We start from the raw sequence: 113493 nt of genomic DNA, 5'->3' as shown, positions 1-113493 counted from the left end.
TCGATCAGCGGATCGCCGCCCTCGCCCTTGAAGTACTCCTTGACGATCCACGGCCCCTTGACCAGCAGGTCGCCGTAGGCCTTGCCGTCCCAGGGCAGCTCGTTGTTCTCGCCGTCGACGATCTTCATGTCGACGCCGAAGATCGCGCGGCCCTGCTTGAGGCGCACCGTGAGCTGCTCCTCGGGCGACTGCTTCAGGTGCTTGTTCTTGAGCGTGCACAGCGTGCCCAGCGGGCTCATCTCGGTCATGCCCCAGGCATGCAGCACCTCGACGCCGTAGAGGTCCTGGAAGGCCTTGATCATGGCCGGCGGGCAGGCGGAGCCGCCGATCACGGTGCGGTTCAACGTGCTGAACTTCAGGCCGTTGGTCTGCATGTGGCCCAGCATCATCTGCCACACGGTGGGCACGCCGGCCGCGAAGGTCACGCCCTCGCCTTCGATCAGTTCGTAGACCGACTTGCCGTCGAGCGCCGGGCCCGGGAACACCAGCTTGCAGCCCACGAGCGCGGCCGAGTACGGAATGCCCCAGGCATTGACGTGGAACATCGGCACCACGGGCAGCACCGAGTCGCGCGCCGAGATGCGCATCACGTCGGGCAGCGCGGCGGCGTAGGCATGCAGCATGGTCGAGCGGTGGCTGTAGAGCGCGGCCTTCGGGTTGCCGGTGGTGCCGCTCGTGTAGCACATGCTCGAGGCCGAGTTCTCGTCGAACACCGGCCACTGGTACTCGGTGGACTGGCCGCCGACCCAGTCCTCGTAGCTCACGAGGTTGGGCACGCCGCTGTCGACCGGCAGCTTGTCGGGGTCGCACAGCGCGACCCACTTGCGGATGGTCGGGCACTTGGCGTGCACGGCCTGCACCAGCGGCAGGAAGGTGAGGTCGAAGCACAGGATCTGGTCTTCGGCGTGGTTCGCGATCCACGCGATCTGGTCGGGATGCAGGCGCGGGTTGATGGTGTGCAGCACGCGGCCGCTGCCGCTGACGCCGTAGTAGAGCTCCAGGTGGCGGTAGCCGTTCCAGGCCAGGGTCGCGATGCGGTCGCTGAACAGCAGTTGCTCGCCGTCCAGCGCATTGGCCACCTGCCGGGAACGCGATGCGATGTCGCTCCAGGTACAGCGGTGGATGTCGCCCTCGACCCGGCGCGAGACGATCTCGCCGTCGCCGTTGTGGCGCTCGACGAACTCGATCAGCGACGAGATCAAAAGCGGTCGGTCTTGCATCAAACCCAGCATCTACAGGCTCCTTCTTTCAACAAAATTCAGCGGTTTTCAGGACTAGCGCGATTCACGCAATTTATGTGCGTTCGCACAATGACAGAAACCCGCAGTCTGCGGACACCGATCTGTCGTCCAGACGACAGCCGGCGTCCGCCGGAGCATGCAGGCACCGTGGCGGCGTGGGCCGCCACGGTGGTGTACGCAGCCAGTGCACCGTCTCAGGGCGCGCTGTTCTGCAGCTGCGTCTTGCTCGCGTCGAGCACGATCTTGCGCGGCCAGTTGGGCCAGGTCACGCCCAGGCCCGCATGGTTCGGATCGCCGGTGCGCGCGAACGCGGACAGGCTGCCGACCATCGCATCCGACAGCGCCTCGCGGCCCGGGCGGTTCGCCTCGCCGTAGGCGAACGAGAAGATGCCGGTGCCGAAGTTGTGGAACATGAACACCGTGTCGAGCCCGTGCGTCGCGCCATAGACGGTGTTGAACGGCGCCACCTGCTGGCTCCAGTCGAAGCGGTAGTACCAGGTCTTGGTCGGCAGGTACCTGGCAACCGAATCGATCTGCGGCGGCAGGATGTTGAGGAAGATCGCGTTGGTCGCGAAATCCGAGGCCGCCTTCCAGCCGGTCAGCGGTTTACCTACCGGCAGGTAGGGCGCGTTGATCAGGTCGGCCTCGGTGAGCGTGGTCGGTACGTCGGGATTGAAGGTGTACTGCAGGCCGAAGCGCTCGTAGTCGGTCGGCTTGAAGCCCAGGCCCTGCCCCGTGAAGGTGCCGAACAGGTTGGCGAACAAGGTACCCTCGTCGCGCGTGTTGCCGATCAGCATCGGCACCTTGTTGAAGCGGCCGGCGGCGACCTCGGCGACCGAGTTCACGGGCAGGATGGTGCCGTCCTCGATCGGCGCGGGCGCATTGCCCAGTTGCGGGTTCGCGAGCACGACGCTCAGCAGCTTGTTCGCCGACAGGCCGCGCAGGTAGCTCGCGATCTGCGCATCGGTCTGCGAGGCCACCCAGGCGTTGGCCGCGGTGGTGTCGGCGGCCTTGCCGTCGGCGATGGCGATGGCCGCGAGCAACCCCTTCGAATAGGTCTGCGCGGTGGCGCGCGTCGAGAAGGCGATCCCGCCGCTCAGCGGCACCGCCTTGTGCAGCAGGCCGGCCGACGACGGCGACACCACCAGGCCCCAGGTGTTGACCGCGCCCGCCGACTGCCCCATCACCGTGACGTTGCCCGCGTCGCCGCCGAAGGCGCCGATGTTGGCCTGGATGAACTTCAGCGCCTGCATCTGGTCGAGCAGCGCGAAGTTGCCCGAGTCGTTCTTCGCCTCGCCGTTCTTGAGCTGCGGCAGGTCGAGCCAGCCGAGCACGCCCAGCCGGTAGTTGATCGTCACGACGACGGCATTGCCGCGCTTGGCGAGCTGGGCGCCGTCGTAGCCCGGATCGGCCGTGTAGCCCGAGATGTTGCTGCCGCCGTAGATGTAGACGATCACGGGCAGCTTGGCGCTGTCGTTGCTCGGGCGCCAGATGTTGAGCGTGAGGCAGTCCTCGTCGCCCACCGGTTTGCCGAAGCCCTCGCGGGTGGCGAGGCCGAACGGCGCGTCGCCGGGCGCGGGGCTGAAGTAGCGCCCGCCCTGGGCGCAGCTGTGGCCGAACTTGCTCGCGGCGCGCACGCCCTCCCAGGGCTTGGGATCGGCGGGCGGCGCCCAGCGCAGGTTGCCGACCGGCGCCTGGGCGAACGGAACGCCCTTCCAGGAAAAGGTGCCGGTGGCGGCGCTGTCGTCCGTGCCCTCGATCTTGCCGGCGGTGGTCTGGCGCACCATCGGACCGTCGGCGGCCGGGGGCGGCGCGGGCGGCGGCGGGGGCGGCGGCGCCACCGGGAAGAACCCGCTCGGCCCCGAGCCGCCGCCGCCGCAGGCCACCAGGCCCAGGCTGGCGGGCGCGCTCGCGGCCCTGGCGATGGCCGAGGCCACCTTCGTCTTCTGTCCTGCCGTACCCTGGCTTTTTCGTGCCGTTGCCGTTGCTTGCATGTGTTTGTCTCCACACCGGGTTAATCGGAATTCCTGCGTCGGCGCCCGGCAGCCATACTCCGGCCCGCCGAACCCGAAAAAAATTCTAGGAACGGGTGCTGTTTCCACCGCTATCGCAAGCGAGCCAATCGAATGACTTCAGGAGCCTCCAACCCGCGCCATGCGCGCCGGCCTGCACGCCGTCCGGGCTGCATGCCGCAGCCCGAGCTGCGCACCAGCTCGTCGGCATGGCTCGAGGGGGTGCTGAGGATGTTCGAGGCCGAGGGCCTGGACGTGCCCTCGCTGCTGCGCGACGCCGGCTTCGACCCCGAGTCGCTGCTGCGGCAGAACGCGCGCATCCCGGTCGACGAGGTCACCGTGCTGTGGCAGCTGGCCGTGGCGCGCGCAGGCCGGCCCACGCTGGGCCTGCACCGCGGCCTGGCCGCCACCCACAGCAAGCTGGGCACTGTCGCCCACGTCATGGCCTGCTGCGTCGACCTCGGCGAGGCGATGGACCGGCTCGCGCGCTACATGCCCGTGATCTCCGATGCCACCGCCTTCTCGGTGCAGCCCGAGGCGCGCGGCCGCTGGATGGTGATGCAGCACACGGGCGGCAGCCTGCCGATCCCGCGCCAGCGCGTCGAGTACGCCCTGCTCACCATGCTGATGCAGTGCCGCTGGCTGATCCGGCGCGAGATGGAGCCGCTGGCGATCGAGTTCGCCTATCCGCCCCCCGACGACGACCGGCCGCACCGCGAGGCCTTCGGCTGCGATGTGCGCTTCGGCGCCCCGGCCAACCGCATGTTGCTGTCGGCCGCCGACCTGGCGATGACGCTGCCGACCAGCCACCCCGAGCTCGGCGAGATGCAGGAACACCTGCTCGACGACCAGCTCGACCAGCTGGGCCAGACCACCACCAGCACCCTGGTCTGCGCCGAGATCGCGCGCCGCCTGCCGCACGGCGAGCCGCGCCGCCAGGACGTGGCCTCGGGCCTGGGCCTGGCCGAGCGCACGCTGCAGCGCCGGCTGCAGGAGGAGTCGGTGTCGTTCCAGGCGCTGCTCGACCGCACCCGGCGCGAACTCGCGCAGCAGTACCTGGCGCAGGAGCGCCACACCCTGACCGACGTGGCCGACCTGCTGGGCTTCGTCGACAGCAGCAACTTCTTCCGCGCCTGCAAGCGCTGGTTCGGCCTGCCGCCGGCGCAGTACCGCACGCGGCTGTGGCATGGCGAGGGCGCCAACCTGCCGCTGCTGCGCGCCGCCGCCTGACCGCCCCCGGCCTGGGGTCTCGTGGTCTGCCGGACAATCGGGCCATGACGCCCACGAGCCCGCTTGCCGAAGCAACCCGCACCGATCCAGCCGGAACCCGGCCCGAGAACGCCGACCTGGGCCTGGAATGGGTCGAAGGCTTCGCGGCGCTGGGCCCGCGCTTCTTCACCGAGCTGCGCCCCACCCCGCTGAGTTCGCCCACGCCGCCGTACTGGGTCGGCCACAGCGACCAGGTCGCGCGCGAGCTGGGCCTGCCCGAGGACTGGCGCAGCGACGCGCTCCTGGAGGCGCTCAGCGGCAACGTTCCGCTGGCGGGCGCGCGGCCGCTGGCCAGCGTCTACAGCGGCCACCAGTTCGGCGTCTGGGCCGGCCAGCTCGGCGACGGCCGCGCCATCCTGCTCGGCGAGACCGCGGGCGGCCTCGAGATCCAGCTCAAGGGCGCGGGCCGCACCCCCTACTCGCGCATGGGCGACGGCCGCGCCGTGCTGCGCTCGAGCATCCGCGAGTTCCTCTGCAGCGAAGCCATGCACGGCCTGGGCATCCCGACCACGCGCGCGCTGTGCGTGACCGGCTCCGACGCGCGCGTGCGCCGCGAGGAGATCGAGACCGCCGCGGTGGTCACGCGGGTGGCACCGAGCTTCATCCGCTTCGGCCATTTCGAGCACTTCGCGGCGAACCAGCAGCACGCGGAACTGCGCGCGCTGGCCGACTACGTGATCGACCGCTACTACCCGGCCTGCCGCCACACCGAACGCTTCGGCGGCAATCCCTACGCGGCGCTGCTCGAGGCCGTGGCCGAGCGCACCGCCACCCTGCTGGCCCACTGGCAGGCGGTGGGCTTCTGCCACGGCGTGATGAACACCGACAACATGAGCATCCTCGGGCTCACCATCGACTACGGGCCGTTCCAGTTCCTCGACGGTTTCGATCCGCGCCACATCTGCAACCACAGCGACACCGGCGGCCGCTATGCGTTCAACCAGCAGCCCAACGTCGCGTACTGGAACCTGTTCTGCCTCGGCCAGGCGCTGCTGCCGCTGATCGAGGACCAGGAACTCGCGCTGGCCGCGCTCGAGCCCTACAAGAGCGCCTTTCCGAACGCCTTCGAGAACCGCATGCGCGCCAAGCTCGGCCTCGCCGACGCGGCCGATGGCGACCGCCAACTGATCGAGGACGCGCTCAAGCTGCTGGCGGCCGAGAAGACCGACTACACGATCTTCTGGCGCCGCCTGGCCCAGTACCGGGCCGACGGCAACATCGAGCCGGTGCGCGAGCTGTTCATCGACCGCGCCGGCTTCGACGCCTGGCTGCTATCGTTTCTGGAGCGCCACAACCAGATCCCGCGCGAGCAGGCCGCCGAACTGATGCTGCGCAGCAATCCGAAGTACGTGCTGCGGAACCACCTGGGCCAGCAGGCCATCGAAGCGGCTGGCCGCAAGGACTTCTCGGGCGTGGCCACCTTGCTCGGCCTGCTGGAATCCCCATTTGAAGAACATCCCGGCGCCGATGCGTATGCCGGGTTCCCGCCCGACTGGGCTTCCACGATCGAAATCAGCTGCTCATCATGAACACACCCGTCCAGAAAACCGATGCCGAATGGAAAGCGCTGCTCGCCGAGAAGGGCGCCGAACCGGCCGCCTTCGAGGTGACCCGCCACGCGGCGACCGAGCGCCCCTTCACGGGCAAGTACGAAGCCCACTGGGACGACGGAACCTACCACTGCGTGTGCTGCGGCGCCAAGCTGTTCGAGTCGGCCACCAAGTTCGACGCCGGCTGCGGCTGGCCCAGCTTCTCGGAGGAAGCCGTGCCCGGCGCGATCCGCAACATCGTCGACCGCTCGCACGGCATGGTGCGCACCGAGAATGTCTGCGCCAATTGCGGCGCGCACCTGGGCCACGTCTTTCCCGACGGACCGACCGAGACCGGCCTGCGCTACTGCATGAACTCGGCCTCGCTGGATTTCCAGAAGAAGCCCTGAACGGCGCCCTCCTTTTCCCTCCGGCCCCTCGCCATCCGACTGCATGAAACTGATCCTCGACTTCTTCCCGATCCTGCTGTTCTTCGGGGCCTACAAGCTCGCCGACATCTATACCGCCACCGGCGTGCTCATGGCCGCCACGGTGGTGCAGATGGCGATCATCTACGCGATGGAACGCAAGCTGCAGGCGATGCAGAAGGCCACGCTGGTGCTGATCCTGCTGTTCGGCACGCTCACGCTGGTGCTGCACGACGACCGCTTCATCAAGTGGAAGCCGACCGTGCTCTACGGCGCGATGGCGGTGGCGCTGGCCGTGGCCCTGTGGGCCTTCCGCAAGAACTTCCTGAAGATGCTGCTGGGCTCGCAGCTCGAGCTGCCCGACCGCATCTGGATGCGGCTGAACATCGCATGGATCGGCTACTGCCTCTTCATGGCCGCCATCAACGGCTACGTCGCGGCCTACTTCACGACCGAGGCCTGGGTCAACTTCAAGCTCTGGGGCTACGCCTTCCCGATCGTGTTCCTGGTGGCGCAGGGGCTGTACATCTCGCCGCATCTCAAGAGCGGCGACGACAAGCCGGCGGCCTGAGCATGAACGGCACCACCGCTTCGCATCCGCTGCCGACCGTGGCGGCCCTCGAGGTCGCGCTGCGCGCCGCGCTGCGGCCGACGGCGCTCGAGGTCATCGACGAGAGCGCCGCGCACGCGGGCCACGCGGGTGCCAATGCCGAGGGATCCGGCACCCATTTCCGGGTCCGCATCGCCTCCCCGCTGTTCGAGGGAAAGCCACGCGTGGCGCGTCATCGGCTTGTGTATGATGCCCTCCAACTTTTCATCGCACAGGGTCTGCACGCCATCGCCATCGAGGTGCTCTGAGTCGTCCATCCACCGCCAGCCTCCGGCTGCCGGGCCCGGTTCTCCGCGGCGGCGCTCCCTCCCCTGTGTCTTTCCTCCGGTTTCCTCCACGCGCACTTTCATCCAACGCGCATTTCTCAGCCTGACATTCAATCCATGAAAAAACAAATCTTGCAGGCCGTCGCGGCCGCAGCGCTGCTTGGTGCCGTTCCCATGGCTGCCCTGGCGCAGAACGCAGCCATCGTCAACGGCAAGGCAGTGCCCAAGGCACGCATGGACGCGCTGGCCCAGCAGCTGGCCGCGGCCGGCCGCCCGGTCACGCCCGAGATGCAAGGCCAGCTGCGCGAGGAAATCGTGGCGCGCGAAGTGTTCATGCAGGAAGCGCAGAAGCAGGGCCTCGACGCCACCGAGGACTACAAGAACCAGCTCGAGCTCGCGCGCCAGGCGATCCTGATCCGCGCCCTGTTCGAGAACTACCGCAAGACCAATCCGGTCTCTGACGCCGACGTGAAGGCCGAGTACGACAAGTTCGTCGCGGCCAATGGCGGCAAGGAATACAAGGCGCGCCACATCCTGGTCGAGACCGAGGACCAGGCCAAGAAGATCATGGCCGACCTCAAGAAGGGCGCCAAGTTCGAGGACATCGCCAAGAAGCAGAGCAAGGACCCCGGATCGGGCGCCAATGGCGGCGACCTCGACTGGGCCAACCCCGCCAACTTCGTGCCCGAATTCTCGGAAGCGATGATCAAGCTCAAGAAGGGCGAGACCACGCCGGCCCCGATCAAGACCCAGTTCGGCTGGCACATCATCCGCGTCGACGACATCCGCCAGGCCCAGCTGCCGAAGATGGAAGACATCAAGCCGCAGATCACGCAGCAGCTGCAGCAGCAGCGCCTGCAGAAGTACCAGGAAGACCTGCGCGCCAAGGCGAAGATCGAGTAAGCGGCGCGCCCTGCCCGCCCTCTCTCATGAAAAAACGGCCTTCGGGCCGTTTTTCTTTGGGCTTGTTTCTTGCAAGAATCCGCGGCGCGCCATCGGCGCGGAGGGTGTCGACCATGGGCTTCTACCACTCGACCGAGGCGCTCGCGCCGCGGCACAAGACCGAATTCTGGCGCGAGTCGGTGTGCCGGCGCCTGATACCGGCGCGCGGCGAATTCGCACGCGACTTCGACGGCTGCCTCTCGGGCCAGCAGCTCGCGAGCCTCACGGTGTGCCGCATGCAGTCGAAGCCGCACACCTTCATCCGCACCGACCAGCTCGCGCGCATTGCGCCCGACGACGACATCGTCGCCGCCTTCTTCCAGCGCGGCCAGGCCAACATGGCGCAACAGGGCCGCACGCTGCGCGCTTCGGCCGGCGACATCGTGCTGTACGACGCGGCCCGGCCCTTCGTGCACGAGCTCGCGCCCGAATCGCTGCTGCTGGTGCGCTTTCCGCGCCAGCAGTTGCTGTCGCGCTTTCCGAAGGCCGAGCACATGATGGCGCTCAAGATCGCCGACGGCAGCTCGCTGGCCGGGTTGCTGCACGGCATGGCCGAGGAGGCGCTGCGCTTCGAGACGCGCGATGCCGCCCTGCCCGCGCAGGCGCGCTTCGCCGCGGCCTTCCTCGACACGCTGAGCGCCGCGATGGAGCTGCAGGACGTGGCCGAGGGCGCCGCCGCGGCGACGCGCCACGGCTCGATCTACGAGAAGGCCGTGCGCTACATCGACGCCCACCTGGACGACACCGGCCTCTCGATGGCCGAGGTGGCCGAGGCCGCGCACGTCTCGCCGCGCACGCTCACGCGCGTGTTCGCGGCCCACGGCACGACGGTGATGCATCACCTCTGGAAGCGCCGGCTCGCGCAGAGCTTCCACATCCTGTCGGAGGGCCGCGTGCAGCAGGTCACGCAGGCCGCCTACCAGTGCGGCTTCAGCGACCTCTCGCATTTCTCGCGTGCCTTCAAGAGCGCCTACGGCACCACGCCCGGCAGCCTGCTGCACGGGGCCGCCAGCTGAAGCGCTGGCTTCAGCGCAGGTATTCGCCCGCCGCCTCCGGCTGGAACTGCAGCGCTACCACGCGCGCCGAGCCTTGCACGCCGGCCGGCGTGGTCCATTCCACCACCTGCCCCACGCGCGCGCCCAGCAGACTCGCGCCCACCGGCGACATCACCGAGACCTCGCCTTCGGCAGGCTTGGCATCGCGCGGATAGCACAGCGTGATCGTGTAGCGCTCGCCGCGCGCGGGGTCCTCGAGCTCGATGCGCGAGTTCATCGTGACGAGGTCCGGCGACGCGTCCTGCGGCGCCACGACCTCGCTGCAGTCGAGCATCTCCTCGAGGGCCAGCGCGACCGGGTCACTGGCGCCGCGCGTCTGCAGCGCGTGCGCGGCGAGCTTGTGCAGGCGCGCGTGGTCGAGCTGGGTGAGGGTTCGTTCGAGTCGCGTGAACGAGGCGGTGGCTTGCATGGATCGCTCCTGATGAAGTGAAGGCGTGCCGCGGGCTCCATCGAGGGAGCGGGATGAGGCGGACGCGCCGACGCGCGGGCTTGGAGGAGGCCCGGCGATCAGGAAGTGCGCGAAAGAAGAACGGGAGGAGGAAGGATCGCCGGGCTCAGGAATGCCAGGGCGATCGGCGCTTGAGCGCCGTCATCCGCGCCGCGCGGCGCCGGCCACGCGCGAGCGCGCCCGGCAGGGCCGGTGCGGTCAACGTGGAAGCGGAAGTGCGCAGCATGCGGCCGAGTCTACCGGTCCCGTCGCGCAGGCGGCCATCAAAGGCCCCACCGGCCTTGCCGGATTGGGACCCTTGCCGTCGGCGATCAGCCCACCCAACGGCGGGCGTTGCGCCAGATGCGCATCCAGGGGCTGCGCTCGCTCGCGTCGCCACCGTTCCAGCTCATCTGGATGTTGCGGAACACGCGCTCGGGATGCGGCATCACCGCGGTGAAGCGGCCGTCGGCCGTGGTCACCGAGGTCAGGCCGCCGGCGCTGCCGTTCGGGTTGAACGGATACTGCTCGGTGGGCTGGCCGTGGTTGTCGACGAAGCGCATGGCCGCGATGGCCTTCGAGGCATCGCCGCGATGCTTGAAGTTCGCATAGCCCTCGCCATGCGCGACCGCGATCGGCAGCCGCGCGCCGGCCATGCCCGCGAAGAACAGGCTCGGCGAATCGAGCACCTCGACCATCGACAGGCGGGCCTCGAAGCGCTCGCTCTGGTTGGTGGTGAAGCGCGGCCAGGCCTCGGCGCCGGGGATGATGTCGGCCAGCTCGGCGAACATCTGGCAGCCGTTGCACACGCCGAGGCCGAAGGTGTCGGCGCGGCCGAAGAAGCGCTTGAACTCGTCGGCCAGGCGCTGGTTGAAGGTGATGCTGCGGGCCCAGCCGATGCCGGCGCCCAGCGTGTCGCCGTAGCTGAAGCCGCCGCAGGCCACCACGCCCTTGAAGTCGGCGAGCCGCGCGCGGCCGGCCTGCAGGTCGGTCATGTGGACGTCGAAGGCCTCGAAGCCGGCCTCGTTGAAGGCATAGGCCATCTCGACGTGCGAGTTCACGCCCTGCTCGCGCAGGATCGCGACCTTGGGCCGCGAGGCCAGCACCGCGGGCGCGGCAGGCTCGACGGCAGCCGGCAGATGCCAGTGCAGGCCCGGATCGGCGGGCTCGCCGGCCGCCGCGTGCTCGGCATCGGCGCAGGCCGGGTTGTCGCGCTCGCGCGCGATCTTCCAGCTCACCGAGTCCCAGACCTGGTGCAGGTCGTGCAGGCTGGCGCTGAACACCGACTTGGCATCGCGCCACACCTCGAGCTTGCCCTTGCCGGCCTCGATGGCCGAGCTCGCGGGCCGGGTCTTGCCGACGAAATGGCTGTGGGTGCTCAGGCCGTGGGCGCGCAGCACCTGCATGACCTCGTTGCGCTCGGCGGTGCGCACCTGCAGCAGCATGCCGAGCTCCTCGTTGAACAGCGCCTTGAGCGTGAGCTCCTCGCGCCGCGCGCTGACCTGCTGCGCCCAGTTCTTGGCGTCGCCGGTCTCCATGCGGCTGTCGGAGATGCCGTCGCCCTCGGTGACCAGCATGTCGACGTTGAGCGCCACGCCCACATGGCCCGCGAAAGCCATCTCGCAGGCGGCGGCGAACAGGCCGCCGTCGCTGCGGTCGTGCATGGCGAGGATCTTGCCGTCGGCGCGCAGTGCGTTGACGGCATTGACCAGTGCCACCAGCTGCGCCGGATCGTCGAGATCGGGCACGGTGTCGCCGCTCTGGCCCAGCGTCTGCGCCAGGATGCTGCCGGCCATGCGGTGCTGGCCGCGGCCGAGGTCGACCAGCACCAGCGTGCTGTCCTCCTCGCTCGCGTCGAGCTGCGGCGTGAGCGTGCCGCGCACGTCGTCGAGCGAGGCGAAGGCGCTCACGATCAGGCTGACCGGCGAGGTCACCTTCTTCGTCTCGCCGCCCTCCTTCCACTGCGTGCGCATCGACAGCGAATCCTTGCCGACCGGAATCGAGATGCCCAGCGCCGGGCACAGCTCGAGGCCGACGGCCTTGACCGTGGCATAGAGCGCGGCGTCCTCGCCGGGCTCGCCGCAGGCGGCCATCCAGTTGGCCGACAGCTTGACGCGCGACAGCTCGATCGGCGCCGACAGCAGGTTGGTGATGGCCTCGGCCACCGCCATGCGGCCCGAAGCGGGCGCGTCGTAGGCGGCCAGCGGCGTGCGCTCGCCCATGCTCATCGCCTCGCCCGCGAAGCCCTGGTAGTCGGCCAGGGTCACGGCGCAGTCGGCCACCGGCACCTGCCACGGGCCGACCATCTGGTCGCGGTGGCTCAGGCCGCCCACGGTTCGGTCGCCGATCGTGATCAGGAAGCGCTTGGAAGCGACGGTCGGGTGCGACAGCACGTCGATCGCGGCCTTCTGCAGGTCGACGCCCGTGAGGTCGAGCGGCCGGAAGCTGCGCGCCACCGACTGCACGTCGCGGTGCATCTTGGGCGGCTTGCCCAGCAGCACGTCCATCGGCATGTCGACCGGCTGCAGCGCGGCGCCCTCGTCGGCCACCAGCAGCTGCCGCTCCTCGGTCGCCACGCCGACCACCGCGAAGGGGCAGCGCTCGCGCTCGCAGAAGGCCTTGAACTGTTCGAGCGATTCGGGCGCGATCGCCAGCACGTAGCGCTCCTGGCTCTCGTTGCACCAGATCTCCTTCGGCGCCATGCCCGATTCCTCGAGCGGCACCGCGCGCAGGTCGAAGCGCGCGCCGCGACCGGCGTCGTTGGTCAGCTCGGGGAAGGCATTGCTCAGGCCGCCCGCGCCCACGTCGTGGATCGCGAGGATCGGATTGGCCGCGCCCTGCTGCCAGCAGTGGTTGATGACCTCCTGCGCGCGGCGCTCGATCTCGGGGTTGCCGCGCTGCACGGAGTCGAAGTCGAGCTCGGCCGCGTTGGCGCCGGTGGCCATCGAGCTGGCGGCGCTGCCGCCCATGCCGATGCGCATGCCGGGGCCGCCGAGCTGGATCAGCAGCGAGCCGGCCGGGAAGCGGATCTTCCTGGTCTGCGTGGCGTCGATGCTGCCGAGGCCGCCCGCGATCATGATCGGCTTGTGGTAGCCGCGCTGCACCGTGTCGAGGTCGCTCGCCAGGGCCTGCTCGTATTCGCGGAAGTAGCCCAGCAGGTTGGGCCGGCCGAACTCGTTGTTGAAGGCGGCGCCGCCCAGCGGGCCCTCGGTCATGATCTGCAGCGGGCTCGCGATGTGCTCGGGCTTGCCGTAGTGGCCGTCCTCGGGCCAGAGCTTCGAGACCGTGAAGCCGGTCAGGCCGGCCTTGGGCTTGGAGCCGCGGCCGGTGGCGCCCTCGTCGCGGATCTCGCCGCCGGCGCCGGTCGAGGCGCCCGGGAACGGCGAGATCGCCGTCGGGTGGTTGTGCGTCTCCACCTTCATCAGCACGTGGGTCAGCGCCGTGTCCTTGGTGTAGGCCGGCGCGCTCGCGGCGTCGGCGCCGCGCGGGATGAAGCGCTCGACCTCGCCGCCCTCCATCACCGAGGCGTTGTCGGCATAGGCGATCACCGTGTGCTGGGGGTTCTGGCGCTCGGTGTGGCGGATCATCGAGAACAGGCTCTGCGGCTGCGCCGCGCCGTCGATCGTGAAGTCGGCGTTGAAGATCTTGTGGCGGCAGTGCTCGCTGTTGGCCTGGGCGAACATCATCAGCTCGACGTCGCTGGGATTGCGGCCCAGCTTCGTGAAGGCATCGACCAGGTAGTCGATCTCGTCCTCGGCCAGCGCCAGGCCGAAACCGGTGTTGGCGGCTTCCAGCGCCGCGCGGCCCTGGGCCAGCACGTCGACCGTCGCCATGGGCTGGGCCGGCAGTTCGCTGAACAGGCTGGCGGCCTGGTCGACCGTGGCGAGCACCGATTCGGTCATGCGGTCGTGCAGCGGGCCGGCCGCGGCGGCCAGCGCCTCGCCCTCGAGCACCGGCGCCTTGCCCAGCAGCGGGGCCTTGAGCTTCAGGTGGTATTGGGTGACGCGCTCGACCCGGCGCAGCGCCAGGCCGCAGTTGTGGGCGATGTCGGTGGCCTTGGAGGCCCAGGGCGACACGGTGCCCAGGCGCGGCGTGACGACCACCGCCGCCGAGGCCTTGGCCGCCGGCGCCTCGAAGGGCTCGCCGTAGCTCAGCAGCGCCGCGAAGCGCTCGCGGCCCGCGGCGTCGAGCGCGCCGTCGGTCACCACCAGGTGCACGAAGCGCGCGGCGATGCCCTCGATGCGCGGATCGACGGCCTGGAGCTTCGGCAGGAGCTGCCGCGCACGGAATTCGCTGAGTGCGCTGCCGCCCTCGAAGATGGTTACGACGGGAAGGGCTGTGGAAACGGAAGCGGACTGCGTCACGATGGGTGGGGCCTTGGGGCCGCGTTGGGCTTTGGAGAGGTCTGGAAATCCGTGGGCGGGCGGCCGCTGACTGGGGCCGTCCGCGCAGGACGCGAATTTTAGGTCATGGCGAAAGCCTCGCCCGGGCGGCCGGCCAGAGCCCGTTCGAGCGCTGATTTCTTCGCCCGGATGGGATAATTCCACGCATGAGCATTACCTACAAAGACGCCGCGGGCATCGCCGCCATGCGCGTCGCCTGCCGCCTCGCGTCCGAGGTGCTGGACTACCTCACGCCCTTCATCAAGCCCGGCATCACGACCAACGACGTCGACCGCCTGGCCGCCGAGTACATGGTCAAGCAGGGCACCACCTCGGCCACGGTGGGCTACATGGGCGCCAGCAGCGTGCCCTTCCCCAAGTCGCTGTGCACCTCGGTCAACCACGTGGTGTGCCACGGCATCCCGAACGACAAGCCCCTGAAGAAGGGCGACATCATGAATGTCGACGTCACCGTCATCAAGGACGGCTGGTTCGGCGACAACTCGCGCATGTACGTCGTGGGCGACGCCTCGATCGCGGCCAAGCGCCTGTGCCACATCACCTTCGAGGCCATGTGGCACGGCATCCTGCAGGTGCGCCCCGGTGCCCACCTGGGCGACGTAGGCCATGCGATCCAGAAGTTCGCCGAGGGCCAGGGCTTCTCGGTGGTGCGCGAGTTCTGCGGCCACGGCGTGGGCCAGCGCTTCCATGAAGAACCGCAGGTGCTGCACTACGGCCGCCCGGGCACCATGGAAGAACTCAAGCCCGGCATGATCTTCACCATCGAGCCGATGATCAACGCCGGCAAGCGCGACGTGAAGGAAGACTTCAAGGGCGGGCAGTACGACGGCTGGACCATCGTCACGCGCGACCATTCGCTCTCGGCCCAGTGGGAGCACACGGTGCTGGTCACCGAAACGGGCTACGAGGTGCTGACCCTGTCCGAAGGCAGCCCGCCGCTGCCGTCGTTCGTGAGCGCCATCAAGACATGAGCCGCGCGGCCGGCCGCGCCACCCCACCGCCATGATCGAAGCCGCCCGACACGACGTCGCGACGCTGCGCGAAGCCTACCGCGCGAAGAAGCTCGCCCTTTTCGAGACCCTGCGCTTCGCGCGCGCGCCCACGCGCAGCGTGCACACGGTGCTGCGCCAGCTCGCGGCGCTGGCCGACGAGAACCTGCAGACGCTGTGGCAGGACGCCGATTTCGGCGACGGCCTGGCGCTGGTGGCGGTCGGCGGCTACGGGCGCGGCGAGCTGTTCCCCTACTCCGACGTCGACGTGCTGCTGCTGCTGCCGCCCGAGGGCGGCGAGCAGGCGGTCGAGCCGGCGCGGCTCGAGGCCTTCATCGGCCAGTGCTGGGACGCCGGCCTGGAGATCGGCTCGAGCGTGCGCACCATCGAGGAATGCCTGGCCGAGGCCGAGAAGGACGTCACGGTCCAGACCTCGCTGCTCGAGGCGCGGGTGATCGCGGGCGACAAGAAGCTGTTCGCCACCTTCCGCAAGCGCTTCGGCACGGTGATCGACCCGCAGGCCTTCTTCATCGCCAAGTCGCAGGAGATGCGGCACCGGCACCAGAAGTTCGACAACACGCCCTACGCGCTCGAGCCCAACTGCAAGGAATCGCCGGGCGGCCTGCGCGACCTGCAGACCATCCTCTGGGTCGCCAAGGCCGCGGGCTTCGGCAGCCGCTGGGACGATCTGGCGCGCAACGGCCTGGCCACGCCCTTCGAGGCGCAGCAGATCAAGCGCAACGAGGCGCTGCTGTCGCTGATCCGTGCGCGGCTGCACGTGATCGCCAACCGGCGCGAGGACCGGCTGGTGTTCGACCTGCAGACCGCGGTGGCCGCGAGCTTCGGCTACGTGAGCGAATCGCAGCGCAAGTCGAGCGAGGCGCTGATGCGGCGCTACTACTGGGCCGCCAAGGCGGTCTCGCAGCTCAACCAGATCCTGCTGCTCAACATCTCGGAGCGGCTGCAGCCGATCGACGAGCAGCCGACGCCGATCAACGAGCGCTTCTTCGAGCGCGCCGGCCTGATCGAGATCGCGCGCGACGACCTCTACGAGAGCGAGCCGCACGCGATCCTCGAGACCTTCCTGCTCTACCAGAAGACCATCGGCGTGAAGGGCCTGTCGGCGCGCACGCTGCGCGCGCTCTACAACGCGCGCCACGTGATGGACAGCAAGTTCCGCAACGACCCGGCGAACCACGACACCTTCATGCGGATGCTGCAGCAGCCCTACGGCATCACGCATGCCTTCCGGCTGATGAACCAGACCTCGGTGCTGGGGCGCTACCTGCGCGTGTTCCGCAGCATCGTGGGGCAGATGCAGCACGACCTGTTCCACGTCTACACGGTGGACCAGCACATCCTGATGGTGCTGCGCAACGTGCGGCGCTTCTTCATCGCCGAGCACGCCCACGAGTACCCGTTCTGCTCGCAGCTCGCGGCCGGCTGGGACAAGCCCTGGCTGCTGTACGTGGCCGCGCTGTTCCACGACATCGCCAAGGGCCGCGGCGGCGACCATTCCACGCTGGGCGCGCGCGACGTGGCGCGCTTCTGCAAGCAGCACGGCATCTCGCGCGAAGACTCGAAGCTGATCGAGTTCCTGGTCTCCGAGCACCTGGTGATGAGCCAGGTGGCGCAGAAACAGGACCTGAGCGACCCCGAGGTGATCGGCGCCTTCGCGCGCCGCGTGGGCAACGAGCGCTACCTCACGGCGCTCTACCTGCTGACCGTGGCCGACATCCGCGGCACCTCGCCGCGCGTGTGGAATGCATGGAAGGGCAAGCTGCTCGAGGACCTCTACCGCTACACCCTGCGCGCGCTCGGCGGGCGCATGCCCGATCCCGACACCGAGGTCGAGTCGCGCAAGCGCGAGGCGCTGGTGCAGCTCGCGCTGCACGCCCAGCGCTTCGAGGCGCACAAGGCGCTGTGGGACACGCTCGACGTCGGCTACTTCATGCGCCACGACGCCAGCGAGATCGCCTGGCACGCGATGCAGCTGTCGCGCTTCGTGCCGCCGAAGAACGTGCCGATCGACCCGGCCGCGCCGCCCGTGGTCCGCGCGCACCTGTCGCCGGTGGGCGAAGGGCTGCAGGTGGTGGTCTACACGCCCGACCAGCCCGACCTGTTCGCGCGCATCTGCGGCTACTTCGACCAGGCCTCGTTCAGCATCCTCGACGCCAAGGTCCACACCGCGAGCAACGGCTACGCGCTCGACACCTTCCAGGTGGTGACCACCTTCCTGCCCGACCACTACCGCGACCTGATCAACATGGTCGAGACCGGGCTCGCGCAGACCCTGACCGAGGCCGGCGCCCTGCCGCTGCCGAGCATGGGCCGGGTGTCGCGCCGGGTGCGCAGCTTCCCGATCAAGCCGCGCATCAGCCTGGTGCCCGACGAGAAGGCGCAGCGCTGGGTGCTCAGCATCTCGGCCAGCGACCGCGCCGGCCTGCTCTATTCGGTGGCGCGCGTGCTCGCGCGACACCACCTGAACCTGCAGCTCGCCAAGGTCACGACCCTGGGCGAGCGGGTCGAAGACAGCTTTCTCATCAGCGGACCCGAATTGCAAGGCCAGCGCACGCAGGCCGCGATCGAGACCGAGCTGATGGAAGCCCTGGAGGCCTGAGTGGCCAGCCCGGCGGCCCGCTCCGCCGGGCCTCTTTCGCGACAAAAGTTCACAAATTCTTGTGAATTGAATACCAAATGTTTCTTTTTTCTGTCCAAACGGCAGAATGCACCCCATGGACACATTGCTGACCCAGCTTTCGAGTTCCGTATCGTCGGCCAGGACCCTCGAGGACCTGACCCGTCCCATGCTCGAGATGCTCGAGGCCGTGACCGGCCTGGAATCGACCTATCTCACGCGCATCGACCTGGAGCAGGGGCTCCAGCACATCCTGTACGCGCGCAACGCGCGCCAGTTGCAGATCCCCGAAGGCCTCGCCGTGCCCTGGGGCGACACCCTGTGCAAGCGCGCCCTCGACGAGGGCCGCGTCTACACCGACAACGTCGCCGAATGCTGGGGTGATTCCGATGCCGCGCGCCAGCTCGGCATCCAGACCTATGTGAGCACCCCGGTGCGCACCGACAGCGGCGGCCTCTACGGCACGCTGTGCGCGGCCAGCGGCGAGCGCCAGCCGCTGCCGGCCAACGCCACCAACGTACTGGGCCTGTTCGCGCGGCTGATCGGCCACCAGGTCGAGCGCGAGCAGCTGTTCCAGCGGCTCTCGGCGGCCAATGCCGAGCTCGCCACCCATGCCGCGACCGATGCGCTGACCGGCCTGCCGAACCGGCGCGCCTTCCTCGAGGGCCTGCGCCGCATGCTGGCCCAGGGCCAGCGCGACGGCACCGGCGTGCTGGTCGCCTTCGTCGACCTCGACGGCTTCAAGAAGATCAACGACCTGCACGGCCACGAGACCGGCGACGACTTCCTGGTGGAGATCGCGCGCCGGCTGCACGGCACGCTGCGCGCCGGCGACCTGCTGGCCCGCCTCGGCGGCGACGAGTTCGTGGTGGTCGGTCCGGGCCCCGCGCTCGCGGGCGGCGAATCGCCGGCCGCGGCCGAGGCGCTCGGCCAGCGCGTGGCGGCCGCCACGGTCGGCCACTTCCACCTCGGCGCGGTCGAGATCGGCTACGGCGGCGCCAGCGTGGGCGCGGTGGCGGTCGATCCGCGCTTCACCACGGCCGAGGAGGCACTGCGCCTGGCCGATGCCGCGATGTACCTCGAAAAGCGCGGGCGCAGCGGCCGACCGCACGGATGATCTGATGATCGGCCGGCCACGCGGGCGCCTCGAGCGCGTGTTCGGATCGCTCAAGGTCCGCCTCACGCTGGGCGGCATCGTGGCGCTGGCCCTGGGCATCGCGCTGAGCACCAGCGTGCTGCTGGGCATCGCCGAGCGCGACCTGCTCGCCGCGCAGCAGCGCCGCGAACTCGGCGAGTCGGCCCGCACCGCCGCCCTGCTCTCGCGCAGCGTGGTCCAGTTGCAGCGGGCGCTGCTGTCGGTCGCCGAATCGCTCGACGAGGCCACGCTCGACGACCCCGCGGCGCTGGCGCGCTTCATGGACAGCAAGCCGATCCTGCGCGGGCTCTTCACCGTGCTCTACATCGCGCGGCCCGACGGCGAAGTGCGCATCCTGGTCGATGCCGAGAACGGCGTCTCGCGCCCACCGCTGCCGCTGACCCAGCGCAACTACTTCCGCCGCACCCTGGCCGAGGGCCGGGCGATCGTCTCGGAGCCGCTGAACGGCCCGTTGTCGGGCGAGCCGATCGTGGTGTTCACCCAGCCGGCGCGCAATGCCTCGGGCATCTACGCGGTGTTCGGCGGCGTGCTGCGGCTGTCCAGCCGCGACCTGCTCGACGGCCTGGTCGACCCGCAGGCCGGCGACGACAACGCGCTGCTGGTCGTCACCACGCTCGACGGCCGCGTGCTCGCGCATCCCGACCGGCGCCGGATCATGGGCTCGCTCACCGACGAACCGCGCCTGGGGCAGGCCTTCAGGGCCTGGACCGCCGAGCACAGCCCGGCGGAGCCCGCGGGCGTGGCGCTGCCGCAGCCCGGCGAGATCGCCAGCGCCGCCGGCGTGGCCGGGCCCGACTGGATGGTGTGGCGCACCCGGCCCCAGTCCGAACTGACCGCGCCCTTCGCCACCGCGCGCGCCCAGTCGCTGCGCTGGGCCGGCCTGATCGTCGCGCCGCTGGCGCTGGGGCTGCTCGCGCTGCTGTGGTGGGGCCTGCGGCCGCTGCGCCTGCTGGAGCGGCGCGCCCAGCACCTGTTCGACGGCAGCATGGGCGCGGCCGATGGCTGGCCGCGCGCCGGCGGCGAGATCGGCCAGCTCGGCAACGTGCTGCGGCGCGTGGGCATCCAGCGCGCCGAGCTCGAGCGGCTCAACAGCGAGAGCATCGCCAAGCTCGGCTCGGTGATGCGCGCGGCGCCGGTCGGCATCGCGCTGGTGCGCGACGGGCGCTTCGACCTCGCGAGCGACGAGCTCTGCCGGCTGCTGGGCTGCGCGCGCGAGGACCTGCTGGGCCGGCTGACCGGCAAGGTGCTGGTGCCGCCCGAGCCGGGCGAAACCCCGCTGGCCGCGCTCGAGGCACTGGCATTCGGCGCCGACCAGGCCTACGTGGGCGAATGCCAGGTGCAGCGGCCCGACGGCAGCCGCTTCTGGGCCCGGCTGCGCAGCAAGCCGGTGGACGTGGCGCGCATGGAGCTCGGCACGATCTGGATCCTGACCGACATCGACCAACAGCGCCGCATCCGCGCGGCGCTCGAATGGTCGGCCGCGCACGACAGCCTGACCGGGCTGGCCAACCGCCAGCGCTTCGAGGCCCATGCGCAACGGCTGATCGCGGGGCTGCCGGCCACCATGCCGGCCGCGATGGTCTTCATCGACCTCGACAACTTCAAGCGCGTGAACGACACCGGCGGCCACCTGACCGGCGACGCGATGCTGCGCGCGGCCGCCAGCGCCATCGCCTCGCGGGTGCGCGCGGGCGACCTGGCGGCGCGGCTGGGCGGCGACGAGTTCGTGCTGCTGCTCGAGCGCTGCCGCCATGCCGATGCGGTGCGCGTGGCCGAGGCCATCGTGGCCTCGATCGCCGAGATCGCGATGCCCTCGCTGCCCGCGGACCTGCGCATCGGCGCGAGCATCGGCGTGGCCAGCCTCACGCCGCAGACGCGCAGCGTCGATGCCTGGCTGCATGCCGCCGACGAGGCCTGCTATGCGGCCAAGACCGCGGGGCGCGGCGTGGTCCGGGCCGGCTCGGCGCCGGCCGAGCGCATGTCGGGCTGAAGCGGCAGGGTTTCGACATTTCTACCGATTCATCGCCAATCCGCCAGTCGAAGGGCGGGTTGCCGAGGCCACCGCGTCCGCCCCGCCCGCGCTTGCTGGGGAAACCCCGGATTCAGTGAATCCATTTGGCTGACGAATACGTAACACCGAAGTTACCAGCTCGATGCAAGGAGCCTGACCCGAAAGCAACGGTCATGGATCGCACTGAACGGAACAGGCCGAAACGCGACTGGATCGTCACGAATTCCCGACAATCAGCCGTGAACTAATACCAACTCAGTAAACGATTGTTGTCAATCGTTAACCATTCCCAGAGAATGCCCCAGCATGGAAGAAACAAACGGGGTCATCGATCACTTTGAACGCCGAGCCTGCAGCACGCAGTGGCTCGCATTCAACCGCGGCATGGCAGCCGAGCTCGCCGCCGGACTCCCGCCCGAGGATCTGCACCAGCTTTTCTTCCGCATCGGCGAGAACGTGGCGCGCACCTTTCCGGTGCCTCCCTGCGCGAGCCTGGCCGAACTCGAAGCCGAGTTCAATGCCCGCTGGGACGGCATCGACTGGGGCTACGGCACCCTGCGCGAAGAGGCCGACGGCCTGCGCATCCGCCATGCCTGCAGCCCGCTGGCCATGGCTTTCGGGCCCGAATCCACCGGCTGGAGCAGCGGCTTCCTCGAAGGCGTCTACCAGACCTGGTTCGCCAGCCAGCGCCTGCCGGCCTCGCTGCGGGTGCAGGCGCTGCCGTCCGCCGCCCAACCCGGCGCGGTGATCGAACTTCGATTGGCGAGGTCTTCCCCATGAGCAACGACGATCCATCCGCCGAAGACGTGGCCGGGCTGTTCCGCAAGTTCGGTGGCGACTCGCATGTCTACAAGGAATTCGCGCCGCCCGAGCCGACCGATGGCGAAGGCCGTGCCGGCTGGCCGCTGCTGTCGGGCACGCCGATCGAACGAGCGCCCGAAGCACCGCCGGCTCCGGTGCAGCCGCCGCCCGCTCCTCCGGTGAAACCCGTGGTACAGGTCGCGCCCGTGCCGCCACCGGCGCCCGTCATGCCGCCGCCCGTGGCGGTCCGCCCCGCTCCGGCCCCGGTCGTCGCACCCGCGCGGCCGGCCGCCCCGCTCGCGAGCCCGTTCGGCCCCGCGCCGGTCGTTCCGCCGCCCCCCCAGCCCCTGCCCGCCAGGGCCGCCGCGCGGCCGGCACCCGCCTTCGTTCCGGGGCCCGTCCCGGCCCATCCCTCCACCGCCACGCCGACACCTCCCGCCTCGGATGCACGGAGCCCGACCGAGCTGGACGCGCTGTTCGCGCGCCTGGCGGGACCGCAGCGCCCCGAGCCACCGCCGGGCCCCATGTCACGCTGGCGCCGGCCGACGTGACCATGGTCGTCATCCCCGTCATTTCATCCAAGGGCGGTGTTGGCAAGACCACCGTCGCCGCCAACCTGAGCACCGTGCTCGCCGAGCGCGGCCACCACGTCCTGGCGATCGACCTCGATCCGCAGAACGCGCTGCGCTTCCACCTCGCCAACGACCCGCACCAGTGCGTCGAGGGCCTGGCCGAGGTCGCGGCCGGCCAATTGACCTGGACCCAGGCGATGCGCCCCGGCCATGGCGGCACGGTGGTGCTGCCCTTCGGCACGGTCGACGACGAACGGCAGATCGAGCTCGAGCAGCAGCTCGCGCGCCATCCGGACTGGCTCGGCGACACGCTCGCGCGCTTCGCGCTGCCCGAGGACACGCTCGTGGTGCTCGATACGCCGCCCGGCCCCACGGTCTACATGCAGCAGGCGCTGCGCACGGCCAACTTCTGCGTGGTCACGGTGCTGGCCGATGCCGGCTCCTTCGCCACCCTGCCGATCATCGAGCGCATGGTCGACAAGTACTGCCGCCCGCGCGCCGACTACGGCGGCAGTGCCTACGTGGTGAACCAGGTGGCGCCGAGCCGCCGGCTCAACCACGACGTGTTCGAGATGCTGCGCGCGCGCCTGCAGTCGGAACTGCTGGGCATGCTGCACCAGGACGAATCGGTGTCCGAGGCACTCGCCTCGGCGCTGCCGGTGCACCGCTACGCGCCCCTGAGCCAGGCGGCGCAGGACCTCTCGGTGTGCGCCGACCGGCTGCTGGCGCGCATCGCCGCGGCCACCGCGAACCGCAACGCCCCCGCACAGCCCGCGGCCGCCCCGGCCTGGCAGATGGAGCCCCGATGAACAGCAGCACGGCGCAGCCGGCCTCCGGGGCGGACTCCGCGCCGCCTCCCTCGCCCGATACCCCGCTGGGCGCCGACCGCCCGCCGCGGCCCGCGCCGGCCTTCCTGCGCCTGTGGCCGGTGCGGCTGGTGGGCTGGCTGATCCTGCTCACGACGGCACCTGCGCTGATCATCGCGCCCATGACCTTCGAGCAGCAGCTGGTGCTGTCGGTCGGCATCTTCCTGGCCGCGTTGTTCGTGAACCGCTTCCGCGGCCACTTCGCGGGCCTGGTGCTGATGCTGCTGTCGGTGATCGTCTCCTCGCGCTACACCTACTGGCGCATCACCGAGACGATGTACATGGACAACATCGTCGACCTGGTGCTGGGCGTCGGCCTGCTCATGGCCGAGCTCTACGCCTTCGTCGTGCTGCTGCTGGGCTACATCCAGACCGCCTGGCCGCTGGGCCGCAAGCCCTCGCCGCTGCCCGCGGACCCGGCCGAGTGGCCGACCATCGACCTGTTCATCCCGACCTACAACGAACCGATGTCGGTGGTGCGCCCGACGGTGCTGGCCGCGCAGGCCATCGACTGGCCGCGCGACAAGATCAAGATCTACGTGCTCGACGACGGCCGGCGCCCCGAGTTCCGCGAGTTCTGCGATGCCGTGGGCGTGACCCACGTCACGCGCGACAACAACCGCCACGCCAAGGCCGGCAACATCAATGCCGCGCTCAAGAACACCAGCGCCGAGTTCGTCGCGATCTTCGACTGCGACCACATCCCCACGCGCTCGTTCATGCAGATCGCGATGGGCTGGTTCAACCGCGACGCGAAGCTGGCCATGGTCCAGCTGCCCCACTATTTCTTCTCGGCCGACCCCTTCGAGCGCAACCTCGACACCTTCGGCACGGTGCCCAACGAAGGCGAGTTGTTCTACGGCCTGATCCAGGACGGCAACGACCTCTGGAACGCCAGCTTCTTCTGCGGCTCCTGCGCCGTGCTGCGCCGCACGGCGGTCGAGGAAGTCGGCGGCATCGCGGTCGAGACCGTGACCGAGGACGCCCACACCGCGCTGAAGATGCACCGCCGCGGCTGGAACACCGCCTACCTCGCGCTGCCGCAGGCCGCGGGCCTGGCGACCGAGAGCCTGTCGGGCCACGTGGGCCAGCGCATCCGCTGGGCGCGCGGCATGGCGCAGATCTTCCGCGTCGACAACCCGCTGTTCGGCCGCGGGCTGCACTGGGCGCAGCGGCTGTGCTACCTCAACGCGATGCTGCACTTCCTGTACGGCCTGCCGCGCCTCATCTACCTGACGGCACCGCTGGCCTACCTGTACTTCGGCGCGAGCGTGATCCATGCCTCGGCCTCGATGATCTTCGCCTTCGCGCTGCCGCACATCCTGCACGCCAACCTGACCAACAGCCGGATCCAGGGGCGCTTCCGCTACCTGCTGTGGAACGAGGTCTACGAGGCGGTGCTGGCCTGGTACATCTTCCGGCCCACGCTGGTGGCGCTGATCAATCCCAAGCTCGGCAGCTTCAACGTGACGGCCAAGGGCGGCCTGATCCAGGAGCAGTACTTCGACACCTCGATCGCCAAGGCCAGCCTGGTGCTGCTGGCGCTGAACTTCATCGGCGTGGCGCTCGGCATCTGGCGCCTGACCTGGGTCGATCCGCAGAACATCGCCACCGTGTGGCTGAACCTGGCCTGGACCATCTACAACCTCATGATCCTCGGCGCCTGCGTGGCGGCGGCCAACGAGTCGCGCCAGGTGCGCGCCGCGCACCGCGTGACGCTCGACGTGCCGGCGGCGCTGTACTTCGCCAACGGCCACTCGATGCGCTGCAACACCTTCGACTTCTCGACCGGCGGCCTGGGCCTGGAGCTGCCGACCGAGGTCAAGCTGGCGCCCGACGAACCGATCGAGGTGGCGCTGTTCCGCGGCGACGCGGAGTCGCGCTTCCCCGCCACCGTGCGCTTCAGCAACGGCAAGCGCCTGGGCCTTCGCTTCGCGCCGATGAGCTTCGCGCAGGAGCGCGCGCTGGTGCAGTGCACGACCGCGCGCGCCGACATCTGGGCCGCGCGCTGGGGCAACCATCCGCGCGTGGGCGTGCACCGCGTGCTGGCCCACCTGACGAGCATCAGCCTGGTCGGCTTCAAGGACATGTTCTCCCATTACTACCGGGCCGGCCTCTCGCGGCTGCGGCTGCCCAAGCGCTCCGTCGGAACGAAGAAGGAACCCGCGTGACGATCACTCCGAAAGCGCCGCGCCGCGGCGCCGCTCCCTCCTTCCGTCCGGCCGCCGGCGCCATGCTGGCCCTGCTGGCGCTGACCGCGGCCGGCACGGCCTCCACGCAGCAGCGTCCGGCCGCGCCGGCCGTCGTTCCCGCCACCGTTCCTTCGATCGCGCCGGCCGCCGTGCCCACGCTCGCGCTGCCGGCCCAGCAGCTGCCCGGCGCGGCCGCGGCGCCGGTGCCCGTGGCCAGCACGGCCGCGGCCGGCGGCACGGTGCGCGAGCTCAACCTCACGCAGCTGGGCATCGACTACGCGATCCAGCTGCGCGGCATCAGCGGCACCATCGGCATCCCGTTCAACATCCGCGCCGACGAGCTGGTGACCGCGGCCTCGTTCCACCTCAACTATGCCTACTCGCCCTCGCTGATCCCCGAGCTGTCGCACCTGAAGGTGACGGTCAACGACGTGCTGGTCGCGACCCTGCCGGTGAACCGCGCCGACGGCGGCAAGCCGCAGACCGCCGACATCCCGATCGACCGGCGCCTGATCACCGAGTTCAACCGCATCAACGTCGAGCTGATCGGCCACTACACGCGCGACTGCGAGGACCCGGCCCACACCAGCCTGTGGGCGCGCATCGACGCCTCGAGCACGCTGCGCCTGAACGTGTCGCCGCTCAAGCTGACCAACGACCTGGCGACGCTGCCGCAGCCCTTCTTCGACCGCCGCGACGTGCGCCGCGCGCGCATTCCCTTCGTCTTCGGCAGCGCCGAGTCGGGCCCGCTGCTCGAGGCCGCGGGCGTGGTCTCGTCGTGGTTCGGCGCGCTCGCCGACTACCGCGGCGCCGTGTTCCCGGTCTCGCGCGGCCAGCTGCCCAGCGGCCACGCGGTGGTGTTCGCCACCCCCGAGACCAGCCTGCCCGGGCTGGTGCTGCCCTCGATCCAGGGCCCGGCGCTGGCCGTGGTCGACCATCCGCAGGACCCGACCGCCAAGCTGCTGCTGGTGATGGGCCGCGACGCCAACGAGCTGCGCACCGCCGCCGCCTCGCTGGCGCTCAACAGCCGCGCGCTGTCGGGCGCGACCAGCGCGATCGCCGCCTTCCAGGAGCCGCCGGCGCGCAAGCCCTACGACGCGCCGCGCTGGGTGCCCAGCGACCGGCCGCTGCAGTTCGGCGAGCTCACGACCGCGGCCGACCTGTCGGTGACCGGCTACAACCCCGACGTGGTGCGGGTCAACCTGCAGCTGCCGCCCGACCTGTTCACCTGGCGCAGCCGCGGCATCCCGCTCGACCTGCTCTACCGCTACACGCCGCGCGTGCGGCCCGACCAGTCGACGCTCAACGTCAACGTCAACGAGAACTTCATCGGCGCGATCCCGCTGCGCTCGGCCAACCCGGCCGGCGACCGCTGGTACAACCCGCTGGCCGTCAAGCTGATGCCCGACGGCACCCTGGCCGAGCGCAAGGAAGTGATCCTGCCGCCGCTGGCGCTGGGCCCGCGCAGCCAGCTGCGCCTGCACTACTACTTCGAGCCCGTGGCCGGCCGCTGCATCCCGCAGCTCGACAACGTGCGCGGCTCGATCGACCCGACCTCGAAGATCGACGTCTCGGGCTTCCCGCACTTCATCGCCATGCCCGAGCTCGCGGCCTACGCCAACGGCGGCTTCCCGTTCTCGCGCATGGCCGACCTGTCGGACACCGCGGTGATCCTGCCCGATCAGGCCGACACCTCCGACACCGAGACCTACCTCGGCCTGATGGGCCAGATCGGCCGCGCCACCGGCTACCCGGTGCTGCGCGTGAAGGTGGGCCGCTCGGCCGAGGTCTCGCAGTGGGCCGACAAGGACCTGCTGGTGATCGGCAGCCTGCAGAACCAGCCGCTGTTCACGCAGTGGGCCGAGCGCATGCCGCTCAAGCGCGCCGCGGCCGCCAACGGCAGCGGCGACGGCTCGCCGCAGTTCAAGCTGTCGAGCTGGATCGACACCGCGATCGACTTCGTGATCGGCGCGCGCACCCGCGAGGACTTGCCGGGCTCGATGCAGATCGCGGTCAGCGACGACGGCCGCGACGCGGTGCTCGCGGGCTTCGAGTCGCCGCTGCGCAGCGGCCGCAGCGTGGTCGCCGCGATCTCCAACAGCACCTCGAAGGATGCGCTGCTCAACGCGCTGATGACGCCCGACCTGCTCAAGCGCGTGCAGGGCAGCATGGCCATCGTGCGCGACGCGCAGGTGCACAGCGTGCTCGGCAGCGACACCTACTACGTCGGCCGCCTGCCGCCGATCGCCTGGCTGCAGTGGAACCTCTCGCGCAGCCCGCTGCTGCTGGCGGCCCTGGTGGTGCTGCTGGCCGTGATCGGCGCCGCGGTGGCCTATGCCAGCCTGCAGATCCGCGCGCGTCGCCGCCTCAAGTGACGACCCGCGCCCCGGAGACCGACCCCACGATGACAGGTTCGAAGCCCACGCTTCCCCCTTCCGTTCCCGACCGGCAGCGCCGCTCGCTGTTCGCGGCCGTGGCTGCGTCCGCGCTGGCCTGGACCGGCACGCGCGCGGCCGCGCAGGCCGCGCCGACCGCCCCCGCGGCGCCACCCGCCGCGCCCATGCCCGCCACCTGCCACCCCGCCGCCGACTGGAACGCCTTCGTCGCGCGCCACGTCCAGCGCGACGGCCGCGTGATCGACTTCAACACGCCGCAGCAGCACTCGACCTCCGAGGGCCAGTCCTACGGCATGTTCTTCGCGCTGGTCCACAACGACCGCGAGCTGTTCGCGCGCGTGCTGGGCTGGGCCGAGACCAACCTCGCGAACGGCAGCGTCGCGAAGAACCTGCCGGCCTGGCAGTGGGGCCGCAAGCCCGGCGGCGGCTGGGGCGTGCTCGATCCGAATCCCGCCTCAGACGCCGACCTCTGGATCGCCTATGCGCTGATGGAGGCCGGCCGGCTCTGGAACGAACCGCGCTACGCGAGCATGGGCCGCAGCCTGCTGGCGCTGGTGGCGCGCGAGGAGGTGGTCTCGCTGTCGGGCTTCGGCCGCATGCTCCTGCCCTGGCCCAAGTCGGTGGCCAGCGGTTCGGTGTGGCGGCTCAACCCGAGCTACATGCCGCTGCAATTGCTGCGCTATTTCCAGCACGCCGATCCGCAGGGCCCCTGGGCCGCGGTGGCCGACAACACGGTGCGCCTGCTCGCGGCCACGGCGCCGCGCGGCTTCTCGCCCGACTGGTGCGCCTGGTCGGAGGACGCGCGCGCCTTCGTCGCCGACCCCGAGAAGGGCACGGTCGGCAGCTATGACGCGATCCGCGTCTACCTCTGGGCCGGCATGCTGGCCGAACAGTCGCCCGACCGCCGGGCGCTGCTGCAGGCCCTGGCGGGCCCGAAGCGCCTGCTGGCCGACCGGCAGCCGATCCCCGAGCTGGTCGACACCGCCACCGGCACCGTGCGCGGCATGGGACCGCTGGGTTTCGCCGGCGCGCTGCTGCCCTACCTGAAGGCGCAGGACATGCCCGAGGCGCTGGCCACCGAGCTGGCGCGCCTGCCCAATTCGCGCGCCGACGGCCAGCCGTCGACCGCCCTGCTTCCCTACTACGAACAGATGCTGCTGCTCTTCGGCCAGGCCTGGCTCGACGGGCGCTACCAGTTCCTCCGGAACGGCCAGCTGCAAACCTCATGGAGACTGCTATGTCGACCCACCCGCACGGCATGACATCGCCGCGCCCGACCCGGTTGCGCCGCGCTCCGGCAGGCCTGCCCTCCGCGCGCTGGCTGGCCTGCCTGGGCCTGTTCGCCACGCTGGGCGCCGCCAATCCGGCGCACGCCCAGGCCGACGCCGCCACCGCGCTGATCGAACAGGGCAACTACTGGCAGTCGCAGGGTCGCGCCGACCTGGCCGAGGAAAGCTGGCGCAAGCTGCTCAGCGTGAATCCGCAGTCGGCCGACGCGATGTACGGCATGGCGCAGGTCGAGCTCTCGCGCGGCAACGCCGAGCCGGCGCGCAGCTGGATCGCGCGGCTGCGCGCCGCCGCGCCCAACGATCCGCGCCTGTCGCGCCTGCAGCAGCAGGCGCAGAACCCCGGCCAGGGCAGCCTGCTGCAGCGCGCCCGCGCGGCGGCGCGCGCCGGCCGCGCGGCCGAGGCGGTGCAGCTGTACCGCGACCAGTTCGACAACCGGCCACCGCCCGAGGCGCTGGCGCTCGAGTACTACCAGACGCTCAGCAGCACGCCTCAGGGTGCCGACGAAGGCCGCCGCGGCATCGAGCAGCTGGTGCGCGAATACCCCGAGAACGCCAGCTACAAGCTCGCGCTCGCGCAGTTGCGCACCTACAGCGAGAGCACGCGGCGCGAAGGCATCCGCAGCCTGGCCGAGTTGTCGAAGCAGCCGACCGTGGGCGCGGCCGCGCGCGCGAGCTGGCGCCAGGCGCTGATCTGGCTCGACGCCCGCGCGCCCGACATGCCGCTGTACCGCGAGTTCCTCGCCAACAACCAGAACGACACGGCCGTGGCCGCGCGCCTCGAGGCGCTCGAAAGCGGCCGCACGACCGCGGCCTCGGGCCCGGGCGTGCCGCTCGGCGAGGGCTACCGCGCGCTCGACCGCGGCGACCCGGCGACCGCCGAGCAGCGCTTCCAGCAGGCGCTGCGCGCCAAGGCCGACGACAGCGAGGCACTCGGCGGCCTGGGCCTGGTGCGGCTGCGCCAGGAACGCTTCGCCGAGGCGCAGCAGTACCTCGAGCAGGCCGCGCGCGGCGGCAACACCAAGTGGAATTCGGCGCTGCAGAGCGCCACCTACTGGAACCTCGTGAACCAGGCGCGCGCCGCGCAGGGCCGCAACGACCTGCGCAGCGCGCAGTCGCTGCTCGAGCGCGCCGTGCGCATCGATGCGCGCGAGCCCGTGGGCCAGGTCGCGCTGGCCGACCTGCGCGCCGCCGCCGGCGAGCTGCCGCAGGCCGAGCAAGGCTACCGCCGCGTGCTCGAGAGCAAGCCCTCGGACGGCCAGGCCCTGCGCGGCCTGATCGCGGTGCTCGGCCGCCAGGGCCGCGCCGACGAAGCGCTCGAACTCTCGCGCCGCCTCACGCCCGAGCAGGCGGCCCAGCTCGGCGGCCTGCGCGACATCCAGGTCGAGCAGGCGCGTGCCAAGGCGAAGCAGCAGGCCGATGCCGGCGACGGCGCCGGCGCGCAACGCACGCTCGAGGACGCCATGCTCGCCGCGCCCGACAGTCCGTGGGTGCGGCTGGATCTCGCCAACATCTACCGCCGCCAGGGCCTGGTGGCCGAGGCGCGCGGCGTGATGGAAGGCCTGCTGATGTCGCAGCCCGACATGCCCGACGCCCTGTTCGCGAGCGCCCTGCTGGCCTCCGAGACCGGCGATGCCGCCGCCGGCATGCAGTACCTCGAGCGCATCCCGGCCGGCTCGCGCACCCGCGAGATGGCCGCGCTGCAGCGCCGCCTCTGGGCGCAGTCGCAGGCGCAGCGCGCGCAGGCACTCGCGCGCCAGGGCCAGGTCGATGCCGCGCGCCAGCTGCTGGGCCAGGCCGAGGCCTCGCTGAGCAGCGACATGCCGAGCGAGATCTTCGGCCAGCTCGCGGGCGCCTACGCCGACATCGGCGATGCGCCGCGCGCGCTCGCGATGAGCCGCCAGCTGCTCGCGCGCACGCCGACGCCGACCGTCGCCAACCGCCTGCTCTATGCATCGGTGCTGCTCAAGACGCGCCAGGACATCGAGCTGTCGGCCGTGCTGCGCCAGCTCGCGAGCACCAGCATGACCTCATCCCAGCGCGCCGACTTCGATGCGCTGCGCATCGCCTACGCGCTGCGCCAGACCGACGCGCTGCGCGAGGCCGGCAACCTCGAGGCCGCCTACAACGCGATGGCGCCGGTGCTGGCCGAGCGGCCCGACGATCCGAAGGCGCTGGCCGCGCTCGCGCGGCTCTATTCGGCCGCGCGCGACGAAGCCCAGGCGCTGGCGCTCTACCAGCGCGTGCTGCAGCGCAGCCCGACCGACCTCGACACCTTGCTGGCCGCCGCCGCGAGCGCGAGCGCGCAGCGCAACCACGGCGATGCCGAGAGCTACGTGATGGCCGCGCTCAAGCAGGCGCCCGACGAATCGCGCGTGCTGACCGCGGCCGGCCGCGTCTACCGCAATGCCGGCGACAGCCGCAAGGCCGAGCAGTACCTGCGCGCCGCGGTCGAGGCCGACAGCCGGCTCGCTTCGGGCGGTGCCCCGGGCGCGCCCGGCGTGCCGGGCGGCCTGCCACCCGCGAACCCCTTCGCCGGCATGACCGGCGGCGCCGCGAGCACCGCGCTGCCGGTGCCCGCGGGCGCGGGCGGCAATCCCTTCGCGCAGGCGCGGATGCAGCCGGTGGCCTATGCGCCGGCCGCCACCGCGGGCGCCTACCCGGCGACCTATCCCGTGCAATATCCGGCCTATGCGGCCGCCCCGGCGAACGCGGGCTATCCGGTCGCGGCCGCGTCGGGCGCCACGCCCTGGCCGACGACGAACGCGCAACCCGCGGCCACCGCCAAGGGCCGCCGCACGGCCGGCACCACGGGCACCGCCGCGCCGGCCGCGAACACGCGCACCGCCGCGCGCGCGGCCAACACCCCCCAGGCCACGGCCTACATCGCGCCGCCGTTGCAGCAATACCCGGCGGCCGGCACGCAGACGCTGGCCCCGGTCTACGCCCAGGCACCGCAGCCCTATGTGCAGGGCGGCGGCCTGCTGCCGCTGCCTCGCCCGGGCTCGGCGCAGGTCGACGCCGGCTGGAATGCCGCGCCGCGCGCCCAGCCGCCGGCCGATTCGGCCGCGGCGGAGCTGCGCGAGCTCGAGGCCGCGCGCTCGGTCACCCTCACCGCGGGCACCGTGTTCCGCAACCGCGCGGGCGAAGCGGGCCTGAGCCGGCTGACCGACTTCGAGATTCCGTTCGAGGCCCGCTTCCCGGTCGGCGACGGCAAGATCGTCGTGGGCGTCACGCCCACCTTCCTCGATGCCGGCTCGCCCGCGGGCGACTGGGCCACCGCCAGCCGCTTCGGCGGCGGTCCCGGCTCGGCCTTCACCGGCCTGATGAACGGCACCACGGCCGGCCAGCAGAACGCCGCCGGCCTGGGCCTGAGCGTGGGCTACGAGGGCACGAACTTCGGCGCCAGCATCGGCACCACGCCGCTGGGCTTCCAGCAGGTCAACCTGATCGGCAACGTCTCCTTCAAGGGCGCCTTCGGCGACTCCTGGTCGTACAAGGCCGACCTGTCGCGCCGGCCGGTCACCGACAGCCTGCTGTCCTTCGCGGGCGCGAAGGACGAGCGCACCGGCGAGCGCTGGGGCGGCGTGGTCGCCACCGGCGCGCGCGGCGACATCGGCTACGACGACGGCACCTACGGCTTCTACGGCTATGGCGCGCTGCACGGCCTCACGGGCAAGAACGTGGCGAGCAACTCGCGCTTCGAGATCGGCGGCGGCAGCTACATCCACCTGCTGAGCGAGCCCGGCAACAAGCTCACGCTGGGGCTCAACCTCGGCATCATGGGCTACGAGAAGAACCTCAGCTACTACACCTTCGGCCATGGCGGCTACTTCAGCCCGCAGAGCTTCGTGAGCCTCGCGCTGCCGGTGGACTGGAGCGGGCGCAACAACCGGCTGTCGTGGCGCGTCAATGCCTCGCTGGGCGTGCAGGCCTTCAACCAGAAGGACACGCCCTACTTCCCGACCGACAGCAGCCGCAACGGCGATGCCGGCCGGGCCGCCGCCGGCGCGGCCGCCCTGGGCCTCACCAACGCGATCTACACCGGCCGCTACGCGAAGACCTCGAAGACCGGCCTGGCCTACAACCTCGCCGCGGTGCTCGAGTACCAGCTCGCGCCCAAGATGTTCCTCGGCGGCTCGATCGGCCTGAACAACGCGCAGGACTACCGGCAGTTCACCGGCAGCCTCTACCTGCGCTACGTGTTCGACGGCTCGAGCACGCTGGGCGTGCCCACGGGCACGACGCTGCGGCCGCTGGTGTCGCCCTACACGCCGCTGCTCTGAACGGCGAGGCGCCACGAAGAAAAACCGCGCGGCCCCGAGGGGGCTCGCGCGGTTTCCTGTTCGTTGGGCGCGCTCAGCCGCCCGAGGCCGGCGCCCCCGCCACGGGCAGCGCCTGCGCGTAATGCGGGAGCGGGGCCCACAGCGGCTCGCGCTCGAAGTCCTTCACCCATTGCGGAATGTCGCAGGCCGCCAGCGGCATCGAGATGCCATAGCCCTGGGCCAGCGCGCACCCCATCTCGAGCAGCGCCCCGCCGATCTCCAGCGTCTCCACGCCCTCGGCCACGGGCGTGCGGCCCAGCGCCTTGAGCAGCGCGAGGATGCCCTGCACGATCGCGCGGTCCTGCTCGCTTTCGAGCATGCCGCGGATGAAGGACTGGTCGATCTTGACCGAGGACACCGGCAGCTGGCGCAGGTAGGTCAGCGACGAATAGCCGGTGCCGAAGTCGTCGATGGCCACCGGCACGCCCAGGCCCTTGCAGGCCTCGACGAAGCGCGCCACGGTGGAGAACTTGCTGATCGCTGTGGTCTCGAGGATCTCGAGCTCGAGCGTGCCGGCGCCGAGCTTGGGAAACTGCGCCAGGTGCTGCGCGAGCCGGTCGACGAAGTCCCAGCGCATCATGTGGCGCGGGCTCACGTTCACGCTGATCGCGGTGCGCAGCCCGAGCGCGCGCCATTCGTAGGCCTGCCGCAGCGCCGCGCCGATCACCCAGTCGCCCATGCGCTCGGCGAGCTCGTCGCCCTCGGTGAGCGGCACGAACTGGCCGGGCTGCAACAGGCCGCGCTCGGGATGCTGCCAGCGGATCAGCGCTTCGACGCCCACCATCACGCCGCGCTGCATGTCGACCTTGGGCTGGTAGCAGAGGAAGAATTCGTCGCGCTCCAGGCCTTCCTGGATGCGCTGGCGCGCGCGCACCATCTGTTCGTCGGCATGGGCCTGCGGCGCGTCGAAGTAGTGCACCCGGCCGTCGCCCGCGCGCTTGGCGAAGAAGGCCGCGTGGCTGGCCTGGCGCAGCGCGAGCTCGGGCGGCGGACCGCTGGCATCGAGCAGCCGCGCGCCGAGGCTGGCCTCGAGGTTGACTGCATGGCCGCGCCACTCCCAGGGTTCGGCCAGCGCGGCCAGCATGCGTTCGAGCACCTGGTGGCACTGCGAATTGCCGATGCCCGCGAACACGGCCGCGAATTCGTCGCCGCCGACATGGGCCAGCAGGCCCTCGCGCGGCAGCTGGGCCTTGAGGCGGCGGCGCGCTTCTTCGAGCGCGGCGTTGCCGCCCGCCATGCCCAGGCGCTGGTTCACGTCGGCGAAACGGTCGAGGTCGATGAAGCAGACGATGGCCAGGCGCTTGCCCTCGCGGGCCCAGTCGGCCAGCAGGGGGCGCAGCACCTCATCGGGGGGAAGGCGTTTGAGTCCGGAATCCGGCAGGGCCATGGCGGGAGGTTGCTTGGTCGACAAAGGGCTGAGTCCGGAAAATCGCAATCTATTGTTCTCTCAAAACTGACCGTGGAGCGATCCGGGCGGGTCGAATTGTGACGTTCGCGGTCTTCGCGCAACACCGTGGCATCGAAGCAGGACCAAAGCATTCGCGGATGCGGTGCCCTGGAACCGGGGAAGCGAGGTCGAGCCGACAGGTCTTTCTTATTGGCAGCTCGCCCCCACGATGCGGCCCGAGGGCTCGATCCGCACGTTGAGGCGGGTCGGATCGAGCACGGGATCGGGCGGGTCGGTGGAGAGCACGGTGCGCGCGAACCTGGCGCCGCTGCGCTGGCGCATTTCCTCGAGCAGCGGCTGGGTGGCGCGCAAACCCAGCGCGAAGCGCACGCCCTCGGCCAGGCAGCTTTCGGGCGGCGGCGCGAAGGCCGGCGGCTCCGGCACTTCGGAGGTGAGAGGACGGTCCTTGGGCGGCGCCTGGCAGCCGGCGGCCAGCAGGAGCAATGCCGCGAGAGAGAGCCAGTGTCGGCCGTGGATGCGCATTCGGGGGTTCCTTGAACGGGGCGTAGCTTAGTCGCGCCCGGCCGCGAATTCGGGCGATTTCGGCCAAACGAGAACAAAAGTATCGACAAAATTCACGATCTCCCTACCAGATTCCAGAGGGAAAACGTTTGCTTGATCTTGGCATGCGATCCGGCGCGCAGTCCAGCGGCGATGACGCGCCGATCGCCGACTGTGCCATCGGCGCTTGCCACCGTATCCTAGGAGCACCCGGCCCGGCGCCGCCTTCCGAACCCTGGACACACACCGATGAGCCCTGCCTCCAAGACCGCGGCACCCGCCGCCCTCCCCGGCCAGCCCGCGCCGCACGACCTGCTGGTGAACGTGCCGCGGCTGGTCTCGGCCTACTACAGCGGCCGGCCCGATCCCTCGGTGCCCGCGCAGCGCGTGGCCTTCGGCACCTCGGGCCACCGCGGCTCGTCCTTCGACAACGGCTTCAACGAATGGCACGTGCTCGCGATCAGCCAGGCGATCTGCGACTACCGCAGCCAGAAAGGCATCGACGGCCCGCTGTTCCTCGGCATCGACACCCATGCGCTCTCGACGCCGGCCTTCAACAGCGCGGTCGAGGTGCTGGCGGCCAACGGCGTCGAGCTGATGCTTTCGCAGGACGACGAATACACGCCCACGCCCGCCGTCTCGCACGCGATCCTGGTCTACAACCGCGGCCGCAGCAGCGGCCTGGCGGACGGCATCGTCATCACGCCCTCGCACAACCCGCCCGAGAGCGGCGGCTTCAAGTACAACCCGCCCAACGGCGGCCCGGCCGGCACCGACATCACCTCGGCGGTCGAGGCCGCCGCCAACGGCTTCCTGGCCAACGGCCTGCAGGGCGTGAAGCGGCTGCCGCTGGCGCAGGCGCTCCAGGCCTCGACCACGCACCGGCACGACTACCTCAACACCTATGTGGAAGACCTGGCGCAGGTGCTCGACATGGACGCCATCCGCGACGTGCCGATCGCGCTGGGCGTCGATCCGCTGGGCGGCGCGGGCGTGCACTACTGGACCGCGATCGCCGAGCGCTACAAGCTCTCGCGCCTGACGGTGCTGAGCCAGGAGGTCGACCCGACCTTCCGCTTCATGTCGCTCGACTGGGACGGCCGCATCCGCATGGACCCGTCCTCGCCCGATGCGATGCACCAGCTGATCGCGCTCAAGGACCGCTTCGGCATCGCCTTCGCCTGCGACACCGACCACGACCGCCACGGGGTGGTGGCGGGCAGCAGCGGCCTGATGCAGCCCAACAGCTACCTCGCGGTGATGGTCGACTACCTCTACACGCACCGCCCCGGCTGGCCCGCCGCCGCGGCCGTCGGCAAGACGGTGGTGAGCAGCCGCATGATCGACCGCGTGACCCAGCGCCTGGGCCGCCGGCTGTACGAGGTACCGGTGGGCTTCAAGTGGTTCGTCGACGGGCTGGTCGACGGTTCGCTGGCCTTTGGCGGCGAGGAAAGCGCGGGCGCGACCTTCCTGCGCCGCGACGGCACGGCCTGGACCACCGACAAGGACGGCATCGTGCCGGCGCTGCTGTCGGCCGAGATCGCCGCGCGCACCGGCCGCGATCCGGGCGAGCGCTATGCCGAGCTCACGCAGGCGCTGGGCCGGCCGGTCTCCGACCGCGTCGACGCGGCGGCGACGGTCGAGCAGAAGAAGCGGCTGTCGAACCTGTCGCCGGCGCAGATTCGCTCGACCGAACTCGCGGGCGAGAAGATCGTCGAGGTGCTGAGCCATGCGCCCGGCAACGGCGCGGCCATCGGCGGCGTGAAGGTGGTCACGGAGAACGGCTGGTTCGCCGCGCGTCCCTCGGGCACCGAGAACATCTACAAGATCTACGGCGAGAGCTTCCAGGGCCGGGAGCATCTCGCGCGCATCCTCGAGGAAGCGCAGCAGGTGGTGGACGGCGCGCTCGCGGCGCCCTGAAACCGGTCGCGCGATGCGCACGCTGCCCCTGCGCCTCTCGCCCGGCGACGACCTGCGCGCGGCGCTCGACCGCGTGCTCGCGCAGCAGGCGGTGGACGCGGCCTTCGTGCTCTCGGGCATCGGCAGCCTGCGCGGTGCGCGGATCCGCTTCGCGGGCGCACCCGAGCCCTCGGCGCTCGAAGGCGATCTGGAGATCCTCACGCTCGCGGGCTCGCTCTCGCCCGACGGCTCGCACCTGCACATCAGCGTGGCGGACGCACAGGGCCGCGTCTGGGGCGGCCATGCGGCGCCGGGCTGCGTGGTGCGCACCACCGCTGAAGTGTTGCTGGCGCTGCTGCCCGCATGGCGCTTCTCGCGCGAGCACGACGAGGCCACGGGCTATGCCGAACTGAGGATGCGCGAGAAACCGCTGGATCGCGACTGAGCCAGACGGGTTGCTCAGTGCGGCTTGTCGTTGAGGTCGTACTTCATGACGCGGCCATGCCGCCCCTCGATGTCGCGCTCGACCTCGTAGACATCGCCGCTGTCCGGGCGGCGCTGCGCGAGCACCGCGTCGAGCGCCGCGAGGTCGGCCGCATCGAGTTGCAACGCGAGCATGCGCAGGTGGTCGGGCAGATGGTCGCCGCGGCGCACGCCGACGATCACGGCGGCCACCTCGGGCTGCGCGAGCACCCAGCGCATCGCGACCGCCGACAGCGAGGTGCCGTGCCGCCGCGCGATCTGCTGCAAGGCTTGCAGCAGCGCCTGGAACAGATCCCAGCCGCCGAAGTCGTCGATGATCAGCTTGTACTTGACCAGCGAGCGGTTCTCCAGCGGCTCGGCCGGTTCGCTCGCGCCGAGCCAGCGTTCCGAGAGAAAGCCGCCGGCCACGCTGCCGTAGCACAACAGCTTCACGCCGGCCTGCGCGCACCAAGCCGCGAGCCGTGCGCGTGGCCGCTGGTCGAGCAGCGAGTACTGCACCTGCATGCTGCGCAGCGGCAGGCCCGCGTCGCCCAGTTCGTGCGCGCGCCGCGTGTCGAAGTTGGTGCCGCCCAGCAGCTCGATCTTGCCGGCGCGCTGGAGCTCGGCGAGCCAGTGCGCGACCTCGACGTAGCGCGGCACGCGGTAGTCCCACCAGTGGAACTGCACCAGGTCGAGCCGCTCCACGCCGAGGCGGCGCAGCGAGCGGTCGATGGTCTGCTCGACCTGGCGCTTGTCGATGGTCGAAAGCAGCGCGAGGTCGGGCACGAACTTGGTGTGCACGCGCAGCTGCGCAAGGCTGTCGGCGCCGTGGCGCGCGCGGTGCTCGCGGCGGAACTCGCCGATCAGTTCCTCGACGCCGGTGTAGATGTCGGCGCAGTCGAAGGTGGTGATGCCGGCCTGGTAGTAGGCCGACATGTCGGCGATGGCCGCGGCGCGGTCGATGCCGCCATGGCCGCCGGCGAGCTGCCAGCCGCCCTTGAGCATGCGCGAGATGGAATAGCCGGGGGCGAGTTCGGTGCGGGGAACGGTGCTCATGGTCGAAGGTCGGAAGGGTGGACCACGGCCGTGGTGTCGGCGTGGCGGAAGACGCGCGTGCCGATGCGCGTGATGCGCAGGCGCGAGGGACAGTTCGGGTCTGGACAGGCGATCTCGGCGTCGGTGCTCATCCAGTCGTTGCCGTCGGTGGCGCGCTGCTTGGCGGCCAGCAGCGGCAGCACCGCGCCCAGCGAGTAGATCGAGAAGCCCTGCCCCGGCGGCAGGTGCAGCATCTCGCCGCGCAGCTCGAAGTGGTCGCCGGGCTGGCCGCAGTAGATGCGCGCGCCCTCGGGCGCGACCACCTCGACGCGCAGGTCGTGCAGCGTGAAGCTGCGCTCGGCGGCGGGATCGGTCGGTGTGCTCATGGGAGGCTCCTGCTCAGGGATTGGGCGGCGTCACCGACAGGATGATTTCGGTCGGCGCCTGCGAGGCGTTCATGTAGCGGTGCGGCAGCCGCGCGTCGAAGGAGATGCTCTCGCCGGCCTGCACCGGGTAGTCGACGCCCGCGACCTGCGCCACCAGCGCGCCGGCCACCACGTAGACGCACTCGGCCGAGGCATGGCCGCGCGGTTCGTCGGCCGACATCTGGCCCGGCTGCAGCACGGCGCGCAGCACCTCGAGCTGGCCCACGCCGGCGGTCAGCCGCTCGTAGGCGACCTGGCCCTGCGGCGCCGTGAGCATCGCGCGCCGTCCCGGCCGGCTGACCCAGACGGTGGGCGGCGCGGGGTCGGAGAACAGCGAGGACACCGATTCGCCGAACACGCCCGCGAGCCGACGCAGGGTTTCGAGGCTGGGGTCGGTGACCGCGCGCTCGATCTGGCTCAGCAAGGTGGCCGACACGCCGGCCTGGGCCGCGAGCTCGCGCAACGAGAGGCCGCGCGCGGTGCGCAGTTCCTTGAGCCGTTCGCCGATCATGGGTGGGAATTTCCTTTTGTGCAGTGTGACAGCACGAATGAGGCAATGCTATGTGCCATGACGGTGCACGTCAAGCTGGCTGAATGCCCAGGATCGATGCGTTATTTACAAGGAAAACCCGAACTCGCCCCGCTTGTGCTCCGTGCACTTTCGCTGCACACTCCGCGCCCATCTCGTGCAGCAGCACTTCACAGGGGTTTCGAATGGCCGGCCCGTCTCCCTCCTCCACCGCATCGCCTCCGCGCCGCCGCGCCTACCGATGGCTGCTGGCCTTTCCCTTCGTCTGGCAGGCCGGCCTCGCGCCCGTGGTCAACGACATCGCGCTGCGGCCCTTCGGCCTGCCGTTCCCGATGGCCTGGCAGATGGTGGGCATCGTGCTCACGAGCGTGGCGATCGCGCTGGTGTTCCGGCTCGACGCGCGCCATGGCGTGGAGGACGAGGAAGCCGACTTCCTCGCGCGGCACCAGGACGCCGGCACCGACGGCCACGGGAGCGCGCGATGAAGCTCGCGATCGTCCTGGCCATCCTGCTCGCCACGGTCGCGGGCGCCATCGCCTACGGCCGCCGCACACGGCGCGCCGCCACCCTGGCCGAATGGGCCGTGGGCGGCCGCAGCCTCGGCACCCTGCTGTTCTGGTTCATGAACGCGGGCGAGGTCTACACCACCTTCGCGGTGCTCGGCATCTCGGGCTACGCCTGGGCGCTGGGCGCGCCGGCCTACCTGGCCTTCTGCTCGGTGTCGATGAGCTATGCGGTCGGCTACTGGCTGATGCCGAAGATCTGGCGCGCGGGGCGCATCGGGCGCCTGCTCACGCAATCCGACTTCTTCGCCGCGCGCTACGAGGCGCCCTGGCTCGGCGTGCTCACCGGCGTGGTCGGCATCGCCTCGCTGGTGGTCTACGTGCAGATCCAGCTCGTGAGCCTGGGCCTGATCGTGCAGCTCACGCTCGACGGCGCGGTGTCGAGCGAGGCCGCGACCATCGGCGCGGGCCTGTTGATGATCGCCTTCGTGTTCGTGGCCGGCGTGCGCTCGGCGGCCTTCGCGGCCGGCGTGAAGGACGTGCTGATGGTGCTGGTCGTGGTGCTGCTGAGCGTGACGGTGGCGAGCAAGGTGGGCGCGGCCTCGCTGCTCGACCTGTTCGCGCTGGCCGAGGCGAAACATCCGGGCATCGGCAGCTTCCCGGGCCTCGATGCGAGTTCGCCGACCACCGCGATCTGGCTCATGACCTCGGCCATCAACATCGCGCTGGGCAACTGGGTGTTCCCGCACCTGTTCCAGATGTCGTACACGGCGCACAGCGCCACCGCGATCCGGCGCAACGCAATCTGGCAGCCGATCTACTCGCTGGCCTATTTCTTCATCATCCTGCTGGGCTTCGCGGCGCTGATCGCGGGCACGCAACCGCCGGGCGGCAACCTCAACGCGGCGCTGCTGCAGTTCGTGTCCGACCGCTATCCGGCCTGGACCGTGGGCCTGCTCGCGGGCACCGGCTTCCTGCTGGCGCTGGCGCCGGGCTCGCTGCTGCTGCTGACGGCCGGCTCGATCTTCACGCGCAACGTGGTGCGGCCCTTCAGGCCCGCGCTCGGCGAAGGCGCGGCACTGGCGCTGTCGCGCGGCTCGCTGGTGTGCTTCGCGGCGATCGCCGTGTGGTTGTCGATCAGCCAGAAGGGCTCGCTGGTAAAGATCCTGCTCGACGCCTATTCGGCCATCGGCATGCTGGCGCCCGGCGTGCTCCTCGGCTTCCTCTGGAAGCGCACCAGCGCGCTCGGCGTGCTGGCCGGGCTGATCGCGGGTTTCGCGGCCCTGCTCGCGCCGCCGGCCGCGAAGTTCTGGGCCACCGCGCTGCCGCAATGGGAGGCCGGGTTGATCGCGATGGCGATCAATGCGGCGGTGGTGGTGGCCGTGAGCCTGGTCACGCAACGGCCGCGCGCCGCCGCGCTGGCACTGGGGCAACTCGACGACGGGGCACCGCGCGCACCCCGCAGCCTGCCCGCGCGGGCCGCCTGAACGCGCGTCAAGCCTCCAGCATCTCCACGCGCAGCGTCGCGACCGCGCCGGCCACGGCCGGGTGCGACTGCAGCGCATGCACCGCGAGATCGAGCGCGCCCTGCGCCATCGGCTCGGTCAGCACCAGCACCTGCGCACCGGCCGCGCAGGGCGCGGCCAGCGTCACCCGCCGCACGGGCACCTGCTGGCTCGCGAGCCAGGCCGTCACGGCCTCGATGCCGCCGGCCGCGTGCACCGGTACGCGCAGGTAGTGCGCGCTGCGCACCGCCGCGCGCGGCAGCACCTCGAGCGCATTCATCGCATGCGCATGGAAGCCCAGGTGCGGCACGCGCTGCGCGGCCGGGGTGCCGGCCAGCCGGGCCACGTCCACCAGGTCGGCGATCACGGCCGAGGCGGTCTGCTCCGAGCCGGCACCGGCGCCGTAGTACATCGTCACGCCCGAGGCATCGCCCTTGACCATCACCGCGTTCATCGAGCCGTTCACATGCGCCATCAGATGCTCGGCGGGCACCAGCGCGGGCTGCACGCGCAGCTCGACGCCCTCCTCGCGGCGGCGCGCCACGCCCAGCAGCTTGACCCGAAAGCCCAGCTGCTCGGAGCAGGCCACGTCCAGCCCCTGCAGCGCCGTGATGCCCTCGGCCTGCACGTCGGCGAAGCGCAGCGGCATGCCGAAGGCATTGGCCGCGAGCAGCGTGAGCTTGTGGGCCGCGTCGATGCCCTCGATGTCGAAGGTCGGATCGGCCTCGGCATAGCCGAGCGCCTGGGCCTGCGCGAGCGCGGCCCCGAAGTCCAGGCCCTCGTCGCGCATCTTGCTGAGGATGAAGTTGGTGGTGCCGTTGACGATGCCCGCCACCCATTCGATGCGGTTGGCCACGAGGCCTTCGCGCAGCGCCTTCACGATCGGGATGCTGACCGCCACCGCACCCTCGTAGGCCACCGCCACGCCGTGGCGGCGCGCGGCTTCGAAGATCTCGCCGCCATGCTCGGCCAGCAGCGCCTTGTTGGCCGTCACCACGTGCTTGCCGTGGGCGATCGCGGCCAGCACCCAGTCGCGCGCCGCGCCGGTGCCGCCGGCCACCTCGACCACTACGTCGAGTTCGGGATGGGTCGCGACGCGCATCGCATCGTCGGTGAGCGCCACGCCCTCGCCCACGATGCCCGCGGCGCGCGCGAGGTTGCGCGCGGCCACGATGACGATCTCGATGCCGCGGCCGGCGCGCGCGGCGATCTGGTCGTGGTTGCGCGCCAGCACGCGGAAGGTGCCCGAACCGACGGTGCCGATGCCGATCATGCCCACGCGCAGCGCTCGCATGGCCTGGCTGGGCACGACGGTTTCTAGGGACTGGACGGGATCGCGGTACATGGGCTTCTCCAAACGACAAAAACAAAAACCCAGCTGCCAGAGCTGGGTTTCATTCGTTCGGGGGAAGAGCGATCACCAGGTGGCTGCCGGAACGGCCACCTGCGCGTGCTCAGGTGGCCGCGGTGGTAATGGTGGTAATCATTCGTGCATCCATTGCCCATCCGGTCCGCGCGGAAGCGGACGGCATCATGCGGCCCATGCGGGCGGCGCTCGATGCGAAGGCGGGGTGGAAACACGACATGGGGGCGGAGTGTACAGGACGCCTCAGGCCGGCTCGGCCTGGACCACGCGCGGCACGGCCGACAGGCGCCCCTCGAGCCACACGCTGTAGCGCGAGAGCCCGAAGCACAGCAGCCAGTAGATCGCCGCGATGAACAGGTAGCCCTCGAGGTAGAACGGCCGCCAGGTCGGATCGCCGCCGAGCGACAGGCCGAGCGCGCCCGTGAGCTCGAACAGCCCCACCACCGTGACCAGCGAGGTGTCCTTGAGCGTGCCCACCACGTTGTTGGTCAGCGCCGGCACGACCAGCCGCAGCGCCTGCGGCAGCACGATGTCGCGCTGCACCGGCCAGCGGCCGAAGCCCAGCGCCATCGCGACCTCGGTCTGGCCGCGCGGCACGGCCTGCAGGCCGCCGCGAATGATCTCCGCCAGGTAGGCGGCCACGAACAGCGACAGCCCGGCCAGCACGCGCACCAGCACGTCGGGCTGCCAGCCCGCGGGCCACAGCAGCGGCAGCAGGAACGAGGCCATGAACAGCACCGAGATCAGCGGCACGCCGCGCACCAGCTCGATGTAGCTCGCGCAGAGCGTGCGCACCACCGGCCAGCCCGAGCGGCGCCCGAGCGCCAGCAGCAGCGCGAGCGGAAAGGCCAGCGCCAGCCCGACCACCGCGAGCCCGATGGTCAGCGGCAGGCCGCCCCAGCGGTTGGTCGGCACGTGGCTCCAGCCGAACACGCCGCCGCGCATCAGCAGCACGAAGGCCGCGAGCGCCAGCAGCCACAGCGCCGGCAGCCACCAGCGCCAGCTGCGCGGCCAGGCGCTGAGCAGCGTGACCGCCGACAGCAGCGCGACCGCGATCGCGGGGCGCCACTGGTCTTCATAGGGAAAGCGGCCGAACAGCATCGGCCGCCATTTCTCGGCCACCACGCCCCAGCAGGCGCCGTGTTGCACCGCGCGGCAGGCCTCGGCATCGGGGCGGAACACCGCGTGCACCACGGCCCAGTCGACCAGGTGCCAGCCGGCCCAGGCCAGCAGCGCCGCGAGCAGCAGCGTGGCGAGCGCGCGCAGCGGCGAACCCCAGAGTTCGTGCCGCCAGGCGATCGGGCCTCGCACGACCCTCATCGCCAGCCCCGCAGCGCGACGCGCGCGTTGTAGCGGTTCATGCCCAGCGAGATCACGAGCGACAGCAGCAGGTAGACCGCCATGATGATCGCGATGCACTCGAAGGCGCGGCCGTTCGCGCCGATGGTGGTGTTGGCCACCGACACCAGCTCGGGATAGCCGACCGCCACCGCGAGCGAGGAGTTCTTGACCAGGCTCAGCACCTGGTTGGTGAGCGCCGGCACGATCACGCGCAGCGCCTGCGGCAGGATCACGATGCGCAGCTGCTGCACCGGCGAGAAGCCCATCGCCTGCCCCGCGAGCACCTGCCCCTGCGACACCGACAGGATGCCCGCGCGCACGATCTCGGCCACGAAGGCGGCCGAGTAGAGCGACAGGCCCGCGACGATGGTCACGTACTCGGGGCTCAGCGCCGCGCCGCCGTTCACGCCGAAGTCGCCGCGCTCGGGCCATTCGAGGTGCGTGGGCCACCAGCCGCCCTCGCCCGCCACCGGCCACGGCACGCTGAGGCCGCCCTTGCTGAGCCACACACCCGGCAGCAGCCGCACCGGCTCGGTCGGGTCGGGCAGCAGGTTCGCCATCACGAAGGCCAGCATCAGCAGTTGCACCAGCAGCGGCACGTTGCGCAGCAGCTCGACGTAGGCGGTGCAGATGCCGCGCACCAGCACGTGCGGCGCGAGCCGGCCGATGCCGATCAGGGTGCCGAGCAGCACCGAGAACACGACCGCCGGCACCGCGGCGCGCACGGTGTTGACGAGGCCGGCGAGGAAGGCTCGCCACGACGGCTGGCTGGCCTCGAAATCGAGCCAGCCCTCGCTGATCGCGAAGCCCGCGGGCTCGCTGAGGAAGTCGAAGCCCGAGCGCACGCCGCGCGCGCGCAGCACCTCGAGCGCGTGGTGCACGACCCAGAAGGCGCCGGCCACCACGGCCAGCACCAGGAGCACCTGCACGGCCCAGGCCAGCCAGGCCGAGCGGCGTTCACCGCCCGCGGCCCGCAGGCTCATCGCACCGGCGGTGCGTAGATCAGGCCGCCCTTGCTCCAGAGGTTGTTGGAGCCGCGCGGCAGCTTCAGCACCGACTTCGGTCCGACGTTGCGCTCGAAGATCTCGCCGTAGTTGCCCACGGCCTTGATCGCGCGGTAGGACCAGTCCTTGTCGAGGCCCAGCAGCTTGCCGAGGTCCTCGCCGGCGCCCAGCAGGCGCTGCTGCGCGGGGTCCTTGCTCGAGGCCTTGAGCTGTTCGGCGTTGGCCTCGGTGATGCCGGCCTCTTCCGCCTCGATCAGCGCATTGGGCACCCACTTGGCGATCGCGAACCATTCGTCGTCGCCGCGGCGCACCAGCGGCGCCAGCGGTTCCTTGGAGATCAGCTCGGGCAGGATCAGGTAGTCGTCGGGGTTCTGCGCCTCCTTGTTGCGCAGGCCGGCGAGCGCCGAGGCGTCGGTGGTGAAGGCCTGGCAGCGGCCCGAGAAGAAGGCCTTGAACGAGGCCTCGAAGCTCTCGAACACGACCGTCTTGACGGGGATGTTCTGGGCCCGGAAGTAGTCGGAGACGTTCTTCTCGTTGGTGGTGCCCGACTGGGTGCAGATGGTCGCGTTCTTCAGTTGCTTGGCGCTCGTGACCTTGAGCTTCTTCGGCACCAGGAAACCCTGGCCGTCGTAGTAGGTGATGGTCGTGAAGTTGAAGCCCAGCGAGGCGTCGCGCGTGAGCGTCCAGGTGGTGTTGCGCGCGAGGATGTCGATCTCGCCGGCCTGCAGCGCCGAGAAGCGCTGCTGCGAATTGAGCGGCACGAACTCGACCTTCTTCGCATCGCCGAGCACGGCCGCGGCGATCGCGCGGCAGGTGTCGACGTCGAGGCCCGACCAGTTGCCCTGCGTGTCGGGCGCCGAGAAACCGGCCACGCCGTTGGTCACGCCGCACTTGAGGCTGCCGCGCTGCTTGACCGCGTCGAGGGTCTTGCCGGCGAAGGCGGGCGCGGCGGCGACCAGCGCGGCGGCGGTCGCTGCCAGGGCGAAGGCGGATCGGAATCGGGGCGTCATGGATGGGTTCTCCTCAGGCAAAAAGGCAGTGTACGAGGCGGCGCGCCGGGCCGCCAAGGAACAGGCGGTTGGATGCATATGCGAAGCCCGTGCATGCGCCATGGATGCCTGGTCCGATGCATGCCGTTTCTTCACTACCATACGGCCCTCGCAACATTTCGAACCATCACCGAGGAACCCCGACCATGTTCAAGTCCGACGACACCGGCAAGCTCATTCTTCGCGTCGCCCTGGGCATCCTGATCCTGCTGCACGGCATCGCCAAGGTGAGCAAGGGCGTGGACGGCATCGGCGGCATGCTGGCCTCGCACGGGCTGCCGGGCGTGCTGGCCTACCTGGTCTACGTGGGCGAGATCGTCGCGCCGGTGCTGCTGATCATCGGCCTGTACACGCGGCCCGCTGCCGCGATCGTGGCGATCAACATGCTCGTGGCGATCTGGCTGGTGCACCGCAAGGACCTCGGCGCCCTCAACGGCCAGGGCGGCTGGGCGCTCGAGCTGCAGGGCATGTTCCTGTTCGCGGCCATCGCGCTCGCGTTCACGGGCGGCGGCCGCTTCGGGCTCAACAACAAGTAGTCCGGCTCAATCGTCGTCGGCCGCGTCGAGGCCCGGGAACAGGACCTCGGTGTAGCCGAAGCGCGAGAAGTCGCGCACCCGCATCGGATAGAGCTTGCCCAGCAGGTGGTCGACCTCGTGCTGCACCACGCGCGCGTGGAAGCCGCTGGCCGTGCGGTCGATCGGGTCGCCGTAGGGATCGAAGCCCGTGTAGCGGATGTTCGAGAAGCGCGGCACCACGCCGCGCAGTCCCGGCACCGACAGGCAGCCTTCCCAGCCCTCTTCCTCGGCCTCGCCGATCGGCGTGATGACCGGGTTCAGCAGCACGGTGCGCGGCACCGGCGGCGCATCGGGATAGCGCGGATTCACGACGTCGGTGCCGAAGATCACCAGTTGCAGGTCGACGCCGATCTGCGGCGCCGCGAGGCCGGCGCCGTTGACCGCATGCATGGTCTCGAACATGTCGCGCACCAGCAGGTGCAGTTCGTCGGTGTCGAAGGCGGTGACCGGCTGCGCGATGCGCAGCAGGCGCGGATCGCCCATCTTGAGGATTTCGTGGATGGCCATGGCGCGGATTATCACGACGGCACTCGCGCCCCGCGACGCGCCCGGCCTTTCGCGGCCGCCTTACTGCTGATGCGGCGAGCCCGGGGCGATGTTCTGCGGCACATAGCCCGGCATGCCCGGCAGGGCGCCCGGCACGCCACGCCCGGTGCCGGGGGTCACCGGCACGGTCCGCTGCGGCGGCAGTCCCACGGGCGGCGCGACGACCGGCGGGCGGCCACCGCCCCAGCCCGGACGCCCGCCGCCACCGTTCCATCCCGGACGCGGCGGGTAGGGATAGCCGGGGCGCCCGTAGTAGGGCCGATCGCGGTAATAGGGACGGCGGTCGTAGTACGCCCCGCCATTGATGTAGACCGGCGCGGGCTGCACCACCACCGGGTCGGAATAGTAGGGATCCGAGTAGCCCCCGCTGTAGTACGGATCGCCGGGCACCGCGACGCAGCCGGTGAGCAGCGCGAGGCCGCCGGCGGCGAGGCATAAACCGAGAACACGAGTTTTCTGCATGAGGGTCTCCTTGTCAGCCTTCTGCGTTCATTCAACGTACCAGCTTGTAGGCCCTGTTGACTGCGCTGGTGTGAAGTCGCGTAACGGCCGGTAAGGAGGACGCCGTCCTCTCATTCCGCGGCCGGAGGCACGCCGTTGGCGAGTATGTCCAGCATACGCGCCTCGTCGATCACCTCGACGCCGTTCTCGCGCGCCTTGTCGAGCTTGCTGCCGGCGTCCTCGCCGGCCACCAGGTAGTGGGTCTTCTTGCTGACCGAGCCGGCGACCTTGGCGCCGGCCATCTCCAGTTTGTCCTTCGCCTCGTCGCGGCTCAGCGTAGGAAGGGTGCCGGTGATGACGAAGGTCAGTCCCGCCAGCGGCTTGGGCACGCGCGCCGCGGGCTCGCCCTCCTCCCAGCTCAGGCCGCAGGCGCGCAGTTGCTCGACCACCTCGCGGTTGTGCGGCTGGTCGAAGAAGGTGCGCAGGCTCTGCGCCACCACCGGGCCGACGTCGTTGACCTCGAGCAGCAGCTCCTCGCTCGCGTCCATGATCGCGTCGAGCTTGCCGAAGTGCTTGGCCAGGTCCTTGGCCGTGCTCTCGCCCACGTGCCGAATGCCCAGGCCGAACAGGAAGCGCGGCAGCGTGGTCTTCTTCGAGGCCTCGAGCGCGTCGACCAGGTTCTGCGCCGACTTGTCGGCCATGCGCTCCAGCCCCGCCAGCGTGGTGAAGCCCAGCTTGTAGAGGTCGGGCAAGGTGCGGATCAGGTTGGCATCGACCATCTGCTCGACCAGCTTGTCGCCGAGCCCGTCGACATAGACCGCGCGGCGCGCGGCGAAATGCAGGATCGCCTCCTTGCGCTGGGCACCGCAGAACAGCCCGCCGGTGCAGCGGTAGTCGGCCTCGCCCTCCTCGCGCACGGCGTCCGAGCCGCAGACCGGGCACTTGCGCGGCATGGTGAAGACGGCACCGCGCCCTCCCTCGGGCCGCGCCAGGCTCTCGGGCGTGACGCCCACCACCTCGGGGATCACGTCGCCCGCGCGGCGCACGATCACCTTGTCGCCCACGCGCACATCCTTGCGGCGCGCCTCGTCCTCGTTGTGCAGGGTGGCGTTGGTCACGGTCACGCCGCCGACGAACACCGGCGCCAGCTTGGCCACCGGCGTGAGCTTGCCGGTGCGCCCCACCTGCACCTCGATGCCGAGCACCTCGGTGATCTGCTCCTGCGCCGGGTACTTGTGCGCCACTGCCCAGCGCGGCTCGCGCGAGACGAAGCCGAGCTGGCGCTGCAGCTCGACACTGTCGACCTTGTAGACCACGCCGTCGATGTCGTAGGGCAGGCTGTCGCGCTGGCGCCCGATGTTCTCGTGGAACGCGATCAGCTCGATCGCGCCGGTCGCGCGCGCGGTCTGTATCGCCACCGGAAAGCCCCAGGCATGGAACTGCTGCAGCCAGTCGAACTGGGTCGGGCAGTCGGGCCCGCCCTCGGCCGGCGGCGTGACCTCGCCGAGGCCGTAGGCGAAGAAGCTCAGCGGCCGCTCGGCGGCGATCGCCGGGTCGAGTTGCCGCACCGCTCCCGCGGCCGCGTTGCGCGGGTTCACGAACACCTTCTCGTTCTTCTGGCCGGCCGCGATCCTCTGCCGCTGGCGCTCGTTGAGCGCCTCGAAGTCGGCGCGCTTCATGTAGACCTCGCCGCGCACCTCGACCACCGGCGGCGCGTTGCCCTTCAGGCGCAGCGGGATCTCGCGCACGGTGCGGATGTTCTGCGTGACCTCCTCGCCGACCTCGCCGTCGCCGCGCGTGGCGGCCTGCACCAGCACGCCGTTCTCGTAGCGCAGGTTCATCGCGAGCCCGTCGAACTTGAGCTCGCAGACGTAGGCGATCTGCGGACCGTCCTCGGCCAGGCCGAGCTCGCGCCGCACGCGCGCGTCGAAGCTGCTGGCGCCGCCGGGCGTGATGTCGGTCTCGGTGCGGATCGACAGCATCGGCACCCTGTGGCGCACCTTGACGAAGCCGTCGAGCACCTTGCCGCCCACGCGCTGCGTCGGCGAGTCGGGCGTGCGCAGGTCGGGGAACTCGGCCTCGATCGCCTGCAGCCGCTGGAACATGCGGTCGTACTCGGCGTCGGGCAGCGCGGGCGCGTCGAGCACGTAGTAGAGATGGGCGTTGTGGTGGAGCTTCTCGCTCAGGTCGGCGGCTTCGCGGGCCGCTTCGTCGCGCGTGGTCATGGGGTGTCTTCCGAAAAAACGATGCGGCCGCCCGACCGCTTCGTGGCGGGCTGGGCGGCCTTGTGCATGGCGGGAACGGCTTAGCTGAAGAGCCGGCGCGCCAGCGGCGAACCCGCCGCGAGGTCGCGCGCGTCGAGCGTGTCGTAGAGCTGCTCGAGGTCGGCGCCGATGGCGTCCATGGTCTCGTCGCGCAGCAGCTGGCCGTCGCTGTCGGTCACCACGCCGTCCATCTCGCGCGCCAGCGTGGCGGCGATCTCGCGCATGCGGGTGAAGGGCTGCTCGCCGCGGTCGACCTGGGGCACGTCGAGGCTCAGGCTCAGTTCGCGGATGGCCGATTGCGCGGGGTCGTCGGCCAATGCGGCCTGGGTGTCGAAGGCCAGGCCGAGGATCGGCGGCAGGCCCAGCTCGCTGGTCGGCAGCACCATGCGGCCCGGGATGATGCCGGCCACGAAGCCCAGGCGCGCGGCGTTCTGCTGCACGTAGCCCGGGCTCCAGGCCGCGTGCAATGCGCGCAGCACGAAGCCCAGCTGCGCATCGTGCGCGCTGGCGAACTGGTCGAGCTCGCGCGCGCGCGCCACCTCGTCGAGCATCTCTGGGAACTCGGGCGCGCCGTTCAGCGCGTCGGCGAAGGCCTGGGCCTTCACCACGAATTCCGAATACTCGATCTCGTTGAGCGCGCCGGTGCGGTTGGCCAGCTGCACGCCGACCTGGAAGGCGCCGTAGCGCTGTCCCGGCACGGGCGGCTCCCATTGGCGCGAGTGCTCGTTCAGGCCCTCGATGGCGACCGGCTTGCTGCCCGCGCGGCGCGTCGGCGGCATGGCGGCAATGGCCGCGTCGCCCGAGGCCAGGCCGTCGAGCGAGATCGGCGCGATCACGTCGATCAGCGGATCGAGCCCGCCGCGCCGCTCGCCCGTGGGCACCGGCAGCGTGCCGGGCGCGGGCAGGTCGGGATCGAACAGCGGTTCATGCCGGTCGTTCGTCGGCACCTGGCGCGGATCGACGTGCATCACCGGCTCGTAGCCATCGTCGGACGGTGCGCGCTGCGCATCGGCCGGATCGCCATCGGCCGCATCGGGCTGACGCGGTGCGTTGCGGCGCGAACGCAGGGCGTCGTAGCCGATCACGGCCGCGAGGACGAGGCCACCGAGGATGGCCAGGGCAAGCGTGAGATTGCTCATGGGTGCGCGCGCCTCAGGCAGCCTCGACCATCGAGGCCGCCGCTTCCATGTCGACCGCGACGATGCGCGACACGCCCTGCTCCTGCATCGTCACGCCGATCAGCTGCTCGGCCATTTCCATGGCGATCTTGTTGTGGCTGATGAAGAGGAACTGGGTTTCACGGCTCATGGCGGTCACGAGTTTGGCGTAGCGCTCGGTGTTGGCGTCGTCCAGCGGCGCATCCACTTCGTCCAGCAGGCAGAACGGGGCGGGATTGAGCTGGAAGATCGCGAACACCAGCGCGATCGCGGTCAGCGCCTTCTCGCCGCCCGACAGCAGGTGGATGGTCTGGTTCTTCTTGCCCGGCGGCTGCGCCATCACCTGCACGCCGGAGTCGAGGATCTCGTCGCCGGTCATCATCAGCTTGGCGTTGCCGCCGCCGAACAGCTCGGGGAACATGCGGCTGAAGTGCTCGTTCACGGTCTTGAAGGTGCCGCCGAGCAGGTCGCGCGTCTCGGCGTCGATCTTGCGGATGGCGTCCTCGAGCGTGGTGATCGCCTCGTTGAGGTCGCTCGACTGCGCATCGAGGAAGACCTTGCGCTCGCTCGCCACCGCGAGCTCGTCGAGCGCCGCGAGGTTGACCGCGCCGAGCGCCACCACCTCGCGGTTCAGCCGGTCGATCTCGCCCTGCAGGCCGGCCAGCCGCACCTTGTCGGTCTCGATCGACAGCGAGATGGCCTCGAGGTCGGCGCCGGCATCGGCCAGCAGCTGCTCGTACTGCTCGAAGCCCAGGCGCGAGGCCTGTTCCTTGAGCTGGAATTCGGTGATGCGCTGGCGCAGCGGGTCGAGCTCGCGCTCGAGCTGCAGCCGGCGCTCGTCGCTGGCGCGCAGCTTGAGCGTCAGGTCGTCGTACTGGCTGCGCGCGGCGCCCAGCGCGGTCTCGCGCTCGAGCTTGAGCGCCAGCGCGTCCTGCAGCCCGGCCTGGGCGGCGGCATCCGACAGCCGGCCCAGTTCGCCGCGGGCGCGCTCGTCCTCGTCGGCCAGCGCCACGGTTTGCTGCGAGGCCGTCTCGATCGAGCGGTTGAGTTCGCCGCGGCGCGCCTCGAGCGTGCGCTGCGCGAAAGTGGCCTCCTGCGCCTGGCGTTCGAGGCTGCGGTGCTGCTCGCGGCTGGCGGCCAGCGCGCGGCCGGCCTCGATCACGCGTTCGTCGAGCTCGGCATGGCGCTCCTGGCTGTCGGCCAGCTGCATGTCGAGCTCCTCGAAGCGGCCCTCGGCGGCGATGCGGCGCTCCTGCAGTTCCTCGAGCTGGGCATCGACCTCGCCGAGGTCGGCCGCGAGTTGCTCGCTGCGCGCGCGGGTCTGTTCGGCCAATTGCGTGAGGCGCAGCGTCTCGACCTGCAGTTCGTGCGCGCGCGACTGCGTGTCGGCGGCTTCGCGGCGCGCCGATACCAGCCGCTGCGCGGCGTCGGCGTAGGCGGCCTCGGCGCGCACCAGGGCCGCGCGGGCCTCCTCGCTGATCAGCGCCTGGGCGCGCAACTGGCGGTCGAGGTTCTCCATCTCCTGTTGGCGCGCCAGCATGCCGGCCTGCTCGGAGTCGGGGGCGTAGAAGTTGACGCCGTGCGCGCTGACCGCGTGGCCGCTCTGCACGTAGATCGTCTCGCCAGGCTGCAGCGCGCCGCGCTGGGCCAGAGCCTCCTCGAAGCTCGCGGCGGTGTAGCAGCCGTGCAGCCAGTCGGCCAGCAAAGCCTGCTGGCCCGCGTCGTTGAGGCGCAGCAGGCTCGACAGCCGCGGCAGATTGGCGGCGCCTTCGGGCACACCGGCCACGGGCGGGCTGAAGAAGGCCAGCTTGGCGGGCGGCGCGTCGTTGGCGAAGGCGCGGACCATGTCGAGCCGGCTGACCTCGAGCGCGCCCAGGCGCTCGCGCAGCGCGGATTCGAGCGCGTTCTCCCAGCCCTGCTCGATGTGGATGCGGCTCCACAGGCCCTGCAGGCCGTCGAGCCCGTGCTTGGCGAGCCAGGGCGCGAGCTTGCCGTCGGTCTTGACCTTCTCCTGCAGCGCGCGCAATGCCTCGAGCCGCGCCGACAGCTCGGCATGGCGCGCACCCTCGCTGTTCACCGCCTGCTGGCGCGTGCGACGGTCGTCGTCGAGCCGCGGCACCGCTTCCTGCAGGTCCTGCAGCCGCGCGTCGGCCTCGCTGGCCGCTTCCTGCGCGGCCTCGAGCTGCTCCTGCATCGCCACCAGCTTCGCCTCGTCGGGCGCGGCCAGTGCGTTCTGGTCGGCGCGCAGCCGTTCGCTGCGCTGGTTGAGCTGGCGCGACTGCTCCTCGATGTTGCGCTGGTCGGCCGCCAGCACCTGGATCTGCTGCTGCACCTGCACGACGGCCGTGCGCTGCGAATTGGCCTGGTCCTGCGCCCGCTGCTGCGCTTCCTCGAGCTCGGGCATGCGCGCGTCGTGCTCCTCGAGCTGGGCCGCGAGCAGCACGGCCTGCTCCTCGGCGTCCACGCCCTGACCGGCCAGCGTTTCGATCTCGGCCTCGGCCTCGACGCGGCGGTTGTCCCACTGCGCGATCTGCTCGCGCAACTGCACCAGCCGCTGCTCCACGCGCTGGCGGCCCTCGACCACGAAGCGGATCTCGCCCTCGAGCCGGCCGACCTCGGCGCTGGCCTCGTAGAGCTTGCCTTGCGCCTGATTCACCAGGTCGCCGGCGCCGTAGTGGGCCTGGCGCACGGTCTCGAGCTCGTTCTCGATGTGGCGCAGGTCGGCCGTGCGCGACTCGAGGTCGTTGATCGCCTTCTCGGACTCGGCCTTGATGCGCGCCTTGTCGCTCTCGCTCTCGGCGCGCTTGAGGAACCACAGCTGGTGCTGCTTCTTCGTGGCATCGCCCTGCAGCGCGTTGTAGCGTGCGGCCACCTCGGCCTGCTTCTCGAGCTTCTCGAGGTTGGCGTTGAGCTCGCGCAGGATGTCCTCGACGCGCGTGAGGTTCTCGCGCGTGTCGCCCAGGCGGTTCTCGGTCTCGCGGCGGCGTTCCTTGTACTTCGAGACGCCCGCGGCTTCCTCGAGGAACAGGCGCAGTTCCTCGGGCTTCGATTCGATGATCCGGCTGATCGTGCCCTGGCCGATGATGGCGTAGGCGCGCGGGCCCAGACCGGTGCCGAGGAACACGTCCTGCACGTCGCGCCGGCGCACCGGCTGGTTGTTGATGAAGTAGCTGCTGGTGCCGTCGCGCGTGAGCACGCGCCGCACCGCGATTTCGCCGAACTGGTTCCACTGGCCGCCGGCGCGGTGGTCGGCGTTGTCGAACACCAGTTCCACGCTCGAGCGGCTGGCCTGCTTGCGCGAGGTCGTGCCGTTGAAGATCACGTCCTGCATCGACTCGCCGCGCAGTTCCGAGGCACGCGATTCGCCGAGCACCCAGCGCACCGCATCCATGATGTTCGACTTGCCGCAACCGTTGGGCCCGACCACCCCGACCAGTTGGCCCGGCAGCAGGAAGTTGGTGGGTTCGGCGAACGACTTGAAGCCCGAGAGCTTGATGGAATTGAGACGCACGACTTGTCGGCCTGTCCTGCGTCACTGTGTCCCGGCCCGGGAGGTCAGGTCAACAATTAACGCCAAGGTATTGATTTGTAAGGAAAATTGCACGGGCCCGCCGCTTGAAGCAGGCCGCCGCCCCAGCCGTGGATGATAACGTCAGGGCATGAGCGAATCCTCGGTTTCTCCCCTGAAAGACCGCCGCGCCTGGCTGCTGGCGGGCGCCGGCGCCCTGCTCGGGCTCGGCGGCTGCGGCGCGTTCCAGAACACCCAGCGCGCCGAGCCCTATGCCAACCAGGAGTGGCTGCAGTCCGGCGCCAACCGCATCGCCAACCTCTCGCTGCGCGACAACCTCGAATCGATACGGCGCGTGCAGACCACGCTCTACCGGCGCAATCCGCGCGAATGGCGCAAGTCGGCCGCCAGCATGGACGCCGCCAGCCAGCGCGCTTGGACCGCCGTGACGCAGGGGCCCGACCTGCCCGAGCTGCACGGCGCCACCGGCATCGAGGCGATCCGCCTGGCCTTCGACACCGGGCCGCAGGGTTACCAGGGCGACCGCGTGGCCGCGCTGGTGGTGGGCTGGGCCTCGATGCTCAAGCAGGCCAACGGCGACACCTGGGAGCAGTCCATGATCGACGGCGTCAACGCCGAGAACAGCTACCGGGCCGCGCGCAACTTCGAGATCTCGCTGTGGCTGATCGCCTCCAAGACCGGCCCCGACGGCCAGCCGCTGCTGCTGGCCACCGAGATCAGCGAACGCGGCCGCAATCTCGTGGCCGACCGCGAGCTGTCGAAGGTGGTTGCGCGGCTCGACCTGCTGGCGGCCCAGGCCGACGAGAAGTACCGGCGCGCGGCGCTCGATTTCGGACAGAACTGGGTGATGGGCGTGGTGATGCCCTTCTTCACGCTGGTGCCGCGCTGAATCCGGGCGGGCGGCACGCCGCCTTTGCCTCGGCCCCAGGAAGGCATCGGAAACATATTTCCGATTTTCGTATTTGCGGTAATATCTTTCCATGACCAAACAGGAACTGATCGCCGCGCTGATCGCCCGCCGCGAGGCCTCCGGCCTCACGGGCGCCGAGATCGCGCAGCGTTCGGGCCTGACCGAGCGCTCGGTGCGCAACGCGCTCGGACCGCAGGGCAATCCGCAGATGTCCTCGCTGCTCGCGCTGGTCGATGCGCTGGGGCTCGAGCTGCAGCTGGCGCCCAAGGGCTTCGGCGCCAGCGCCGCGCTCGACACCGATGCCGGTTACCGCCCCGTTCCCACGCGCGTGGGCACCGCGGTGGCCGCCATGGCACAGTCGCCCGCGCCGCCGCCCTACGCACCCGGCGCCCCGGCCCGCCGCGGCTCGCGCAGGCGCTCGCCATGAACGTCAAGATCCTCGAGATCGCGCTCGGCGCGCGCCGCTTCGGCAAGCTGTTCCAGTACGCCGACCTGTGCCGCTTCGTGGCCGAGCCCGAGATCGTCGCGGCGCCGCCGGCCGAGGTGCTGTCGTTGTCGATGGTGGCGAACGATGCCGCCTCGCAGGCCGCCCTCTGGAGCGACGTCAAGAATCCGCTGTTCAATGCGCAGGGCGGCCAGTTGCCGCGCTTCTTCCAGAACCTGCTGCCCGAAGGCGTGCTGCGCAGCCACATCGCCCAGTTGCGCGGCTGCCGCGAGAACGACCATTTCGAGCTGCTCGCGGCCTGCGGCGGCGACCTGCCGGGCGCGGTGAGCGCGCGCCCGGTGTCGGTGGACCGCGCCACCCTGCAGCGGCTCATCACGCAGGACCAGGACGCACTCGAGATGTCGGTGGTCGAGCTGCCGATGCCGCAGGGCATCTCGGTGTCGGGCGTGCAGCCCAAGCTGGGCCTGCGCCGCCAGGGCGGGCGCTACGTGGCGCGCACCCGCGCCGGCGCCAGCACGCGCGTGATCGCCAAGCTGCCCGTGGCCGGGCGGCCGCACATGCCGCAGCTGGAGATGCTCTCGCTGCAGATGGCGTCCGCCGCAGGCGTGGCGGTCTGCCATGCCGAACTCGCGCCGCTGTCCGCAATTTCGGCCGAGCACAGCTACGCCCTGCCCGACGAGCCCGAATTCCTTGCCGTCACGCGCTTCGACCGCGAAGGCGCGCGCCGCATCCACTTCGAGGACTTCGCGCAGGTGCTGGGCTTCGATCCGCTGCACAAGTACGGCGGCAGCTACCTCGACATGGCGCTCGCGATGCGGGCCTTTCCCTCGCTCGGCGAGGAGGCGGTGCTCGAGCTGGTGCGCCGGCTCGCGGTCAACGAGCTGCTCGGCAATCCCGATGCGCACCTGAAGAACTTCGGCGTGCTCTATCCCGATGGCGCGTCGCCGCGCTTCGCGCCGGCCTACGACATCGTGGCCTACGCGGCGCTGCAGGGCGTCGAGGGCCATGCGCTGCCGCTGCTGCCCGCGGCGGGCAAGGCAGCCCCGAAGCGCAGCAGCCTGTTCAGCCCGGCCAACGTGCGCGCCTTCTGCTTCTCGGCCGGCCTGCACGAGCCGCAGGTGCGCCGCGTGGTCGGCGACACCGCGCGCCGCGCGCGCGAGCAATGGCCCGCGATGATCGACGGCGCCACGTTGCCCGCACCCTGGAAGGCGCGACTGCGGCAGCGCCTGCAATCCCACCCCCTGCTGCAGGGCATGGCCCGGCGCGGCCAATAGACTCCCGGCCCGGCGGAGCCGGCATCGCGGCGAGGCCGGCGATACACACGCGCACAACTTTCCGCGATGATGCGTCCGCCCAGGTGACATAGTTCAACGCAACATGACGGGGATTGGCGCATGCGAGTCGGTATCGTGGTTCTGGAGTTGTTGATCGACGCGGGCGCGGCCTGCGCCGCCCTGGGCCTGCTCGGTGCCGGCAGCGCCGCCTTCACGGCCGCGAGGCGCCGCTTCATCGGCGGCGGCGACGGAGGCCTCGCCGCGCCCTCCCCGCACGGCCAGCCCCACGGCGGCGACAGCGGCCGTTCGGGCGATTCGTCCTCGTCCCGGGAACCCGCCCCCGGAAGCTGAGGCAAACTGTCGCCGGCTCCCTGAATCTTCCACATCTACCAGCGACACCATGAGCTCCATCAATTTCATCGGCGGCGAAAAAGGCGGGGTCGGCAAGTCGGTCACGGCACGGGTCCTGGCCCAGTACTTCATCGACCACAGCCGCTCCTTCACGGGCTTCGACACCGACCGTTCGCACAGCTCGTTCACCCGCTTCTACGAAGGCTTCGCCTCGCCCGTGGTGGTCGACAGCTTCGAAGGGCTCGACACGGTGGTCAACGGCTTCGAGACCCACCCGCAGCAGAGCGTGATCGTCGACCTCGCGGCACAGACGCTGGCACCGCTGGCGCGCTGGATCAAGGAATCCGACCTGTTCGACGTCTTCGCCGAGATCGGCGTGACCGTCAATTTCTGGCACGTGCTCGACGACGGCAAGGACTCCTCCGACCTGCTCGGCACGCTGGTCGATACCTTCGGCAACCGGCCCAACTACATCGTGGTGCAAAACTACGGCCGCGGCAGCGACTTCGGCACCCTGCTCGGCTCGCAGTCGATGTCCAAGGCCACCGCCAACGGCGCGCGCGTGATCGCGCTGCCGCGGCTGCACGAAGCCAGCATGCGCAAGATCGATGCGCAGAGCACCAGCTTCTGGAAGGCCGTGAACGACCGCGAAGGCCCGCACGCCCTGGGCCTGCTCGAAAGGCAGCGCGTGAAGTCCTGGCTCGCGACCGCGTACGCGGCCTTCGACACGCTGCCGCTCTAGATCATCCCGCCGTTCACGGAAATCACCTGCCCGGTGATGTAGCCGGCTTCGTCGCTCGCGAGGAAGGCTGCCAGCGCCGCCACCTCCTCGGGTTTGCCGGCGCGCTTGGCTGGCACCATCTGCTGGATCACCGCCGGGTCGAACACCGCGTCGGCCATCGGCGAGGCGATGATCCCGGGCGCGATCGCATTCACCGTCACGCCGCGCGAGGCCACCTCGAGCGACAGCGCCTTGGTCGCGCTGTTGAGCGCGCCCTTGGCCGCGGCGTAGTTCACCTGGCCCTTGTTGCCCACCAGCGCCGCCACCGACGAGATGTTGAGCACACGCCCCCAGCGGGTGCGCATCATCGGCAGCAAGAGCGGCTGGGTCACGCGGAAGAAGCCGTTGAGCGAGATGTCGATCACCTTGTGCCACTGCTCGGCGCGCATGCCCGGCAGCACCGCGTCGTCGTGCACGCCCGCGTTGTTGACGATCACCTGCACCGGCCCCGGCTCGAGCATGCGCGCGCAGGCAGCGGCGCAGGCCTCGTCGCTGCGCAGGTCGAAGACATGGCATTCGGCCTTGCCGCCGGCCGCGGCGATCTTCGCGGCCAGCTGCTCGACCGCTTCGGGCCGCGAGTTCGCATGCAGCAGCACGGTCGCGCCGTCGCGCGCGAAGCGCTCGGCCATGGCGGCACCGAGCGCGCCGCTGGCGCCCGTGATCAGGGCGCGTTTTCCTTGGAGGCTCATGATTCCTTCGGGGTGTCCAGGGCCAGCGGCGTGTTCAGCACCACCACCGCGCGGCCATCGGCCAGCGCACGGCCTTCGCCGTCCCTGAGCCAGAACTCGTACATCACCTGCCGGGCGTCGCCCGACAGCCGCCGCGCCTCGACCTGCAGGCGCCCCTCGATCTCGTCGAGCCGCGCCACCGTCGTGCGCACGCCGCGCGTGCTCGCGAGGAAGCCGGCCGAGGGCGTGGCGCCTTCGCTCGCCAGCAGCCCGCCATGCAGCGCCATCGCCTGCGCGGCGTACTCGATGGCATTCGGCGCCAGCAGCCCGCTGGCCGTGCGCAACGGGTTGTCGGCCTGGCGGTGGGTGGTGGTGCTGCAGCGGATCGTCTCCGCATCCCAGCCCTCGAGCCGTTCGAGCAGGCACATGCTGCCGCGGTGCGGAATGCGCTGCGCGATGCCGTCGCGCTCGAGCGTCTGCGGCACGAAGCTCATCGCGCGAGCTCCGGCACCAGATCGGCCACCAGCAGCACGTTGGCGAACGGCGTGCCTTCGCTCATCGGGATGCTCCGCACGCCGAAGCCCAGCCGCTCGAGCAGCGCCATCCATTCGGCCAGCGGACGGCCCCAGGTCGGCGACACCTTGTGGCCGCGCACCCGCGTCACGGTGCGGTCGACCCACTGGCTGATCGCGAAGCCGCGGCGGCTCGAGGCATCGCCCACGCGCAGCAGCAGCCGCGCCCGGGGACTGCCGCCGCGCTGCAAGGCGTCGCGCACGCGTCGCAGCACGCCTTCCTGCGCGGCATGGTCCACGTAGTGCAGCACGTCGAGGATCACGACCAGGTCGCAATCGGGCAGATCGGCCGCGCACATGTCGGCGCAGAGCAGCCGCGGCGCGGGCTCGAGATGGCCGATCGAGGCCTCGGCGCGCGCCACGTCCTTGGGCATCAGCTCGATGCCGGTGTATTCGGCGGCACTCGGCGTGGCGCCCCAGCCCGCGGGCCAGCGGCCCTGCTGCTGCATGCGGCTCATCGAGGCCAGCAGGCTCGCGAACAGGCCCTGGCCACAGCCGATGTCGACCACGCGGCGATGCCGCGCATCGATCAGCCCGCGTTCGAGCAGGCCGCGGAAGACCGGATCGCGCCCGAGCTTGCCGCGCGCGAAATGCCAGGCGAAGCTGCCGCCCTTCCTGTAGGGATCGGTGGCGGCCTCGTGCAGCTCGCGCCAGGCGCCGTCGGTCGAGAGCACGGTGCTCATTCCCGAAGCCCCTCGGGCAGGGTCACGGCGCGCAGTCCATCGGCGCGCAGGCGTTCGAGCAGCAAGGGCAGTACCTCCAGCAATACGGGTTCTCCACGGGCGGTGCGCGCGGCATTGCCGTCGTGCAGCAGCAGGATGTCGCCGGCCGCCAGGCCGCGCGTAAGGCGCGCCAGCACGCGCTGCGCATCGCCCTCGCGGGTATCGAAGCCGCGGCGGGTCCAGCTCACGAGCGACAGGCCGAGCCGGTGCAGCACCGGCTCCAGGAAGGGGTTGCGCAGCCCGGCCGGCGCGCGAAAGCAGCTCGGGCGCTGGCCCGTCACCTCGCCCAGGATCTGCTGCGCCCGCGCGATCTCGCTGGCGAAGCCGCGCGGGCCGAGGAAGGAAAAGTTGTGCCGGTGCCGCGCCGTGTGGTTCTGGATGCTGTGGCCGCGCGCCACGATCTCGCGCGCCAGCGCCGGCTGGGCCTGCACGCGCTCGGCGATGCAGAAGAAGGTGGCGCGCTGGCCATGGGCATCGAGCAGGTCGAGCACGCGCGGCGTCACCGCGGGCTCGGGGCCGTCGTCGATGGTGATCGCCACCTCGCGGCGCGCGATGGCGGCCGCGGGCAGCCGCGTGACGTTGGGGCCCAGCAGCCGGCTGCGCGGCGTGAGGCCGGCCGCGGTGATCAGCGCATGGTTGAGCACGATCGCGCCGAGGGCCCAGGGCCAGGCGCCCGGCACCAGCACGCCCGCGCCGACGGCGGCCGCGTGCCAGGCCGCGCTGGCGCGGATGGCGGGCGGCCAGGGCCAGGATTCGGGGGCGGCGGGTGCGGTCGACATGGCGCGGGATTGTGCGTCAGCCGCGCGCGCCGTCGCCCGAAGACCCCGCCTCGCCCACGGGTGGTGTCGCGGGTGGTGCCACGCGGCGCGCGAAGGCGGCCGACAGCAGCAGCGCCAGCAGCGCGCCCGGCGCCACCACGCGGCCGATCGAGGACAGCGCGGGAATGTCGGAGATCGCGATCAGGCCGAAGGAGACCACGGTCGTCAGGTTGGCGAGCATCAGAGAGGCCAGCGTGTCCTCGTCGGCCCGGCCCGTGGTGCGCAGCTGGTCGAAGAACAGCGCGTAGTTCGAGCCCACCGCCACGATCAGCAGCAGCCCCACCAGGTGCAGGATGCCGAGCGCCGCCTGCAGCACGGCCATGCCGCCGAGCGTGAGCATCACGGCGAACAGCAGCGGCTGGCACACCGCCAGCAGGCGCCGGCCCGAGCGCAGGTAGATGCCCAGCAGCACGACCACCGCCAGCGCGCCCAGCAGCACCTGCACGAAGGCCTCGTGCAGGTAGCGCTGGTAGAGGCCGCCGAGCTCGCGGCCCACGTCGACCACCTGCACCTCGGGCACGCCGGCGAGCGCGGCCTCGAGCTTCGCCTGCTCGAACTTCGGTCCCGGGTGCAGCGCGATCAGCGTCGACCAGCCGCCGCCCGGGCGCTCGTACATCAGCGAGCTGACCACCGCGCGCAGCGGGCCTTCGCGCAGTTCGTCGAGCTGCACCGGCTTGAGCTGGCGCGCGGCCTCGACATCGGCCACGAAGGGCGCGAGCCGGCTGGCCGGCAACGGCAGGCCCTGCGTGGCCTCGGCCAGGCGGGTGCGCAGCGTGTCGGCATCGGGCAGGCTCGCCAGGCGCGCCTGCTGGGCCGCGATGCTCGGCAGCACGCGCGTCACGGTCTCGAAGCCGCCGAGCTCGCCGCGGTCGACCAGCGCGCCGAGCTTCGCGCTCGCGGCCTCGTTGTTGCGCAACGCCGCCTGGGCGTCGACGCCGTTGGCCATCACGATGATGCCGCCGTCGCTGGTGCCGATGTCGTTGCGCAGCATCTCGTCGAGCTGCTGCTGCGCGCGCGGCACCGGGCTCATCGCGCTGAGGTCGGCGCGCCACAGGTGGCCGCCCTGCCACAGCACCAGCGCCGCCGCGGCCACGCCCAGCGCCGCCAGCGGCCAGCGCAGGCGCGGCAGGTTGCGCACCAGCAGGCCCGCGAAGCTCGCCATCTGGCGCCGCATGCCCATGCCGGTGGCACCGTCGGGCGCGAGCATCGGCAGCGCGTAGCGGGTGGCAACGGCGGCCGCGACCAGGCCCGCGATCGAGAACACGCCGAGCTGGGCCAGGCCCGGAAAGCCCGAGAACACCAGCGCCGCGAAGCCGCAGACCGAGGTCAGCAGCCCGATGCGCACCGTGGGCCAGTGCACCGTGCGCCAGCGCTGCCAGCCGGTGCCGGGCACGGCGGCGCCGCGCGCCTGGATCAGGTAGTAGATGGCGTAGTCGACGGTCTCGCCGATCAGCGTGCTGCCGAAGCCCAGCGTGAGCCCGTGCACCGAGCCGAAGACCCAGCTGACCGCCGCGGTGCCGATCACCACGCCGGTGGCCACCGGCAGGAAGGCGATCACCAGCGCGCGCGGCGAGGCGAAGGCCAGCAGCAGCAGCCCGCCCATGACGATGCCGCCGACGATCGCGAGATGGATCGCCTCGGTCTTGATCTTGTCGCGGCTGAGCACCGAGAACACCGGCGGGCCGGTCAGCAGCAGTTGCGGCCTGGCCTCGCCCAGGTCGCGCGTGGCCGCCTCGTGGGCCGCGTGCACGCGCGCGATCGCCACCGCCTGCGCGTCGAGGTCGCTGCCGGCGGCGCGCGTGGTCAGGATCATCAGCGCGCGCGGCGCGGTGCGCGACATCCACACGCCGCCTTCGCTGCGCGGCGCGCTGGCCGGCACCAGTTCCTCGGCGATGCGCGTGGTCTCGCCCGTGGGGTCGCGGTCGAGGAAGGGCTTGATCACGTTGCCGGCCGGCGTGCCGAGCATCGACAGCGTCTCGTTGATCGCGTCGCGCAAGCCCTCGACCGTGAAGCGCTCGGGCGCCACGCCCGGCGAGAGCTGGTAGCGGTGCTGGAACACCCAGGTGCCGGCCTCGGTCCAGTCGCCGGTGTCGCCGTTCTGGATCAGGTCGAACAGCTGGCTCTCGCGCATGTCCTTCGCCATCGCGCGCGACACCTGCGCCCGCGCCTCGGGCGTGCCGCCCTCGAGGCCCAGCATCAGGGTGCGCGAGGCCACGCCGCTTTGCAGCTGCTCGATCAGCACGCGCTGGCGCGCATCCGGGCTCTTGGGCAGGAAGGCCGACAGGTCGGCGTTGAACTGGGTGCGCGAGATCTCGAGCACGCCGGCCAGCAGCAGCGCCACCCAGACCAGCAGCACGACCGCGCGGCGCTGCCAGCTCGGCGGCCCCTGCGGCGCGGTCGCGCTCACGGCGTGGTACGCCCGGCCGGCGCGGCCGGTGCGGGCCGGGCCGCGGGACGGTCGGGCACGATGTTCATCACCGAGCGGTCGCCGCCGACGAACTCCATCTCGAGCCCGAGCACGTCGCTCGCGCGCCCGCTGATGCGCATGCTGCGCACCTGGGCCGCGAGCCGGCTGTCGATCGGCGTCAGGTCGAGCGCCCATTGATTGGCCGAGCCGGTCACGGTGCTGCGGAAATAGCGCTGCAGCGTGGTGCCGTCGCCGCTGAGCGTGCCGCGCATGGCTTCGACCAGGCCCAGCAGCTCGGGCATGCTGTCGAGCGCCAGCGTGCGGTTGCGGCCGCCGCGCGACAGGGTCAGCGTGTTGCCCTCGACCGCCATGGTCTCGACGCGCGGCGACAGCGTGCGGCGCACCAGCTTGTCGGGCGCGTCGAAGCTCAAGGTGCCGCGCGCATCGAGCGGGCCTTCGAGGCCGTGCACGAAGCGCTGCTCGGTGAAGCGGGCCTCGCCGCTCTTCTGCCTGGCCAACAGGCCCATCAATTCGTTGAGGTCGAAGGCCCAGGCCGGTGCGGCGCCGAAGGCCAGCACGAGCAGCAGGGCCTGGAAGAACCGTTCAAGCCGCCGCGGGCGCATCTGCATCTTCGAGCCAGAAATCATGGAAATTGAACCAGTTGTAGGGGTAGGCGCGGCACAGCGCCTCCAGGCGCGCCACATAGGCTTCGACCGCGGCGCGGATCAGCCGTTCGCGCTCGGCGGCATCGGCCGGGCGCTGGCCGAAGTCGGCCAGGCGTTCGAAGCGGACATCGTAGCGCGCACCGCCGCGGTAGACCCCGGCCATGAAGAACACCGGCCGCCGCAGCAGCGCCGCGAGCCGGAACGGCCCGTCGTTGAAGCTGGCGGGCCGGCCCAGAAACGGCAGCACGATGTTGTTGCCGCGCTGCTGCGCGGGCTGTTCCTCGCTGCCGGGCAGCGTGCGGTCGGCCAGCATGCCGCCCATGCCGCCGCCGTCGAGCCAGTCGCGCAGCGCGAGCATCGAGTGCGGCCGGCCCAGCGCGATCACGTGCGGCCGCGCCTCGGGCAGGCTGATCGCGTTGAGGATGGCGGTGATGCGCTGCGCGTTGTCCGGGTACATCAGCATCGCGAGGCGCATGCGCGCCTGGTCGGGCTGCTGGCGCTTGCAGGCACCCATGGCCTCGAAGCTGCCCACGTGCGCGCCGAGCAGGAAGGCGCCGCGCCCCTCGAGCGCCGCTGTCTCGAGCTCGACCTGGCCGTCCATGCGGAAGTCGAACAGGTCCATGCGCCCGCGCAGGAAATACACCCGGTCGAGCACGGTCGAGGCGAAGGCATGCAGCAGCTTGAAGCCGTCGACCCAGCCGGCCTGCGGGCCGATGGCGCGGAACAGGTAGCGCTTGATGTGGCGCCGCGGCGTGGGCGCGAACAGCAGGAAATAGAGTGCGATCGGCGGCAGCAGGAGCCGCGTGATGCGGCGGCCGAAGAAGATCGCCATGAAGCAGATGAAGCGCAGCGCGAGCATGTTGCTGCGCTCGGGGGCGCGCGTCCAGTCGGCCGCGTCGGCGGTGGCGCCGCCCGCGGGGGGCGCGGTCCGGGCGGCGGCGTTCACCGCGCGGGTCTCGGCCTCGGTGTGCTTCATCGCGGCGACTCTGCCACGGGGGTCCAGCGGCCGGTGACGGCCACCACGCCGTCGCAGCGCACGTCGAAGCGCACACCGCCACCGGCGGCCTCGGGGTTCAGCTCGATCGCCAGCACCGCACCCGGGCGCACCGGCGCCAGGAACTTGGCCGCGGCCAGCGTGGGGTTGGGGCCGAGCCGGGCCAGCAGCGCCGGCACGCGGCGGATCGCCTCCTGCACCTCGGCCAGCACCAGCGCGCCGGGCAGCAGCGGCTGGCCCGGAAAGTGGCCCGCGAACGCGGGATGGTCGACCGGCACCGTGTGCACGAGCCGCACCGGCGTGCCGTCCTCGGCCAGTTGCGCCAGCGCGAACTCGCGCAGCGCGCGCACCGTGAGCTTGCCCGTGCCCTCGCGCGGAAAACTCTTCACGTGCACCACGCGCCGCGGCACGAAGACCGGCTCCAGCCGTTGCCGCAGCGCGCCGACGATGGCCGCCGCCGTGAGCTCGGGCGCCACCACGAAGGCGATCGGCCGCACCACGCCGTCGGCCACCTCGTCGGGCAGCCAGAAGGCGCCGTCGTCCACGCCGGGAATGCTGTTGAGGTGGTAGTTGAGGTGGGCCAGCGAACTGCGCCGGCCGGCCACGTGGATCAGGTCGTTGGCGCGGCCGAACAGCCGGAAGCGGCGTTCGTCGAGCAGCTCGAGCACGTCGGCCATCGGCGTCGGCTCGGGCAGGAAGTCGCCGCTGAAGATGAAGCGCTCGTTGCCGTCCTCGCCGCCCGGCTCGGCATGCACGCGGATCTGGCCGAAAGTCTCCCAGACCTCGGTCTCGGTGGTGCGGCGCATCGCGACCTGGCCCGATTCGGTGCTGCCGTAGATCTCGAGCAGCACGCCGTGCAGCGCCTGTTCGGCCTGGGCGGCCAGCTGCGGCGACAGCGGCGCGGTGGCCGAGAGGATCAGGTCGACCTCGGGCAGCGCGATGCCCGACAGCAGCAGCGTCTTGAGGTGGAACGGCGTGGTCACCAGCGCGCGCGGCCGCGGCACCGAGGCCAGCGCCTGCGCCACGTCGGCCGGGAAGAAGGGCCTGCCGCTGTCGAAGGCGGCGCCGCCGAGCATGGCCAGCAGCACCGAGGATTCGAGCCCGTAGCTGTGCTGCACCGGCACCGTGGCAACCAGCGTCAGGCCCGCGAGCGAAGGAAGATCGAGCACGCGGCACAGGCGCTCCACCGCCACCGCCACGTCGCCCGTGAGCGTGCGCCAGGTCTTGGCATGCGGCTGGGGCGCGCCGGTGGAGCCCGAGGTCAGCAGGCTGGCCGCGTGGCGTTCGGCGTCGATCATCGGCACGGCGGCCGGGTCGCCCGCCTCGGCGGGCGCCGGGCCGGCGCTTTTCTCGATCACCAGCCGCGTCATGCCGGGCGTCTGCAGCGCCGGGTCGTCGACCAGCGCGAACAGCCCCTCGCCATGCGATTCGCGCAGCCGCGACAGGGTGTCGGCGCGCGCGTCGGGCGGCAGCAGGCTGGCATGGCCGCGCACCAGGGCCGCGGCCATGCCGACGATGAAGTCGTAGCGGTCGGAGCAGAGATTGACCGCGGCGCCGTGGGCCGGCAGCTGCGGCGCGAGGCGGGCCACGTCGGCCAGGAAGCGGCGCGTGCTCAGCGGCACGCCGGCGCGCCAGGCGAGCGGCGCATCGGGATCGCGCTCGGCGAGCAGCGGCAGCAGGCCAGGATTCGGTGTCACGCGGTGCCTTTTCCTCTTTCGTGTCGGTCCGCCGGGCCGGCGGGGCTCAGCGCGGGCGGCCGCCGGCGCCGCTGTCGGCCGACGAGTTGCCGTAGAAGGCGCGCACCGCATCGACCATGCGGGTGCGCTCGAACTCGGGGTGCAGCCGGTAGCGCAGCAGGTGTTCGCCGACGAACAGCAGCGCCACGCTGGCGGGCGTCAGCACGTTGGCCAGCAGCGACCAGGCCGAGAACGACAGCGTGAGGTAGACCACGATCGACGAGAGCACCACCAGCGCGAAATAAGCGGTCCAGATGCGCGTGAGCTGCGTCGTGTAGGCCCGCATCGCGCCGCGCAACGGATGCACGCGCTGCGCGAACTGGGTGATCAGCGGCACGCTGTCGCCGCGCAGCGTGGAGCCGAACCAGCCGCACAGCAAGGCATTGATGGCCACGTGCTGGAACACGTAGAGCCGGTTGGTGTCGCCCGCTTCGCCGCTGAGCACCAGCGCGAAGCCGGCCAGGCCCAGCGCGACCACCGCGGCGAAGCCCCAGCGGCCGAAGCGGCTGGCGGCGAAGCCCATGGCGGCGAGCCACAGCGGCCCGAGCAGCACGACCACCGCCCACGGCTCGGTGGCGTGGAACAGCATCATCCAGTGGGAAGCACCGGCATAGGCCACCCCCACCAGCAGCAGGAGCGCCAGGCGCCAACGTGACATGGGATTCAGGCCGCGCGGTTCTGGGCGACGTGGGCCGCGAGCGTGCGCAACGACTGGAAGATCTGCTGGTTGCGTTCGTCGTCCGAACGCAGCTGGAAGCCGTAGCGGCGCGAGACTTCGAGCGCGACCTCCAGGATGTCGATCGAGTCGAGGCCGAGGCCTTCGCCGTACAGCGGCTCGGTCGGGACGATGTCGGCCGGTGCCACCTCGAGATTGAGGGCGTTCACCAGCAGCACGGCCAGTTCCTGCTCGATCGGCGACTGTTCGGCATCGCCATCGGCGGGAATGGGGGGCTGAGCAGTCGAAGACAAGAAAAACCTCCAGAAACTTTTTGCCGCGGGGGCGCGTGGGCCGTGGATTATAGGAGGGCAGCTTGATTAGACTGGCCGCCCCGACACGACCCGGAACCGTCCATGGCCGACCCTCTTCTGATCGCCCGCCACGACAGCGTGGAATGCACCCTCCTCCCGGCCCTCGCCAACCGCCACGGCCTCATCACCGGCGCCACCGGCACCGGCAAGACGGTCACGCTGCAGACCATGGCCGAAAAGCTGTCGGCCATCGGCGTGCCGGTGTTCATGGCCGACGTCAAGGGCGACCTGACCGGCATCAGCCAGCAAGGCGCCATCGGCGAGAAGATGGCCGCCACCCTCAAGGAGCGCGGCATCGAGTTGCCCGAGCCGCTGGGCTGCCCCGTCACGCTGTGGGACGTGTTCGGCGAGCAGGGCCACCCGGTGCGCGCCACCATCTCCGACATGGGGCCGCTGCTGCTGGGGCGCATGCTCGACCTCAACGAAACCCAGGCCGGCGTGCTGAACCTGGTGTTCAAGATCGCCGACGACAACGGCCTGCTGCTGCTCGACCTCAAGGACCTGCGCGCCATGCTGCAGTACGTGGGCGAGAACGCGAGCCAGTTCACCACCCAGTACGGCAACATCAGCGCCGCCAGCGTGGGCGCGATCCAGCGCGGCCTGCTGCAGATCGAGACCCAGGGCGGCGACAGGTTCTTCGGCGAGCCGATGCTCAACATCGCCGACTTCATGCAGACCGTGGGCGGCAAGGGCGTGGTCAACATCCTCGCGGCCGACAAGCTCATGAATTCGCCGCGCCTCTATGCCACCTTCCTGCTGTGGATGCTGTCGGAGCTGTTCGAGCAGTTGCCCGAGATCGGCGACCCCGACCAGCCCAAGCTGGCCTTCTTCTTCGACGAGGCCCACCTGCTGTTCAACGAGGCGCCCAAGGCGCTGGTCGAGCGCATCGAGCTCGTGGTGCGGCTGGTGCGCTCCAAGGGCGTGGGCGTCTATTTCGTGACCCAGAACCCGCTCGACATTCCCGATTCGGTGCTGGCCCAACTCGGCAACCGCGTGCAGCATGCGCTGCGTGCCTTCACGCCGCGCGACCAGAAGGCGGTGAAGGCCACCGCCACCACGATGCGGCAGAAGCCCGGCCTCGACATCGAGAAGGCCATCACCGAGCTCGCGGTCGGCGAGGCGCTCGTGAGCTTCCTCGACGACAAGGGCCGCCCGAGCGTGACCGAGCGCGTCTACGTGCTGCCGCCCGGCAGCCAGATCGGCCCGATCACGGCCGCGCAGCGCCAGGCGCTCTTGGCCAACTCGCTGGTGGCGGGCGTCTACGAGAAGGCGGTCGACCGCGAATCGGCCTACGAGAAGCTCAAGGGCCGCGCCGAGACCGCGCCCGATGCCCCCGCGGCGGGCAAGACGGCGCCCGGCAAGCCGGCCGAAGAGGGTTCGGGCGCCGGCGGCATGCTCAACGACCTGCTGTTCGGCCACACCGGCCCGCGCGGCGCCAAGCACGACGGCCTGGTGCAGACCATGGCCAAGTCGGCGGTGCGCACCATGGGCACCTCGGTCGGCAAGGAGATCCTGCGCGGCGTGCTCGGCGGCATCTTCGGCTCGAAGAAGCGCTGAACCGGGCGGCAACGCACCCATGTCCTCGGGCAAGACACCGGCCAGGGACATCGCGGCGTTCTGGGAGCGCTGCATCTGGCCGCGCGTGCTCACGCAATGCGAGCGCGAGACCGCCTACAAGGCGCTCTACACGCGCGAGCACGGCCAGGGCGAGTTCGTCTGCCAGCGCAACGAGATCGCCGACAGCTGGATCGGCGTGATCGAGGGCTTCCTGCGCGTGCAGGACACCTCGGCCGACGGCAAGCCCGTGATGTTCACGGGCGTGGCCGCGGGCGGCTGGATCGGCGAGGGCTCGCTGCTGAAGGTCGAGCAGCGCAAGTACGAGATCGCCGCCACCCGCCCCACCGTCACCCTGCACCTGCCGCGCGACACCTTCACCTGGCTGCTCGACAGGAGCGTGCCGTTCAACCACTTCATGCTGTCGCACCTGAACGAGCGGCTCAGCCAGTTCATCGCCACGGTCAAGTTCGACCGCCTGCTCGAGCCCACGGGCCGCGTCGCGCGCGGCATCGCGAGCCTGTTCCACCCGGTGCTCTATCCCAACACCGGTGCCACCCTGCAGATCAGCCAGGAGGAGATCGGCTGGATGGTCGGCGTGTCGCGCCAACGCGTGAACGTGGCGCTGCACGAGCTCGAGGCCGCGCAGCTCATCAAGACCGGCTACGGCTGCATCAACGTGCTCGACCGGCAGCGGCTGTCGCGCTATCCGGCCAACCAGCCCGCCTGAGACGCCCGCGTCCTCAGAGCGGCGTCGACACCGGCGCGGCCGGCAGGTCCTGCCCGCCCGGGCCGCCGCGGAAGCTGGTCGGCGTCCACGGCACCTGGCCCACGCCCGGCTTGCGCCAGTCGCACACGCCATCGGTGAACACGGCCTTCAACCGGTTCTGCTGGGCGCCCGTGAAGACGGCGCCGGCATAGTCCGCCGAGGCGAAGTCCAGCGGCTTGAGCTGGCACTTGAACACGTCCTCCGACAGCGGCCCGCCCGAGACGATGCGCACCGACTCGTAGGGCTTGACCGGGCAGGCGGCGCTCTCGAAGCCCACGTCCACCAGTTCGGCCTCGGTGTTGCCCGCGCCCGCGATGCAGAAGTCGACCGCGTCGGCGGGCTTGTTCTTCACCACCTTGCGCTCCTTCGTGTCGCCCGACTTGTCGCGCTCGATCGCGCTGAGCCAGCGGTCCATCATCAGGAAGGTCTGGCGGAACATCGCGGGCCCGGTGTAGGCGCCACTGGCGCGCACCACGTGGTTGTCGTGCTGGCCGTTGGCCGCGTCGAGCCGCGCGCGCTGCTGCCAGGTGCGCCAGGTCATGTGGATGTCCACGCCGAGCTGCGGCCGCAGGTCGATGATCGGCACCTGCGCGAGGTTGCGCCCGACGCTCACCAGGCCGCTGCGGTAGAGCGCGCTCATCGAAGAGGGCAGCGCGCGGGCGCGCGGCGCCGGCACCGCGACGCGGTCGCCCGACCACACCATGTCGGCATCCCAGCTGCCCACGCCCTCATTGAGCGCCACGAACTGCTCGGGCGTGATGGCGCCGGCGCGCAGCGCCTTGAGCCCGTACTGCACGCCCGCGTTGTCGTACGGCAGGTTCGGCTTCACGTTGCGGTCGACGTCGACCACCGTGCCGAGGACCGGCGTCATCACGTCGTGGATCGAGCAGCGCACGCCGGTGGGCCGCAGCGCCGGGTCGTAGACCACCGCGTCGGGGAAGCCCGGGCCGCAATTGGCGGCCAGCACCGGGTTCTGCGGCGCGAGGAAGGAATAGACCCAGGTGGTGCAGTGGTCGGCGCTCGGATGGCCCTCGATCGCGGCGCGCTGCGCGGGCGTCAGGCCCGTGCCCGCGGCGGTCATGTAGTAGCGCCAGAGGATGCCGCAGTCGCGCGTCTCGATCCAGGTCGTGACCGCGTCGGGATAGCTCACCCCGGTCTGCAGCCCGTCGAGCAGGCCCGGCATCACCGAGGCCGGCACCGTCTGCATCATCGAGCCGCCCGAGCCGCCGTCGGCCATGGTGAAGCGGATCTCGCCGTAGGTGTCGATCACGTGTTCCTTCACCATCATGATGTTCTCGGTCGCGAGGAACTCGTTGTTGTTGTCGTTGTGGTTGGTGAGCTGCGAGTTGACCGTCATGTAGCCCGCGCGCAGCGCGTTGTCGTCGAAGATCGCGAGGCCCGGGTTCTGCTGGAAGCGGTTGCCCGAGGCCGAGGCGCCCATCTTCCACAGCACCTTGCCGTTCCAGCCCTTCTGCGGCGCCCAGGGGGTCCACGGCCTGGCCGGATCGAAGAACACCGCCACCTGGTACATGCTGCGGCCCATGGTGCCGAGCTCCACCCGCAGCAGGCTCTTCACCGTGTCGCCGCGGTCGTTGGTGAAATCGGCGATCTCGGCATCGGCGGGCCGCTTCGCCGGGTCGTATTCGACGAAGCAGGGGTTGGCGCCGACCGGCGCGTAGCCGCAGTCGGTGCCCTGCTTCGCCTTGGGCTGGTAGTAGTGGGTGAACCGGGTGGGCGCGTTGCAGTCGGCATCGACCGGATCGGCGTCGAGGCCGCTGACCTGCGTGATGACCGTGGCCGACAACCCCGTGCCCGCGGGATTCACCAGTGCCGCGCTCGGCGCCCTGGTGGCGCACACCCAGGGCTGGATCGGCACGCCCGCGAAGATGTTGCCGGCGCGGCCGAAGTTCGTGAGCGCGAGCCGCGCGCCCTTCTTCGCCGTCTTCAAGGTGGCCGTGAGCAGGTTGCGGCCTTCGCGCAAGCCCGACACCGTGCCCAGCACGCGGCCGTTGGGGCGCAGCGCGAAGGCCGCGCCAAGGTCGCGCCCGTCGAGGTCGACCGCCAGGTCGAGCGCATCGGCGCCCTTGGGCAGCACGATCTCCACGTAGGCGTCGCCGTCGCTGAGCATGTCGGCGCGGTTCGACAGCGTGCGTATCTCGAGCTCGCCCGTCACTGGCGGCGAGGTGGGCGGCGGACTGGTCGGAGGAAGGATCGGCAACGCCACGCCGCCGCCCCCGCTGCCGCCGCAGCTCGCGAGGGTGACGACCACGCACAGGCCCAGGACCCGCAGTCCCGCTCTGAGGATGTCTCGCATCGATGTCTCCTTTGTTGTGAGGAAAAACGCGACGCGATTGCAATCCTTTCGCTCTTTTCGAACTGTTCAGCGAACGACATTTCGCCGCCGTGCAGGGTTTGTCCCAGTGAGGCGTACGAGCGCTCGCAGGCGCTGCCCGAGCCGGTCCCTACCAGCGCAGCAGCCGCGGCCCCAGCAAGGCACCCACCAGCACCGGCACCGCGATCCCGCTCACGTACCAGACCGCGATGAACGGCGCGGTGAGCTCGGGGCAATGCAGCGCATAGACGGCCGCGCCCACGCCGCCGGCCAGCGCGCCGGCCGCCGCGCCTGCGAGCGCGGGCCGGGTCGGCGCGAGGCTGCGCAGCGCGGCCATCGCGCCCGCGAAGACCGGCAGCGCCATCAGGGCGATGCTGGCCGTGCAGACGCGCCACGTCTGCCCCATCAGCGAGGGCATGCGCGCCTCCTGGGGGGCATCGATCCAGGCCACCACGGCCAGCATCCAGATCGCCAGCACCGGCAGAGCGGCACCGATCCAGGCCCGGCGCACCGGCACGCCCGGGCGCGCGAGCCGCTGCGCCATCACGAAGGCCGCGCCCGCGATCGCCAGCGGGAACAGCAGCTTGACCCAGAACATCGGCCAGAACAGCACCGCCAGCAGGTCGCGCCGCGGCCCGTAGCCGACGAACATGATCGCGAGCGACAGCGGCACGCCGACGGCCAGGGCCAGCCAGAGCCGCCGGCTCGCCGCGCGGCGCGGCGCGGCCACCGGGCCGGCAGCCAGCAGCGCGACGAGGTCGTCGGTCTTCACGCCGCGCCTCCGAAACGCGCCGCCAGCGCCTTGAGCCCGCGGTGGATGCCCACCTTGACCGCCGACTCGGACATGCCGGTGAGGCTCGCGGTCTCGGCCACCGACAGGCCCTCGATCTTCACGTGCACGATCGGCAGGCGCTGGCGCTCGGGCAGGGTCTGGAGCAGGCCGCCGAGGTCGCGGCGCGCGTCGCTGGCCTCGATCTCGGAGGCGGCGAACAGGCCCTGCTCGTCGTCCAGCGGATCCTGCAGCACCTCGCGCGAGGACTTGGCGCGCAGCAGGTCGATCATCTTGTAGCGCGCGATCGCATGCACCCAGGCCGTCAGCGGCTGGTCGCTCTGGTAGGTATGGCGCTGGTTGTGCATGGCGAGCAGGCATTCCTGAACGAGGTCTTCCACATCATCGGGCCAGCCGAACAACCGCCGGCCCAGGAAAGCGCGCAGGTGCGCGCTGAGTCGCTGCAGGAAGTCGCGGTACGCCTTCGCGTCGCCGTCGAGGCCGCGAAGGAAGAGACCGCGCAGCACCGCCTCGGCGTCGCTCGCATGCATCCTGCTGCCTTCGTTGTTTCGTGCCATCGCACCGGCAGGTTACAGCCGCGCCGAAAAAGTTCCGCCGGATGCCACCACGCCACCATGCGGCCGCAAGGGCCCGCGCGGTGCCGGGCCTTGATCCCGAGACACCGCCCGCTGCACTAAGCTGCCCCGCCAACCCCTCGAGGAGTGCTCATGTCGTCCGGCATCGCCCCGGTGTTCAAAGGACTCGTCTCGCATCCCTGGGCCTACCCGGCGCTGGAGGCGGTGCACATCGTCGGCATCGCGATGCTGTTCGGCGGCCTGCTGGTGTTCGAGCTGCGCGCGCTGGGCCTGGGCCGCGACCTGCCCGCGGCCCGGCTCGCGCGCCTCACGCTGGGGCCCGCGCTGGCGGGCTTCGGCCTGTGCGCCGCCACCGGCCTGGCCATGTTCGCGGGCCAGCCCGGAGAGCTGCTCGCCAATCCGGCCTTCCGCCTCAAGCTGCTGCTGATCGCGCTGGCCGGCGCGAACGCGGCGCTGTTCCATGCGCGCGGCGGCTCCGCCCTGCTCGACGGGCCCGCCGCAAAGACCGGACGGCTGCAGTGCCTGTTGTCGCTGGCCTTCTGGCTCGCTGTCATCATCTGCGGGCGCTGGATCGCCTATGCCTGAGCCGGCCCCGGCCCGCTCCCACCCATCCTCCGAGGAGACCGCCATGCCGCTGCCAAGACGCACCTTCGTCGCCAGTTCGCTGGGCCTCGGCCTGGGCCTCGCGCTACCGGCGCGCGCGCACCATGGCTGGAGCAGTTTCGACCAGGAGCGCCCGCTCTACCTCGAGGGCCGCGCCACCCGCGTGATGTGGCGCAACCCGCACGGCGAGCTCGAACTCGAACTGCCCGAGAAACCCGTGCTGCCGGCCGACCTGAAGCAGCGCGCACTGCCGAAGCAGAGCGCCTCGGTCGACGGGCCCTCGCTGCTCGCCAAGGCCCGGCTGCCGACGCGGCGCGACCGCAAGTGGCTGGTCGAGCTCGCGCCGCTCACGCGGCTGTCGGCCTGGGGCGTGGAGGAGATCAAGACCGGCACGCAACTCGGCGTGCTGGGCTTCACCTTCACCGGCGAGAAAGGCGATGCGGTGCTGCGCGCCGAGTACCTGTTCGTCGACGGCAAGGTCTACGGGCTGCGCTCCTCGCCGGCCTGAGCTTCTTCGCCGCGATCCGTCTCGCGCCCTCGGCCGCGCCACGCACGCGGCGTTGTCCGTCGTTCCCCGGCTTGCAAGCCATGCGGTCGATCGGTACATTGCATTTTTTGAGGGCCATTCATGTCCGTCGACAGCACTGCGATCCCTTCGTCCTCCGCCTCCCCCGTTCCCCCCGCCGCGCCGGTGCCACCGGCACCCACGGCCGCCCCGCACCCCGGCCAGACCCTCGTCCCCCCCCCCACCGGCCACAAACCGCTGACCTCGCACAGCGGCGGCTTCGGCGCGCTGCCGATCCGCTGGGGCGCGGCCACCGCCACCGAGCGCGGGCCGATCGTCGGCACCACCACCAAGCGCGCGCACCGCAACGTCATCGGCACGCACAGCGGCTCGTACAGCGTGTACCGCGCCCTCGCGGTGGCCGCGGGCGCGCTCAAGCGCGAGCACAAGGCCGACCTCACGAACACCGCGCCCACCGACATCATCGGCCCCTATCCGCAGTGGAGCGAACCCGGGCGCATCGTCTCGCTCGACCCCTGGGGCGCGCTGGTGGCCGATGCCTTCAGGAGCGAGCTCGCGGCCGGCTACGACATCCGCCCGACCATCGCCATCACCAAGGCGCACGTGATCCTGCCCGAGGTGATCGAGGCGCTGCAGAAGGGCCGGCTCAAGGCCGACGGCCACTTCCTCACGGCCGGCGGCGCCGCGATGGTGACCAAGGCCGCGATCGAGCCGGTCTGGTACCTGCCCGAGGTGGCGCGGCGCTTCGGCTGTTCCGAAACCGACCTTCGCCGCGTGCTGTTCGAGGAAACCGGCGGCATGTACCCCGAGCTGGTCACGCGCTCCGACCTCGAGGTGTTCCTGCCGCCGATCGGCGGGCAGACGCTCTACATCTTCGGCAACCCGCGCGACCTCGCCAATCCCGAGGTCGAGCTCACGGCGCGCATCCACGACGAGTGCAACGGCTCCGACGTGTTCGGCTCCGACATCTGCACCTGCCGGCCCTATCTCACGCACGCCATCGAGGAATGCATCCAGGGCGCGCAGCGCGGCGGCGTCGGCCTCATCGCCTACTCGCGCAAAGAGGGCCGCGCGCTCGGCGAGGTCACCAAGTTCCTGGTCTACAACGCGCGCAAGCGCCAGGTCGGCGGCGACACCGCCGACCAGTACTTCGCGCGCACCGAATGCGTGGCCGGCGTGCAGGACATGCGCTTCCAGGAGCTGATGCCCGACGTCTTCCACTGGCTGGGCATCCGAAAGATCCATCGGCTGGTGTCGATGAGCAACATGAAGTTCGACGCCATCGTCGGCTCGGGCATCGAGATCGGCGAACGCGTGAACATTCCCGACGAACTGATCCCCGCCGACGCGCGCGTCGAGATGGACGCCAAGATGGCCGCCGGCTATTTCACGCCGGGACCGGTGCCGGACGCGGAGGAACTCAAGAAGGCCAAGGGCCGGGGACTGAACGAATGACGAGCAGCAACAACGATTTTCGCGACCACCTTCCCGTCGACGGCTCGGGCAGCCTGCGGCCCGGCGACGAGGGCCGGGTCGATCCCGCGACCGAGTTCGCGGTCGATGCCGGCCATCCCGCGGGCGCCGCGCGCCTGCTGCGCAGCACCGCCGAAGTGCGCCGCCGCGCCGCCGGCCTGCTGGCGCGCGCACGCCACGGCGAATCGCGCTGGTTCCGCATCGGCGACGACAACGCGCTCGAGGACGCCGCGCGCACCGTGGCCGAGGTCACGCGCGAGCGCTATCCCTGGGACACCATCCCCTATCACAGCCGCTGGCGCCACTTCGAGGCCGGCGGCGTCGACCGCCGGGCCCAGCTCGACGAGCTGCTCGGCGAGGCCGATGCGCGGCAGCGCGCGCGCGCCCACATCGACCTGGTGCTGGTCAGCGTGCTGCTCGATGCCGGCGCCGGCCCCGACTGGCACTACACCGAACCGGCCAGCGGCGAGCGCTTCACGCGCTCCGAGGGCCTGGGCGTGGCGAGCTTCCACGCCTTCACCAGCGGCCTGTTCTCCTCCGACCCCGAGCGCCCGCTGCAGGCCGATGCCGCCGGGCTGCGCGGCCTGGTCACCGACCGGCTCGGCGCCGCCTTCCAGGTCAGCGAGGTCAATCCGCTGGTCGGCCTCGCGGGCCGCGCCACGCTGCTGCGCCGGCTCGGCGAGGCGCTGGCCGAGCAGCCCGAGGTGTTCGGCGAGGACGGCCGGCCCGGCAACCTGTTCGACGCGCTGGTCGGCCCCTTCGGCCCGGCCGCGCCGCCCACCGCCGAGATCGGCGCGCACGCGATCCTGTCGCTGCTGCTCGACTCGCTGTCGCGCATCTGGCCCTCGGCCAATGCGGTCGACAGCATCGCGGCCGACGGCAGCGACAACCCCGGCGGCATCGGCTCGGGCGATCCCGCGCTGGCGCTCGGCGACTGCTGGCGCCACAGCGCGGTGCCGGGCCCGGGCCTCACCAACGGCTGGATGCCCTTCCACAAGCTCTCGCAGTGGCTGACCTATTCGCTGCTCGAGCCCTTCGAGTGGGCCGGCGTGAAGGTGCGCCACCTCGAGGCCCTGACCGCGCTGCCCGAATACCGCAACGGCGGCCTGCTGATCGACAGCGGCGTGATCGTGCCCAAGGACGCGGCGCTGCTCGAACGGCGCTGGAAGGCCGGCGACGAGTTCATCGTCGAGTGGCGCGCGCTCACCGTGGCCCTGCTCGACGAACTGGCGCCGCGCGTGCGCAAGGTGCTCGGCCGCACCGAGGAGCAGCTGCCGCTGGCCTGCGTGCTCGAGGGCGGCACCTGGGCCGCGGGCCGGGCACTGGCACAGCGCTTGCGTGACGGTGCGCCACCGCTGCAGATCGAGAGCGACGGCACCGTGTTCTAGTTCGCCAGTCTCTTAGACTTCCGGGTTTCGCCAAGCAGAACGAATCGAAGAATTCCAATGAGCAACGTCCACCTCCTCGACCATCCCCTCGTCCAGCACAAGCTCACGCTGATGCGCCGCAAGGACGCGTCCACCAACAGCTTCCGCCGGCTCCTCAACGAGATCAGCATGCTCATGGCCTACGAGGTCACGCGCGACATGCCGATGCAGGACGTCGAGGTCGAGACGCCGCTCGAGACCATGCAGGCCAAGGTCATCGACGGCAAGAAGCTGGTGCTGGTGTCGATCCTGCGCGCGGGCACCGGCATCCTGGACGGCATGCTCACCGTGGTGCCCGGCGCGCGCGTCGGCCACATCGGCCTGTACCGCGACCCGAAGACGCTGACCGCGGTCGAGTACTACTTCAAGATGCCCGGCGAAATGGAGAACCGCGACGTGATCGTGGTCGACCCGATGCTGGCCACCGGCAACTCGGCGGTGGCGGCGGTCGAGCGGCTCAAGGAGCTCAATCCCAAGTCGATCAAGTTCGTCTGCCTGCTGACCTGCCCCGAGGGCGTGGCAACGATGCAAAAGGCGCACCCCGACGTGCCGATCTACACCGCAGCGATCGACCGCGAACTGAACGACCACGGGTACATCCTCCCTGGCCTCGGCGACGCCGGCGACCGGATCTTCGGCACCAAGTAAACGCGACAAGAAGAGAAGCGGCCCGGTTCCTGCTTCGCAGCATCGGTCCACCGCCCCGCGCAGGGCGCGGTGCGACGATCCGAGCCCGCACCAGTTCCACCAGATCCATCACCCGAGGAGAAGCACCGTGACAGCACGCCGCCCCCTGATCGTTCGTTCCATCGCCATCGCCGCGGCCCTCGCGGCCGGCCTTCCCGGCCTCGCGTTCGCGCAGGCCAAGCTCAAGGTGGCGGCGGTCTACACCGTCCCCTTCGAGCAGCAATGGGTGGGCCGCATCCACAAGGCGCTGAAGGCCGCCGAGGCGCGCGGCGAGATCGAGTACAAGGCCACCGAGAACGTCAGCAACGCCGACTACGAGCGCGTGATGCGCGAATACGCCACCGGCGGCAACCAGCTGATCCTCGGCGAGGTGTTCGGCGTCGAGGCCGCGGCGCGCAAGGTCGCCAAGGACTTCCCGAAGGTCGCCTTCCTGATGGGCTCCTCGCTCAAGCCGCAGGCGCCCAACTTCAGCGTGTTCGACAACTACATCCAGGAACCGGCCTACCTCAGCGGCATGGTCGCCGGCGGCATGACCAAGAGCAACCGCATCGGCATGGTCGGCGGCTTCCCGATCCCCGAGGTCAACCGCCTGATGAACGCCTTCATGGCCGGCGCCAAGGAGACCAATCCCAAGGTCGAGTTCAGCGTGAGCTTCATCAACAGCTGGTTCGACCCGCCCAAGGCCAAGGAAGCGGCCTTCGCGATGATCGACAAGGGCGCCGACATCATGTACGCCGAGCGCTTCGGCGTCTCGGACGCGGCCAAGGAAAAGGGCAAGCTCGCGATCGGCAACGTGATCGACACCCAGGCCCAGTACCCCGACACCGTGGTCGCCTCGGCGCTGTGGAACTTCGAGCCCTCGGCCGACCGCGCGATCAAGCTGGTGAAGGAAGGCAAGTTCGCCGCCGAGGACTACGGCATCTATTCGCAGATGAAGTACAAGGGCTCCGAGCTCGCGCCGCTGGGCACCTTCGAGAAGAAGGTGCCGGCCGAGATCGTCGCCAAGGTCAGGGCCAAACAGGCCGACATCCTCGCCGGCAAGTTCACCGTGAAGGTGGACGACGGCCAACCCAAGTCCACCGCGAAGTGAGCCGAGCGATGACCCCGCGCTGGCGTTCCCTGCTCGCGGCCGGTGTGCTGGCCTTCGGCCTCGCGGGCTGCGTCGGTGTCTACAAGGGCACCGGCGTCAGCATCAACAGCGGCACCCGGCTCGACGACACGCCGCGCATCGCGGTCATCTCGGCCTTCGAGCCCGAACTCAAGCTGCTGCTCGCGCGCCTGCAGGGCGCGGCGAAGCACGGTGTGAACGGGGTCGAATTCACCACCGGCACGCTCGAGGGCAAGCCGGTCGTGCTGTTCCTCTCGGGCATCAGCATGACCAACGCGACCATGAACACGCAGCTCGCGCTCAACCGCTTCCGCGTCACGAACATCGTGTTCAGCGGCATCGCGGGCGGCGTGAACCCCGCGCTGCATGTCGGCGACGTGACGGTGCCGGCCCAGTGGGGCCAGTACCTCGAGGTGCTGATGGCGCGCGAGACCGCGCCCGGCAAGTACGCGGCCCCGCCCTTCATCACCGACGCCACCCTGCCCAACTTCGGCATGATGTTCCCGCGCCCGGTCGAGGTGCGCTCGGCCGCGCGGCCCGGCATCGAGCGCAAGTTCTGGTTCGAGGCCGACCCGAGGATGCTCGAGGTGGCGCGCGGCATCCGCAACGTCGACCTCGCGAGCTGCAGCGCCGGCAAGTGCCTGGCGCGCAAGCCCCAACTCGTGGTGGGCGGCAACGGCGTCTCGGGCCAGGCCTTCATGGACAACAAGGCCTTGCGCGAATACACCTTCAAGACCTTCCAGGCCAACGTGCTCGACATGGAGACCGCGGCCGTGGGCATGGTGGCCTACAGCAACGGCGTGCCGTACATCGCCTTCCGCTCGCTCAGCGACCTGGCCGGCGGGGGCGATGGCGAGAACGAGATGGGCACCTTCATGAACATCGCGGCGGACAACTCCGCGAAGGTCATGCTGGCGTTCCTGGCTGCGTGGAAGTGACACCCCTTGCCCCGCGGGACCGACGCGGGGAAGGAACCAGAGATTCATGAGCAGCACGACCGTCCTTCGCCTCCAGGGCATCACCAAGCGCTTCGGCAGCCTGGTCGCCAACGATGCCATCTCCCTCGACCTGCGTGCCGGCGAGGTGCTGGCGCTGCTCGGCGAGAACGGTGCCGGCAAGTCGACGCTGATGTCGATCCTGTTCGGCCACTACGTCGCCGACGAAGGCCGCATCGAGGTCTTCGGCGCGCCGCTCGCGCCGGGCAACCCCAAGGCCGCGCTGGCCGCGGGCGTCGGCATGGTGCACCAGCACTTCACGCTGGCCGACAACCTCAGCGTGCTCGACAACGTGACCATGGGCACCGAGCCGCTGTGGCGCCCGCTGTCGCGCCGCGCGGCCGCGCGCGCCCGGCTGCTCGAGGTGGCGCAGCGCTTCGGGCTGCCGGTGCGGCCCGAGGCGACCATCGGCAGCCTCTCGGTGGGCGAGCGCCAGCGGGTCGAAATCCTCAAGGCGCTGTACCGCGGCGCGCGCATCCTGATCCTCGACGAACCCACCGCCGTGCTCACGCCGCAGGAGAGCGAGGCGCTGTTCGCCACGCTCTCGCAGATGGTGGCGCAGGGCCTGTCGGTGATCTTCATCAGCCACAAGCTCGGCGAGGTGCTGCGCGTGTCGCACCGCGTGGCCGTGCTGCGCGGCGGCAAGCTGGTGGCCGAGGCGGCCACGGCCGGCACGACACAGGCGCAGCTCGCGCTGTGGATGGTCGGGCACGCGGTCGAGGCGCCCCGGCGCCGGCCCGCGAAGTCGGTCGGCGACGCGGTCTGCGTGCTCGACCGCGTGAGCACCGCGGCTTCGAAGAGCGGCGGCCAGGACCGGCTGCGCGAGGTCTCGCTGACGCTGCGCGCGGGCGAGATCACCGCGATCGCGGGCGTCTCGGGCAACGGGCAGGTGGCGCTGGCCGAGCTGCTGTGCGGCACCCGCCGCGCCACCGCGGGCCGCGCGCAGCTCATGGGCCGCGCCCTGCCGCCCTCGCCCGCGCGGCTGGTGCAGCGCGGCGTGGCGCGCATTCCCGAGGACCGGCATGCGGTCGGCGTGGTCGGCGACCTGCCGGTGTGGGAGAACGCGGTGTCGGAGCGGCTGCGCAGCCCGGTGTTCTCGCGCGGCGCGATGTTCGTGAAGCGCGCGGCCGCGCGACTGCATGCGCGCCGCATCGAGCAGGCCTTCGACGTGCGCGGTGCCGGCCTGATGGCGCCGGCGCGATCGCTGTCGGGCGGCAACATGCAGAAGCTGATCCTCGGCCGCGCCCTGCTGCCGCCCGAGCAGCCCGAGCCCGACCGTGACGAGGAACGCAAGTACCCGACCCAGGCCCCGCGCCTGATCGTGGCGCACCAGCCGACCTGGGGCCTGGACATCGGCGCCGTGGCCTATGTGCAGCAGCAGCTGATCGCCGCGCGCGATGCCGGCGCGGCCGTGCTCGTGATCTCGGACGACCTCGACGAGGTGCTGGCGCTCGGCGACCGCGTGGCGGTGATGCACGGCGGCCACCTGGGCGAGGCGCGCGCCGCCTCGGCCTGGACGCGCGAGGCGATCGGCCTGGCGATGGCCGGCGCCACCGCCTCCACCGCCTCCACCACGAAGGAGGCCACGCCATGATTCGGCTCGAACGTCGCCACCAGGCCTCGCGCACCGCGCTGGTCCTGGCGCCCATCGGCGCGGTCGCCTTCACGCTCGCGATCAGCGCGCTGCTGGTGCTGTGGGCCGGCGCGCCCGTGGGCCGCACCTACGCCCTGCTGCTGCAGGGCGGCTTCGGCTCGGTGTTCGCCTGGAGCGAGACCCTCACGCGCGCGATCCCGCTGATCCTGACCGGGCTGGCCGCCACGGTCGCGTTCAAGGCGCGGCTGTTCAACATCGGCGCCGAAGGGCAGCTCTACGCGGGCGCGCTGGCCGCGGTTGCCGTGGGCGGCATGCATGGCGGCACCGGCTTCGAGCTCTCGCCCTGGCTGCTGTTCCCGCTGATGATGCTGGCCGCCGCCGTGGCCGGCGCGCTGATGCTGCTGGGCCCGGCGTTGATGAAGAACAGGCTCGGCGTCGACGAGGTCGTGACCACGCTGCTGATCAACTTCATCGTGCTGCTGGGCGTGTCGGCGCTGCTCGACGGGCCGATGAAGGACCCGACCGCCATGGGCTGGCCGCAGAGCGTGTCGCTGCAGTCGGACCTGGAACTCGGCAAGCTGATCGCCCAGACCCGCGTCCACACAGGGCTGCTGTGGGCCGTGTCGCTCGCGGTGATGGTGTGGGCGGTCTTCAAGTACACGGTGCTGGGCTTCGACATCCGCGCAGTCGGCGCCAATGCGCGCGCCGCCGCCTTCGCCGGCGTGCCGGTGACGCGCACCGTGGTCTCGGTGGCACTGCTGTCGGGCGCGCTGGCCGGGCTGGCGGGTGCGATCGAGGTCGCGGGCCGCACCAGCTACGTCACGCTCGACATGTCGCCCGGCTATGGCTACACCGGCATCGTGATCGCGATGCTGGCCGGCCTGCATCCGCTGGGCGTGATCGCGGCCGGCGTGTTCGTGGCCGGCGTGCTGGTCGGCGCCGACACCATGAGCCGCGCCGTCGGCGTGCCGACCTACATCGCCGACGTGATCGTCGCCGCCTCGCTGATCGCGGTGCTGGTGGCGACCCTGCTGACCCAGTACCGCGTGCGGAGGAGCCGATGACCGAGCTGCTCGACATCCTCGCCAACCCGGCCTTCTGGGTCGCGGTGCTGCGCATCGCCACGCCGCTGATCCTCGGCACGCTCGGCGTGCTGCTGTGCGAGCGCGCCGGCGTGCTCAACCTCGGCATCGAGGGGATCATGGTCGCGGGCGCCTTCACCGGCTGGCTCGCCGTGTACCTGGGCGCGCCGCTGTGGGCGGGCGTGGGCATCGCGGCGCTCACGGGCGCCGTGTTCGGACTGCTGCATGCCTTCCTGACCGTGGGCCTGGCGCTCTCGCAGCACGTGTCGGGGCTGGGCATCACCATGCTCGCGACCGCGTTGAGCTACTTCGGCTACCGCGTGAGCTTCCCGAAGGTCAACACGCCGCCGACCATCGTGCCCTTCGCGCCCATGGAATGGCTGCACATCCCGGTGCTCGGCGCCCAGACGCCGCTGACCCTGCTCGCGCTGGCGCTGGTGCCCGCGGTGGCCTGGCTGCTCTACCGCACGCCGCTGGGCCTGGCGCTGCGCATGGTCGGCGAGAACCCGCAGGCGGCCGAGAGCCAGGGCGTGTCGGTCGCGGCCACGCGCACCGGCGCCATCGTGGCCGGCTCGGCGCTGATGGGCGTGGCGGGCGCCTTCCTCACGCTGTCGGCCTTCAACGCCTTCTTCTTCAACATGGTCAACGGCCGCGGCTGGATCTGCGTCGCGCTGGTGGTGTTCGCTTCGTGGCGGCCGGGCAAGGCCCTGCTGGGTGCGCTGCTGTTCGCTTTCTTCGACGCGCTTCAGCTTCGTTTGCAACAATCGGGCGACGCCTTCCTGCCCTACCAGCTGTACCTGATGTTGCCCTACCTGCTGTCGATCCTCGCCCTGGTGCTCGTGGCCCGCAAGGCCAGCTATCCGCAGGCGCTGATGAAGCCCTACCGCAAGGGGGAGCGCTGATGACCGCGACCGGCCTGCGCGCGGCCTGTCTCGCTGCGCTGCTGGTACTCGGCGGCCCGGGCGCCCATGCGCTGGGCAGCGACTACGGCTACGACAGCTTCAAGACGCCCGACGCCGTCACCTGGGTCCAGCTCTGCGGCGCCTGGGGACCGAACCACCAGGGCACCTACCGCGTGGTGCACGCCGAACAGTACGCGCAGTCCTTCCTCTACGTGCAGTGGATGGCGCGCGACGCCAACGGCAGCCTGCAGGCCGCGCACACGGTGGCCATTGCCGAGCTCGACAACGACCATGCCGAGATCGCGCTCAGCGACCTGACCTGCCGCGCCACGCCGCGCGGCATCGTGCTCACGGCCAAGGCCGACTCGGGGCACGACGACAAGCTGCGGCGCGTGACCATCGAGGTCGGCCCGGCACCGGGCCAGTACCGTTTCCGGCCGCAGCGCACGCGCTGAGATCGGCCGACCGGCCACGCCAGGCCGAATCTCCCCACAACGATCCGCAAGCCCGCACGATGCTCGACCTCCTCCTCACCAACGCCACCCTCCCCGACGGCCGCACCGGCATGTCGATCGCCGTGCAGGACGGCCGCATCGCCGAAATCACGGCCGGACTGGCCGCGCCGGCGCACGACACGCTCGATGCCGCCGGCCAGCTGGTCGCGCCGCATTTCGTCGACCCGCATTTCCACATGGACGCCACGCTGAGCTACGGCCTGCCGCGCGTCAACCAGAGCGGCACCTTGCTCGAGGGCATCGCGCTGTGGGGCGAGCTCAAGCCGCTGTTGACGGCCGAGGCGCTGATCGAGCGCGCACTGGCCTACTGCGACTGGGCCGTGGCCAAGGGGCTGCTCGCGGTGCGCTCGCATGTGGACACCAGCGATGCCAGCCTGCTGGCGGTCGATGCGCTGCTCGAGGTCAAGCGCCGCGTGGCGCCCTACCTCGACCTGCAGCTGGTGGCCTTTCCGCAGGACGGCGCGCTGCGCATCCCGGGCGGGCTCGAGAACATCGAGCGCGCGCTCGACAAGGGCGTGGACGTGGTCGGCGGCATTCCGCACTTCGAGCGCACCATGGCCGACGGCGCGGCCAGCGTGAAGCGGCTGTGCGAGATCGCGGCCGAGCGCGGCAAGCTGGTCGACATGCACTGCGACGAGTCCGACGACCCGCTCTCGCGCCACATCGAGACCCTGGCCTTCGAGACGCAGCGCCTGGGGCTGCAGGGCCGGGTCACGGGCTCGCACTGCACCTCGATGCATTCGATGGACAACTACTACGTGAGCAAGCTGCTGCCGCTGATCGCCGAGGCCGGCGTGAGCGTGGTGTCGAACCCGCTGATCAACATCACGCTGCAGGGCCGCCACGACAGCTATCCCAAGCGCCGCGGCATGACGCGCGTGCCCGAGCTGCTGGCCGCCGGCGTCAACGTCGCCTTCGGCCACGACTGCGTGATGGACCCCTGGTACGGCATGGGCTCGGGCGACATGCTCGAGGTGGCGCACATGGGCCTGCACGTGGCGCAGATGACCAGCCAGGCCGGCATCCGCCAGTGCTTCGAGGCCGTGACCACCAACGCCGCGCGCGTGATGCACCTCGAGAACTACGGCCTCGAAGCCGGCCGCGATGCGAGCTTCGTGCTGCTGCAGGCACGCGATCCGGTCGAGGCGATCCGGCTGCGCGCGACGCGCCTGAAGGTGTTCCGCAAGGGCCGGCTGCTGGCCGAGACGCCGGCGGCGACGGCCGCGCTGCACCTGCCGGGCCGTGGCGACGCGACGAGCTGGATGCTCGCGAAGAAGGCCTGAGTCCTGGCGCCGGCAACGCACACGCCGCGATGAAACGCCTCGTGCCCCGCGTGCTCGTGCTGCTGCTGCTGGCGGCGGCATGCGTGGCACCGCTGCCGGCCGCGGCGCAACCCGAATCGACGGCCGCGTCGCCCGCGGCAGGGGTGCGCCGCATCGCCGACCTGCCCTACGGCCCCGATCCGCGCCAGCGCATGGACGTCTACCTGCCGGCCAGCGCCGAAGCCGCCCCGGTGCTCGTGATGGTCCATGGCGGCGCCTGGATGTTCGGCGACAAGGCGGCGGCCTCGGTCGTCGGCCCCAAGGTCGAGCACTGGGTGCGCGAACGGGGCTTCGTGCTGGTGTCGGTCGGCTACCGCTTCGTGCCGCAGGTCGACGTGGCGCAGCAGGCGCAGGACGTGGCGCGCGCGCTGGCGGCCGTGCAGTCGCAGGCGCCGTCCTGGGGCGGCGACCCGGCCCGCGTCGTACTCATGGGCCACTCGGCCGGCGCGCACCTGGTCGCGCTGCTCGCTGCCTCCGCGCCGCTCGCGCGGCAAGAGGGCGTGCGGCCCTGGCTCGCCACGGTCGCGCTCGACAGCGCCGCGCTCGACACGGCGGCGCTGATGCAGCGGCCGCACCTGCGCTTCTACGACCGCGTGTTCGGCGCCGACCCCGCCTTCTGGCGCCGCGTGTCGCCGACCGACCAGCTCGCGCCGGGCACGGCACCGCTGCTGCTCGTGTGCTCGACGCAACGGCGCGACGGTTCCTGCGCGCAGGCCCGCGCGTTCGCCGACCGGGTGGCCGCGAGCGGCGGCCGCGCCGAGTTGCTGCCGCAGGACCTGTCGCATGGAGAGATCGATGCGGAACTCGGCCTGCCGGGTGGCTACACCTCGGCGGTGGACGACTTCATCCGCTCGCTGCGTTAGCTAGCTCGCCAAGCCGCGCGCGGTTCGGGCGCCAGCGCCTCGGCCAGGGCCGCCAGCGACTCGCCCACCGGCCGCTCGACCTTGAGTGCCAGCAGCTCGTCGGCCCGCGTGCGTCCGAGATTCACCGCCGCCACCGGCTTGCCGGCCGCCGCGGCCGCCTGCACGAAGCGGAAGCCCGAATAGACCATCAGCGAGGAGCCCGCGACCAGCACCGCATCGGCGGCCTCGAGTGCCGCGAAGGCGGCGGCGACACGCTCCCTCGGCACGCTCTCGCCGAAGAACACCACATCGGGCTTGAGCAGGCCGCCGCAATGGGCGCAGGCCGGCACGTCGAAGGCCGAGAAATCGTGGCCCTCGAGGTCGGCGTCGCCGTCGGGCGCCGCGCGCGCCTCGAGCGCGGCCCAGCGCGGGTTGCGCGCGCGCAGCTCGCGCTGCAGCTGCGCGCGCGGCTGGCGGCGTTCGCAGCCCATGCAGCGCACGGTGTCGATGCGCCCGTGCAGGTCGATGGTGGCGCGGCTGCCGGCGGCCTCGTGCAGGCCATCGACGTTCTGGGTCAGTAGCAGGCCGACGCGGCCCGCGGCCTCGAGCCGTGCCAGCGCCAGGTGCGCGGCCGCGGGGCGGGCCAGCGCCATGGTCGGCCAACCGATCAGGCTGCGCGCCCAATAGCGGCGCCGTGTCGCCTCCTCGCCCATGAAGGCCTGGTAGGTCACGGGCGCGGGCCGCTTCCATTCGCCGCGCGCATCGCGATAGTCGGGGATGCCCGACTCGGTGCTGCAGCCAGCGCCGGTCAGCACGAACAGCTTGCGGTGGCGCGTGGCGAAATCGGCGAGCGCAGCGGCGGTGGCATTCATGCGGGGAGCATACGGGGGCGGGCCCGGGGACGCGCGCTCGGGGGAAATCAGGACCGCCGTTGCGGCCGCAATGGTGCCGCTCGGCGCTCGACCTGCCCCGGGCTTCAGCCCCGCGCCTGGCCGGGCTGCAGCAAGTCGCACCACATGTGCACCTTGCCCAGCAGTTGGCCATCGAGCGCGATCGCCAGCGGCTCGACGCCGAAGGGCCGGAAGCCGCAGCGTTCGTAGAGCCGCTGGGCGGCGTCGTTGCCCTCGGTCACGGTGAGCTGCACCAGGCGCAGGCCCGGCCGCTGGCGCGCATGGTCCAGCAGCGCCAGCACCAGCCGGCGGCCGAAGCCCGCCTGCCGGGCCGATTCGGCCACCGACATGCCGAACAGCGTCGCCTTGTGCCGCGCGCGCTCGCGCCGCTCGAAGCTCAGACCGGCCGCACCGACCAGCCCGCTGGCGTCGAAGGCGCCATAGACCACGTCGGCCGTGTCATCGCCGGACGCCAGCCGCTCCTCCCAGAAACGCAGCGGCAAGGCGCCGCGCTCGGCCACCGTGGAGGTGAAGGCGCTGGGATGCCGCTCGTAGGCATCGAGCATGCGCGCGCGATAGGCCACGGCGTCGGCCGGCACCAGCCGCCGGACGACATCCGCCTCGGAGTTCTGTTCAGAACCGGACACAGACAGCCTGCCTTTCCTGCAGCACGGCCTCCTGCGCGAAGGCCTGGCGGTAGGCCGCGATGACCCGGGCGATGGCCGCGTCGGCCTTGTCGTCGCGCGGATGCAGCAGCACCACGATCTTCGAGGGCTCGCGCACCACCGCGCCCGCGTCGCCGCGCCATTGGCCCACGGCGTCGATGACGGTGAGCCCTTGCGGGAACGCCGGGGTCACGGTGCCGTCGAGGAAGCGCAGCCACTCGGCTTCGGAGACCTGGCCGCCGGTGGGGATGGCGCGGCCGAAATAGAGGGTGTCGCGCTCGAAGGGCGAGAGGCCTGGGGCACAGGCCGCTGCACCTGGCGATGCGGGGAGCGAGCCGCATCCCGCCAGAGACAGCGCCAGCATCGCGGCGGCGAGCCCGCGTGGGAGTCGTCGCGTCGACGGCATCGGCATGAACGATCCCGCAGGTTCAACGCGACGGCGCGATCGCGTCCGCGTAGTCGTAGAGCGCGCCCAGCAGTTCCTCGCCCTGTTCGTCCACGGTCTCCGACAGCGCATCGATCTCGGCGAACAGCCCCTCGACCGTGCGGGCACCGCCCTCGCCGTCGAACAGCTTCGCCACGCGGTGTTCTTCCCAGCGCTGTGCCTCTTCCTCGCTCAGCGTCTCGGGCCAGTTGCGCGCGCGGTAGCGGAACACGATCTCCTCGAGCCGCCCGTCGTCGAAACCGGTGCGGTCCCTCGCGAGTTCGGCCGGCGAGAGCGCGCGCAGCTGGTTGAGCCGGCGCCGGTCGCCGTTGCCGACGAAACCACCGTACAGGTCTTCGTCGACATCGGGCGCATCCTCCTTCGGCCGTTCGTAGACCCTGGCCCAGATCGCGCTCATGTCGGGCAGGTCGCGCGCGATGGCGGCATGGCGCATGGCCGTGTCGAGATCGATGCCCCAGCGCTCGGCCATGGGCGCCGCCAGCGTGCGCAGGTTGCCCACCACCATTGGCGACTTGTTGAGGTGCACGCCCTTGATCGGCAGCCGCACCACGCCCTCGGGCAGCTCGGCGGCGCGCGTGAACATGCGCAGGCGCACGGTATCGGCGTCGAGGTCGCGCAGTTCGCTCGGGTCGTGCGCGAGGTCCCAGGCCAGCAGCTCGTTCTTGTTGGTGGGATGGCTGGCCAGCGGCCACATCACGGCCAGGCAGCCGCGCTCGGCCGGGAACATGCCCGAGACGTGCAGGAAGGGCTTCGCGGTCTCGCGCACCGCCGGCAGGCCGAGCTCGGTGGCCACGCGGTCCTTGCGGTGCAGCGCGAAGGCGAAATCGAACAGCTTGGGCTGCGTGTTGCGGATCAGCCGCGCCAGCGCGATGGTGGCGCGCACGTCCGACAGCGCATCGTGCGCCGATTCGTGCAGCAGGCCGTTGGCCTTGGCGAGGTCCTCGAGCTTGAAGCTGGCGCTGCCGTCCTCCTTCTTCGGCCACTGGATGCCGTCGGGCCGCAACGCATAGGTCAGGCGCACCACGTCGAGCAGGTCCCAGCGGCCGCATTCGTTCTGCCACTCGCGCGCATAGGGATCGATGAGGTTGCGCCAGAACAGGAAGCGCGTGACCTCGTCGTCGAAGCGGATGGTGTTGTAGCCCACGCCGATGGTGCCGGGCTGCGAGAAGGCGCGCTCGACCTGCGCCGCGAACTCATGCTCGGGCAGGCCGCGTTCGAGGCACAGCTGCGGCGTGATGCCGGTGATCAGCGTGGCCTCGGGACTCGGCAGGTAGTCGGGCGCGGGCTTGCAATAGATCATCAGCGGCTCGCCGATCTCGTTGAGCGCCGCGTCGGTGCGGATGGCGGCGAACTGCGAGGGCCGGTCGCGGCGCGGCACGGCGCCGAAGGTTTCGTAGTCGTGCCAGAGGAAGGTTTGAGCGGTCATGTCGTTGTGGGAAAGCGAAAGCGGATACCGGGTGCGGCGCCCGGACTCAGAGCAGCGGCGACGACAGCCGCGCGATCGAGTCGCCGAGCCGTTGCCAGAAGGGCTGCGGCCGATGCGCGCGCACCGCGGCCGAGCTGTGCAGGTCGGTCTCGAACTGCGCCGCCAGCGGCCGGGTCAGCGCGGGACCATAGACCACCGCGCAGACCTCGAAGTTGAGGCGGAAGCTGCGGTTGTCGAAATTCGCGGTGCCGATCATCGCGCAGTCCTCGTCGACCACCAGCGTCTTGGAGTGCAGCATGCGCGCCTTGTACTCCCACACCTTCACGCCCGCGGCGATCAGCTCGTCGAAGTAGGAGCGCGCGGCGGCGCTCACGATGGCCGAGTCGCTGCGCCGCGGCACCAGCAGCCGCACGTCGACACCGCGCAGCGCGGCGCTGGTGAGCGCCATCAGCGCGGGCTCGCCGGGCACGAAGTACGGCGTGGTGAGCCAGGCGCGATGGTTGGCGTTGTGGATCGCCTCGACGTGCATGCGGTGGATGGCCTCGAGCGTGTTGTCGGGCCCGCTGGTGACGATCTGCACCGGGATCTCGCCGGCCTCCACCTTCGGCAGCATGGCATCGAGCCCGTCGCCGAAGCTGTGCAGGTCCTCGCCGGTGGCATAGGTCCAGTCCTCCATGAAGGTGGTCTGCAGCCAGCGCACCGCGCTGCCTTCCACGCGCAGGTGCACGTCGTGGTAGGCGTCGGGACGCGTGCGCTTGTCTTCCTCGTCGGTGATGTTCACGCCGCCGGTGAAGCCCACGCGGCCGTCGCACACCACGATCTTGCGGTGGGTGCGGTAGTTGGTCACGGGACGCAGGCGGCGGCCGATCTTGGTGTCGTGGAACAGCGCCACCTGCACGCCCGCGGCCAGCATCGGCGCCATGAACTTGCGGCCGATGCGCTTGGAGCCCAGCGCGTCGATCAGCAGGCGCACCTTCACGCCCTCGCCCGCGCGCGCCACCAGCAGGTCGCGCAGCGCGGTGCCGATGGTGTCGGGCTCGAAGATGTAGTACTCGAGATGCACATGGTCGCGTGCCGCGCGCACCGCCTCGAAGATCGCGTCGAAGGTGCGCGCCCCGCCCGAGAGCAGTTCGACGCCGGTGGCGCTCGATACCGGGATGCCGCAGGTCGCGGTGCCCAGCCGCGCCATCTGCTGCAGCGCCGGCGGCGCATGCTCGGCCGCGTCGCGCAACCGCGCGAGGTCGGCCTGCGCGTTGGCGTTCGCGCGGGTGCGCAGGCGCTTGAGCCGCTGCTTGCGCAGGCGCTGTGGCCCGAGGAAGTAATAGATGACGAATCCCGCGAACGGCAGCAGCGCCAGCGACAGGATCCAGCTCATCGTCGACACCGGCGCGCGCTTCTGCATCACGATCCAGACCGACAGCACGGCGATGTAGCCGCTCCATGCCAGGGAGAGGCCGGTTTTCCATTCGGGACTGAGTTCGGGGAGGATCAAGGCGAGGGGCGGACCGATAAAAAGAAAAAGGCCGGCAGCGCGATGCTACCGGCCTTTGGAGGCGGTTCCGCGGCCTCGCCGGCCACGGAATGCCCAGTTCCTTCGCTTGTCTTAACCGGCCGCGGCCTCTTCCGCTTCGGGCTTCGACTTGCCTTCCTTCTTCGGCAGCGGCTGGATGTCGAGCAGCACCTCGTCCTTCTCGTCGAGGTCGACTTCCAGGCGCCCGCCTTCGGTCAGGCGACCGAACAGCAGTTCGTCGGCCAGTGCACGACGGATCGTGTCCTGGATCAGGCGCTGCATCGGCCGTGCGCCCATCAGCGGATCGAAGCCCTTCTTCGCCAGGTGCTTGCGCAGCTTGTCGGTGAAGGTGACCTCGACCTTCTTCTCGGCCAGCTGCGTTTCGAGCTGCAGCAGGAACTTGTCGACCACGCGCAGGATGATCTGCTCGTCGAGTGCCTTGAAGTTGACGATGGCATCCAGCCGGTTGCGGAACTCGGGCGAGAACAGGCGCTTGATGTCGCCCATCTCGTCGCCGGCCTGCCGCGGGTTGGTGAAGCCGATGGTCGCCTTGTTCATGGTCTCGGCACCCGCGTTCGTCGTCATGATGATGATGACGTTGCGGAAGTCGGCCTTGCGCCCGTTGTTGTCGGTCAGCGTGCCATGGTCCATGACCTGCAGCAGCACGTTGAAGATGTCCGGATGCGCCTTCTCGATCTCGTCGAGCAGCAGCACCGCGTGCGGCTTCTTCGTGACGGCCTCGGTCAGCAGGCCGCCCTGGTCGAAACCGACGTAGCCCGGAGGCGCGCCGATCAGGCGGCTCACCGCATGACGCTCCATGTACTCCGACATGTCGAAGCGGATCAGCTCGATGCCCATGATGTAGGCGAGCTGCTTGGCCGCTTCGGTCTTGCCGACGCCCGTGGGACCCGAGAACAGGAACGAGCCGATCGGCTTGTCGCCCTTGCCCAGGCCCGAGCGCGCCATCTTGACGGCCGAGGCCAGCACCTCGAGCGCCTTGTCCTGGCCGAACACCACGCTCTTGAGGTCGCGCTCGATCGTCTGCAGCTTGCTGCGGTCGTCGTTGCTGACGTTGGCCGGGGGAATGCGCGCGATCTTCGCGACGATTTCCTCGACCTCGGTCTTGCTGATGGTCTTCTTGCGCTTGCTCGCCGGCAGGATGCGCTGGGCCGCGCCCGCTTCGTCGATGACGTCGATCGCCTTGTCGGGCAGGTGACGGTCATTGATGTACTTGGCGCTCAGCTCGGCCGCGGCCTGCAATGCGGCCACCGCGTACTTCACGCCATGGTGCTCCTCGAAGCGCGACTTCAGACCCTTGAGGATGTCGACGGTTTCCTGCACCGAGGGCTCGACCACGTCGACCTTCTGGAAACGGCGCGACAGGGCCGCATCCTTCTCGAAGATGCCGCGGTATTCGGTGAAGGTGGTCGCACCGATGCACTTGAGCTGGCCGCTCGAGAGCGCCGGCTTCAGCAGGTTCGACGCATCGAGCGTGCCGCCCGAGGCCGCGCCGGCACCGATCAGGGTGTGGATCTCGTCGATGAACAGGATCGCGTTCGGCTTGTCCTTGAGCGACTTGAGCACGCCCTTCAAGCGCTGCTCGAAGTCGCCGCGGTACTTGGTGCCCGCGAGCAGCGCGCCCATGTCGAGCGAGAACACGTTCGACTCGGCCAGGATCTCGGGCACGTCGCCCTGCGTGATGCGCCATGCCAGGCCTTCGGCGATCGCGGTCTTGCCCACGCCGGCCTCGCCGACCAGCAGCGGGTTGTTCTTGCGCCGGCGGCACAGGATCTGGATCACGCGCTCGACCTCGTACTCGCGGCCGATCAGCGGATCGATCTTGCCGTCCTTGGCCATCTGGTTGAGGTTCTGCGTGAACTGTTCGAGCGGCGAGGCCTTCTCGTTCTTCTCGCCGCCGCCTTCTTCGTTCTCGTTCGAGGAGGCTTCGCTGTTGCCCTTGACGGCTTCCGGCGGATCGCTCTTCTTGATGCCGTGGGCGATGAAGTTCACCACGTCGAGGCGGGTCACGCCCTGCTGGTGCAGGTAGTAGACCGCGTGCGAATCCTTCTCGCCGAAGATCGCGACCAGCACGTTGGCGCCAGTGACTTCCTTCTTGCCGTTGCCGGTGGACTGCACGTGCATGATGGCGCGCTGGATCACGCGCTGGAAGCCCAGCGTGGGCTGGGTGTCCACATCGTCGGTACCCGCCACCTGGGGCGTGTTGTCCTTGATGAAGTTGGTGAGCGACGCCCGCAGGTCATCGACGTTGGCCGAGCAGGCGCGCAGAACTTCCGCGGCGCTCGGGTTGTCCAGCAAAGCGAGCAGCAAATGCTCCACGGTGATGAACTCGTGGCGCTGTTGCCGGGCCTCGACGAAGGCCATGTGCAAGCTGACTTCCAGTTCCTGGGCAATCATGTGATTTCCTTTTTGCCTTGCTGTAAATAAGTTCTCAGATGGGTTGGAGCTTGCCTAAATCAACAGGTTCATTCCACGGGTTCGCTGACACATTGCAAAGGGTGCCCCGCCTGCTTGGCGGCTTCCATCACCTGGTTGACCTTGGTGGCCGCCATGTCGCGGGAATAGACCCCACAGACGCCGCGGCCATCGAGGTGGATCTTGAGCATGATCTGGGTGGCGCTTTCGCGGTCCTTGCTGAAGTACTCCTGCAAGACGACGACCACGAACTCCATGGGCGTGTAGTCGTCGTTGAGCATGACCACCTGGTACATCTGGGGTGGCGCCGTTTTCTGCGGACGCCGCTCGAGGACGACCGAATCTCCGTCGTCTCGCGCCGGCTTGCGCACCGGTGGAGCGGGAGGGGTCGAAGGAATTCTCGTTGCCATGAAAAAGATTCTATAGAGCGTGCAAGCGCCGTGCCGGCTCGGGAAAAGCTGGTGGCGAGAATTCGACAAATCAAGAGGCTTGCGCCTCATCCGCCGCCAAAAATCCTTTTCAACGGATTTTGACGATGTCGCGCTCAGATATTCCGCAGATCAGGCTTTCGGGGACCCGGCAATTTGCGCCTTTGGGCACGTTCGGCGGCCGGCAGTTCCGCCGGAAGCGCGTCGATTTCCTCGTCGCTGAGGTCGAGCAGCCGACGTTCCGGTAGTTCCGGCGGCGGTACGGGCGGTGCGGCCTCGGCCGGCCGCGGAATCCGGAAAACCCGGGCTGCCGGGCGTTCGGCCACGGGTACATCGGGCCGGGCGGGTTGCCGCGAGACCCGTGGCGCCTTGCGCCCCGTTCGCAGGAACAGCCATGCCGACAGTCCGCCGCCGAGCCAGCCAATGGCGAGGATGCCCGCGAGCAGCCATGCCGGCGGGAGCGGGTTCACTTCGCGGCGCCCCATTTCTGCAGCAGTTCCTGTGGAATCGCACCGACCACCTCCGCGAAGGGCCTTCCGACCAGGCTCTCAGCCTGGCGCAGCAGCAGCACGACCGGGGTGCTCGGCTCATGGACCTCGAACCAGGCCCGCACGGCCCGGATGGCGTTCAGCGCGTCGTCCCGCGAGGTGGGCCGCTGATGCGCGGCCGCGTCGGCGAGAGGCGCGACCGTCACCGACGAGGTACGCCGGCCAGGAGCTTCATGGGCAGCGACGTCATTGGAGAGGTGAAAGGGGCTCAGCAGCCGTTGCAGCGGATGCGGTTCGGGCGCCTCGCCAGCGAGTTGTGCCCTGCTCCACCGCACGATGCGCTGAACCGAGCACGCTGCGCTCGCCAGGCGATTCAGCGGCGCCTCCGGATCCGAGCCCGACACGCGCCGCAGTTCAGACAGTTGCCTTCCCACGGAATCCCGCAACGATGCCCCGCCCGCCGCATGCAGCGCCCGATCGACATCGCGCACGGTCAGGCGCGCGGCCGAACCGGCATGCACGACGATCTCGCGGACGTCTCCGACCAGGCCGTCCGGATCGGCCAGGGCTGCCAGGGCGTTCGTGCGCACCGTCGGATCGTCCTCGCCCTCGATCACGCGCTGCGGATGCACAGCGTCCGGCCAACGGGCGAGGACCGCGGCCAGCACCGCGAGCCCCTGCGCCAAACCGGTGGCGCCCGCCAGCCGCGTGCGCGCCCGGCACAGCCAGACCAGCAGATGGATGTCGCGCGTGCGCGCCAGCAGGCGCACGCAGTCCCGCTCGACGTCACCCCAGTTCGGTGCCTCCGCAAGCCCGATGAAATCGCCGTATTGCGCTTCGGCCCGCGGCAGCATGCGCGAACGCAGCACCGCATGGTCCGGGTCGTACTCGAGGCTGGGGCCGCAGGGCGCCGTGGGACTGACCGGCGACAGCCACTGGGCTCCCCAGTCGTCGACGAGGTCGCCGGAAACCGCGGGCCCCGGATTCATGGCGACTCCGCGGTGCCCATGTACCGCTCGGGCTCGAACACCATGCCGACCGTGTAATCCCCGCAGGCTGCCTCGTCCCCGCCCAGCCAGGTCGACCACCCCAGCCGGCGCAGCGCCTCGAGGCGCGCGGGCGGCCTGCTGTCGCGACGGATCCGCAGTTCGACATCCCAGGCGAATTCATGGCCGACAAAGGCGCGGACCCACTCGACCAGCAGCGGCAGGTCGCAGCCCTGCGGGGTCAGGCGCAGATAGCGCTCGAGCGTCAGCGGGCCGAGCACCAGCCGGAACCGGCCCTGCCGGTCGGCAACCACCTCGCCCGCCACGGCGCCCGCCCCCATCACGCTCGGGGCGCTGGTGCTTCCCAGCCGGCTTCGCTCCTCGGGCGCGATGCAGATCCAATACGGCATGAACTCCCGCAGCCGAACCGGGATGGCGAAGAAATGCGCCAGCGTGCCCGCCAGGCCATCGGGATGGCGCGTCTCCCGGCCCAGGTGCGGGGCCGCGGCCAGCCGTGCGTGCGACGGCAGCACCGAATCGAGGATCTCGCCCGGATCGTGACCGGTCAGGCGTGCGATATAGCGGCTGAAACGCTCGTCCCCGCGGCGATCCAGCCCCTCGGTCGACTGGCTCTGCGCCCAGGCCCGGTAGATGTGCGTGAGGTAGCGGTGATGGAACAGATCGAGAAAGTCCGCGAGGGTGCTGTCGCCCGCGTTCTCCATGCGGTCGCGCACGATCTCGGTGAAATGCAATGGCAGCGGTCCGTTCGATCCGAGCATGCCCAGCCCGTACAGCCGGATCAGCGGCCGCGACGGGTCGTTGCCACCTCGGTGCGCGGCGGATTGCGACGGCATCGCGATCTCGGCGATTTCGCGCGGCGCGAAGGCCAGGGCCGCGGCCTGCCCCAGGCGAAAGGCTTCCTGCCGCGGGCGCGCCGCCAACCCGATCGGCGGCTGGTCGGGCCAGGCGGCGGCAAGCCGGCGCAGCAACGCGAAGAAGCCGAACCTCCAGGGCGCATGGCTGGCCGCGTCGAGCATCTCGGCCATCTGCCGCGCCACGGTGCCGGCGCCGGGGAGTTCCTCGTTCATGCCGTGGAATCCCCGTGGCCGCCCACGCGTGCGCCGATGCGGACCGGGCTGTCGGTCGCCATGTCGTGGTGCTCGCGCCGCGTCAGCCCGGGCAGCGCCCCGCCGGCATGTCGAACGAGTTCGGGAGCGAATGCCGAGAGCACTTCCGCGGGCTGCCCGGGTGCCAGCAGATCGGGACCATCCAGCCGGTCGAAGCCTTCGATCACCCGATCGATGCTGTCGCGGGCACAAAAAATGTCCAGTGGCGAGGAAAAGCGGGCGCCCTGTGCATTCAACTGTGCCCATGTCGGCGCGGCGCTCCCGCCCGGCTCCGCGAGGCACTGCGAGCCGGCCCGGCCAGCCAGCGCGCCGGGATCGCGGACCACGCGCACGAACTCTTCGTGCCACTGCTCGAACAGCGCGCAGCGCCCCCTCGCCCCGTCGATGGAGGAACTCCGATCGTCACGCACCGACAGCGACCGGGAAGGCCGCGGCACCGGGGGGCCTTCGTGCAGCAACGAGGTCACGACATCCGCGCGCCGACGGTGCCGCGCGCCCGCGATGTCGAGCAGGCCGAAGGGGTCTGCCTCTGCCTCGCGATGCGGCAAGTGCTCGCGCGGCGGCGGATCCCACGGCTCGGGGGCCGACGCGGCGTCGAACGCACCGCGATCTGCCACGGCCAAAGACCGCCTCATGGCAGCACGCCCCAGGTGGCCTGCAACCGATGGCTCGCATCGACGAAACGTCCCTCGGCGTCCTGTTGCCAGAAAGCGCTGCCGGCATGCGCGCTCCAGGTCCGGTCCGGCCAGTCGGACCAGGGCAGGAAGCGAACGCCACGCACATGCGCGACAGGATCGATCGCCGGCCTCGGTGCCGTCCATCGATCGATCACGGCCTGCATCCGATGGCCTGAGGGGTCGTCGCGGCCACTGGCATTCGCGAAGGCGGGGCCCGGCGGCAGGCCTGGCGTGCCGCCAGCGCGCGACTGCTCGTCCCACAGCGCCCGGACCGCGATCGCCAGCGTCCGGATGTTCGCCGGCGAGGCCGCCGCCAGATGGCGCCCAAGCATCCGGGCCAGCCAGAACTGCCAGTCTCGCGGCTGCGCCGCATGGTTTTCGAAGTGGCGCCGGATCCAGCTCGGCCTTGCCGCCTGATAGACGACCAGCGGATGGCGGTGTCCGAGGCTGTCGCCCGAGGTCGCGATGACACCGAGAACGCATTGCCGCCGGGCGAACGGCAAGGTTCCGGGCGGCAACACGAAGGCCACCGGCAACCCCGGCCGCCGCTCCGCGCCCGACAGGGACTGCCCGGCCTTGTCCCCCGCGGACAAGGTGCATCGGCGCGCTTCTTGCGCGAGCCAGGCCCGCCAGGCCTCGATCTCTCCCTGTCCCGTTCCGAAGCGGACGAAGTCCGCATGACCGGACAACTTGCCCCAGATGGCGGGCGGTGTCACCTGCCACGACGCGATCAGTTCGCCGAACATCGGATCACCCCATGCGCCCGGGGCAGCGAAACCCCTTGAGCAGATCGCTGTTGAACGGATGCGGCTGACTGCCGGAACCGATGTCGAGCAGCGCGCGCCGTCCGTCGAACTGGAATTCGACGCTCGTGCGTCCCGGGGTCGCCGTGCTCACGAGACGGCCCTTGTCCAGCAGTCGCAACAGCGCCCAGGGTCCGCTGGCGCCCACGGTCGAGGTCGGCCCCGACACCCGCGGATTCGCGCTCAGTTCCGCCATCGATCCACCGCGCGGACCGGGCCAGTGGATGGAAAGCGCCTGCACCGGCCCATGGACATAGCGCTGGCCTTGCCCATCGATGTCGATGCCGAGGTCGGTGATGCTGGGCTCGAGCTCGAGTACCTTCAGCTCCAGCTTCCACCCGAGCTTCCTGCCATCTGCCTCGCGAAAGAAGAGATCGCGGATCTGCCGTGCCCGGTCGAAGGCCTCGAGGTTCGGACCGCCGAGCGCCAGCAGCTTGAGCAGCTCTCCCGCCAGCGTGGGCCCGGTGGTCCCCGTTGCGGCCACGGGTGCCGCCGGGCCCGCAGGGACCTCGAGACTCGCAAAGCTCCCCGGATCCTTGTAGCGCCAGGGACGCACGCTGGTATCGACAAGGGCTGCCAAGTGCTTTGCGAAGAACTCATCGGCCGCCCCTCCCACGGCGAACATCAGCGTGAAGTCCTCGATGGAGGCATCCTGCACGGTCGCCGCCAGCGGGTAGCGGCCTTCCACGCCACGCCGGCAAGGCTCGCCGACCTGCTGCGCCATCAACCCCATGAGACGATCGAACTGGAGCTGCGCCTGGCCACGCAGGATTGCGGTCGCTCCCTGCACCACCTTGCTGCCGCCGCTCGTGGCCAGCGCGGTCAACACTTCGCGAAAAGGCGCCGGCAGCTTCCCGGCTTCGAGCAGCAGGCGCGCGCCGACCTCGGCACCACCGGGCGGCAGGCTTTGGGCGCTCAAGGCCGTGTCGGCCACCACCAGCAGCGTGTAGAACTCGTTGATCAGGCCGGTGACGGCTTCGAGCCCCAGCTTCGCGGTACCCGCCGTGCCACCCGGTAGCGCGCCCACGTCGGGCTGCCCGGTGACCAGTTCGCGCAGCGCGGCAAAACGGTCGTCCACGATCTGCCGTTCCATCCGCTCCTCGGCGCGAATGCCGAGGCGACGCCCCATCGCTTCGGTCTGCCGACTCATCTGTTCGGCAGCCTTGTCGAGCAACCCCCTGGTCTCTTGCGCCGGAACCATCAACGGGCGCGACAAGGTGGTTTCGCGTGCGGCGGCGCGCGCGAGCCGACTCAGCGGCGAGTCGAGGGCAGCAAGCTGCCGCAGCACACCGAGGTCGAAGCCCAGGTTCGTGGCGGCCGCGTCGCTGCCGCCGACCGGGCGCACCGAAGCAAGAAAGTGCTCCCAGTGCTTGGCGTACTCCTCGAGGTAGCGGCGCCGGATGTCGGCCAGCCGCGGGTCGCCCTGTGCATCGCGCGCCGAGCCTTCGATCGAGGAGGCGGCCCCTCGCCCCATGACCCAGCCATCGTCATCGAACGCACGCGCAGCGAACTCCGGCAGGCGCTTGTCGAAGACCTCGTGATAGCCGTCGTAGGTGAAGAGGCCCGGCACGCCTTGATCGAGCGGCAACCCGCCGTCGCGCGAGAAGACGGCTCCGGCCTGCGGCCCGACCGCTCGAATCAGCGTGAAGGCTTGCGGCGCCTCCGCTTCCATCGCCGCCTTCGCGCGCTCGTAGATCCGCTGGGTCGACGCCTGCGTGCCGAGAAAATCCTGCGCCGCGCGCACCAGCGCCGCATCGGGCAGTGCATCCACTTCGAGCGCGCGTTCGCCCGAAAAGAGCGCTACTGCATGCTCGACCACCGCGGCCCGGCCGCCGAATGCGGTGGCGCCGCCGGACAGTTCCCAGTCCCCGAGCACCCAGTCGCGCACCTCGGCCGCGCCGCCCTTCATGTAGCGCGACCGGTCGAACAGCAGCTTGTAGGCGCGCAAGGCGTCGTAGGCCGCCTTCGCATCGCCCTCCTTCACGCGCTGCGACAACACGACCTCCATGCGCCGCACGATGGCGGGCAGCAAGGTGCGGTTCTGCAGGCGGGCATAGGTCTCGCCGGCCGCCGCCAGCACGCCGGGTGCGGCATAGAGCCCGTAGAGATAGGCACCACCCGGGTCGTCGAGATCCAGCCCGGGTTGACTGGGCAGTTCGCGCGCGGCGTTCAATGCATCGGGAACGTCGGTGGTCCTGAGGCCGTCGAACAACGAGCGCACCTGCAGCGACAGTGCATTCGTTCGCTGGCTCGCCGCCTCGAGATAGCGCTGGTTGTTGCCGAAACTCAGCGCCAACGCACCGGCCAGCCAGACGAACAGCACGATCACCAGCGCGTGCCCCAGGATTCGCATGAGCCTGAAACGGAACTCCCAGCGCAGGTTCGGGCGCACCAGGTGCGCTTCGGGAATGATCACCCGGGCCAGCACTCCCTGGATGAAGAAGCCTTGCTGGCCACGCGCCGCCTCCGGGTCGGCGTGTTCCTGCGACGCGCAGGCCGAAGGCACGTCGCGGGTTTCCGCGAGCCGCCGGCGCATCCGTTGCAGCAGCGTCGCGCCATCCGCCGGCAATTCGGCGCCCGCTTGCGCGCCGCTCGTGAAATAGACGCCGCGAAGCGCCTCGCGGTTCTGCGTGTCGTCGAACCGGGACGAGAGGAAGACCTGCTCCAGCAAAGGCAGCAATCGCGACGACAGTCCCGCCAGCTCGCGCGGCAGCGCGAAGAGGCGGCGTCGGCGCTCGACGTCGAACTCCTCGTTCAAGCGGGCATGAAGGCCGGCCTCGATCCGCTGCTGGAGCAGCTCGAACTCGGCACGAACCCGTGAGTGCAAGCCCTCCCCCTCCGGCGCCGGGCTGCCGCGGGAACCGAGGCGCCCCTTCAGCGCGAGCGGCAAGGTGAAACCCCAGGGCTGGGCGCGGCTGTCGCTCGTGAGCGAATGGAAGTACTCGCGGAAGCCGCGCAACCGGTCGATCTGAGCCACGATCACATAGACCGGAAAGCGGATGCCCAGCACTTGACGAAGCTCGGCCAGTCGATCGCGCAGCAGTGCCGCATGCTCGGATCGTTCGGCATCGCCCTGGGCGAGCAGCTCGGCCACGCTCAGCACGACGATCACGCCGTTGATCGGCGCGCGCACGCGATGCGAGCGAAGCAGGCCAAGAAAGCCGCGCCACTCGGCGGGATCGCGGGCGGCATGGTCGCGCTGGGTGGTGTAGCGGCCCGCGGTGTCGATGAACACCGCCTCGTTCGCGATCCACCAATCGCAGTGCGACGTTTCGGCCGGAGCATCGGACAGCATCGTCCGGCTCTCCAGCCCCCATTGGCGCGCCAGCGGAAACTGGAGCCCCGAATGGCGCAGAACTGTCGTCTTGCCGACGCCGGGGCTCCCGAGGACCATGTACCACGGCAGTTCGTACAGGTGACGCTTGCCATCCAGCATCCGGTGCAGGCGGCCGAAGCCGCGCATTTTCCGCAGTGCCGCCACGGCCGCCTGAATCCCGGCGGCCACGCGCCTGAGTTCTTCCTTCGCGGCCTCGTGTTCCTGGGGCAACGCCTTGCGAAACAGGAACCTGGCGAGCAGGTCGTCGTTGCTGCGCAAGGCCTGCCAGAGGCGGAAGCAGCCGTAGAGGGCATAGAGCGACAGGACCGCGACCAGGAGCGCGATGCGCGTTCCAATCGGCGTGAGCGGCCTGGCCTCCCCGATCGCCAGGGTCGGTCCCGCATGCCATATGAGAAGGCACAGTGCCCCGACGCCGACGAGGCTGTAAGGGCCCGAGGCGAGCCAGAGGATGCCGAGCAGCAGCAACAGCACGATCAGCGCGAGCCGCACTTCGCGCGAAGCCATGGGGCGCACGCCGCTCAGGGCCAGCAGGTCGCCCGTGAACCAGATGATGCAGGCGGCCAGCACGACGGCCAGCAGCGCCAGGAATGGCCGCGACACCACGAATGCGCCCGCTTGTTTGAGGTATGGCATGGATCCGGCGATCCTTTCTCTTCAGCGATGAAGCAGCGGCGGGCTTTCGCTCCGCGCGGGCGCGGGCCCCCGGGCGTGCGGATCGATGCCCGTGTCCTGGGACACAACGATGTCGACACGCCGGTTGCGGGCACGGCCCTGCGCCGTGGCGTTGTCGTCGAGCGGAGCGGCGTCGCCTTGCCCGATGCTTCGGATGCGCGCGGCCTCGACGCCCTTGTCCCGCAGCAAGGCAGCCACGGCCGCGGCGCGCTTTTCGCTCAGCACCTGGTTGTCGGGAAACTCGCGCGTGCGTATCGGCCGGTTGTCGGTGTGCCCGACGACCTGCACGCTGCCGGATACCTGCCTGATCTCGCCAGCGACCTTGTCCAGCACCGGAAGGATTCGCGCACCGAGACTCGCGCGGCCGGGCACGAACATCTCGTCGCCCCGAAAGCTGACGGTGCTGCGGTGCGCGTTCTCGTCGACGTTCACGCTGCCGCGCGCGATCTCGGACGACAGCAGTTCCTTCAGCCGTGGCGACCGGGCCGCCGAAGCCATCGGCGGGTTCGGCGGTCGCATCCGCCCGATGGCGGCCAGCCGCTGCGTCAGGTCCCCGCTCATCGCCGAGAGCTGGTATCTGTACCAGCCGAACAGGCCTGACAGGACGAACGCGGCCACGAGGCTCGTGATCCATACCGGCACGCTGCGCGCCAGCCGAAGCCGTCCCGCCGGTCCCCCTTTCCAGTGCGGCGAGAGTTCATGCGGCACCTGGGGGCGGACTGTCGCGAGCAGTTCGAACAAGCGGTGACGCACGGCTTCGAGTTGCCGGCTTCCGTGGTCGGCGGTGCTGTAGCGGCCCTCGAAACCGAGGCCGAGGACCTGGTACATCAGTTCGAGCAGATCGGCATGCTGCTCGGGATCGGTGGCCAGCCGACCGATCAGCAGGAAGAACTTGTCGCCTCCCTTGGTGTCGCCATGGAAACGCGCCGCCAGTTGGAGGCCGGCCCAGACACCCGCCTCGCCCGCCTGCCCGCCTCCCCACGCGGTGCTGTTCGCGGCCTCGTCGATCGCGGTGCACAACGCGTAGCTCGCGGCCAGCGCATGTTCATGGCGAATCCTCGCGGCGGCGCAGATGGACTGGAAGGCCGCGACTTCGCGCTCGAGCAATCCGTGCCACACCTCGACCTCCTCCTCGCCAAGGGACCGCGGCAGATCCGCCAGCGCACGCAGCAGCGGCTGGGCCGCTTCGAGCAACGGATTCCTTGCCGCCGCGATGGCCGCCAGGCGCTCGCGCACCGAACCGCCCTCGTCGAGCGACGCACTCGCGACGCCGGCATGGAAGTCATCGGCACCGAATGCCGGATCGCTCTTTTCTTCGGGGTAGTGCATGGTGCGTGGCAGGCAAGCAGGTGCGAAAGCGATGCTCAGGCCTCGCATTCGGAACCGTCGTCGACGATCCGCTCGAAGCGGCTGTTGCGGATATGGCAGGTCTTCATGCGTGCGTCCGTCATGCGCCAGACGCCGGTGCCCTGCGTGTTCTCGATCGCGACGGTGGCGGCCAATGGCACGCCGCGGTCTCGCTGTCGGCCGATCGTGAAACTCATGTGCTCGAAGCTGCAACCCTCGATCGCGAGCCGCGTGCCGGCCACGAGAACGGCCCCACGGCCCGTGCAGCGGCGAAAAGTCGTTTCGCCGGTGCTGCCGATGCCTTCGCGCGCATGCGAGACCGTGTCGCCGCCCGCGAAGACACACTCCTCGAAGACCACGCCGAAACTGGCGTCTCTGCCACCGAGAATCGCAGCGCCGGAGGTCCTGCAGCGAACGAAGCGCACGTCGTCCATCGCGCCGAAGTCATGGCTTGGGGCGATGAACCGGCAATCCATGAATCGGCAGCCGGACATGGCGTCGAGCCGCACGTTGCCCTCGCCCGCGAAATCGCAGTCGACGAAGCGCAGGTTGTGCCAGGCCACGCCTGCGAAGAAACCCGCGGTCAGGTCGGCACCGGCAATGGTCATGGCCGCGCGGCTGCCGTCGAGCAGCCGGGCGTGCTCCCTGGCGAGCTGGGCAATCGGCGTACTCATGCCCTGCCCTCCGGATCGAGCGAGGCGCACGCTTCGCAACGCAAGGCTTGCATCATTTCTCCCGCACTCCCCAGAGTTCCATGCGCAACCCTGGAAATTCCGCCGCCACGTGCAGCGCCAGCCCCCCATGGCGAACCATGTGCTCCCAGAGGGCACCGTGCGGGTCGAGCTGGAAATAGACGAAGCCGGCGTTGAACGGGATCTGCCGCGGTGGAACCGGCAGGACCTGGAGCGGAATGCCTGGCAGATGCGAGCGGATCAGTTCGGGCAGCCGATCGCTGGGCCCGGCCTTGCAGCAGGCGACGAACTGGCTGGCCAGTTGATCGGGCGGCAGGTGCGCCGCCACGGCGAAGACCAGGCTCTGATAGCCCTGGAGCTCCGCGGGCTCGACGCTCGCGACGTGCACACCGTGGGCCCGCTCCGCCAGCGCGATGGACTGGGCGCTGCGCACCAGTACATCGTTGAGCAGCGACTGCACTTCGGCGACCAGCCCCTTGAACGACAGATAGGGGTCCACATGCCGGTATCCGCCATGGGCCGGAGGCCGGCGATGGCCGGCGCGTCCGAAGGTGGCCAGTTCGCCGCCGAATGCGCGCAGCGCCATGAACAACTGCTGCGGCGAGGTGTCCCTGACCTGCAGCCAGTGCTCCAGCAAGGGCTCGTAGCGGTTGAGGGTCTGCAGCAGCAGGAAGTCCGAGACCTCGGCGGTCGCGCCGGACTTGCCGTCGCCGCCGGTCAACCTCGCGGCGAGCGCATCGGCGCGCAGGCGGCACAGCCCGTGCAGGTGCGTGATCCAGTCGCTCAGCAACGTACTCGCGCCATAGCTCGACACCGGCGGAATCAGGCGGTGGTCGAGCGCGATGCTGCCGTCGGATCGCAGCACGCTGACCTTGGCCAGCGGCAGGCCGATCCAGGCGTCCGACAGTTCTCGCTCGGGCAGCAGGCGTAGACGCAGGCGCGAAAGCTGCACCGTCTTCGGTCCCTGACCGATGGAGTTGGCGTCACGCAACTCGGTGTCGAATACACCGAAACGCGCGAGCGAGCCCATCGATGCCGCAGGATCGTCGAAGGTGGTCTCCTCGCCGTCGGGCGTGCGGATGGGCACCGCCAGGTGAATGACCTGGTCGACATGCTCCGGCAGCACCGTGAGCGGTGCGGGAACAAGGGCCTGGCCGGGTACGTCGAATGGCGTGCCATCCTGGAACACGCCGGCGGCGCCGGCCAGCACCAGCTTGCCGAGCGACAGCGACTCGGCATCGATCGCATACCTGTGAAAGCCCCAGTAGAACGGATCGAGCGCGACCGACCGCTTGTGCGCCAGGTGCTCGAGGTAGCGCTCCTGCTGCTGGAACAGCTGTGGACGCAGGAAGAGTCCCTCGCTCCAGACGACCTTGTTGTACCAGTTCATGGTTCGGCGCCCGTTTGCATGGCCGCTGCTCAGTCGGCGGGAACGAGCCGGATGCCGCGCGCCTGCAGCCGGACCTCGAGCTTGAGCCTGTGGGCCGGCAGCACGGCGCGGTACCAGGCGATCTCGGGCGCGGCCTCCACCTGCTGCACGGCGCGCCAATCGGAGAGCCCCAGGTCCCGATAGCCGGCCAGCACGCCGATGGCGCCCAGGTCGGGATGGGATTTGCGACGGATCGCACGCGTTTCGCCGGGTCGCAGGATGAACTCCTCGCGCACGAGCATGTCGGCGCCGATCAGTGCCTTGTCGTTGCCATGCAGCGTGAAGTAGTCCGCCGCCTCGAAGGCCGCGCTGGACTTCAGTTCGTAGAGGCGAACGAGGATCGGCGCCGGTCGGCCCTTGTCGTCCGGATTGACCTCCGCCTCGGCCATGACGGCGAGCTCGAGGCGGATCTGTTCCTTGGGCGACGGGAACTGGGCCATCGCCGGCCGCGCCATCAGCGGCACGACGAGCAGCGCATCGCGTCGGTTGAGGCGCATCGGACAAGCCGGGAATGAGGCAGCGGGAACGCGCATGTCGGGACCTCCGCTCAGGACTCCTTGTTGCCCTTGATGTCGTACCCCGCGGTCACGGCGCCCGCGCTGCCGCCCTGCGCGTTCTGCACGGCGTACTCCTGCCTGATCTTCGAGAACGAAAGCCGCAAGCGCTCCTTGATGCGCAGTTCGTCCGAGTTCGCGCCGAACGGGTGGACCGCGGTGACGATCACGTCGGTGAAGGTGTACTTGAGGTACTCGAGCGGGCTGCCGCCGGCCTTGCGCACGGTCAGCCTGGCTTCCTGGACGTGCTTGCCGGTCAGGCAGTACTTCATGAGGTTGGGACTGGCGCGGTCGATGTGGTGGTCGAACTCCAGGTCTTCCACCGTGGCCTTGCCGGCGCCGCCGCCCGAACCGGCATGCATGAACGACTCCTGGAACGCCTTCCAGTTGAAGGCGAGCACCTCGATCTCGTTCTTGTGCTCGGCATCCAGGGACTCGCCCTCGATGCCGTCGATCTTCAAAAAAATGTCTTGAGACATGCGAACTCCCTGTTCTGTCGTTGTCGGCTTCCGAAAGATGCATGGACCGCGGGTCGCGGCTTGAAGGGAACAAGTGCCGGTCAGGCCTCTTCCCTGAGCGAGGGCAGCCTGGCCACGAGCCGCAGCGAGACCGTCAGCCCCTCGAGCTGGAAGTGCGGGCGCAGGAAGAACTTGGCGCCGTAGTAGCCTGGATTGCCTTCGAGTTCCTCGACCACGACCTCGGCGGCGGCAAGCGGCCGTCGCGCCTTGGTCTCCTGCGAGGAGTTCGCGGGGTCGGCATCGACGTAGTTCATGATCCAGCCGTTGAGCCAACGCTGCATGTCGTCGCGCTCCTTGAAGCTGCCGATCTTGTCGCGCACGATGCACTTGAGGTAGTGCGCGAACCGAGTGCTGGCGAAGAGATACGGCAGGCGCGCCGCCAGGTGGGCGTTGGCGGTGGCGTCGGGGTCCATGTACTCCTGCGGCCGCTGGATCGATTGCGCGCCGATGAAGGCAGCGCTGTCGGAGTTCTTCCTGTGCACGAGCGGTATCAGGCCCGCCCTGGCGAGTTCGGCCTCGCGCCGGTCGGAGATCGCGATCTCGGTCGGACACTTCATGTCGAAGCCGCCATCATCGGTCGGAAAGGTGTGGCACGGCAGGTTTTCCACCACGCCACCCGACTCCACGCCGCGGATCATCGTGCACCAGCCATGGCGCTTGAAGCTGCGATTGATGTTCACCGCCATCGCATACGAGGCGTTGCTCCAGACGTAGTTGCGATGGTCGGCGCCCTCGGTTTCCTCCTCGAAATCGAAGGCGTCCACGGGGTTGGTCTTGGCACCGTAGGGAAGCCGGGCCAGGAACCGCGGCATGGCGAGGCCGACGTAGCGCGAATCCTCGGTGCCGCGCAGCGAGTTCCACGGCGCGTGCTCGAGGTTCGATGTGATCCGCGCGAGATCCCTGGGATTCGCGAGCTCCTGCCAGGACTCCATGCCGAGCAGCGAAGGCGCCGAGCCGGCGATGAACGGGGCATGCGAGGCGGCCGCCACCTTGGCGATCGCCGCAAGCAGTTCGACGTCGGCGGGCGTGTGGTCGAAGTAGTAGTCGGCCACCAGGCAGCCGTAGGGCTCGCCACCGAGCTGCCCGTATTCCTCTTCGTAGATGCGCTTGAAGACCGGGCTCTGGTCCCATGCCATGCCGCGGTGGCGGCGCAGCGTGCGGCGGACCTCGTCCTTCGAGACGTCCATGAACCGGATCTTGAGCTTTTCGTCGGTCTCGGTGTTGCTGACGAGGTGGCTCATGCCCCGCCAGGCCGACTCGACCTGCTGGAATTCCTCCTTGTGCAGCACGAGATTGATCTGCGCCGACAGCTTGCGGTCGATCTCGGCAATGATGGCCTGGATGCTGGTGTAGGCATCGTCGGTCATGGTCGCGGCGTTGAACAGGGCCTGTTCGGCCAGGGTGCGCACGGCCGCTTCGACCGCGCCGCGGGCTTCTTCCGTCTTGGGCCGGAATTCCCGGTCGAGCAGCTCGGCGAAGTCCGGGGCTTCGGCGTAGCGCTCGGGTGCGGGCTCGGCAAGAACGATGGCGTCGCTGGATGACATGGGCGTCTCCTGGGAGCGGTTCGGCCGCTCAGGCGCAGGCCACGATGCCGGGATCGCATCCGAGTTCGGACGCCGGCCTGGCCGATGACGCCAGGGACCTCAGGAGCGCGGGATCCTGCAGAAGCCGGTTCATCAGGTCTTCGGCACCCGCCTTGCCGTCCATGTAGGTCTGCAGGTTGGCGAGCTGGCTGCGTGCCTCGAGCAGGCGCGCGAGCGGTTCGACTTTCTGGGCGATGGCCGCCGGCGAGAAGTCCTCCATGCTTTCGAACGTGATGTCGACCATGAGTTGCCCTTCGCCCGTCAGCGTGTTGGGGACGGCGAATGCGACGCGCGGAGCGATCGCCTTCATGCGCTCGTCGAAGTTGTCGACATCGATATCGAGGAATTTCCGCTCCGCGACCGGTGGCAGCGGCTCGGCCGGCTTGCCCGAGAGATCGGCGAGCACGCCCATGACGAACGGCAATTCGATCTTTTTCTCGGACCCGTAGACCTCCACGTCGTATTCGATCTGCACACGCGGCGCCCGGTTTCGAGCGATGAACTTCTGGCTGCTGTTGTCGATCATGAAAACCCTCCTGAAAAGACAGTGAATGACGAACCTGCGCGGAACAGGCCCCCGAACGAAAACGATGCCCGGTTGTGCGGGTTGGCCACCTCAGGCGTACTCGATGTGACAGGCGATGCGCTTCTCGGCGGCCTCCGCCGCACCCTGCGCAAGCGTTTCCACGCCATGGCTGCGAAGGCCCACATGCATGCGGGTGATCTCGCGCCTGCTCCGCAGCGCGTCGAGCCAATGCCCCGACAACACGGGCAACAGCTGTTGGTCCATGAACGCGGCAAGCTGCCGGGCGCCGGTGTCGCGGACCGGGCACCGCCCGATGACATGGGCGATGAGATCGTCCGCGTAGCTCAGGTCGATCCCGTGCTGCTCGCCCATCCGCTCCGCGATGCGCCGCAGATGCAGCGCGGCGATCCCCGCCAGGACCGGCGTCGACAGCGGCAGGTACGGCACCACCGTCACGCGGCCGAGAAAGGCCGCGGAAAAGACCCGGCGCAGCGGCGCTGCCAAGCCTGAACACAAGGCCTCGACCGAAGGCATCGATGCCGCGTCTCGGCAGGCATGCTCGACGAACGCCGAGCCGGCGTTGCTGGTGAGCAGGATCGTGGTGTGGCGAAAGTCGATGCGCTGTCCCTCGCCATCCTCCATCCATCCCTTGTCGAACACCTGGTAGAAGACCTCGTGCACGTCGGGATGGGCCTTCTCGATCTCGTCCAGCAGCACGACGCAGTAGGGCCGGCGGCGCACGGCTTCGGTGAGCACGCCGCCCTCGCCATAGCCGATGTAGCCCGGTGGCGCGCCGCGCAGCGTCGCCACGCTGTGCGGCTCCTGGAACTCGCTCATGTTCAAGGTGACGAGGTTCTGCTCGCCGCCATGCATCGCCTCGGCCAATGCAAGCGCGGTTTCGGTCTTGCCGACACCCGAAGGCCCGGCCAGCAGGAACACGCCCGCGGGCTTGCAGGGATCCGTGAGACGTGCGCGCGCCGTCTGGATGCGCCGGGCGATGAGCTCGAGGGCCCCCGTCTGGCCGAGCACGCGCTGCTCGAGCGTGCGTTGAAGCTCCAGCACGGCCGCTGCCTCGTCGGTGAGCAACCGGCCCGCGGGGATGCCGGTCCACTCGGCGACGATCTTCGCGACGACCGCCTCGTCCACCTGGAGGAAGACCTGCGGCGCGCCTTGCTGGAGACCTCGAAGCTCTTCCTCGAGCGCCGACGCGTCGAGGTGCGGAAGATGGTCCGGCTCATCCTCCCCCTCCTTTTCTTCTTCAGCCCTCAGCGCCTGGATCTGCCGGACCAGCGCCCTCTCCCCCCTCCACTTGACCTTCTGTGCCCTGAGCTCGTCGCGGATCTTTTCGAGCGATTCCCGCGCCGCGAGCATCCGCGCCAGCCGGGTCTCGCAGCCCTGGGCAATCCGGGTCTCGTCACGCAGCAAAGCGACCTCCGCCGCGAGCGACGCGATCCGTTGCCGCAGGCCGATGACAGCCGGCGGCGGCACGTGCAGCGACATGGCGACGCGTGCGCAGGCGGTGTCGAGCAGGCTGACGGCCTTGTCGGGCAACTGCCGCGCGGGCAGGTAGCGCTGCGACAACACGACGGCGGCACACACCGCTTCGTCGAGCACGGTCACGTCGTGGTGCGCGGCAAATGTCGATGCGAGTCCTCGCACCATGTCGATGGCGGCGGAGGCCGGCGGCTCCATGACCTGCTGCACCTGGAAGCGGCGCGCGAGCGCGGGATCCTTCTCGATGTGCCGCTTGTATTCGCGCCAGGCGGTCGCGCCGATCACGCGCAGCGCGCCGCGCGCGAGCACCGGCTTGAGAAGATTGGCCGCATCTGCCGCCGCGCCCTGGCCACCAGCGCCGACCAGCATGTGCACCTCGTCGATGAACAGGATCACCGGCTGCGTCGATTGCGCGGCTTCCTGCAGCAGCGACTTGAGCCTGGACTCGAATTCGCCACGCAGGCCGGCGCCGGACAGCAGCGCGCCGACGTCGAGGCTCAGCAATCGTGCGTTGCGCAGCTTCGGCGGGACCTCGGCCCTGGCGATCGCGAGTGCCAGCCCCTCGACGACCGCAGTCTTGCCCACGCCGGCCTCGCCGGTGAGCAGGGGGTTGTTCTGGCGCCGGCGCAGCAGGATGTCGACCATGGCGCCGATCTCCTGGCCGCGGCCGATGACGGGATCGATCCGCTCGGCGCGCGCACTCTCGGTGAGATCGGTGCAGTAGGTGACCAACGCTGCGCCGGACGGCGTGGCCAGCTCCATCGCGTGACCCGCTTCGCACGGTGGCGCCGGCATCGTGCTCGATCCATCGTAAGGCCCCTCCGCATCCTCGGGAGAGCCTGTCACGAGCGCAAGCAGCTCGTCGGGCCGCCGTTCGGCCGCCAGGGCGCGAAACGCGGGTGCAATCTCGAACAGCACGCGCCGAAGGTCCGGGCTCCGCAGCAGCGCGCTCATCAATTGCACGCCGCGGATGCAAGGATTGCCGAACTCGAGGCTGGACAGGAGCCATGCGCGTTCGATCGCGGTCTCGACGTGAGGCGAGAAGTCGCTCAAGGACGAGGCGCCGGCCGGCAGGCTCGACAAGGCTGCGGCAAGGTCCGTATCGAGCCGTTGCGTATCGATGCGATGGTGAAGACACAGGCGGTGCAGATCGCCATCGCCAGCCTGGCGCAACTGGTGCAGCCAGTGCACGAGTTCAACCTGAGGATTGCCGCGCAATCTCGCGAACGATGTCGCCGATTCGATCGCACGAAACAGCGTGAGGTCGAGCTTTCCGAACAGGGCCCGGCGAGACCGCGTCATGGCCGTTCGCCCTCGTACGTGGGCCTCGTGCACGCCTGCGCGAAACGACGCGCTGCATGTGCGCATGGCGGCATCGATCGCTGCTTTTTTCTCTCCCTCATCGTGCGCTCCCGTGATCCTCGATGAGCGCGATTCTGTGGAGGGGGTAGCGTGTTTTTTCGTCCCCAGTTTCTAGCAATAGTTAAATGCGCACAGGCATAACTTCAACCGTGATCTTTGCCCCCAACGAGTCTTTCCAGAGCGTCAAAAGAGACGCGTGCACCCAAGAAAAAGCCCTCGAGGTTCGCGAGAACCTCGAGGGCTTGCGGCTGTCGCTTCGGCGTTCGAGAACGCCGACGGCGAGATCACATGTTGTCGATCATCACCTGGCCGAAGCCCGAGCAGCTCACTTGCGTGGCGCCGTCCATCAGGCGGGCGAAGTCATAGGTGACCCGCTTGCTGGCGATCGACTTTTCCATCGCGCTGATGATCAGGTCGGCGGCTTCCTTCCAGCCCATGTGGCGCAGCATCATTTCGGCCGAGAGGATTTCGGAGCCGGGATTCACGTAGTCCTTGCCGGCGTACTTGGGCGCGGTGCCGTGGGTGGCTTCGAACATGGCGACCGTGTCGCTGAGGTTCGCGCCCGGAGCGATGCCGATGCCACCGACCTGCGCGGCCAGTGCGTCGGACACGTAGTCGCCGTTGAGGTTGAGCGTTGCGAT

The 113493-nt window shown here is 70.2% G+C and carries 96 protein-coding genes (2 of these 96 running past the window's edge); 43 read left to right on the top strand and 53 right to left on the bottom strand.

The features are described 5' to 3' along the window. Positions 1-1232: the 5' portion of a 3-(methylthio)propionyl-CoA ligase gene (locus tag ACEN9J_RS04915; RefSeq protein ID WP_413763482.1), read on the bottom strand. It extends 397 nt beyond the left edge of the window; only the first 1232 of its 1629 coding nucleotides appear in the window; the start codon lies at positions 1230-1232; its stop codon lies off the left edge, out of view. 203 nt (positions 1233-1435) lie between these two features. Then, positions 1436-3178, bottom strand: a complete 1743-nt coding sequence (locus ACEN9J_RS04910) for a carboxylesterase/lipase family protein (RefSeq protein WP_413763481.1) — start codon at positions 3176-3178, stop codon at positions 1436-1438. Positions 3179-3367: 189 nt separating this feature from the next. Here ACEN9J_RS04910 and ACEN9J_RS04905 point away from each other — a divergent pair, with 189 nt between their 5' ends. From ACEN9J_RS04905 to ACEN9J_RS04875, 7 genes are all read left to right on the top strand, one after another. Continuing rightward, complete coding sequence (locus tag ACEN9J_RS04905; protein WP_413763480.1) at positions 3368-4483, top strand: AraC family transcriptional regulator; 1116 nt, start codon at positions 3368-3370, stop codon at positions 4481-4483. A gap of 44 nt (positions 4484-4527) precedes the next feature. Continuing rightward, complete coding sequence (locus tag ACEN9J_RS04900) at positions 4528-6051, top strand: protein adenylyltransferase SelO (protein ID WP_413763479.1); 1524 nt, start codon at positions 4528-4530, stop codon at positions 6049-6051. Then, on the top strand, positions 6048-6461 hold the full coding sequence (gene msrB, locus ACEN9J_RS04895; RefSeq protein WP_057597047.1) for a peptide-methionine (R)-S-oxide reductase MsrB: 414 nt from the start codon (positions 6048-6050) through the stop codon (positions 6459-6461). The genes ACEN9J_RS04900 and msrB overlap by 4 nt, the downstream gene beginning before the upstream one ends. A gap of 43 nt (positions 6462-6504) precedes the next feature. Next, the gene (locus tag ACEN9J_RS04890; RefSeq protein ID WP_057597048.1) at positions 6505-7050 is read left to right on the top strand and encodes a septation protein A; all 546 of its coding nucleotides are present in this window, start codon (positions 6505-6507) and stop codon (positions 7048-7050) included. Between the two features lie 2 nt (positions 7051-7052). Continuing rightward, positions 7053-7337 carry a BolA family protein gene (locus ACEN9J_RS04885; RefSeq protein WP_413763478.1) on the top strand — a complete coding sequence of 95 codons (285 nt, stop codon included), beginning with the start codon at positions 7053-7055 and terminating at the stop codon, positions 7335-7337. 135 nt (positions 7338-7472) lie between these two features. Then, positions 7473-8258 (top strand): peptidylprolyl isomerase, encoded by a 786-nt coding sequence (locus tag ACEN9J_RS04880; RefSeq protein WP_057597050.1) that lies wholly within the window; start codon positions 7473-7475, stop codon positions 8256-8258. A gap of 113 nt (positions 8259-8371) precedes the next feature. Beyond that, positions 8372-9313: a helix-turn-helix domain-containing protein gene (locus ACEN9J_RS04875; protein WP_057597051.1), complete on the top strand. Its 942-nt coding sequence runs from the start codon at positions 8372-8374 to the stop codon at positions 9311-9313. A gap of 10 nt (positions 9314-9323) precedes the next feature. On the opposite strand, the gene rnk is transcribed toward ACEN9J_RS04875, so the two are convergent. Both rnk and purL read right to left on the bottom strand, forming a co-directional pair. Then, positions 9324-9761: a nucleoside diphosphate kinase regulator gene (rnk, locus tag ACEN9J_RS04870; protein WP_413763477.1), complete on the bottom strand. Its 438-nt coding sequence runs from the start codon at positions 9759-9761 to the stop codon at positions 9324-9326. Between the two features lie 350 nt (positions 9762-10111). After that, on the bottom strand, positions 10112-14143 hold the full coding sequence (gene purL, locus ACEN9J_RS04865; protein WP_413763476.1) for a phosphoribosylformylglycinamidine synthase: 4032 nt from the start codon (positions 14141-14143) through the stop codon (positions 10112-10114). A gap of 185 nt (positions 14144-14328) precedes the next feature. Between purL and map the strand changes: the two genes are divergently transcribed. The 11 genes from map (at position 14329) to ACEN9J_RS04810 (ending at position 33375) form a co-directional block, all read left to right on the top strand. Further along, the gene (gene map / locus ACEN9J_RS04860; RefSeq protein ID WP_057597054.1) at positions 14329-15153 is read left to right on the top strand and encodes a type I methionyl aminopeptidase; all 825 of its coding nucleotides are present in this window, start codon (positions 14329-14331) and stop codon (positions 15151-15153) included. 31 nt (positions 15154-15184) lie between these two features. Continuing rightward, complete coding sequence (locus tag ACEN9J_RS04855; RefSeq protein ID WP_413763475.1) at positions 15185-17791, top strand: [protein-PII] uridylyltransferase; 2607 nt, start codon at positions 15185-15187, stop codon at positions 17789-17791. A 115-nt stretch (positions 17792-17906) separates the two neighbouring features. Next, the gene (locus ACEN9J_RS04850; protein WP_057597056.1) at positions 17907-18926 is read left to right on the top strand and encodes a sensor domain-containing diguanylate cyclase; all 1020 of its coding nucleotides are present in this window, start codon (positions 17907-17909) and stop codon (positions 18924-18926) included. Between the two features lie 4 nt (positions 18927-18930). Then, positions 18931-20955, top strand: a complete 2025-nt coding sequence (locus tag ACEN9J_RS04845; RefSeq protein WP_413763474.1) for a diguanylate cyclase — start codon at positions 18931-18933, stop codon at positions 20953-20955. A gap of 405 nt (positions 20956-21360) precedes the next feature. Further along, positions 21361-21756: a cellulose biosynthesis protein BcsD gene (gene bcsD / locus ACEN9J_RS04840; RefSeq protein ID WP_413763473.1), complete on the top strand. Its 396-nt coding sequence runs from the start codon at positions 21361-21363 to the stop codon at positions 21754-21756. Further along, positions 21753-22328 (top strand): hypothetical protein, encoded by a 576-nt coding sequence (locus ACEN9J_RS04835; protein ID WP_413763472.1) that lies wholly within the window; start codon positions 21753-21755, stop codon positions 22326-22328. Before bcsD ends, ACEN9J_RS04835 begins: the two co-directional genes overlap by 4 nt. Positions 22329-22330: 2 nt before the next feature. Then, complete coding sequence (bcsQ, locus tag ACEN9J_RS04830; protein WP_413763471.1) at positions 22331-23158, top strand: cellulose biosynthesis protein BcsQ; 828 nt, start codon at positions 22331-22333, stop codon at positions 23156-23158. Continuing rightward, positions 23155-25386 (top strand): UDP-forming cellulose synthase catalytic subunit, encoded by a 2232-nt coding sequence (gene bcsA / locus ACEN9J_RS04825; protein ID WP_082322219.1) that lies wholly within the window; start codon positions 23155-23157, stop codon positions 25384-25386. Before bcsQ ends, bcsA begins: the two co-directional genes overlap by 4 nt. Continuing rightward, positions 25383-27782: a cellulose biosynthesis cyclic di-GMP-binding regulatory protein BcsB gene (bcsB, locus tag ACEN9J_RS04820; protein WP_413763470.1), complete on the top strand. Its 2400-nt coding sequence runs from the start codon at positions 25383-25385 to the stop codon at positions 27780-27782. Before bcsA ends, bcsB begins: the two co-directional genes overlap by 4 nt. A 29-nt stretch (positions 27783-27811) precedes the next feature. Then, positions 27812-29065, top strand: coding sequence for a cellulose synthase complex periplasmic endoglucanase BcsZ (gene bcsZ, locus ACEN9J_RS04815; RefSeq protein ID WP_261205644.1), 1254 nt, complete (start codon positions 27812-27814; stop codon positions 29063-29065). Further along, positions 29062-33375, top strand: coding sequence for a cellulose synthase subunit BcsC-related outer membrane protein (locus ACEN9J_RS04810; RefSeq protein WP_413763469.1), 4314 nt, complete (start codon positions 29062-29064; stop codon positions 33373-33375). Before bcsZ ends, ACEN9J_RS04810 begins: the two co-directional genes overlap by 4 nt. Before the next feature lie 73 nt (positions 33376-33448). Here the strand turns inward: ACEN9J_RS04810 and ACEN9J_RS04805 are convergent, their stop codons facing one another. Both ACEN9J_RS04805 and ACEN9J_RS04800 read right to left on the bottom strand, forming a co-directional pair. Continuing rightward, positions 33449-34756, bottom strand: coding sequence for a putative bifunctional diguanylate cyclase/phosphodiesterase (locus ACEN9J_RS04805; RefSeq protein WP_296733540.1), 1308 nt, complete (start codon positions 34754-34756; stop codon positions 33449-33451). Positions 34757-35008: 252 nt separating this feature from the next. Further along, entirely contained in the window at positions 35009-35344 is a 336-nt protein-coding gene (locus ACEN9J_RS04800; protein ID WP_057596950.1) for a hypothetical protein, read from the bottom strand. Between the two features lie 267 nt (positions 35345-35611). Between ACEN9J_RS04800 and pgm the strand changes: the two genes are divergently transcribed. Both pgm and ACEN9J_RS04790 read left to right on the top strand, forming a co-directional pair. Then, positions 35612-37282 carry a phosphoglucomutase (alpha-D-glucose-1,6-bisphosphate-dependent) gene (gene pgm / locus ACEN9J_RS04795; protein ID WP_413763468.1) on the top strand — a complete coding sequence of 557 codons (1671 nt, stop codon included), beginning with the start codon at positions 35612-35614 and terminating at the stop codon, positions 37280-37282. 13 nt (positions 37283-37295) lie between these two features. After that, complete coding sequence (locus tag ACEN9J_RS04790; protein ID WP_413763467.1) at positions 37296-37706, top strand: PPC domain-containing DNA-binding protein; 411 nt, start codon at positions 37296-37298, stop codon at positions 37704-37706. Between the two features lie 14 nt (positions 37707-37720). Here the strand turns inward: ACEN9J_RS04790 and ACEN9J_RS04785 are convergent, their stop codons facing one another. Genes ACEN9J_RS04785 through ACEN9J_RS04775 form a run of 3 tightly spaced genes read right to left on the bottom strand, consistent with a single transcriptional unit; the run spans position 37721 to position 39694 of the window. Then, complete coding sequence (locus ACEN9J_RS04785) at positions 37721-38779, bottom strand: aldo/keto reductase (RefSeq protein ID WP_413763466.1); 1059 nt, start codon at positions 38777-38779, stop codon at positions 37721-37723. Continuing rightward, positions 38776-39144 carry a TIGR04076 family protein gene (locus ACEN9J_RS04780; RefSeq protein ID WP_057596942.1) on the bottom strand — a complete coding sequence of 123 codons (369 nt, stop codon included), beginning with the start codon at positions 39142-39144 and terminating at the stop codon, positions 38776-38778. The genes ACEN9J_RS04785 and ACEN9J_RS04780 overlap by 4 nt, the downstream gene beginning before the upstream one ends. 13 nt (positions 39145-39157) lie before the next feature. Further along, entirely contained in the window at positions 39158-39694 is a 537-nt protein-coding gene (locus ACEN9J_RS04775; RefSeq protein ID WP_093342133.1) for a helix-turn-helix domain-containing protein, read from the bottom strand. Positions 39695-39897: 203 nt separating this feature from the next. Between ACEN9J_RS04775 and ACEN9J_RS04770 the strand changes: the two genes are divergently transcribed. Next, positions 39898-40197 (top strand): DUF3311 domain-containing protein, encoded by a 300-nt coding sequence (locus ACEN9J_RS04770; RefSeq protein ID WP_413763465.1) that lies wholly within the window; start codon positions 39898-39900, stop codon positions 40195-40197. Then, entirely contained in the window at positions 40194-41702 is a 1509-nt protein-coding gene (locus ACEN9J_RS04765; protein WP_413763464.1) for a sodium:solute symporter family protein, read from the top strand. The genes ACEN9J_RS04770 and ACEN9J_RS04765 overlap by 4 nt, the downstream gene beginning before the upstream one ends. Before the next feature lie 7 nt (positions 41703-41709). Here the strand turns inward: ACEN9J_RS04765 and ACEN9J_RS04760 are convergent, their stop codons facing one another. The 4 genes from ACEN9J_RS04760 to ACEN9J_RS04745 all read right to left on the bottom strand — a co-directional run bounded on the left by ACEN9J_RS04760 (position 41710) and on the right by ACEN9J_RS04745 (position 46441). After that, positions 41710-43065: a homoserine dehydrogenase gene (locus ACEN9J_RS04760; RefSeq protein WP_413763463.1), complete on the bottom strand. Its 1356-nt coding sequence runs from the start codon at positions 43063-43065 to the stop codon at positions 41710-41712. 264 nt (positions 43066-43329) lie between these two features. Then, positions 43330-44406 carry an amino acid ABC transporter permease gene (locus tag ACEN9J_RS04755; RefSeq protein ID WP_413763462.1) on the bottom strand — a complete coding sequence of 359 codons (1077 nt, stop codon included), beginning with the start codon at positions 44404-44406 and terminating at the stop codon, positions 43330-43332. Beyond that, positions 44403-45410: an amino acid ABC transporter permease gene (locus ACEN9J_RS04750; protein WP_057596934.1), complete on the bottom strand. Its 1008-nt coding sequence runs from the start codon at positions 45408-45410 to the stop codon at positions 44403-44405. The genes ACEN9J_RS04755 and ACEN9J_RS04750 overlap by 4 nt, the downstream gene beginning before the upstream one ends. Beyond that, a complete protein-coding gene (locus ACEN9J_RS04745) occupies positions 45407-46441 on the bottom strand; it encodes an amino acid ABC transporter substrate-binding protein (RefSeq protein WP_057596933.1) in 1035 nt (344 codons plus the stop codon). Before ACEN9J_RS04745 ends, ACEN9J_RS04750 begins: the two co-directional genes overlap by 4 nt. Before the next feature lie 185 nt (positions 46442-46626). On the opposite strand from ACEN9J_RS04745, the gene ACEN9J_RS04740 reads away from it, so the two are divergent. Beyond that, positions 46627-47016 carry a DoxX family protein gene (locus tag ACEN9J_RS04740; RefSeq protein WP_057596931.1) on the top strand — a complete coding sequence of 130 codons (390 nt, stop codon included), beginning with the start codon at positions 46627-46629 and terminating at the stop codon, positions 47014-47016. Between the two features lie 6 nt (positions 47017-47022). Here ACEN9J_RS04740 and def read toward each other — a convergent pair whose 3' ends face one another. The 5 genes from def to smc form a co-directional block, all read right to left on the bottom strand. Beyond that, on the bottom strand, positions 47023-47562 hold the full coding sequence (gene def / locus ACEN9J_RS04735; RefSeq protein ID WP_057596930.1) for a peptide deformylase: 540 nt from the start codon (positions 47560-47562) through the stop codon (positions 47023-47025). Between the two features lie 60 nt (positions 47563-47622). Beyond that, entirely contained in the window at positions 47623-48063 is a 441-nt protein-coding gene (locus tag ACEN9J_RS04730) for a hypothetical protein (protein ID WP_261205632.1), read from the bottom strand. Between the two features lie 110 nt (positions 48064-48173). After that, positions 48174-50267 (bottom strand): NAD-dependent DNA ligase LigA, encoded by a 2094-nt coding sequence (ligA, locus tag ACEN9J_RS04725; protein WP_057596207.1) that lies wholly within the window; start codon positions 50265-50267, stop codon positions 48174-48176. A gap of 80 nt (positions 50268-50347) precedes the next feature. Continuing rightward, on the bottom strand, positions 50348-51445 hold the full coding sequence (locus ACEN9J_RS04720) for a cell division protein ZipA C-terminal FtsZ-binding domain-containing protein (RefSeq protein WP_057596208.1): 1098 nt from the start codon (positions 51443-51445) through the stop codon (positions 50348-50350). A gap of 13 nt (positions 51446-51458) precedes the next feature. Continuing rightward, positions 51459-54974, bottom strand: a complete 3516-nt coding sequence (gene smc, locus ACEN9J_RS04715; protein ID WP_413763461.1) for a chromosome segregation protein SMC — start codon at positions 54972-54974, stop codon at positions 51459-51461. A gap of 148 nt (positions 54975-55122) precedes the next feature. On the opposite strand from smc, the gene ACEN9J_RS04710 reads away from it, so the two are divergent. The 5 genes from ACEN9J_RS04710 (at position 55123) to ACEN9J_RS04690 (ending at position 58714) form a co-directional block, all read left to right on the top strand. Continuing rightward, a complete protein-coding gene (locus tag ACEN9J_RS04710) occupies positions 55123-55881 on the top strand; it encodes a hypothetical protein (protein WP_057596210.1) in 759 nt (252 codons plus the stop codon). A 91-nt stretch (positions 55882-55972) separates the two neighbouring features. Beyond that, positions 55973-56329 carry a helix-turn-helix domain-containing protein gene (locus ACEN9J_RS04705; RefSeq protein WP_261205628.1) on the top strand — a complete coding sequence of 119 codons (357 nt, stop codon included), beginning with the start codon at positions 55973-55975 and terminating at the stop codon, positions 56327-56329. Next, positions 56326-57621, top strand: a complete 1296-nt coding sequence (locus ACEN9J_RS04700) for a type II toxin-antitoxin system HipA family toxin (protein WP_413763460.1) — start codon at positions 56326-56328, stop codon at positions 57619-57621. Before ACEN9J_RS04705 ends, ACEN9J_RS04700 begins: the two co-directional genes overlap by 4 nt. Positions 57622-57741: 120 nt before the next feature. Continuing rightward, positions 57742-57972, top strand: coding sequence for a hypothetical protein (locus ACEN9J_RS04695; protein ID WP_413763459.1), 231 nt, complete (start codon positions 57742-57744; stop codon positions 57970-57972). Between the two features lie 49 nt (positions 57973-58021). Next, positions 58022-58714 (top strand): hypothetical protein, encoded by a 693-nt coding sequence (locus tag ACEN9J_RS04690; protein ID WP_057596214.1) that lies wholly within the window; start codon positions 58022-58024, stop codon positions 58712-58714. Here ACEN9J_RS04690 and fabG read toward each other — a convergent pair. From fabG to ACEN9J_RS04640, 10 genes are read right to left on the bottom strand one after another with little or no spacing between them, the layout of a single operon-like run. Next, positions 58711-59442 (bottom strand): 3-oxoacyl-ACP reductase FabG, encoded by a 732-nt coding sequence (gene fabG / locus ACEN9J_RS04685; protein WP_413763458.1) that lies wholly within the window; start codon positions 59440-59442, stop codon positions 58711-58713. The two genes, ACEN9J_RS04690 and fabG, sit on opposite strands and share 4 nt — an antisense overlap. Next, positions 59439-59915 carry a hydroxymyristoyl-ACP dehydratase gene (locus ACEN9J_RS04680; RefSeq protein ID WP_296733483.1) on the bottom strand — a complete coding sequence of 159 codons (477 nt, stop codon included), beginning with the start codon at positions 59913-59915 and terminating at the stop codon, positions 59439-59441. Before ACEN9J_RS04680 ends, fabG begins: the two co-directional genes overlap by 4 nt. Continuing rightward, complete coding sequence (locus ACEN9J_RS04675) at positions 59912-60676, bottom strand: class I SAM-dependent methyltransferase (RefSeq protein ID WP_261205623.1); 765 nt, start codon at positions 60674-60676, stop codon at positions 59912-59914. The genes ACEN9J_RS04680 and ACEN9J_RS04675 overlap by 4 nt, the downstream gene beginning before the upstream one ends. Next, positions 60673-61494, bottom strand: coding sequence for a polysaccharide deacetylase family protein (locus tag ACEN9J_RS04670; protein ID WP_413763457.1), 822 nt, complete (start codon positions 61492-61494; stop codon positions 60673-60675). Before ACEN9J_RS04670 ends, ACEN9J_RS04675 begins: the two co-directional genes overlap by 4 nt. Positions 61495-61510: 16 nt before the next feature. Continuing rightward, positions 61511-63940: an MMPL family transporter gene (locus ACEN9J_RS04665; RefSeq protein WP_413763456.1), complete on the bottom strand. Its 2430-nt coding sequence runs from the start codon at positions 63938-63940 to the stop codon at positions 61511-61513. Further along, a complete protein-coding gene (locus tag ACEN9J_RS04660) occupies positions 63937-64587 on the bottom strand; it encodes a LolA-related protein (protein ID WP_413763455.1) in 651 nt (216 codons plus the stop codon). The genes ACEN9J_RS04665 and ACEN9J_RS04660 overlap by 4 nt, the downstream gene beginning before the upstream one ends. Further along, positions 64544-65581 carry an acyl-CoA synthetase gene (locus tag ACEN9J_RS04655; protein ID WP_413763454.1) on the bottom strand — a complete coding sequence of 346 codons (1038 nt, stop codon included), beginning with the start codon at positions 65579-65581 and terminating at the stop codon, positions 64544-64546. Before ACEN9J_RS04655 ends, ACEN9J_RS04660 begins: the two co-directional genes overlap by 44 nt. Next, positions 65578-67296: an AMP-binding protein gene (locus ACEN9J_RS04650; protein WP_413763453.1), complete on the bottom strand. Its 1719-nt coding sequence runs from the start codon at positions 67294-67296 to the stop codon at positions 65578-65580. Before ACEN9J_RS04650 ends, ACEN9J_RS04655 begins: the two co-directional genes overlap by 4 nt. A 46-nt stretch (positions 67297-67342) precedes the next feature. After that, entirely contained in the window at positions 67343-67993 is a 651-nt protein-coding gene (locus ACEN9J_RS04645; RefSeq protein ID WP_413763452.1) for a hypothetical protein, read from the bottom strand. Positions 67994-67998: 5 nt separating this feature from the next. Further along, positions 67999-68304: a phosphopantetheine-binding protein gene (locus ACEN9J_RS04640; protein WP_057596224.1), complete on the bottom strand. Its 306-nt coding sequence runs from the start codon at positions 68302-68304 to the stop codon at positions 67999-68001. A 102-nt stretch (positions 68305-68406) separates the two neighbouring features. On the opposite strand from ACEN9J_RS04640, the gene ACEN9J_RS04635 reads away from it, so the two are divergent. Both ACEN9J_RS04635 and ACEN9J_RS04630 read left to right on the top strand, forming a co-directional pair. Beyond that, the gene (locus ACEN9J_RS04635) at positions 68407-69921 is read left to right on the top strand and encodes a helicase HerA-like domain-containing protein (protein ID WP_057596225.1); all 1515 of its coding nucleotides are present in this window, start codon (positions 68407-68409) and stop codon (positions 69919-69921) included. A gap of 19 nt (positions 69922-69940) precedes the next feature. Next, positions 69941-70648 carry a Crp/Fnr family transcriptional regulator gene (locus tag ACEN9J_RS04630; protein ID WP_413763451.1) on the top strand — a complete coding sequence of 236 codons (708 nt, stop codon included), beginning with the start codon at positions 69941-69943 and terminating at the stop codon, positions 70646-70648. 13 nt (positions 70649-70661) lie between these two features. On the opposite strand, the gene ACEN9J_RS04625 is transcribed toward ACEN9J_RS04630, so the two are convergent. From ACEN9J_RS04625 to ACEN9J_RS04615, 3 genes are all read right to left on the bottom strand, one after another. Then, the gene (locus tag ACEN9J_RS04625; protein ID WP_413763450.1) at positions 70662-73001 is read right to left on the bottom strand and encodes a DUF6351 family protein; all 2340 of its coding nucleotides are present in this window, start codon (positions 72999-73001) and stop codon (positions 70662-70664) included. Positions 73002-73149: 148 nt separating this feature from the next. Then, the gene (locus tag ACEN9J_RS04620) at positions 73150-73791 is read right to left on the bottom strand and encodes a DUF1109 domain-containing protein (protein ID WP_057596228.1); all 642 of its coding nucleotides are present in this window, start codon (positions 73789-73791) and stop codon (positions 73150-73152) included. Further along, positions 73788-74366: a sigma-70 family RNA polymerase sigma factor gene (locus tag ACEN9J_RS04615; RefSeq protein WP_057596229.1), complete on the bottom strand. Its 579-nt coding sequence runs from the start codon at positions 74364-74366 to the stop codon at positions 73788-73790. The genes ACEN9J_RS04620 and ACEN9J_RS04615 overlap by 4 nt, the downstream gene beginning before the upstream one ends. 171 nt (positions 74367-74537) lie before the next feature. Between ACEN9J_RS04615 and ACEN9J_RS04610 the strand changes: the two genes are divergently transcribed. The 13 genes from ACEN9J_RS04610 (at position 74538) to ACEN9J_RS04550 (ending at position 87481) form a co-directional block, all read left to right on the top strand. After that, on the top strand, positions 74538-74969 hold the full coding sequence (locus ACEN9J_RS04610; protein ID WP_261205962.1) for a hypothetical protein: 432 nt from the start codon (positions 74538-74540) through the stop codon (positions 74967-74969). Between the two features lie 43 nt (positions 74970-75012). After that, the gene (locus tag ACEN9J_RS04605) at positions 75013-75495 is read left to right on the top strand and encodes a DUF6152 family protein (RefSeq protein WP_413763449.1); all 483 of its coding nucleotides are present in this window, start codon (positions 75013-75015) and stop codon (positions 75493-75495) included. Between the two features lie 120 nt (positions 75496-75615). Beyond that, positions 75616-76968, top strand: coding sequence for a GTP cyclohydrolase II (locus tag ACEN9J_RS04600; protein ID WP_413763448.1), 1353 nt, complete (start codon positions 75616-75618; stop codon positions 76966-76968). Then, entirely contained in the window at positions 76965-78374 is a 1410-nt protein-coding gene (locus ACEN9J_RS04595) for a URC4/urg3 family protein (RefSeq protein WP_261205608.1), read from the top strand. Before ACEN9J_RS04600 ends, ACEN9J_RS04595 begins: the two co-directional genes overlap by 4 nt. Before the next feature lie 57 nt (positions 78375-78431). Then, positions 78432-79061, top strand: a complete 630-nt coding sequence (gene upp / locus ACEN9J_RS04590) for a uracil phosphoribosyltransferase (RefSeq protein ID WP_057594816.1) — start codon at positions 78432-78434, stop codon at positions 79059-79061. A 127-nt stretch (positions 79062-79188) separates the two neighbouring features. Next, the gene (locus ACEN9J_RS04585; protein WP_413763447.1) at positions 79189-80190 is read left to right on the top strand and encodes a BMP family protein; all 1002 of its coding nucleotides are present in this window, start codon (positions 79189-79191) and stop codon (positions 80188-80190) included. A gap of 8 nt (positions 80191-80198) precedes the next feature. Next, entirely contained in the window at positions 80199-81146 is a 948-nt protein-coding gene (locus ACEN9J_RS04580) for a 5'-methylthioadenosine/S-adenosylhomocysteine nucleosidase (protein ID WP_413763446.1), read from the top strand. A 46-nt stretch (positions 81147-81192) separates the two neighbouring features. After that, a complete protein-coding gene (locus tag ACEN9J_RS04575) occupies positions 81193-82797 on the top strand; it encodes an ABC transporter ATP-binding protein (protein ID WP_413763445.1) in 1605 nt (534 codons plus the stop codon). After that, positions 82794-83861: an ABC transporter permease gene (locus tag ACEN9J_RS04570; protein ID WP_413763444.1), complete on the top strand. Its 1068-nt coding sequence runs from the start codon at positions 82794-82796 to the stop codon at positions 83859-83861. Before ACEN9J_RS04575 ends, ACEN9J_RS04570 begins: the two co-directional genes overlap by 4 nt. Then, entirely contained in the window at positions 83858-84781 is a 924-nt protein-coding gene (locus ACEN9J_RS04565) for an ABC transporter permease (protein WP_057594821.1), read from the top strand. The genes ACEN9J_RS04570 and ACEN9J_RS04565 overlap by 4 nt, the downstream gene beginning before the upstream one ends. Continuing rightward, on the top strand, positions 84781-85236 hold the full coding sequence (locus ACEN9J_RS04560; RefSeq protein WP_057594822.1) for a hypothetical protein: 456 nt from the start codon (positions 84781-84783) through the stop codon (positions 85234-85236). Before ACEN9J_RS04565 ends, ACEN9J_RS04560 begins: the two co-directional genes overlap by 1 nt. A 59-nt stretch (positions 85237-85295) precedes the next feature. Continuing rightward, positions 85296-86579: an amidohydrolase family protein gene (locus tag ACEN9J_RS04555; protein WP_413763443.1), complete on the top strand. Its 1284-nt coding sequence runs from the start codon at positions 85296-85298 to the stop codon at positions 86577-86579. Between the two features lie 29 nt (positions 86580-86608). Then, entirely contained in the window at positions 86609-87481 is an 873-nt protein-coding gene (locus tag ACEN9J_RS04550; RefSeq protein ID WP_413763442.1) for an alpha/beta hydrolase, read from the top strand. On the opposite strand, the gene ACEN9J_RS04545 is transcribed toward ACEN9J_RS04550, so the two are convergent. From ACEN9J_RS04545 to icd, 22 genes are all read right to left on the bottom strand, one after another. Further along, positions 87478-88332 carry an NAD-dependent protein deacetylase gene (locus ACEN9J_RS04545; RefSeq protein ID WP_413763441.1) on the bottom strand — a complete coding sequence of 285 codons (855 nt, stop codon included), beginning with the start codon at positions 88330-88332 and terminating at the stop codon, positions 87478-87480. The two genes, ACEN9J_RS04550 and ACEN9J_RS04545, sit on opposite strands and share 4 nt — an antisense overlap. A gap of 104 nt (positions 88333-88436) precedes the next feature. Next, positions 88437-88997: a GNAT family N-acetyltransferase gene (locus ACEN9J_RS04540; protein WP_261205600.1), complete on the bottom strand. Its 561-nt coding sequence runs from the start codon at positions 88995-88997 to the stop codon at positions 88437-88439. Beyond that, positions 88984-89379 (bottom strand): DUF3574 domain-containing protein, encoded by a 396-nt coding sequence (locus ACEN9J_RS04535; protein ID WP_413763440.1) that lies wholly within the window; start codon positions 89377-89379, stop codon positions 88984-88986. The genes ACEN9J_RS04540 and ACEN9J_RS04535 overlap by 14 nt, the downstream gene beginning before the upstream one ends. 64 nt (positions 89380-89443) lie before the next feature. Continuing rightward, positions 89444-90886: an exodeoxyribonuclease I gene (gene sbcB / locus ACEN9J_RS04530; protein ID WP_413763439.1), complete on the bottom strand. Its 1443-nt coding sequence runs from the start codon at positions 90884-90886 to the stop codon at positions 89444-89446. Between the two features lie 46 nt (positions 90887-90932). Next, positions 90933-92378 carry a cardiolipin synthase gene (cls, locus tag ACEN9J_RS04525; protein WP_261205597.1) on the bottom strand — a complete coding sequence of 482 codons (1446 nt, stop codon included), beginning with the start codon at positions 92376-92378 and terminating at the stop codon, positions 90933-90935. A gap of 111 nt (positions 92379-92489) precedes the next feature. Further along, entirely contained in the window at positions 92490-94811 is a 2322-nt protein-coding gene (clpA, locus tag ACEN9J_RS04520; protein ID WP_057594828.1) for an ATP-dependent Clp protease ATP-binding subunit ClpA, read from the bottom strand. Positions 94812-94879: 68 nt separating this feature from the next. Continuing rightward, a complete protein-coding gene (clpS, locus tag ACEN9J_RS04515; protein ID WP_057594846.1) occupies positions 94880-95239 on the bottom strand; it encodes an ATP-dependent Clp protease adapter ClpS in 360 nt (119 codons plus the stop codon). A 134-nt stretch (positions 95240-95373) separates the two neighbouring features. Continuing rightward, positions 95374-95727, bottom strand: a complete 354-nt coding sequence (locus ACEN9J_RS04510; RefSeq protein ID WP_413763438.1) for a hypothetical protein — start codon at positions 95725-95727, stop codon at positions 95374-95376. Continuing rightward, positions 95724-96734 carry an ImpA family type VI secretion system protein gene (locus ACEN9J_RS04505; protein ID WP_413763437.1) on the bottom strand — a complete coding sequence of 337 codons (1011 nt, stop codon included), beginning with the start codon at positions 96732-96734 and terminating at the stop codon, positions 95724-95726. The genes ACEN9J_RS04510 and ACEN9J_RS04505 overlap by 4 nt, the downstream gene beginning before the upstream one ends. Then, positions 96731-97819, bottom strand: coding sequence for a type VI secretion system baseplate subunit TssG (gene tssG / locus ACEN9J_RS04500; protein ID WP_413763436.1), 1089 nt, complete (start codon positions 97817-97819; stop codon positions 96731-96733). The genes ACEN9J_RS04505 and tssG overlap by 4 nt, the downstream gene beginning before the upstream one ends. Further along, the gene (locus ACEN9J_RS04495; RefSeq protein ID WP_413764541.1) at positions 97816-98475 is read right to left on the bottom strand and encodes a TagK domain-containing protein; all 660 of its coding nucleotides are present in this window, start codon (positions 98473-98475) and stop codon (positions 97816-97818) included. Before ACEN9J_RS04495 ends, tssG begins: the two co-directional genes overlap by 4 nt. A 14-nt stretch (positions 98476-98489) precedes the next feature. Next, a complete protein-coding gene (locus tag ACEN9J_RS04490) occupies positions 98490-99281 on the bottom strand; it encodes a TagF domain-containing protein (protein ID WP_057594832.1) in 792 nt (263 codons plus the stop codon). Positions 99282-99285: 4 nt separating this feature from the next. Beyond that, positions 99286-103308 (bottom strand): type VI secretion system membrane subunit TssM, encoded by a 4023-nt coding sequence (gene tssM, locus ACEN9J_RS04485; RefSeq protein WP_413763435.1) that lies wholly within the window; start codon positions 103306-103308, stop codon positions 99286-99288. A gap of 21 nt (positions 103309-103329) precedes the next feature. Then, the gene (tssL, locus tag ACEN9J_RS04480) at positions 103330-104676 is read right to left on the bottom strand and encodes a type VI secretion system protein TssL, long form (protein ID WP_413763434.1); all 1347 of its coding nucleotides are present in this window, start codon (positions 104674-104676) and stop codon (positions 103330-103332) included. 35 nt (positions 104677-104711) lie between these two features. Further along, positions 104712-105368 carry a hypothetical protein gene (locus ACEN9J_RS04475; RefSeq protein ID WP_413763433.1) on the bottom strand — a complete coding sequence of 219 codons (657 nt, stop codon included), beginning with the start codon at positions 105366-105368 and terminating at the stop codon, positions 104712-104714. A gap of 52 nt (positions 105369-105420) precedes the next feature. After that, positions 105421-106776 carry a type VI secretion system baseplate subunit TssK gene (tssK, locus tag ACEN9J_RS04470; RefSeq protein WP_413763432.1) on the bottom strand — a complete coding sequence of 452 codons (1356 nt, stop codon included), beginning with the start codon at positions 106774-106776 and terminating at the stop codon, positions 105421-105423. Positions 106777-106805: 29 nt separating this feature from the next. Continuing rightward, positions 106806-107312 carry a type VI secretion system lipoprotein TssJ gene (tssJ, locus tag ACEN9J_RS04465; RefSeq protein ID WP_413763431.1) on the bottom strand — a complete coding sequence of 169 codons (507 nt, stop codon included), beginning with the start codon at positions 107310-107312 and terminating at the stop codon, positions 106806-106808. 50 nt (positions 107313-107362) lie between these two features. Then, complete coding sequence (locus ACEN9J_RS04460) at positions 107363-107848, bottom strand: Hcp family type VI secretion system effector (protein ID WP_413763430.1); 486 nt, start codon at positions 107846-107848, stop codon at positions 107363-107365. An 80-nt stretch (positions 107849-107928) separates the two neighbouring features. Then, positions 107929-109431, bottom strand: a complete 1503-nt coding sequence (tssC, locus tag ACEN9J_RS04455) for a type VI secretion system contractile sheath large subunit (RefSeq protein ID WP_413763429.1) — start codon at positions 109429-109431, stop codon at positions 107929-107931. A gap of 28 nt (positions 109432-109459) precedes the next feature. Beyond that, entirely contained in the window at positions 109460-109996 is a 537-nt protein-coding gene (gene tssB / locus ACEN9J_RS04450) for a type VI secretion system contractile sheath small subunit (RefSeq protein ID WP_057594839.1), read from the bottom strand. A gap of 90 nt (positions 109997-110086) precedes the next feature. After that, on the bottom strand, positions 110087-112792 hold the full coding sequence (gene tssH / locus ACEN9J_RS04445; RefSeq protein ID WP_413763428.1) for a type VI secretion system ATPase TssH: 2706 nt from the start codon (positions 112790-112792) through the stop codon (positions 110087-110089). Between the two features lie 344 nt (positions 112793-113136). Beyond that, positions 113137-113493, bottom strand: the final stretch of a protein-coding gene (icd, locus tag ACEN9J_RS04440) for an NADP-dependent isocitrate dehydrogenase (RefSeq protein ID WP_413763427.1). The gene runs 903 nt beyond the window's last position; only the last 357 of its 1260 coding nucleotides appear in the window; the start codon falls outside the window, past its right edge; its stop codon occupies positions 113137-113139.

Origin of the sequence: Variovorax sp. Varisp41 (assembly GCF_047325085.1) — a bacterium.
Taxonomy (GTDB): domain Bacteria; phylum Pseudomonadota; class Gammaproteobacteria; order Burkholderiales; family Burkholderiaceae_C; genus Variovorax.
This window is presented reverse-complemented; position numbering and strand designations above follow the sequence as displayed.

What these genes read in the sequence shown, in the direction of transcription:
- ACEN9J_RS04905 (WP_413763480.1), top strand. Translation starts at nt 3,368, where the DNA reads ATGACTTCAGGAGCCTCCAACCCGCGCCATGCGCGCCGGCCTGCACGC.
- ACEN9J_RS04900 (WP_413763479.1), top strand. Translation starts at nt 4,528, where the DNA reads ATGACGCCCACGAGCCCGCTTGCCGAAGCAACCCGCACCGATCCAGCC.
- msrB (WP_057597047.1), top strand. Translation starts at nt 6,048, where the DNA reads ATGAACACACCCGTCCAGAAAACCGATGCCGAATGGAAAGCGCTGCTC.
- ACEN9J_RS04890 (WP_057597048.1), top strand. Translation starts at nt 6,505, where the DNA reads ATGAAACTGATCCTCGACTTCTTCCCGATCCTGCTGTTCTTCGGGGCC.
- ACEN9J_RS04885 (WP_413763478.1), top strand. Translation starts at nt 7,053, where the DNA reads ATGAACGGCACCACCGCTTCGCATCCGCTGCCGACCGTGGCGGCCCTC.
- ACEN9J_RS04880 (WP_057597050.1), top strand. Translation starts at nt 7,473, where the DNA reads ATGAAAAAACAAATCTTGCAGGCCGTCGCGGCCGCAGCGCTGCTTGGT.
- ACEN9J_RS04875 (WP_057597051.1), top strand. Translation starts at nt 8,372, where the DNA reads ATGGGCTTCTACCACTCGACCGAGGCGCTCGCGCCGCGGCACAAGACC.
- rnk (WP_413763477.1), bottom strand. Translation starts at nt 9,761, where the DNA reads ATGCAAGCCACCGCCTCGTTCACGCGACTCGAACGAACCCTCACCCAG.
- map (WP_057597054.1), top strand. Translation starts at nt 14,329, where the DNA reads ATGAGCATTACCTACAAAGACGCCGCGGGCATCGCCGCCATGCGCGTC.
- ACEN9J_RS04855 (WP_413763475.1), top strand. Translation starts at nt 15,185, where the DNA reads ATGATCGAAGCCGCCCGACACGACGTCGCGACGCTGCGCGAAGCCTAC.
- ACEN9J_RS04850 (WP_057597056.1), top strand. Translation starts at nt 17,907, where the DNA reads ATGGACACATTGCTGACCCAGCTTTCGAGTTCCGTATCGTCGGCCAGG.
- ACEN9J_RS04845 (WP_413763474.1), top strand. Translation starts at nt 18,931, where the DNA reads ATGATCGGCCGGCCACGCGGGCGCCTCGAGCGCGTGTTCGGATCGCTC.
- bcsD (WP_413763473.1), top strand. Translation starts at nt 21,361, where the DNA reads ATGGCAGCCGAGCTCGCCGCCGGACTCCCGCCCGAGGATCTGCACCAG.
- ACEN9J_RS04835 (WP_413763472.1), top strand. Translation starts at nt 21,753, where the DNA reads ATGAGCAACGACGATCCATCCGCCGAAGACGTGGCCGGGCTGTTCCGC.
- bcsQ (WP_413763471.1), top strand. Translation starts at nt 22,331, where the DNA reads ATGGTCGTCATCCCCGTCATTTCATCCAAGGGCGGTGTTGGCAAGACC.
- bcsA (WP_082322219.1), top strand. Translation starts at nt 23,155, where the DNA reads ATGAACAGCAGCACGGCGCAGCCGGCCTCCGGGGCGGACTCCGCGCCG.
- bcsZ (WP_261205644.1), top strand. Translation starts at nt 27,812, where the DNA reads ATGACAGGTTCGAAGCCCACGCTTCCCCCTTCCGTTCCCGACCGGCAG.
- ACEN9J_RS04810 (WP_413763469.1), top strand. Translation starts at nt 29,062, where the DNA reads ATGACATCGCCGCGCCCGACCCGGTTGCGCCGCGCTCCGGCAGGCCTG.
- ACEN9J_RS04800 (WP_057596950.1), bottom strand. Translation starts at nt 35,344, where the DNA reads ATGCGCATCCACGGCCGACACTGGCTCTCTCTCGCGGCATTGCTCCTG.
- pgm (WP_413763468.1), top strand. Translation starts at nt 35,612, where the DNA reads ATGAGCCCTGCCTCCAAGACCGCGGCACCCGCCGCCCTCCCCGGCCAG.
- ACEN9J_RS04790 (WP_413763467.1), top strand. Translation starts at nt 37,296, where the DNA reads ATGCGCACGCTGCCCCTGCGCCTCTCGCCCGGCGACGACCTGCGCGCG.
- ACEN9J_RS04785 (WP_413763466.1), bottom strand. Translation starts at nt 38,779, where the DNA reads ATGAGCACCGTTCCCCGCACCGAACTCGCCCCCGGCTATTCCATCTCG.
- ACEN9J_RS04780 (WP_057596942.1), bottom strand. Translation starts at nt 39,144, where the DNA reads ATGAGCACACCGACCGATCCCGCCGCCGAGCGCAGCTTCACGCTGCAC.
- ACEN9J_RS04775 (WP_093342133.1), bottom strand. Translation starts at nt 39,694, where the DNA reads ATGATCGGCGAACGGCTCAAGGAACTGCGCACCGCGCGCGGCCTCTCG.
- ACEN9J_RS04770 (WP_413763465.1), top strand. Translation starts at nt 39,898, where the DNA reads ATGGCCGGCCCGTCTCCCTCCTCCACCGCATCGCCTCCGCGCCGCCGC.
- ACEN9J_RS04765 (WP_413763464.1), top strand. Translation starts at nt 40,194, where the DNA reads ATGAAGCTCGCGATCGTCCTGGCCATCCTGCTCGCCACGGTCGCGGGC.
- ACEN9J_RS04760 (WP_413763463.1), bottom strand. Translation starts at nt 43,065, where the DNA reads ATGTACCGCGATCCCGTCCAGTCCCTAGAAACCGTCGTGCCCAGCCAG.
- ACEN9J_RS04755 (WP_413763462.1), bottom strand. Translation starts at nt 44,406, where the DNA reads ATGAGGGTCGTGCGAGGCCCGATCGCCTGGCGGCACGAACTCTGGGGT.
- ACEN9J_RS04750 (WP_057596934.1), bottom strand. Translation starts at nt 45,410, where the DNA reads ATGAGCCTGCGGGCCGCGGGCGGTGAACGCCGCTCGGCCTGGCTGGCC.
- ACEN9J_RS04745 (WP_057596933.1), bottom strand. Translation starts at nt 46,441, where the DNA reads ATGACGCCCCGATTCCGATCCGCCTTCGCCCTGGCAGCGACCGCCGCC.
- ACEN9J_RS04740 (WP_057596931.1), top strand. Translation starts at nt 46,627, where the DNA reads ATGTTCAAGTCCGACGACACCGGCAAGCTCATTCTTCGCGTCGCCCTG.
- def (WP_057596930.1), bottom strand. Translation starts at nt 47,562, where the DNA reads ATGGCCATCCACGAAATCCTCAAGATGGGCGATCCGCGCCTGCTGCGC.
- ACEN9J_RS04730 (WP_261205632.1), bottom strand. Translation starts at nt 48,063, where the DNA reads ATGCAGAAAACTCGTGTTCTCGGTTTATGCCTCGCCGCCGGCGGCCTC.
- ligA (WP_057596207.1), bottom strand. Translation starts at nt 50,267, where the DNA reads ATGACCACGCGCGACGAAGCGGCCCGCGAAGCCGCCGACCTGAGCGAG.
- ACEN9J_RS04720 (WP_057596208.1), bottom strand. Translation starts at nt 51,445, where the DNA reads ATGAGCAATCTCACGCTTGCCCTGGCCATCCTCGGTGGCCTCGTCCTC.
- ACEN9J_RS04710 (WP_057596210.1), top strand. Translation starts at nt 55,123, where the DNA reads ATGAGCGAATCCTCGGTTTCTCCCCTGAAAGACCGCCGCGCCTGGCTG.
- ACEN9J_RS04705 (WP_261205628.1), top strand. Translation starts at nt 55,973, where the DNA reads ATGACCAAACAGGAACTGATCGCCGCGCTGATCGCCCGCCGCGAGGCC.
- ACEN9J_RS04700 (WP_413763460.1), top strand. Translation starts at nt 56,326, where the DNA reads ATGAACGTCAAGATCCTCGAGATCGCGCTCGGCGCGCGCCGCTTCGGC.
- ACEN9J_RS04695 (WP_413763459.1), top strand. Translation starts at nt 57,742, where the DNA reads ATGCGAGTCGGTATCGTGGTTCTGGAGTTGTTGATCGACGCGGGCGCG.
- ACEN9J_RS04690 (WP_057596214.1), top strand. Translation starts at nt 58,022, where the DNA reads ATGAGCTCCATCAATTTCATCGGCGGCGAAAAAGGCGGGGTCGGCAAG.
- fabG (WP_413763458.1), bottom strand. Translation starts at nt 59,442, where the DNA reads ATGAGCCTCCAAGGAAAACGCGCCCTGATCACGGGCGCCAGCGGCGCG.
- ACEN9J_RS04680 (WP_296733483.1), bottom strand. Translation starts at nt 59,915, where the DNA reads ATGAGCTTCGTGCCGCAGACGCTCGAGCGCGACGGCATCGCGCAGCGC.
- ACEN9J_RS04675 (WP_261205623.1), bottom strand. Translation starts at nt 60,676, where the DNA reads ATGAGCACCGTGCTCTCGACCGACGGCGCCTGGCGCGAGCTGCACGAG.
- ACEN9J_RS04670 (WP_413763457.1), bottom strand. Translation starts at nt 61,494, where the DNA reads ATGTCGACCGCACCCGCCGCCCCCGAATCCTGGCCCTGGCCGCCCGCC.
- ACEN9J_RS04660 (WP_413763455.1), bottom strand. Translation starts at nt 64,587, where the DNA reads ATGATTTCTGGCTCGAAGATGCAGATGCGCCCGCGGCGGCTTGAACGG.
- ACEN9J_RS04655 (WP_413763454.1), bottom strand. Translation starts at nt 65,581, where the DNA reads ATGAAGCACACCGAGGCCGAGACCCGCGCGGTGAACGCCGCCGCCCGG.
- ACEN9J_RS04645 (WP_413763452.1), bottom strand. Translation starts at nt 67,993, where the DNA reads ATGTCACGTTGGCGCCTGGCGCTCCTGCTGCTGGTGGGGGTGGCCTAT.
- ACEN9J_RS04635 (WP_057596225.1), top strand. Translation starts at nt 68,407, where the DNA reads ATGGCCGACCCTCTTCTGATCGCCCGCCACGACAGCGTGGAATGCACC.
- ACEN9J_RS04630 (WP_413763451.1), top strand. Translation starts at nt 69,941, where the DNA reads ATGTCCTCGGGCAAGACACCGGCCAGGGACATCGCGGCGTTCTGGGAG.
- ACEN9J_RS04625 (WP_413763450.1), bottom strand. Translation starts at nt 73,001, where the DNA reads ATGCGAGACATCCTCAGAGCGGGACTGCGGGTCCTGGGCCTGTGCGTG.
- ACEN9J_RS04615 (WP_057596229.1), bottom strand. Translation starts at nt 74,366, where the DNA reads ATGGCACGAAACAACGAAGGCAGCAGGATGCATGCGAGCGACGCCGAG.
- ACEN9J_RS04605 (WP_413763449.1), top strand. Translation starts at nt 75,013, where the DNA reads ATGCCGCTGCCAAGACGCACCTTCGTCGCCAGTTCGCTGGGCCTCGGC.
- ACEN9J_RS04600 (WP_413763448.1), top strand. Translation starts at nt 75,616, where the DNA reads ATGTCCGTCGACAGCACTGCGATCCCTTCGTCCTCCGCCTCCCCCGTT.
- ACEN9J_RS04595 (WP_261205608.1), top strand. Translation starts at nt 76,965, where the DNA reads ATGACGAGCAGCAACAACGATTTTCGCGACCACCTTCCCGTCGACGGC.
- upp (WP_057594816.1), top strand. Translation starts at nt 78,432, where the DNA reads ATGAGCAACGTCCACCTCCTCGACCATCCCCTCGTCCAGCACAAGCTC.
- ACEN9J_RS04580 (WP_413763446.1), top strand. Translation starts at nt 80,199, where the DNA reads ATGACCCCGCGCTGGCGTTCCCTGCTCGCGGCCGGTGTGCTGGCCTTC.
- ACEN9J_RS04575 (WP_413763445.1), top strand. Translation starts at nt 81,193, where the DNA reads ATGAGCAGCACGACCGTCCTTCGCCTCCAGGGCATCACCAAGCGCTTC.
- ACEN9J_RS04570 (WP_413763444.1), top strand. Translation starts at nt 82,794, where the DNA reads ATGATTCGGCTCGAACGTCGCCACCAGGCCTCGCGCACCGCGCTGGTC.
- ACEN9J_RS04565 (WP_057594821.1), top strand. Translation starts at nt 83,858, where the DNA reads ATGACCGAGCTGCTCGACATCCTCGCCAACCCGGCCTTCTGGGTCGCG.
- ACEN9J_RS04560 (WP_057594822.1), top strand. Translation starts at nt 84,781, where the DNA reads ATGACCGCGACCGGCCTGCGCGCGGCCTGTCTCGCTGCGCTGCTGGTA.
- ACEN9J_RS04555 (WP_413763443.1), top strand. Translation starts at nt 85,296, where the DNA reads ATGCTCGACCTCCTCCTCACCAACGCCACCCTCCCCGACGGCCGCACC.
- ACEN9J_RS04550 (WP_413763442.1), top strand. Translation starts at nt 86,609, where the DNA reads ATGAAACGCCTCGTGCCCCGCGTGCTCGTGCTGCTGCTGCTGGCGGCG.
- ACEN9J_RS04545 (WP_413763441.1), bottom strand. Translation starts at nt 88,332, where the DNA reads ATGAATGCCACCGCCGCTGCGCTCGCCGATTTCGCCACGCGCCACCGC.
- ACEN9J_RS04535 (WP_413763440.1), bottom strand. Translation starts at nt 89,379, where the DNA reads ATGCTGGCGCTGTCTCTGGCGGGATGCGGCTCGCTCCCCGCATCGCCA.
- sbcB (WP_413763439.1), bottom strand. Translation starts at nt 90,886, where the DNA reads ATGACCGCTCAAACCTTCCTCTGGCACGACTACGAAACCTTCGGCGCC.
- clpA (WP_057594828.1), bottom strand. Translation starts at nt 94,811, where the DNA reads ATGATTGCCCAGGAACTGGAAGTCAGCTTGCACATGGCCTTCGTCGAG.
- clpS (WP_057594846.1), bottom strand. Translation starts at nt 95,239, where the DNA reads ATGGCAACGAGAATTCCTTCGACCCCTCCCGCTCCACCGGTGCGCAAG.
- ACEN9J_RS04505 (WP_413763437.1), bottom strand. Translation starts at nt 96,734, where the DNA reads ATGAATCCGGGGCCCGCGGTTTCCGGCGACCTCGTCGACGACTGGGGA.
- tssG (WP_413763436.1), bottom strand. Translation starts at nt 97,819, where the DNA reads ATGAACGAGGAACTCCCCGGCGCCGGCACCGTGGCGCGGCAGATGGCC.
- ACEN9J_RS04490 (WP_057594832.1), bottom strand. Translation starts at nt 99,281, where the DNA reads ATGTTCGGCGAACTGATCGCGTCGTGGCAGGTGACACCGCCCGCCATC.
- tssM (WP_413763435.1), bottom strand. Translation starts at nt 103,308, where the DNA reads ATGCCATACCTCAAACAAGCGGGCGCATTCGTGGTGTCGCGGCCATTC.
- tssL (WP_413763434.1), bottom strand. Translation starts at nt 104,676, where the DNA reads ATGCACTACCCCGAAGAAAAGAGCGATCCGGCATTCGGTGCCGATGAC.
- ACEN9J_RS04475 (WP_413763433.1), bottom strand. Translation starts at nt 105,368, where the DNA reads ATGAGTACGCCGATTGCCCAGCTCGCCAGGGAGCACGCCCGGCTGCTC.
- tssK (WP_413763432.1), bottom strand. Translation starts at nt 106,776, where the DNA reads ATGAACTGGTACAACAAGGTCGTCTGGAGCGAGGGACTCTTCCTGCGT.
- tssJ (WP_413763431.1), bottom strand. Translation starts at nt 107,312, where the DNA reads ATGCGCCTCAACCGACGCGATGCGCTGCTCGTCGTGCCGCTGATGGCG.
- ACEN9J_RS04460 (WP_413763430.1), bottom strand. Translation starts at nt 107,848, where the DNA reads ATGTCTCAAGACATTTTTTTGAAGATCGACGGCATCGAGGGCGAGTCC.
- tssC (WP_413763429.1), bottom strand. Translation starts at nt 109,431, where the DNA reads ATGTCATCCAGCGACGCCATCGTTCTTGCCGAGCCCGCACCCGAGCGC.
- tssB (WP_057594839.1), bottom strand. Translation starts at nt 109,996, where the DNA reads ATGATCGACAACAGCAGCCAGAAGTTCATCGCTCGAAACCGGGCGCCG.
- tssH (WP_413763428.1), bottom strand. Translation starts at nt 112,792, where the DNA reads ATGACGCGGTCTCGCCGGGCCCTGTTCGGAAAGCTCGACCTCACGCTG.